Source organism: Saccharopolyspora spinosa NRRL 18395, from assembly GCF_000194155.1.
Lineage (GTDB): Bacteria > Actinomycetota > Actinomycetes > Mycobacteriales > Pseudonocardiaceae > Saccharopolyspora > Saccharopolyspora spinosa.
This window is the reverse complement of record NZ_GL877878.1, coordinates 1,266,351-1,379,422: the sequence shown is the minus strand read 5'-3', so window position 1 is coordinate 1,379,422 and position 113,072 is coordinate 1,266,351. Positions and strand designations below refer to the sequence as shown.

General features: G+C 69.4%; 107 protein-coding genes and 4 pseudogenes (1 of these 111 only partly in view). 57 read left to right on the top strand and 54 right to left on the bottom strand.

Annotated elements, in window-relative coordinates; genetic code table 11:
• Window positions 1-24, bottom strand: partial view of a putative polyketide synthase protein gene (locus tag SSPN_RS57550; RefSeq protein WP_010693155.1) — the 5' portion only. 273 nt of this gene lie to the left of the window's left edge; 24 of the gene's 297 nt are visible here — the first part of the coding sequence; the start codon lies at window positions 22-24; the stop codon falls past the left edge of the window.
• 174 nt (window positions 25-198) lie between these two features.
• Between SSPN_RS57550 and SSPN_RS0106980 the strand changes: the two genes are divergently transcribed.
• Window positions 199-936, top strand: coding sequence for a dienelactone hydrolase family protein (locus SSPN_RS0106980; RefSeq protein WP_010693154.1), 738 nt, complete (start codon window positions 199-201; stop codon window positions 934-936).
• Window positions 937-942: 6 nt separating this feature from the next.
• Here SSPN_RS0106980 and SSPN_RS0106975 read toward each other — a convergent pair whose 3' ends face one another.
• On the bottom strand, window positions 943-2,127 hold the full coding sequence (locus tag SSPN_RS0106975) for an esterase-like activity of phytase family protein (RefSeq protein WP_029535051.1): 1,185 nt from the start codon (window positions 2,125-2,127) through the stop codon (window positions 943-945).
• 66 nt (window positions 2,128-2,193) lie between these two features.
• On the opposite strand from SSPN_RS0106975, the gene SSPN_RS59390 reads away from it, so the two are divergent.
• Window positions 2,194-2,532 carry a hypothetical protein gene (locus SSPN_RS59390; protein WP_029535050.1) on the top strand — a complete coding sequence of 113 codons (339 nt, stop codon included), beginning with the start codon at window positions 2,194-2,196 and terminating at the stop codon, window positions 2,530-2,532.
• Here SSPN_RS59390 and SSPN_RS0106965 read toward each other — a convergent pair.
• The 5 genes from SSPN_RS0106965 to SSPN_RS0106945 all read right to left on the bottom strand — a co-directional run bounded on the left by SSPN_RS0106965 (window position 2,518) and on the right by SSPN_RS0106945 (window position 8,214).
• Complete coding sequence (locus SSPN_RS0106965; protein ID WP_010693150.1) at window positions 2,518-4,104, bottom strand: non-homologous end-joining DNA ligase LigD; 1,587 nt, start codon at window positions 4,102-4,104, stop codon at window positions 2,518-2,520. The two genes, SSPN_RS59390 and SSPN_RS0106965, sit on opposite strands and share 15 nt — an antisense overlap.
• Window positions 4,105-4,149: 45 nt before the next feature.
• Window positions 4,150-5,019, bottom strand: coding sequence for a pyrroloquinoline quinone biosynthesis protein PqqB (pqqB, locus tag SSPN_RS0106960; protein ID WP_010693148.1), 870 nt, complete (start codon window positions 5,017-5,019; stop codon window positions 4,150-4,152).
• Window positions 5,019-6,383 carry a pyrroloquinoline quinone biosynthesis protein PqqE gene (gene pqqE, locus SSPN_RS42775; protein WP_010693145.1) on the bottom strand — a complete coding sequence of 455 codons (1,365 nt, stop codon included), beginning with the start codon at window positions 6,381-6,383 and terminating at the stop codon, window positions 5,019-5,021. Before pqqE ends, pqqB begins: the two co-directional genes overlap by 1 nt.
• Window positions 6,374-7,069, bottom strand: coding sequence for a pyrroloquinoline-quinone synthase PqqC (pqqC, locus tag SSPN_RS0106950; protein WP_010693144.1), 696 nt, complete (start codon window positions 7,067-7,069; stop codon window positions 6,374-6,376). The genes pqqE and pqqC overlap by 10 nt, the downstream gene beginning before the upstream one ends.
• A 257-nt stretch (window positions 7,070-7,326) precedes the next feature.
• A complete protein-coding gene (locus tag SSPN_RS0106945; protein WP_237710473.1) occupies window positions 7,327-8,214 on the bottom strand; it encodes a TrmH family RNA methyltransferase in 888 nt (295 codons plus the stop codon).
• A gap of 175 nt (window positions 8,215-8,389) precedes the next feature.
• Between SSPN_RS0106945 and SSPN_RS58235 the strand changes: the two genes are divergently transcribed.
• Window positions 8,390-8,797 carry a hypothetical protein gene (locus SSPN_RS58235; protein WP_010693142.1) on the top strand — a complete coding sequence of 136 codons (408 nt, stop codon included), beginning with the start codon at window positions 8,390-8,392 and terminating at the stop codon, window positions 8,795-8,797.
• 9 nt (window positions 8,798-8,806) lie between these two features.
• A complete protein-coding gene (locus tag SSPN_RS0106935) occupies window positions 8,807-9,553 on the top strand; it encodes a lipoate--protein ligase family protein (RefSeq protein WP_010693141.1) in 747 nt (248 codons plus the stop codon).
• Between the two features lie 7 nt (window positions 9,554-9,560).
• Here SSPN_RS0106935 and SSPN_RS42770 read toward each other — a convergent pair whose 3' ends face one another.
• The 4 genes from SSPN_RS42770 to SSPN_RS0106915 form a co-directional block, all read right to left on the bottom strand.
• Complete coding sequence (locus SSPN_RS42770; RefSeq protein ID WP_010693140.1) at window positions 9,561-11,096, bottom strand: MFS transporter; 1,536 nt, start codon at window positions 11,094-11,096, stop codon at window positions 9,561-9,563.
• Between the two features lie 234 nt (window positions 11,097-11,330).
• Complete coding sequence (locus tag SSPN_RS0106925; protein WP_010693138.1) at window positions 11,331-11,981, bottom strand: anti-sigma factor family protein; 651 nt, start codon at window positions 11,979-11,981, stop codon at window positions 11,331-11,333.
• The gene (locus tag SSPN_RS0106920) at window positions 11,978-12,463 is read right to left on the bottom strand and encodes a sigma-70 family RNA polymerase sigma factor (protein ID WP_044573536.1); all 486 of its coding nucleotides are present in this window, start codon (window positions 12,461-12,463) and stop codon (window positions 11,978-11,980) included. The genes SSPN_RS0106925 and SSPN_RS0106920 overlap by 4 nt, the downstream gene beginning before the upstream one ends.
• 23 nt (window positions 12,464-12,486) lie before the next feature.
• Window positions 12,487-12,861, bottom strand: coding sequence for a hypothetical protein (locus SSPN_RS0106915; RefSeq protein ID WP_029535047.1), 375 nt, complete (start codon window positions 12,859-12,861; stop codon window positions 12,487-12,489).
• 118 nt (window positions 12,862-12,979) lie between these two features.
• Between SSPN_RS0106915 and SSPN_RS0106910 the strand changes: the two genes are divergently transcribed.
• Entirely contained in the window at window positions 12,980-13,441 is a 462-nt protein-coding gene (locus SSPN_RS0106910; RefSeq protein ID WP_010693132.1) for a Rieske (2Fe-2S) protein, read from the top strand.
• A gap of 110 nt (window positions 13,442-13,551) precedes the next feature.
• A complete protein-coding gene (locus SSPN_RS0106905; protein ID WP_044573533.1) occupies window positions 13,552-14,208 on the top strand; it encodes a TetR/AcrR family transcriptional regulator in 657 nt (218 codons plus the stop codon).
• 20 nt (window positions 14,209-14,228) lie between these two features.
• Here SSPN_RS0106905 and SSPN_RS0106900 read toward each other — a convergent pair whose 3' ends face one another.
• The 4 genes from SSPN_RS0106900 to SSPN_RS56470 all read right to left on the bottom strand — a co-directional run bounded on the left by SSPN_RS0106900 (window position 14,229) and on the right by SSPN_RS56470 (window position 18,506).
• A complete protein-coding gene (locus SSPN_RS0106900; RefSeq protein ID WP_010693130.1) occupies window positions 14,229-15,026 on the bottom strand; it encodes an IS982 family transposase in 798 nt (265 codons plus the stop codon).
• Between the two features lie 67 nt (window positions 15,027-15,093).
• Window positions 15,094-16,173: a CHAT domain-containing protein gene (locus SSPN_RS0106895; RefSeq protein WP_029535046.1), complete on the bottom strand. Its 1,080-nt coding sequence runs from the start codon at window positions 16,171-16,173 to the stop codon at window positions 15,094-15,096.
• Window positions 16,174-16,182: 9 nt separating this feature from the next.
• Complete coding sequence (locus tag SSPN_RS0106890; RefSeq protein ID WP_029535045.1) at window positions 16,183-18,096, bottom strand: hypothetical protein; 1,914 nt, start codon at window positions 18,094-18,096, stop codon at window positions 16,183-16,185.
• 248 nt (window positions 18,097-18,344) lie between these two features.
• Window positions 18,345-18,506, bottom strand: coding sequence for a hypothetical protein (locus tag SSPN_RS56470; protein WP_010693129.1), 162 nt, complete (start codon window positions 18,504-18,506; stop codon window positions 18,345-18,347).
• 114 nt (window positions 18,507-18,620) lie between these two features.
• Here SSPN_RS56470 and SSPN_RS61510 point away from each other — a divergent pair, with 114 nt between their 5' ends.
• Window positions 18,621-18,743 carry a hypothetical protein gene (locus tag SSPN_RS61510; RefSeq protein WP_010693127.1) on the top strand — a complete coding sequence of 41 codons (123 nt, stop codon included), beginning with the start codon at window positions 18,621-18,623 and terminating at the stop codon, window positions 18,741-18,743.
• Between the two features lie 12 nt (window positions 18,744-18,755).
• Here SSPN_RS61510 and SSPN_RS54370 read toward each other — a convergent pair whose 3' ends face one another.
• The 3 genes from SSPN_RS54370 to SSPN_RS42765 form a co-directional block, all read right to left on the bottom strand.
• The gene (locus SSPN_RS54370; RefSeq protein ID WP_143539632.1) at window positions 18,756-19,133 is read right to left on the bottom strand and encodes a hypothetical protein; all 378 of its coding nucleotides are present in this window, start codon (window positions 19,131-19,133) and stop codon (window positions 18,756-18,758) included.
• 98 nt (window positions 19,134-19,231) lie between these two features.
• Entirely contained in the window at window positions 19,232-19,990 is a 759-nt protein-coding gene (locus tag SSPN_RS0106870; protein WP_010693125.1) for a haloacid dehalogenase type II, read from the bottom strand.
• A 125-nt stretch (window positions 19,991-20,115) separates the two neighbouring features.
• Entirely contained in the window at window positions 20,116-21,399 is a 1,284-nt protein-coding gene (locus tag SSPN_RS42765) for a carboxylate-amine ligase (RefSeq protein ID WP_010693124.1), read from the bottom strand.
• A 265-nt stretch (window positions 21,400-21,664) separates the two neighbouring features.
• On the opposite strand from SSPN_RS42765, the gene SSPN_RS0106855 reads away from it, so the two are divergent.
• The 4 genes from SSPN_RS0106855 to SSPN_RS61505 are packed head-to-tail and all read left to right on the top strand — an operon-like array spanning window position 21,665 to window position 23,421.
• The gene (locus tag SSPN_RS0106855) at window positions 21,665-21,874 is read left to right on the top strand and encodes a hypothetical protein (protein ID WP_044573530.1); all 210 of its coding nucleotides are present in this window, start codon (window positions 21,665-21,667) and stop codon (window positions 21,872-21,874) included.
• Window positions 21,871-22,410 (top strand): DUF6879 family protein, encoded by a 540-nt coding sequence (locus SSPN_RS0106850; RefSeq protein ID WP_010693122.1) that lies wholly within the window; start codon window positions 21,871-21,873, stop codon window positions 22,408-22,410. Before SSPN_RS0106855 ends, SSPN_RS0106850 begins: the two co-directional genes overlap by 4 nt.
• Entirely contained in the window at window positions 22,407-23,255 is an 849-nt protein-coding gene (locus tag SSPN_RS0106845) for a helix-turn-helix domain-containing protein (RefSeq protein WP_010693121.1), read from the top strand. Before SSPN_RS0106850 ends, SSPN_RS0106845 begins: the two co-directional genes overlap by 4 nt.
• Before the next feature lie 31 nt (window positions 23,256-23,286).
• Window positions 23,287-23,421: a hypothetical protein gene (locus tag SSPN_RS61505; RefSeq protein WP_010693120.1), complete on the top strand. Its 135-nt coding sequence runs from the start codon at window positions 23,287-23,289 to the stop codon at window positions 23,419-23,421.
• Here SSPN_RS61505 and SSPN_RS0106835 read toward each other — a convergent pair.
• On the bottom strand, window positions 23,399-24,133 hold the full coding sequence (locus SSPN_RS0106835) for a methyltransferase domain-containing protein (protein ID WP_010693119.1): 735 nt from the start codon (window positions 24,131-24,133) through the stop codon (window positions 23,399-23,401). The genes SSPN_RS61505 and SSPN_RS0106835 overlap by 23 nt on opposite strands.
• 200 nt (window positions 24,134-24,333) lie before the next feature.
• Here SSPN_RS0106835 and SSPN_RS0106830 point away from each other — a divergent pair, with 200 nt between their 5' ends.
• Window positions 24,334-25,653, top strand: a complete 1,320-nt coding sequence (locus SSPN_RS0106830) for an MFS transporter (RefSeq protein WP_010693118.1) — start codon at window positions 24,334-24,336, stop codon at window positions 25,651-25,653.
• Window positions 25,654-25,690: 37 nt separating this feature from the next.
• Here SSPN_RS0106830 and SSPN_RS0106825 read toward each other — a convergent pair whose 3' ends face one another.
• Window positions 25,691-26,410: a flavodoxin family protein gene (locus SSPN_RS0106825; RefSeq protein WP_010693117.1), complete on the bottom strand. Its 720-nt coding sequence runs from the start codon at window positions 26,408-26,410 to the stop codon at window positions 25,691-25,693.
• Window positions 26,411-26,554: 144 nt separating this feature from the next.
• Between SSPN_RS0106825 and SSPN_RS0106820 the strand changes: the two genes are divergently transcribed.
• Both SSPN_RS0106820 and SSPN_RS0106815 read left to right on the top strand, forming a co-directional pair.
• Window positions 26,555-27,124, top strand: a complete 570-nt coding sequence (locus SSPN_RS0106820; protein ID WP_010693116.1) for an XRE family transcriptional regulator — start codon at window positions 26,555-26,557, stop codon at window positions 27,122-27,124.
• 136 nt (window positions 27,125-27,260) lie between these two features.
• Window positions 27,261-27,677: a hypothetical protein gene (locus SSPN_RS0106815; RefSeq protein WP_029535044.1), complete on the top strand. Its 417-nt coding sequence runs from the start codon at window positions 27,261-27,263 to the stop codon at window positions 27,675-27,677.
• A 9-nt stretch (window positions 27,678-27,686) separates the two neighbouring features.
• On the opposite strand, the gene SSPN_RS0106810 is transcribed toward SSPN_RS0106815, so the two are convergent.
• From SSPN_RS0106810 to SSPN_RS0106790, 4 genes are all read right to left on the bottom strand, one after another.
• Window positions 27,687-28,691 carry an aldo/keto reductase family protein gene (locus SSPN_RS0106810; RefSeq protein ID WP_010693113.1) on the bottom strand — a complete coding sequence of 335 codons (1,005 nt, stop codon included), beginning with the start codon at window positions 28,689-28,691 and terminating at the stop codon, window positions 27,687-27,689.
• 422 nt (window positions 28,692-29,113) lie between these two features.
• Window positions 29,114-29,965, bottom strand: a complete 852-nt coding sequence (locus SSPN_RS59385; protein ID WP_010693111.1) for an ABC transporter permease — start codon at window positions 29,963-29,965, stop codon at window positions 29,114-29,116.
• On the bottom strand, window positions 29,962-30,927 hold the full coding sequence (locus SSPN_RS59380; protein ID WP_010693109.1) for an ABC transporter ATP-binding protein: 966 nt from the start codon (window positions 30,925-30,927) through the stop codon (window positions 29,962-29,964). Before SSPN_RS59380 ends, SSPN_RS59385 begins: the two co-directional genes overlap by 4 nt.
• Window positions 30,927-31,970: a LolA family protein gene (locus SSPN_RS0106790; RefSeq protein WP_010693107.1), complete on the bottom strand. Its 1,044-nt coding sequence runs from the start codon at window positions 31,968-31,970 to the stop codon at window positions 30,927-30,929. The genes SSPN_RS59380 and SSPN_RS0106790 overlap by 1 nt, the downstream gene beginning before the upstream one ends.
• A 154-nt stretch (window positions 31,971-32,124) precedes the next feature.
• Here SSPN_RS0106790 and SSPN_RS0106785 point away from each other — a divergent pair, with 154 nt between their 5' ends.
• The 4 genes from SSPN_RS0106785 (at window position 32,125) to fahA (ending at window position 35,982) form a co-directional block, all read left to right on the top strand.
• Window positions 32,125-32,649 carry a MarR family winged helix-turn-helix transcriptional regulator gene (locus SSPN_RS0106785; protein ID WP_010693106.1) on the top strand — a complete coding sequence of 175 codons (525 nt, stop codon included), beginning with the start codon at window positions 32,125-32,127 and terminating at the stop codon, window positions 32,647-32,649.
• Between the two features lie 98 nt (window positions 32,650-32,747).
• On the top strand, window positions 32,748-33,947 hold the full coding sequence (locus SSPN_RS0106780) for a homogentisate 1,2-dioxygenase (protein WP_010693104.1): 1,200 nt from the start codon (window positions 32,748-32,750) through the stop codon (window positions 33,945-33,947).
• On the top strand, window positions 33,944-34,810 hold the full coding sequence (locus SSPN_RS0106775) for a hypothetical protein (RefSeq protein ID WP_010693102.1): 867 nt from the start codon (window positions 33,944-33,946) through the stop codon (window positions 34,808-34,810). Before SSPN_RS0106780 ends, SSPN_RS0106775 begins: the two co-directional genes overlap by 4 nt.
• Window positions 34,807-35,982 carry a fumarylacetoacetase gene (fahA, locus tag SSPN_RS0106770; protein ID WP_010693101.1) on the top strand — a complete coding sequence of 392 codons (1,176 nt, stop codon included), beginning with the start codon at window positions 34,807-34,809 and terminating at the stop codon, window positions 35,980-35,982. Before SSPN_RS0106775 ends, fahA begins: the two co-directional genes overlap by 4 nt.
• Window positions 35,983-35,999: 17 nt before the next feature.
• Here fahA and SSPN_RS0106765 read toward each other — a convergent pair whose 3' ends face one another.
• Complete coding sequence (locus tag SSPN_RS0106765; protein WP_010693100.1) at window positions 36,000-37,817, bottom strand: glycoside hydrolase family 3 protein; 1,818 nt, start codon at window positions 37,815-37,817, stop codon at window positions 36,000-36,002.
• 312 nt (window positions 37,818-38,129) lie between these two features.
• Between SSPN_RS0106765 and SSPN_RS0106760 the strand changes: the two genes are divergently transcribed.
• The 6 genes from SSPN_RS0106760 (at window position 38,130) to SSPN_RS0106735 (ending at window position 44,982) form a co-directional block, all read left to right on the top strand.
• Complete coding sequence (locus tag SSPN_RS0106760) at window positions 38,130-39,245, top strand: sugar ABC transporter substrate-binding protein (protein WP_049887577.1); 1,116 nt, start codon at window positions 38,130-38,132, stop codon at window positions 39,243-39,245.
• A 26-nt stretch (window positions 39,246-39,271) separates the two neighbouring features.
• On the top strand, window positions 39,272-40,039 hold the full coding sequence (locus tag SSPN_RS0106755) for an ATP-binding cassette domain-containing protein (protein ID WP_010693098.1): 768 nt from the start codon (window positions 39,272-39,274) through the stop codon (window positions 40,037-40,039).
• A 10-nt stretch (window positions 40,040-40,049) separates the two neighbouring features.
• A complete protein-coding gene (locus tag SSPN_RS0106750; RefSeq protein WP_010693097.1) occupies window positions 40,050-41,480 on the top strand; it encodes a sugar ABC transporter permease in 1,431 nt (476 codons plus the stop codon).
• 66 nt (window positions 41,481-41,546) lie between these two features.
• Complete coding sequence (locus SSPN_RS0106745) at window positions 41,547-42,749, top strand: ROK family transcriptional regulator (RefSeq protein ID WP_010693096.1); 1,203 nt, start codon at window positions 41,547-41,549, stop codon at window positions 42,747-42,749.
• A gap of 256 nt (window positions 42,750-43,005) precedes the next feature.
• Window positions 43,006-44,688: a sodium:solute symporter family protein gene (locus tag SSPN_RS0106740; protein WP_010693095.1), complete on the top strand. Its 1,683-nt coding sequence runs from the start codon at window positions 43,006-43,008 to the stop codon at window positions 44,686-44,688.
• 42 nt (window positions 44,689-44,730) lie between these two features.
• Window positions 44,731-44,982 carry a hypothetical protein gene (locus SSPN_RS0106735; RefSeq protein ID WP_010693094.1) on the top strand — a complete coding sequence of 84 codons (252 nt, stop codon included), beginning with the start codon at window positions 44,731-44,733 and terminating at the stop codon, window positions 44,980-44,982.
• A 99-nt stretch (window positions 44,983-45,081) separates the two neighbouring features.
• Here the strand turns inward: SSPN_RS0106735 and SSPN_RS0106730 are convergent, their stop codons facing one another.
• On the bottom strand, window positions 45,082-46,275 hold the full coding sequence (locus SSPN_RS0106730) for a cytochrome P450 (RefSeq protein WP_010693093.1): 1,194 nt from the start codon (window positions 46,273-46,275) through the stop codon (window positions 45,082-45,084).
• 247 nt (window positions 46,276-46,522) lie between these two features.
• Between SSPN_RS0106730 and SSPN_RS0106725 the strand changes: the two genes are divergently transcribed.
• Window positions 46,523-48,025: a serine/threonine-protein kinase gene (locus SSPN_RS0106725; protein WP_010693092.1), complete on the top strand. Its 1,503-nt coding sequence runs from the start codon at window positions 46,523-46,525 to the stop codon at window positions 48,023-48,025.
• A gap of 84 nt (window positions 48,026-48,109) precedes the next feature.
• On the opposite strand, the gene SSPN_RS0106720 is transcribed toward SSPN_RS0106725, so the two are convergent.
• The 6 genes and pseudogenes from SSPN_RS0106720 to SSPN_RS57545 form a co-directional block, all read right to left on the bottom strand.
• Window positions 48,110-50,668, bottom strand: a complete 2,559-nt coding sequence (locus SSPN_RS0106720; RefSeq protein ID WP_010693091.1) for a polynucleotide kinase-phosphatase — start codon at window positions 50,666-50,668, stop codon at window positions 48,110-48,112.
• Window positions 50,668-52,062 carry a 3' terminal RNA ribose 2'-O-methyltransferase Hen1 gene (locus tag SSPN_RS0106715; protein ID WP_029535042.1) on the bottom strand — a complete coding sequence of 465 codons (1,395 nt, stop codon included), beginning with the start codon at window positions 52,060-52,062 and terminating at the stop codon, window positions 50,668-50,670. Before SSPN_RS0106715 ends, SSPN_RS0106720 begins: the two co-directional genes overlap by 1 nt.
• 82 nt (window positions 52,063-52,144) lie before the next feature.
• Window positions 52,145-52,791, bottom strand: a pseudogene (locus tag SSPN_RS42760) (response regulator).
• Window positions 52,788-53,897 carry a sensor histidine kinase gene (locus SSPN_RS0106705; protein ID WP_010693089.1) on the bottom strand — a complete coding sequence of 370 codons (1,110 nt, stop codon included), beginning with the start codon at window positions 53,895-53,897 and terminating at the stop codon, window positions 52,788-52,790. The pseudogene SSPN_RS42760 and the gene SSPN_RS0106705 overlap by 4 nt, the downstream one beginning before the upstream one ends.
• A gap of 57 nt (window positions 53,898-53,954) precedes the next feature.
• Window positions 53,955-54,860, bottom strand: a complete 906-nt coding sequence (locus SSPN_RS42755; RefSeq protein ID WP_044572661.1) for a PfkB family carbohydrate kinase — start codon at window positions 54,858-54,860, stop codon at window positions 53,955-53,957.
• A gap of 263 nt (window positions 54,861-55,123) precedes the next feature.
• A complete protein-coding gene (locus SSPN_RS57545; RefSeq protein WP_010693087.1) occupies window positions 55,124-55,378 on the bottom strand; it encodes an acyl-CoA synthetase in 255 nt (84 codons plus the stop codon).
• 354 nt (window positions 55,379-55,732) lie between these two features.
• Between SSPN_RS57545 and SSPN_RS0106690 the strand changes: the two genes are divergently transcribed.
• Window positions 55,733-56,926 (top strand): FAD-dependent monooxygenase, encoded by a 1,194-nt coding sequence (locus SSPN_RS0106690; RefSeq protein WP_029535041.1) that lies wholly within the window; start codon window positions 55,733-55,735, stop codon window positions 56,924-56,926.
• A 17-nt stretch (window positions 56,927-56,943) separates the two neighbouring features.
• On the opposite strand, the gene SSPN_RS42750 is transcribed toward SSPN_RS0106690, so the two are convergent.
• The 3 genes from SSPN_RS42750 to SSPN_RS0106670 form a co-directional block, all read right to left on the bottom strand.
• Window positions 56,944-58,797, bottom strand: a complete 1,854-nt coding sequence (locus tag SSPN_RS42750) for an ABC transporter ATP-binding protein (protein WP_237710472.1) — start codon at window positions 58,795-58,797, stop codon at window positions 56,944-56,946.
• Between the two features lie 841 nt (window positions 58,798-59,638).
• Window positions 59,639-59,821 carry a hypothetical protein gene (locus SSPN_RS0106675; RefSeq protein WP_010693083.1) on the bottom strand — a complete coding sequence of 61 codons (183 nt, stop codon included), beginning with the start codon at window positions 59,819-59,821 and terminating at the stop codon, window positions 59,639-59,641.
• Between the two features lie 107 nt (window positions 59,822-59,928).
• Window positions 59,929-60,744, bottom strand: coding sequence for an IclR family transcriptional regulator (locus SSPN_RS0106670; protein WP_029535040.1), 816 nt, complete (start codon window positions 60,742-60,744; stop codon window positions 59,929-59,931).
• A gap of 125 nt (window positions 60,745-60,869) precedes the next feature.
• On the opposite strand from SSPN_RS0106670, the gene SSPN_RS0106665 reads away from it, so the two are divergent.
• From SSPN_RS0106665 to SSPN_RS0106655, 3 genes are all read left to right on the top strand, one after another.
• A complete protein-coding gene (locus SSPN_RS0106665) occupies window positions 60,870-61,649 on the top strand; it encodes an enoyl-CoA hydratase-related protein (protein WP_010693081.1) in 780 nt (259 codons plus the stop codon).
• A gap of 107 nt (window positions 61,650-61,756) precedes the next feature.
• Window positions 61,757-62,647, top strand: coding sequence for a nitroreductase family protein (locus SSPN_RS0106660; protein WP_187764604.1), 891 nt, complete (start codon window positions 61,757-61,759; stop codon window positions 62,645-62,647).
• Window positions 62,648-62,717: 70 nt separating this feature from the next.
• Entirely contained in the window at window positions 62,718-63,800 is a 1,083-nt protein-coding gene (locus tag SSPN_RS0106655) for a VIT1/CCC1 transporter family protein (RefSeq protein WP_010693079.1), read from the top strand.
• A 4-nt stretch (window positions 63,801-63,804) separates the two neighbouring features.
• On the opposite strand, the pseudogene SSPN_RS0106650 reads toward SSPN_RS0106655, so the two are convergent.
• A pseudogene (locus SSPN_RS0106650) lies at window positions 63,805-64,819 on the bottom strand (aldo/keto reductase).
• A gap of 182 nt (window positions 64,820-65,001) precedes the next feature.
• Here SSPN_RS0106650 and SSPN_RS49905 point away from each other — a divergent pair.
• Window positions 65,002-66,380 (top strand): annotated as a pseudogene (locus SSPN_RS49905) (amidase).
• Here SSPN_RS49905 and SSPN_RS42740 read toward each other — a convergent pair.
• Window positions 66,381-67,022: a TetR family transcriptional regulator gene (locus tag SSPN_RS42740; RefSeq protein WP_101377323.1), complete on the bottom strand. Its 642-nt coding sequence runs from the start codon at window positions 67,020-67,022 to the stop codon at window positions 66,381-66,383. It lies immediately after the preceding pseudogene.
• A gap of 105 nt (window positions 67,023-67,127) precedes the next feature.
• Here SSPN_RS42740 and SSPN_RS0106630 point away from each other — a divergent pair, with 105 nt between their 5' ends.
• Window positions 67,128-68,132 carry an NADP-dependent oxidoreductase gene (locus SSPN_RS0106630; RefSeq protein WP_010693076.1) on the top strand — a complete coding sequence of 335 codons (1,005 nt, stop codon included), beginning with the start codon at window positions 67,128-67,130 and terminating at the stop codon, window positions 68,130-68,132.
• 6 nt (window positions 68,133-68,138) lie between these two features.
• Here SSPN_RS0106630 and SSPN_RS0106625 read toward each other — a convergent pair whose 3' ends face one another.
• From SSPN_RS0106625 to SSPN_RS56465, 4 genes are all read right to left on the bottom strand, one after another.
• Window positions 68,139-68,903: a TetR/AcrR family transcriptional regulator gene (locus tag SSPN_RS0106625; RefSeq protein ID WP_010693075.1), complete on the bottom strand. Its 765-nt coding sequence runs from the start codon at window positions 68,901-68,903 to the stop codon at window positions 68,139-68,141.
• A 73-nt stretch (window positions 68,904-68,976) separates the two neighbouring features.
• A complete protein-coding gene (locus tag SSPN_RS0106620) occupies window positions 68,977-69,777 on the bottom strand; it encodes an SDR family oxidoreductase (RefSeq protein ID WP_010693074.1) in 801 nt (266 codons plus the stop codon).
• Window positions 69,778-69,828: 51 nt separating this feature from the next.
• The gene (locus SSPN_RS0106615) at window positions 69,829-70,461 is read right to left on the bottom strand and encodes a hypothetical protein (RefSeq protein ID WP_143539633.1); all 633 of its coding nucleotides are present in this window, start codon (window positions 70,459-70,461) and stop codon (window positions 69,829-69,831) included.
• A 211-nt stretch (window positions 70,462-70,672) separates the two neighbouring features.
• Window positions 70,673-70,834 (bottom strand): hypothetical protein, encoded by a 162-nt coding sequence (locus SSPN_RS56465; RefSeq protein ID WP_158309531.1) that lies wholly within the window; start codon window positions 70,832-70,834, stop codon window positions 70,673-70,675.
• Between the two features lie 189 nt (window positions 70,835-71,023).
• Between SSPN_RS56465 and SSPN_RS0106605 the strand changes: the two genes are divergently transcribed.
• The 10 genes from SSPN_RS0106605 to SSPN_RS0106560 all read left to right on the top strand — a co-directional run bounded on the left by SSPN_RS0106605 (window position 71,024) and on the right by SSPN_RS0106560 (window position 80,416).
• Complete coding sequence (locus SSPN_RS0106605) at window positions 71,024-71,407, top strand: DUF5313 family protein (protein ID WP_010693068.1); 384 nt, start codon at window positions 71,024-71,026, stop codon at window positions 71,405-71,407.
• Between the two features lie 526 nt (window positions 71,408-71,933).
• Complete coding sequence (locus SSPN_RS0106600) at window positions 71,934-72,779, top strand: helix-turn-helix domain-containing protein (protein WP_044572652.1); 846 nt, start codon at window positions 71,934-71,936, stop codon at window positions 72,777-72,779.
• Between the two features lie 18 nt (window positions 72,780-72,797).
• Window positions 72,798-73,049: a DUF397 domain-containing protein gene (locus SSPN_RS42730; RefSeq protein ID WP_044572651.1), complete on the top strand. Its 252-nt coding sequence runs from the start codon at window positions 72,798-72,800 to the stop codon at window positions 73,047-73,049.
• A gap of 156 nt (window positions 73,050-73,205) precedes the next feature.
• The gene (locus SSPN_RS0106590) at window positions 73,206-73,649 is read left to right on the top strand and encodes an SRPBCC family protein (protein ID WP_010693062.1); all 444 of its coding nucleotides are present in this window, start codon (window positions 73,206-73,208) and stop codon (window positions 73,647-73,649) included.
• Window positions 73,650-73,941: 292 nt separating this feature from the next.
• On the top strand, window positions 73,942-74,784 hold the full coding sequence (locus tag SSPN_RS0106585; protein ID WP_010693060.1) for a nitrilase-related carbon-nitrogen hydrolase: 843 nt from the start codon (window positions 73,942-73,944) through the stop codon (window positions 74,782-74,784).
• 11 nt (window positions 74,785-74,795) lie between these two features.
• Window positions 74,796-76,094, top strand: a complete 1,299-nt coding sequence (locus tag SSPN_RS0106580; protein WP_010693059.1) for an aspartate aminotransferase family protein — start codon at window positions 74,796-74,798, stop codon at window positions 76,092-76,094.
• The gene (hydA, locus tag SSPN_RS0106575) at window positions 76,091-77,491 is read left to right on the top strand and encodes a dihydropyrimidinase (RefSeq protein WP_010693058.1); all 1,401 of its coding nucleotides are present in this window, start codon (window positions 76,091-76,093) and stop codon (window positions 77,489-77,491) included. The genes SSPN_RS0106580 and hydA overlap by 4 nt, the downstream gene beginning before the upstream one ends.
• Window positions 77,492-77,510: 19 nt before the next feature.
• A complete protein-coding gene (locus tag SSPN_RS0106570) occupies window positions 77,511-78,509 on the top strand; it encodes a TIGR03842 family LLM class F420-dependent oxidoreductase (RefSeq protein ID WP_010693057.1) in 999 nt (332 codons plus the stop codon).
• A 100-nt stretch (window positions 78,510-78,609) separates the two neighbouring features.
• The gene (locus SSPN_RS0106565; protein ID WP_010693056.1) at window positions 78,610-79,950 is read left to right on the top strand and encodes a uracil-xanthine permease family protein; all 1,341 of its coding nucleotides are present in this window, start codon (window positions 78,610-78,612) and stop codon (window positions 79,948-79,950) included.
• An 85-nt stretch (window positions 79,951-80,035) separates the two neighbouring features.
• Window positions 80,036-80,416, top strand: coding sequence for a VOC family protein (locus SSPN_RS0106560; RefSeq protein ID WP_010693055.1), 381 nt, complete (start codon window positions 80,036-80,038; stop codon window positions 80,414-80,416).
• A gap of 2 nt (window positions 80,417-80,418) precedes the next feature.
• Here the strand turns inward: SSPN_RS0106560 and SSPN_RS59375 are convergent, their stop codons facing one another.
• Together SSPN_RS59375 and SSPN_RS42725 are read right to left on the bottom strand one after the other, a co-directional pair.
• Window positions 80,419-80,670: a hypothetical protein gene (locus SSPN_RS59375; protein WP_337466341.1), complete on the bottom strand. Its 252-nt coding sequence runs from the start codon at window positions 80,668-80,670 to the stop codon at window positions 80,419-80,421.
• Window positions 80,606-81,085, bottom strand: a complete 480-nt coding sequence (locus SSPN_RS42725; RefSeq protein ID WP_010693054.1) for a TetR/AcrR family transcriptional regulator — start codon at window positions 81,083-81,085, stop codon at window positions 80,606-80,608. The genes SSPN_RS59375 and SSPN_RS42725 overlap by 65 nt, the downstream gene beginning before the upstream one ends.
• Window positions 81,086-81,225: 140 nt before the next feature.
• Here SSPN_RS42725 and SSPN_RS0106550 point away from each other — a divergent pair, with 140 nt between their 5' ends.
• The 4 genes from SSPN_RS0106550 to SSPN_RS0106535 all read left to right on the top strand — a co-directional run bounded on the left by SSPN_RS0106550 (window position 81,226) and on the right by SSPN_RS0106535 (window position 84,228).
• The gene (locus SSPN_RS0106550) at window positions 81,226-82,434 is read left to right on the top strand and encodes a cytochrome P450 (protein WP_010693053.1); all 1,209 of its coding nucleotides are present in this window, start codon (window positions 81,226-81,228) and stop codon (window positions 82,432-82,434) included.
• Between the two features lie 11 nt (window positions 82,435-82,445).
• On the top strand, window positions 82,446-82,655 hold the full coding sequence (locus SSPN_RS0106545; RefSeq protein WP_010693052.1) for a ferredoxin: 210 nt from the start codon (window positions 82,446-82,448) through the stop codon (window positions 82,653-82,655).
• A 449-nt stretch (window positions 82,656-83,104) separates the two neighbouring features.
• Window positions 83,105-83,254, top strand: a complete 150-nt coding sequence (locus SSPN_RS57540; protein WP_170121581.1) for a hypothetical protein — start codon at window positions 83,105-83,107, stop codon at window positions 83,252-83,254.
• A gap of 416 nt (window positions 83,255-83,670) precedes the next feature.
• Complete coding sequence (locus SSPN_RS0106535; protein ID WP_083821845.1) at window positions 83,671-84,228, top strand: class I SAM-dependent methyltransferase; 558 nt, start codon at window positions 83,671-83,673, stop codon at window positions 84,226-84,228.
• 189 nt (window positions 84,229-84,417) lie between these two features.
• Here SSPN_RS0106535 and acnA read toward each other — a convergent pair whose 3' ends face one another.
• A complete protein-coding gene (acnA, locus tag SSPN_RS0106530) occupies window positions 84,418-87,234 on the bottom strand; it encodes an aconitate hydratase AcnA (RefSeq protein WP_010693049.1) in 2,817 nt (938 codons plus the stop codon).
• A gap of 176 nt (window positions 87,235-87,410) precedes the next feature.
• Between acnA and SSPN_RS0106525 the strand changes: the two genes are divergently transcribed.
• Entirely contained in the window at window positions 87,411-88,418 is a 1,008-nt protein-coding gene (locus SSPN_RS0106525; protein WP_237710470.1) for an EamA family transporter, read from the top strand.
• A gap of 345 nt (window positions 88,419-88,763) precedes the next feature.
• On the opposite strand, the gene SSPN_RS42720 is transcribed toward SSPN_RS0106525, so the two are convergent.
• The 8 genes and pseudogenes from SSPN_RS42720 to SSPN_RS0106480 all read right to left on the bottom strand — a co-directional run bounded on the left by SSPN_RS42720 (window position 88,764) and on the right by SSPN_RS0106480 (window position 98,762).
• Entirely contained in the window at window positions 88,764-89,132 is a 369-nt protein-coding gene (locus tag SSPN_RS42720) for a hypothetical protein (RefSeq protein ID WP_010693040.1), read from the bottom strand.
• Between the two features lie 171 nt (window positions 89,133-89,303).
• On the bottom strand, window positions 89,304-89,975 hold the full coding sequence (locus SSPN_RS0106510; protein WP_010693039.1) for a sirohydrochlorin chelatase: 672 nt from the start codon (window positions 89,973-89,975) through the stop codon (window positions 89,304-89,306).
• Complete coding sequence (locus tag SSPN_RS0106505) at window positions 89,954-91,096, bottom strand: uroporphyrinogen-III synthase (RefSeq protein ID WP_010693038.1); 1,143 nt, start codon at window positions 91,094-91,096, stop codon at window positions 89,954-89,956. The genes SSPN_RS0106510 and SSPN_RS0106505 overlap by 22 nt, the downstream gene beginning before the upstream one ends.
• Window positions 91,093-91,416 carry a nitrite reductase small subunit NirD gene (nirD, locus tag SSPN_RS0106500; protein ID WP_010693037.1) on the bottom strand — a complete coding sequence of 108 codons (324 nt, stop codon included), beginning with the start codon at window positions 91,414-91,416 and terminating at the stop codon, window positions 91,093-91,095. Before nirD ends, SSPN_RS0106505 begins: the two co-directional genes overlap by 4 nt.
• A complete protein-coding gene (nirB, locus tag SSPN_RS0106495; RefSeq protein WP_010693036.1) occupies window positions 91,413-93,926 on the bottom strand; it encodes a nitrite reductase large subunit NirB in 2,514 nt (837 codons plus the stop codon). The genes nirD and nirB overlap by 4 nt, the downstream gene beginning before the upstream one ends.
• Window positions 93,923-95,308 (bottom strand): FAD-dependent oxidoreductase, encoded by a 1,386-nt coding sequence (locus SSPN_RS0106490; protein WP_010693034.1) that lies wholly within the window; start codon window positions 95,306-95,308, stop codon window positions 93,923-93,925. Before SSPN_RS0106490 ends, nirB begins: the two co-directional genes overlap by 4 nt.
• A pseudogene (locus SSPN_RS42715) lies at window positions 95,305-97,369 on the bottom strand (molybdopterin oxidoreductase family protein). Before SSPN_RS42715 ends, SSPN_RS0106490 begins: the two are co-directional and overlap by 4 nt.
• Entirely contained in the window at window positions 97,362-98,762 is a 1,401-nt protein-coding gene (locus tag SSPN_RS0106480; protein WP_010693033.1) for a nitrate/nitrite transporter, read from the bottom strand. The pseudogene SSPN_RS42715 and the gene SSPN_RS0106480 overlap by 8 nt, the downstream one beginning before the upstream one ends.
• A gap of 172 nt (window positions 98,763-98,934) precedes the next feature.
• On the opposite strand from SSPN_RS0106480, the gene SSPN_RS0106475 reads away from it, so the two are divergent.
• From SSPN_RS0106475 to SSPN_RS0106440, 8 genes are all read left to right on the top strand, one after another.
• On the top strand, window positions 98,935-99,765 hold the full coding sequence (locus SSPN_RS0106475; RefSeq protein WP_010693032.1) for an SIR2 family NAD-dependent protein deacylase: 831 nt from the start codon (window positions 98,935-98,937) through the stop codon (window positions 99,763-99,765).
• A 171-nt stretch (window positions 99,766-99,936) separates the two neighbouring features.
• The gene (locus SSPN_RS0106470) at window positions 99,937-101,265 is read left to right on the top strand and encodes an NlpC/P60 family protein (RefSeq protein ID WP_044573510.1); all 1,329 of its coding nucleotides are present in this window, start codon (window positions 99,937-99,939) and stop codon (window positions 101,263-101,265) included.
• Window positions 101,266-101,322: 57 nt separating this feature from the next.
• Window positions 101,323-101,907 carry a molybdenum cofactor guanylyltransferase gene (gene mobA / locus SSPN_RS0106465; RefSeq protein ID WP_010693030.1) on the top strand — a complete coding sequence of 195 codons (585 nt, stop codon included), beginning with the start codon at window positions 101,323-101,325 and terminating at the stop codon, window positions 101,905-101,907.
• Between the two features lie 229 nt (window positions 101,908-102,136).
• Window positions 102,137-103,267, top strand: coding sequence for an AAA family ATPase (locus tag SSPN_RS0106460; protein ID WP_010693029.1), 1,131 nt, complete (start codon window positions 102,137-102,139; stop codon window positions 103,265-103,267).
• Window positions 103,268-103,281: 14 nt separating this feature from the next.
• Window positions 103,282-104,235 carry a DUF58 domain-containing protein gene (locus SSPN_RS0106455; RefSeq protein WP_010693028.1) on the top strand — a complete coding sequence of 318 codons (954 nt, stop codon included), beginning with the start codon at window positions 103,282-103,284 and terminating at the stop codon, window positions 104,233-104,235.
• A gap of 2 nt (window positions 104,236-104,237) precedes the next feature.
• Window positions 104,238-105,218, top strand: coding sequence for a VWA domain-containing protein (locus SSPN_RS0106450; protein WP_029535032.1), 981 nt, complete (start codon window positions 104,238-104,240; stop codon window positions 105,216-105,218).
• 14 nt (window positions 105,219-105,232) lie between these two features.
• Window positions 105,233-105,823 (top strand): class I SAM-dependent methyltransferase, encoded by a 591-nt coding sequence (locus SSPN_RS0106445; RefSeq protein WP_010693026.1) that lies wholly within the window; start codon window positions 105,233-105,235, stop codon window positions 105,821-105,823.
• A 46-nt stretch (window positions 105,824-105,869) separates the two neighbouring features.
• Window positions 105,870-106,592 (top strand): MgtC/SapB family protein, encoded by a 723-nt coding sequence (locus SSPN_RS0106440; RefSeq protein ID WP_029535031.1) that lies wholly within the window; start codon window positions 105,870-105,872, stop codon window positions 106,590-106,592.
• 1 nt (window position 106,593) lies between these two features.
• On the opposite strand, the gene trxA is transcribed toward SSPN_RS0106440, so the two are convergent.
• A complete protein-coding gene (gene trxA / locus SSPN_RS0106435) occupies window positions 106,594-106,944 on the bottom strand; it encodes a thioredoxin (protein ID WP_010693024.1) in 351 nt (116 codons plus the stop codon).
• A 93-nt stretch (window positions 106,945-107,037) separates the two neighbouring features.
• Window positions 107,038-109,929, bottom strand: a complete 2,892-nt coding sequence (locus SSPN_RS0106430; RefSeq protein WP_010693023.1) for an FAD-binding and (Fe-S)-binding domain-containing protein — start codon at window positions 109,927-109,929, stop codon at window positions 107,038-107,040.
• Window positions 109,930-110,105: 176 nt separating this feature from the next.
• On the opposite strand from SSPN_RS0106430, the gene fabG reads away from it, so the two are divergent.
• The 3 genes from fabG to SSPN_RS0106415 all read left to right on the top strand — a co-directional run bounded on the left by fabG (window position 110,106) and on the right by SSPN_RS0106415 (window position 112,733).
• On the top strand, window positions 110,106-110,810 hold the full coding sequence (gene fabG, locus SSPN_RS0106425) for a 3-oxoacyl-ACP reductase FabG (RefSeq protein WP_010693022.1): 705 nt from the start codon (window positions 110,106-110,108) through the stop codon (window positions 110,808-110,810).
• 68 nt (window positions 110,811-110,878) lie between these two features.
• Entirely contained in the window at window positions 110,879-111,646 is a 768-nt protein-coding gene (gene fabI / locus SSPN_RS0106420; RefSeq protein WP_010693021.1) for an enoyl-ACP reductase FabI, read from the top strand.
• A 67-nt stretch (window positions 111,647-111,713) separates the two neighbouring features.
• A complete protein-coding gene (locus SSPN_RS0106415; protein WP_010693020.1) occupies window positions 111,714-112,733 on the top strand; it encodes a ferrochelatase in 1,020 nt (339 codons plus the stop codon).
• Window positions 112,734-113,072: the final 339 nt, after the last annotated feature.

Below are 113,072 nucleotides of genomic sequence, written 5' to 3'. Positions count from 1 at the left end.
GGTGAAATCGACCTTGCCGTTCACCGGTCCACTCCATTCATCGACCCACCGGACTGTACGACCGGACCGGGGCCGGGCAAACGCTGCGGCGCGTCAGGGATTCGTCAACGCCAGGCCCCGGAAGGACACCACCGGCCGACCGGATCAGCCGTATCGTCGTGCCGGTCAGGTAGTGCATCGCAGATCCCGGAGGACTCCGTGCCCGCACCCACGGCCATCGACCTCACCGAGCGCAGCACCGCCCTCGGTGGTTCCCGCAAGCTGACCGGCCATCTGGCGAAGCCGACGACTCCCGGACCGTGGCCCGGCGTGGTGGTCGTCCACGAGGCGTTCGGCGTCGACGACGTCATGCTGCGTCAGACCGAGCGCATGGCAGCGGCGGGCTACCTGACCTTGATGCCGAACCTGTTCACCGACGGTGGCCCGCGGCGCTGCCTGGTTCCGACGATGCGCGCCGCGCTGTCCGGGCTCGGACGCGCCTACGCCGACCTGGAGGCCGCCCGCACCGCCCTGACGGCGCACCCCGACTGCACTGGCAAGGTCGGGCTTATCGGGTTCTGCATGGGTGGTGCCTTCGCGCTCGTCGCCGCCGGCCGCGGCATCTACGACGCGGCGTCGGCGAACTACGGCCAGCTGCCCAAGGACATCGACCGCGCGCTCGCCGAAGCCTGCCCGGTGGTCGGCAGCTACGGCGGTCGGGACCGCATGCTGAAGGGTGCCGCCGCCAAACTCGACGAGGCCCTCGAACGAGCCCAAATTGCGCACGACGTCAAGGAATACCCGGAGGCGGGGCACTCGTTTCTCAACGACGCCGAGAACGGGCCGGCAGCGCTGCGCCCGCTGCTGCGGATCACAGGAGCCGGCCCGCACCCGGAATCCGCCGCCGATGCCTGGCGGCGGATCGAGGATTTCTTCGCCGAACACCTGAAGTCGTGAGACCGGTCAGCGGACGGCGATGGCGATCAGCTGGGTCTGCTGGTTGGGCGAGAAGTTGTTGTCGCTGACCACCAGGAGCACCCGTTCCCCGGTGGAAAGGAGCGGTCCCCAGCTGATGCCCTCGACGTTGTCGGTGTAGGGCACGCCGATCTCGTCCAGGTCGACCAGCAGCTTCTTCTGCACGGCGCGGAAACCGCCACCGGCCAGCGAATACCGGCCCATGACGTCGTCGGCCCCGACGGTGCTGAACTCGAAGATACGGCCCTTCGTGCCGATCCCGCTGGCGTAGCCGCGCTCCAGGGCGAGGAAGCGGCCCGGCTGCTCGTCGGCGAGCAACGACGAGATCCCGTTGGTGTTCCAGTCGTTCGGCGGCTGGGGCTGGGCGAACAGCGGCTCCACCGGGTAGGCGTACTGGGCGGTCGGCAGGCCCGCCCGGTCGTGCACCGTGATGCGGCTGAAGGCGCCGTGGTCGGCGTTGGCCGGCGGCCCGTCCTGCTCCAGCGGACCCTCGAGTGCGGAGACGACCTGCATGCCGTCGGCGGTGTAGGTCAGGCCCTCGAAGGTTTCGTTGACGCGCGGGCCCGTTTCGCCCATCGTCATCTTTTCGTTCGGCGCGGTCGGCAGGTCCCGCACGTACCGGCCGTCGTGGTGCGAGATCCGCAGCGCCGGGTCGAGCAGCACGGTCTCCCGCTCGGAGCCGTCGGCGGGAACGTTGCGCTGCCCTTCGTTGGTCCAGGCGACTTCACCGGTGAGCGGATCGACCCGCAGTTCCTCCGGGTCCACGGTGCCCAGCACGTTCCGCAACGGGCGCGGCACCTGGTGCTGCTCCTCGCGCCAGGTGTCGATCGTCGGATAGGTGGTGCCATCCGGGCGGCGGAACAACGTCACCCCGGTGAACGTCACGTCCTCGACGCCGCGCTCGGTCACCGAGACGTCGGCCCGGTAGTAGCGGGCCGGTGCGTAGTCGGACCAGTCGTCGCTGACGAAGACGAAGTTGCCGCTGCGGCGGTCGTAGTCCACCGAGGACAGACCGCCGACCGGGGTGCCGTCCACTCGCAGGTCGTGCGGCACCACGTAGGTCCCCAGCAGTCGGGACGAGGCGGATTCCTGCGCCGCGGCCGGGAACGTGGCCGGGGCGAGGAACAGCACGGCGGCAGCGGCGAGCACTGCCGATCGGGTTCGGATTCGCATGATCAAGAGCCAACCGGTACCCGGTCGGCCGCGCCAGCTCGATCACTCTTCCGAGAAGGTGGCCGCATGGCCCGAGATCAACCGGGCGACCTGCTCGACGATCGGGCGGGTGCTCGACCGCCACACCACCCAGGTGGCCAGTTCCAGCGGCGGGTCGATCAGCGGAACCCACGGCCAGCCGGGCCGCAGGCGGCGCGCTCCATCGTCTACAACGGACTGAACGCGTTCGTCGTAGGCGCAGCAACGCGTGGGCGGCGGCGAAACCGCCGGGGCGCAGCGTTGTTCGTGCTGTTCGCCGGGGGAGTGGCCGGCACCATCCTGGGCGGCAAGCTGGCCACGCGGTGGGGCCGAATCCGCTCGGGCAGGACTACCTGCCGAACCGGTGACGGCTCAGACGGGTGGTAGCTGCTGCTCGACGTCGAGGAGGGCCGCGAAGGGATCCCCGACCGTTGCGATCCGGTCCAGGACGGTGCGGATCGTCCACCGGTCGGGGGCCAGGTCCGGGTCGTCGAGCTCGTCCCACTCCAGCGGAACCGACACCGGGGCGCCCGGCCGGGGGCGGGCGCTGTAGGGGGCGACCAGGGTCTTGTTGATGACGTTCTGGGTGTAGTCCAGCCGTGCCAGGCCGCGGCGGTCGGTCTTCGTCCACGCCCAGCTGACCAGCTCGGGGACGGTGCCGCCGACGGCCTTGGACACCTTCTCGACCCAAGCCCGGGTTTCCGCGTAGGTGTAGCGCGGCTCGACCGGCACCCAGATCTGGATGCCGCGCTGCCCGGTCACCTTCGGGCGGGCCTCGACGCCGAGGTGCTCCATCGCGGTCCGGTGCAGGCGAGCGAGGACGAGCACTTCCTCGAACGTCGTCCTGCTGCCCGGGTCGATGTCGAACAGCGCCCAGGTCGGGTGGCGGACGTCGGATGCGCGCGAGGTCCATGCATGCAGCTCCAGCGCCGCGTAGTTGGCCAGCCAGGCGAGGGCGGGGACGCTGTCCGGGATGAGGTACCACTGGGTGTCGTCCGGGTCGGCGTCCTCGTAGCGCCAGCGGCGGAGCCAGTCGGGGGCGTGGCTCGGGACTTCCTTGTGCCAGAAACCGGGTTCGTCCACCCCGTTCGGGAAGCGATGCGAGTTCAGCGGCCGGTCGGCGAGGTAGGACAGCATCACCGGGGCGATCAGCGCGTGGTAGCGGATCAGGTCGCGCTTGGTCACCGGCGCCTCGCCGTCGCGGGCCGGGAACAGCACCTTGTCGAGGTTGGTCAGCGCGAGGTTCCGCCCGGCCAGCCGCCATCGGCCCTTGCCGCCGAGCTCGTCGAGCGCCGCCAGCTCTTCGCCGGTGGGCGGATCCCAGTGCGCCGTCGCGCAGGACTTGTTGGCGCCCAAGGGAATCTCGGCTTCCGACGGCGGTAGATCGCTGCGCCACATCGCTTCCGGCGCGGCGGCGACCTCCTCGTTGGTGCGGCCGCTCTTCACCGACCGCGGATGATCTTCCGGATCCCAGCCCGGCTCGGCGTGCTCGTCCTTCTTGTGCAGCAGCAGCCACTGCTTCTCGCCGCGCCGCACCAGCACGAACCGGCCCACCAGTTTGTCGCCGTGCAGGTCGAAGTGCAGCGTCCCGGCCTCGATCGCGGCGGCCGGATCGTCCTCCACGGCGTCCCAGGTGCCGCGGTCCCACACGATGACGTCGCCGCCGCCGTACTCGCCGGCCGGGATGGTGCCCTCGAAATCGGCGTACTCCAGGGGGTGGTCCTCGACCTGCAAGGCCATGTGCCGCGCTGCCGGGTCCAGCGTCGGCCCCTTGGGCACGGCCCAGCTCAGGAGGACGCCGTCCAACTCCAGCCGCAGGTCGTAGTGCCGGCGGCGGGCCCGGTGCCGCTGCACGACGAAGCGGTCGCCGGTCGCGTGCATCTCGGCGTCGCCGCTGGGTTCGGCCGTGCGGGTGAAGTCGCGCATCTCCCGGTACTTCGCCAGCCGCTCGTCGTTCACTTCTCCCACATACCCGATATCAGGCGCGAGCAAAAATCGGGGGTGTCATTCCAGCACCAGCAGCTGGCGTTCGGCGGCGATCTCGGCACCGGCCGCGCGCAGGTCGGCGAGCTCTGGCGCGTCGGGGTGGGCCAGCGGATTGGTGTTGTTGAGGTGGGTGAACAGGAACCGCGTCCTCGGGTGGCGGGCGATCTCCGGCAGGGCCGCCCGGATCGGCAGGTGCCCCATGCTGCTCGCGGGGCGGTCGCTGCCGGAGGCATGCGTCAGCTCGTCCTCGGTGAAGAAGGTGCCGTCCAGGAGCACGACGTCGGCGCCATCGATGATCTGCTCGAACGCGTCGCTCCAGGCCGGCAGGCACGGCGCGTACACCAGGCTTCGGCCGGCGCCGGTGAACCGGTAGGCGACGACCCAACCGGTTCCGCGCAGTTCGCCCGCGTAACGGGGGCGCTTGTCGCCGACGACGGCGATCTCGGCAGCGAGTCCGGCCGTCAGCACTTGGCGATCGGAGACGGTCTGCGGCTGCACGGCGGTGTAACTGCCGATGACCTCGGTGATCGGGAACGCCTGCCGAAGCGCCTGGTGGACGGCGGCGGTCGCGTAGATCGGCAGCCGGGCGGCTTCCCGCAGGGTGAGCAGGCCGAGGGTGTGGTCCAGCTCGGCGCTGGTGAGCAGCACGCCTTCGACGGGGGTGCGCCGGGTGCCCGGCGGTGGACGGAGTTCGGGGGTTGCCAGCAGCTGCGTTCGCAGGTCCGGCGATGCGTTCACCAGGTACCAGGAGTTTCCGTCGCCGCTGATCGCCAGGCAGTCCTGGCTGAGCTGCACGCCGAGTTCCGCGGCCCGGCAGCAGCTCTGGCAGCCGCAGTTCCACTGCGGAAGGCCGCCGCCTGCTGCGGTGCCCAGGACACGTACCCGCATCACATCCGCCTCGGAACTGCCGGCTGCGGTTCGAACTCGGTCCGGATCAGGTCGTGGTGTTCGGACAACGCGCAGGCCGGATCGGTGACCGCCGCGTCGCCCACCAGCTGGTATGCCTGGCACCGGCAGCCGCCGAAGTCGACGTCCTTCAACGCGCAGCTGCGGCAGGGATCAGGCATCCACTCGGTGCCCCGGAAGCGGTTGAACGCCGCCGAATCGAACCAGACCGCCTCCAGCGCCGAGTCGCGCACCGAGGGGAGGTCCAGTCCGGGCAGCTGCCCGGCGGCCAGGCAGGGGAGCACGTCGCCGTTCGGGGCCACCGTCAGTTGCCGGTTGCCCCAGCCGTAGTTGCACGGTTTGGGGCGTGGGCTGAAGTGGTCCGCGGTCACGTACACGATCTCTAACCGGTCGCCGTAGCGCTCGCGGGCCAGCGCCGCGTCCGCGTCCGCGCGCTGCACCTGCTCCCGGCGGGGCATCAGGGCGGCGCGATTGCGCAAGGCCCAGCCGTAGAACTGGGTGTTGGCCAGCTCGACGCGTTCCGCCCCGAAATCCACTGCGAGTTCGACGATGTCGAGCAGCCGCGCGATGTTCCCGCGGTGCAGGACTGCGTTGACGGTCATGGGCAAGCCTGTTGCGGCGATGCTGCGCGCGACGATCATCTTGCGGGCGTGCGCGCGACGTCCGGCGATGGCGTCGGCCGACATCGCGGCCGAGTCCTGCACGGACAGCTGGATGTGGTCCAGGCCGGCCTCGGCGAGTTCGTGCAACCGCTTCGGCGGCAGGGAGAACCCGCTGGTGACGAGGTTCGTGTACATGCCGAGTCCGCGGGCCGCCGCGACGAGGGGAACGAGGTCCCGGCGCAGTGCCGGTTCGCCACCGGATAGGTGCAGTTGCAGCACGCCGATCGACCGCGCCTGCTCGATGACGCGCAACCAGTCTTCGGTGTCGAGTTCGTCCTGGTAGTCGGCGAGGTTTAGGGGGTTCGAGCAGTACGTGCACTGCAACGGGCACCGATAGGTCAGCTCGGCCAGCAAGCCCAGGGGCAGGCCGGATCGCGGATCCTGCTGCTGCGGACCGGATTCCGCCACCTCGGCCGGTTCCGCCCCCAGCATTCGGCGACGCGCCAGGTCCGCGAGCATTTCGAGCACGGATTCGGCGGTCACGCCCTGGTACGCGGCCGCGAGCTCGCTGACGATGTCGGTGACCGTGCGCTTGGTGTCGCACTTGCGCACAATGTCGGCTGCGGTGTCGTTGAGCAGCAACACGCCTTCCGGGTACAGCAGGGCGTGCCTCGCGCGGACGCGGTCATGCACAAACCGGACACCGCGCCGCAGCCCGGGGCGGCTGTCGGCGGTCACGTCCATGACTGTCCCTTGTAGTCGATGGCGTCCAACATCGCCCAAAGCACGTCGCATTTGAACGCCAACGCCCGCACCGCGGCGTCCTGCTGCTCGCGCGTCTCGCAGTGGTCGAGCACGACCTGCAGCGTCTGGGTGCTGTCCGCGCGGGCGGCCGGGATCCGCCGCTCGAAGTAGGCCAGCCCGGCGGGTTCGATCCAGTCGTAGTGGCGCCGCCAGGCGGCCATCCGGTCGGACATGTGATCGGGCGAGAACATCTCGGTCAACGCCGCGGCCACACCCTCGATCCACGGCTTGCGCCGGCAGAAGTCCAGATACGCGTCAGCGGCGAACCGAACGCCGGGCAGCACGTGGCGCTCGTCGAGGACCTCGGACCGCTGCAGGCCGACCGCTTCGGCGAGCACCAGCCAGTCGTGCAGGCCGCCTTCGGCGTCGCTGGGTCCGTCCTGGAAGCCGATCCGCTCGATCCAGATCCGCCGCACCTCGGGCAGCGGGCAGTTCGCCGCGATGGCGGCGTTCTTCTGAGACAGGTGTCGTTGGTAGTACCACCGGTTGGCCACCCACAGCCGAACTTCCGGAGGGCTGCATCGGCCGTCGTGCAAGCGTCGGTGGAATGGGTGGTGCGCCCAGTAGCGCTTCGCTAACCGCTGCAAGGATTCCCGGAAATCGGTCTCGCCCAGCGGTTGGCTCACCGATTGCCGTCATGCGCGTAAGCGGTGACCTCGGGACGGGTTTCGTACTGTTCGACCAGCGGCGGAGTCCAGCTCGGCGGAGCGGGGGCGGGAACGGATTCCGAAGGAGCGGCCATCACAGGACCTCCATTTCGCAAGAAGGACAAACGAAATCGGACCGTACTAGCGCCGAACCGCAATAATCAAGATTGCAAACCGAGAACAACACGACCGCCGCAACGGGAACCGCCGATCAGCCGAGAATTTCGCCGCCCGGCTCAGGCAACGGGAAAACCGCGCTGCCGGGCAGCCTCGTACAGCAGCACGGTTCCCGCTGAGGCCGCATTCAGCGAACTCGCGGCGCCCCCGATGGGAACCCGGACGACCTCGTCGCACATTTCCTGCCAGGTGGTGCTCATCCCGGTCGTCTCGTTGCCGATAACCAGCAGGACGGGCCGGGTGAGATCGCATTCGGTGATCTCGGAGGTGCCGTTCTCGTCGGTGCCGACGACCGCGATCGGCACCCCGCGCCGCCGGTGTTCGGTGACCCAGTCGAGGACGCCGCGCGGTGACGGCACCCGGACCGCAGGCACCGAGAACAGCGACCCCGTGCTCGCGCGCACCGACTTCGGGTCGTAGACGTCTGCGGCATGACCGCTCACGATCAGGCCGTGGGCGCCGAAGGCGTCCGCGGAGCGCACCAGGGTCCCGATGTTGCCGGGGTTGGTGGGCCGGTCGAAGATCACGCCCAGGAAGTCCTGCTCCACTGGCACCCTGTCGAGGTCGTCGGGCCGCAGCTCGGCGACGGCGATGAGTTCCGGTGGCTCGGATTCGCGCTCGCCGAGTTCCCAGAGTAGATCCGGGTGCACTTCAACGGTCTTGACGGCGCATTCATCGATCAGTCGCCTGGCCCAGGATGAGAGTTTCCTGCCCGACGGGTACAAGAGACTGCGCAGTGGCCAATCGCGCTCCACCGCGAGCGTAATCGGTCGCACACCGTGGATCAGGAATTCGCCGGAACGCTGTCGCTTGGTGCGGTTCGACAGCAGGGCTTGCCACTGCTGGAAAAGTGCGTTGCGGGTGCTGACGCGAAGACTTTGGCCGGAACGCGCGCCTGCACTGCCCTTGCCGCGGATTTTCCCCGGATCACGTCTTGCGTCTGACACCGCGCAAGGCTAACAGGCACTGAGGAAGGCGATTTCGCGGCGATTCGCTGTGACTTGGGCCACTGCTCGTCACGCTTCTTCGTCGTGCCCCGTTCCTTGTTCGCACTCGGTTGCGCGGATTCGAGAGGAAACCAGGGCGTTTCGGATCGTTGTTGTTGGGGCTGGCTACCCCGGGTTGGCCGCGGCGAAGCTCGCGGCCCGGTGGACCGATGCCGAGGTGACGTTGATCAACGCAGGTGATCGGTTCGTCGAGCGGGTGCGGTTGCACCAGCTCGCCGCCGGGCAGGCGCTGCGGGACCTACCGTTGGCGGACCTGGTCGAGGGCACCGGCGTGACGCTGGTCGTCGACCGCATGACCGGGATCGACGCTACTGGGCAGGCGGGACGGGCTGATCCAGTTCGTGCGCGCCGACGACAGCCCGCGCGAAGCCGTGCTGACCGGCCGGAAGCAGCGCTCTACAAAGAGGCCATCGTCGGTGGCACGAATCCTGTTCGAGCGGAACCCGGTCATTCCGACCTCGTTCCAGCGGTACCGGATGGTCCCGGGTTTCGGCCGGTGAGCTGGCGATCTTCCGGCCAGTAGAATCGGCCCGTGGAGCTCTTTCGCGGTGCGCTCGGGATTGGCGCGGATCAGGCGCTGGAGGTCGCGGTAGCGCATGCGATGTTGCGCCGCGTCAGCAGAGGCGAGTCGGGTCCGGCGGTGCGGGTGTACCGGCCGGACGCCCGCGTCGTCGCCTTCGGACGGCGAGACACGCTGCTGCCCGGCTTTCCCGACGCGGTCCGCGCCGTTCGGGACGCGGGGTTCACGCCGGTCGTGCGCGCCCCGGGCGGCCGTGCGGTGGCCTACACCGAGCGGTCGCTGGTGGTCGATCACGTCGGCACCGACCCCGGTCACCTGGCGGGCATGGACGAGCGGTTCGTGGGCTACGCCGAGCTGTGGGCCGGGGTGCTGCGCAACCACGGCGTCGGCGCGCAGGTCGGAGCGGTGCCGGGGGAGTACTGCCCGGGGGCGCACAGCGTGAACGCGAGGGGCCGCGTGAAGCTGGTCGGCACTGCGCAGCGGATGGTGCGTGGCGCATGGCTGTTCAGCGCGGTAGCGATCTTCGACGACGCCGAAGTGCTGCGCCCGCTGCTGACCGAGGTCTACCGGCACCTGGATCTGCCCTTCGACGACGACTCGGTGGGCTCGGTGGCCGCGGAGTCGCCCGGCGTATCGCTCAACGACTTCGAAGCCGAGGTCGTCGCGGCCTACGACGAACGATTCGGCTTGGTCCCGACGCGGTTGGCCGACGACCTGCTCGCCAAGGCCGGCGAACTGGTCGACGACCACCGCATTTGAAGCGCGTTCAGGCGGCGGTCACCTCGGGCGCACAGGCCGCCAGTTCCGGCTCGGGCTGGGAGCGCTTGCGCAGCACAACCATGCCGATGACCGCGAAGAGGACCACGAAGGTGGCGCCGACGACGGAAACCGCCTGGAGACCGCTGGTGAACGCCTCTCGCGCCGGGGCGAGCACGCTCGCCTGGTCGGCCAGCCGCCCCGCTGCGCTCATCGCGCCGGCCATCCCGTCTCGGGCCTCGACCGCGACGCCGGACGGCACTTCCGGCGGAATCGCGAGCACGTTGCGGTAGACGGCCGTGGCGAGGCTCCCGAACAGCGCGACGCCCATCGCGATGCCGAACTCGCCACTGGTCTCCGACATCGCCGATGCGGCACCTGCCTTCTGCGCCGGCACTGAACCCACGACCATCTCGGTGCAAAGCACGCCCTGCGGGCCCATGCCGAAGCTGGCGACCACCATGCCGATGGCCACCACCGCCGTCCCGTTCCCGACATCCGCCAGCGTGAACAGCAGAATCCCGCCCGCCGCGAGCAACATGCCGAAGCCGAGCACGAACTCCGGCCGGAACCGCTTGGCCAGCCTTGGCGCGATCAGCGACCCGACGACGACAGCACCGGCCTGCGGCACCAGCAGGACCCCCGCCTCAAGCGCCGTCAGCCCGGCGACCAGCTGGAGGTACTGGCTGACCAGCATGAAGACGCCGCCCATAGTGATCGCGCCGACCAGCATGATGCCAAGTGCGGCGCTGAAAGCGCGCACCCGGAACAGCCCCAGATCGAGCATCGGATCGGCGATCCGCCGCTGACGACGCGCGAAAACCACACCCAGCGCGAGCCCGACCGCCAGCGCTGCCAGGCTCGGCACCTGCGGGCCGTGCTTGGCGAGCTCCTTGAGCGCGAAGACGATCGGCAGGATCGTGGCCAGCGACAGCCCGACGCTGATGAGATCCAACCGGCCAGCGCTCTCGTCGCGGTACTCAGGTAACAGCGCCGGAGCAACTGCCAGCAGCAGGACCATCACCGGCACGCCCATCAGGAAGACAGAACCCCACCAGAAGTTCTCCAGCAGCACGCCGCCGACCACGGGCCCGATCACCATGCCGCCCATGAAGCAGCTCATCCAGACCGCGATCGCGGTCCCGCGCTGCCGGGCGTCCTGGAACATGTTGCTGATCAACGCCAACGTCGAGGGCATCAGCGTGGCCCCGGCGATGCCGAGTACCGCCCGGGCCGCGATCAGCATCGCGGGTGTGGGTGCGAAGGCCGCCGCGATCGATGCGATGCCGAACCCCGCGCCGCCGAACATCAGCAGCTTCCGCCGCCCGATGCGGTCCCCGAGCGTGCCCATTGTGACCAGGAATCCGGCGATCATGAACCCGTAGCTGTCGATGATCCAAAGCAGCTCGGTGTTGCTGGGCCGCAGGTCGGCGGCCAAGTGCGGCACCGCGAGGTGCAGCACGCTCATGTCCAACGACAAGAGCAGGGTCGGAAGCGCAAGCACCGCAAGCCCGACCCACTCCCGCCGTCCCGCACTCGGTGTCATATCCACGTTCGAGAACCCTCTCCTCCGGTGCCCGCTCCCACCGGCACCGTTGCGCTGTCACAGGAGTTGACCCGGGCCGTGCCGAGAACTAATCGGTCGAGGTGGCGATCAGGCCCGTGATCTACTCGGCGAGTGGGTGACGCGGTGAGCTTCGGCGGTGGCTGGGACAGCACCCGCAGACGTCCGATCCGGTTTGGACGGTGTCGCCCGGGGGATTCCCGGCTGACGGGCCAGTCATTCGTTCACCACGAGGCGCAGCACGGCAGGTCCGTCCGGGATCCGGATTTCCAAGGACTGGATTTCGTTGCGCCGCAACGGTGTTGTCATGTCCAGCGACGCCGTGTTCTGCGGCAGCGCGTACCACCTTGCCAGCTCCGCGGTGCGGCCATCGCGTTGGACCGTGACCAGCATGTAGTCACCGCCCTTCGTGCCCTCATAGCTGCACGACATGTCCACGCGCGTGCCGGTGGAAACGTCGCTGAGGTTGATGCTGGCCTGCACCGGGTAGGCGCCGAGCGCCGTCATCTCCTCACCCGCCGTACGGTCGGTCAGGAGAAGGGAGAGCATCAGCACCAGGCAGGCCGCCGCGCCGACTAGCACCGCGGACACGGTCGCCAGCAGCCGGTGTCGCCGTAGGCGCTGGACCTCGGCCAGCAGCTTCGGCAACCGGTCCGGTGGCGGGGGTTCGACATCGGCGTGGTGCTCGTCGACCTGCGCGAGCAAGCCCGGCAATCCGGCCAGCAGCCGAACGGAATCAGCGCAGGAATCACAGGTGGACAAGTGCGACTCGAACGCCGCCCGGTCCTCGGGTGACAATGCGCCGAGGACGTACGCGGCGTCGAAGGTCTCGAACGGGTCTGCCCCCGGCTCGATGTGCCGGCTCACCGGGTCACGCCCCTTTCTTCGAGCGCCAGGCGCAGCGCGCGCAACGCGTAATGCGTCCGGGACTTGATCGTCCCAGGCGGTACCCCCAACCGGTGAGCGGCATCGGTCACCGACATGCCCTGGTAGAAGCACAGCGCCAGCACCTCGCGGTGCCGCGGGGACAGCTCGGCGAGCGCGTCGGCGACCAGCCAGCCCTGCATGGCCCGGTCGGTTTCGTCGGTGGGCACGGGTTCCGGCGGTAGGTCGGTGAGCACCTCCGCGCGGTTCGCCGCCGAGCGCCAGCCGTCGATGGCGATCCGCCGCGCAACCGTGAACAGCCAAGCCCGGGCGGACCGCTGGGACTGGTCGAGCACCTTCGGATGCCGCCAGGCCCGCAACAGGGTTTCTTGCACCACGTCTTCGGCACGCGCGCGGTCTCCGCTGGTCAAGTGCAAGGCGTAGGCCCACAGCGCGGACGCGTGCTGGTCGTGCAGCATGCGCATCAACTGCGACTCGGCGTCGTCGCTCACACCGCAGCCCGACGTCGGGAACGCGCCGCCAGCAGTGCGGCGCTGAAGACGATGCAGCCAGCCTCGGTGATCACGCCCCAAACCTCCTCCGAGGTAGCGAACTGTTCCTGCACACCGAAGAGCCCGACGGTGACCGAAAGCCAGTAGGCCAACAGCGTCGCCGCGCCGAATCCGACCGCCGCCAGGACGGGCAACCAGTGGCGCCAGATGAGCACGGCAACCGCGATCACGACACCGGCCACGAGGTTGACCAGGAACAGCGGCCCGATGACGTCGGTGTCCCCGGCCCAGTCGAACCAAACAACGAGGTGCACCCACGCCGAACCCAGCAACCCCGCTGCCACCAGCACCCGCAGTATCCAGTCGGACATCGCCACACTCCCGCCGCCGCAGAATCCGCTACGCCAGGGAACACGAAATGCTCGCCCTTCCGGTTCAAAATTCTGGGCGGCGTTGAACCGGGGCCGGTGGTTGCTCGTGTCATACCGCATGACCTTTGAAAAGCACACTCGCCGAACTGTCCTCACCGCCGGGGGAGCCGTCGCCGGTGCGGCCGCGGGAGCTGCCGCCCTCGCGGCCTGCGGCCACGACACCGGTTCGCAAGCGCCCGAGTCCGGTGCTGCCGAGCCCAGTGCGGGCGCAGCCGTTCCAACGCCGGGACAGCCCCTCGCGGCGCTCAGCGCAGTGCCGGTCGGGGAAGCCGTCGCGCTCAAGACGCAACAGGGGCAGCCGGTGATCGTGTCCCGGCCCAGCGACGACACGGTCGTCGGTTTCGACGGGAAGTGCACGCACAAGGGTTGTGCGGTGGCTCCGCAGGGAGCCGAACTGCGCTGCCCGTGCCACGGGTCGGTCTTCGACGCGTTCACCGGTGCCGTCAAACAAGGCCCGGCCACGACACCGCTGCCCGAACTGAAGGTCGTGGTCGAGAACGACCAGATCATCAGCGGCTGAGGTATTCGTCGACGATTTCCCGGAACGGCGGGTGGAGTTCGCTCGCTCAAGGCGCTGCAGATTGGCTATCCGATTGAACCGGAGAGTTCAGCTAGGCTTACCATGCGGTGGTGAGCGGCGCGGACACTTCGGCGACGCCGGGGCGCAGCGCCTCGCGCGGTCGCATCGACAAGCGTCAGGCGATCCTGGACGCGGCGATGCGGGTGTTCGCCCGCGAGGGGTATGCCCAGGCTGGGATGGACGCGATCGCCGCCGAAGCGGGCGTCGCCAAGCCCACCGTGTACAACCACTTTGGCGACAAGGAGAACCTGTTCCGGCAGGCGATCGCCGCCGACTCCGGCCGGGCGCTGGCGCGCAACATGGCTGTCGTCGAGCAACTGCGCGGCGATGGCGAATTACATCCGATGCTGGAAGAGGTCGGATTCCACCTGCTCCAGTGCTATTGCGACGACCGCTCCTGGGCGCTGCGCCGACTGCTCTACGCCGAGCTCGGCAAGTTTCCCGACCTGATCGACATCGTCCGGGGCCGCGCGGCGGACCGCGTCACCGAAGCGCTCGCCGACCGGCTCGCCCGGCTCGTGCTGGCCGGCCGGCTGCGCAACTGCGATCCCGCCGAAGCCGCCGAGCAGTTCGCGGCGCTGCTCACCGGCCCGATGGAAGCGCGGGCCAGGCTGGGCACCCGGCAGGTCCCCGACGACGAGCTCCGCGCCGTGGCGGCATCCGCAGTCCGCACGTTCCTGCAGGCCTTCGCGCCGCAAGCCGGCTAGACGAGTAAGTCTGAATACGATCAGTGATCGTAGGCGGTGAGTGAGCGAGTGACTGGCTGGCCGGTGCGGCCGTCGCCCAACGTGTCGTTGACCGACTCGATGAGTTGGCGGACTTTCTTGAGCATCGGCTCGCCTGCTCGCAGGACCTCCTTCTTGCGCGACGGGCGCAGCAGCGTGATGCCCTGTTCGGACAGTGATCGTTCGAAGGTCTTCGAGGCGAACCCCTTGTCACTGATCAGCAGCAGCCCGGCCCGGTCCTTGATCATCTCGGCGTCGACCTCCAGCATCGCGGCCAGCACCTCGCGCTCGCCGAGCTTGGGATCTGCCAACGCCCACAGCATCGGCATCCCGGCCGGGGTGCACACCAGGTACAGGCGCAGACCCCAGAAGAACCGCGAGTGTGACGCGCAGTAGCCGTAGCCGGCGAAGCCGGCCAGGTCCGAACGCTTGACGGTGGGGCGGGACATGCCGCAGGGCACCGGGGTGGAGTCGGTGATCCACACGGTGTCATGCCAGAAGTCGGTGTCGCGGGCCAGTACCCGGATGATCCGTTTGATCCGCGGCAGTGCGGCACGCAGGCGCTTGTTGTACCCGGACTGTCCGGGCAGGTAGGGGAACAGATGCCGCAGGTGTGTGCGGGTGTAGCGCAGCCATCGGGCCTCATTGTGAAAGCCCAGCATCGCCTGCATGACGGCCAGGCACAGTAACTCGGAGTGGCTGAGCTTGGGTGGCCGACCAGGCAGCCGAGCCGAACCGGCCAGGTCATCGTCGATTTTGACGTAGAGTGCGATCACGAGGGTGTCCAGGTCTGTCGTCACAAACGGATCATGGACACCCTCGCCTCATGCTCGCAGGAATTTGGAATTACTCGTCTAGGTCCGGCGATCACGGGCCTACGTGGATGTGGGCGGCCCAGAGGCGCGGGTCGTGGGGGTGGAGTTGCCGCATCGCCCGCACCGTGCGGTGCAGGGCTTCGGCCGCGTTGGCGATGTCCAGCACACCATCTTCAGCCAGGTCGGTGTACAGCGAGTCGATGATCGAACCGTCGCCGTCGACCGACCACAACGGACCGATCACGTGTTGGAAACCCCCGGCATGGTGCAGCAGCGGCAGCAGCTGGGTGATCGAGTCGGGTGGGCTGCCCGGATCCAGCGCGACCTCGTTCGCCGACACGTAGGCGAACCCCCCTGGCGATCGCACGAGGTCGGCGATGGGCAGCGGGCTGCCGTCGGTACCGGACAGTCGGCTCGACGCGGAGTCGTGCGCCTTCTGGATGCCGCGGCAGGCGAAATGCACGGGCCCGGGTTCGGCCAGTGCGGCGAGCACTGCTGCGCGCGTCGACTCGGTGAGTTCGAGGACCTTCGCGGCGGGCCAGCGCTGGGTCACCAGGCCGGCTTCGGCCCGAGCGGTCGCGCGGTCGCCGAGGACCACGCGGGGATCGAGGCCGGCCTGGAACTCGGACTGCCGGGCGTGCATCAACGACTGCAACGTCGCGGTGTAGGACGGAACCGTGCGTTCCAGGACCGACCGTCCGGTGCCGGGGAGCGTCGCGCTTCCGGCCGCGTGCAGCGGCAAGAAAGCGGCCGGGCCGGTGGGGCACCACCAGATGCGCGGCCACCGCTGGTCGTCGGCGGGCACTCGGCCGAAGGCGGTGACGTAGTAGTAGCTGAGCACGTTGAACACCGGCTCGGCCACGGAATGCCAGAGCCAGGCCAGCACCTCCCGCACGTCGGCTGCGTTGTCGGCCGACAGCAGGAGCCTGGTGTACTTCGCGGTGCTGCGGACGTCGAGGCGAGGCAGGGTCACGCCGACCGCCTCGCCAGCGGTGACGAGCAGGGCGTGCGATCCGTACGCGCTGACGTTCACCATGACCACGGGACCGTCCGCAGCGGCATCGCGGAGCTGCCCGAACGCGGGCGGTGTCAGGTACCGCTCGAAGCCGGGTTGGCTGCGGACCTCGTTCACCAGCTCCGCCTACCGGTCGGCCAGGCGGCGCTGGCGCCCGACTGCCTTCCGCCGCACCGCTGCCCCCAGCAGGTTGTCGGGGAGGTAATCCAGTTGCTGGCGGACGCGTTGCAGATCCGCCGCGAGCGCGGGGAGTTCGTGGCGCAGGGCGGTGTGCTCGTCGCCGGTGCCGAGCGCCTGCGCCAGCAAGAGATTCCGGCCGTGTTCCAGCAGCTCGACGGCCTGCTTGGGGGTGCCGTCGTGCACCGCGCAGGCGGCCATGTCGGCGACCAGGGCGGTCAGTTCGTACCGTCGAGCGGCGTCCGGGGGCGGCCCGAACCTGGTGACCAGCGGCAGCAGGGCCATCGCCGACTTGAACATGGTCGCCGCGTCTTCCCACCGGCTGGTCTCGGCCGCGAGGTGCCCGGCCAGCACTGCTGCGCGCATCCGCGTCGCGGCAGGTGCCGTCGGCAGCTCTGCGGCCGCCCGCAACGTGGCGTGCGCAAGCCGGTAGGTGCGCCGCCGGTTCTGCTTGGATTGCCGCTGCAGGACGTTGCACAGCTCGACCGACACCGCCGCACGTTCCGGATCATCCGCGGGCATCGCCGCCAAGACCCGCTGGTACGCGGTGATCGCCGCGTTGAGGGTCGACTTGGCCTGCGACTGCTCGAACTCGCGCACTGCGAGGCGGCCGCGCTGTATCCAGTGGCCCAACCGCACCGGGCCGTCCGCAGGCGCCAGTCGATCGAGTTCGGTCAGGGCCGCGTCGGCACGAGCGAGGTCGTCGGCGGCGCCTGCGTTCTCGAAGCGGCAGAGCAGGCAAGCCACGAAGACCCGCAGCGCGCAACAGCGATCCTCGTCCGGCGCGTCGGCGCAGTAAGCGGCCCGGTCCGCGAAATCCACTGCGGCATCGAGCGTGCGCCCGTCCCTGGTGATCGCGAACTGCCAGCGTAGCAGTTCGCTGAAGGAAAGGAACACCGACGCGAGCCGGGGGTCGTCGCTTCGAAGCCGCTCGACCGACCGGTCGAGTACCTCGATCGCTTCGTCCAGCGCACCGCGTTCCGCGGTGCAGTCGAAGTGCTCCGCGCCCGCGCCCGCCAGGTTGAACAGCGCCGTTGCGAGGAGCCCGTCGTCGCGTGGGCTGCTCGTCGCAGCGCGGCTCAACTCGTCCACCGCGCATCGGAGATCTTCGGGATCTCCCTCCTCGTCGAAGCGCATGCGCAGGGCCACGCCGAGCCTGCACAGCGCCACCCGGAGATCCGGTCCGCCGGGCACCTCATCAGCGGCGTCGTGCAGCAGTTGAACGGCGGCGTCGAGCTTCTCGACGCCGGAGCCTTGGTCGAAGCAGGTGACTAACGTAGTGCCCACCCGCAACAGCAGCGTCGGCCGCTCCGGCAGGTCGGGCGGCGCGTCTGCGGCAGCTTCGCGCAGCACGTCAACGGCTTCTTCCGTTCCGGTGCCGCCGAGTGCGGCGCGCATCCGCAGTGCGTCTACCAGCCGCAGGAGTGCCGCGACGCGCTGCCTCGATCCCAGTGATGTGAAGTCGGCTGCTTGACGGGCGGTCGTCACGGCTTCCTCGACGAGTTCCGGGCGTCGGCTGCGCCGCGCTTGCTTGAGCAGCGCGAGGCTGAGATTGGACCAGTAGAGCGGCCGCTGCGGATCGGTGCGTCGTGCCGAGTCGAGAGCTTCCCGGTAGTGCCTGATGGCTTCGTCCAGATCCGCCGGGTGGCCGTCGGCTTCGAACCAGAGGTGCATGGCATTGCCGAGGTTGTTCACGGCGGCGGCGCGTTGCGCGTCGTTGAGCGGAATCTCCTCCACGATGCGCGACAACGCCTCGGTTGTCTCCGGGAGCGCAGCGAGATCGCGGCTTCGCACCATGTGCTGGAGCGCGGCGATGACCGCGTCGTGGCTCGCTGCCTGCGGGCCTCCCCGGGAACTGGTCATCGAGCTCCATTTCGTTCGGGCACATCGGTGACAGGTGACAGGGTGGGGCCGGTCCGGCCGCTTTGGCATCCGCCGAATGGCGGTCGCCCGGCACCCGCCTGGGCCGGTGTCGTTCGCCGATCGGTGCAGTGGAAATGCCTGGAGCGCTTGCGGAAACGCGAGGTCGGTCCGGAGGCGGCAGGTTGCTGTCGCGCCGAGGTTATCGCTCGACCGACCCGCCGCCGTCCGGCAGATCGAGGTGTAATACCTTAACCTCGCGGTTGCTTGGAGAACCCCTGCTTGGAGAACCCCTGCCTGGCGAACCCGGCTCGTTGACCGACGTGCACGTCGATGAGGAGGCCGAAGATGTTCCGCACGAACATGTCGGCACCCCGAGCGGTCTTCGCGCGTTGCCCGTCGAGCACTTTCACCGCATCTGATTGGACTATTCGGTCGCATTAGCACAGTGGACTGATTCGGATTCCCGGCTCGGTGCAAGGGAATTCGCTGCTCCGTCGATGGAGCGTTGAGAGAAAGGAAACGCGGTGTCGATTCAAGAATCCAATGTGGAGGATCTGGAGGGCGCGGAGGACGCGTCGAGCGAGCTCGCCGCGTTCGAGGCGGAACTCGATCTGGACGAGAGCCACCTGGTGCGCGGCTACAACTGACGCGCCGGTCGGTCAGCTCGTTGGCTGGGGTGGGCCGAGCACCCGGTGGGTGTAGGCCATGTGGTCCCGCATCGGCTGCTCGGTTCGAAGCACATCCGCGCCCAGCACTACGTTGAGCAGGTCGCGGTGCTGATCGGCTGCGTGGCGCAACCCGCCCTCGGACCAGTTCGTCGAAATGCGCCCGGCGGTCGCCGAGGGGTTGGTGGCGAGCTTCGTCAGCGCGGCGAGCGGGGCGGGAGTCGCGACGTCTCGTTCTTTGTGGACATTAAAATTCGGTTCTGTTGGTGGTCGACAGGCGCGCGCGAGTTGCCTGGCCCTGGTCGGGTGGATGGGGCGCGACGGAACCGAATGGCGCTGGGGCAGCATCCGGTCGGCGCCGCGCGGCCTCATGCCGGGGGTGCAATCGTGTGCCGCGGCTCTGCCTGGACCCCGCATGTCGGCGGTCAGGTGGGCGATCGAGTGAACCCGTCCGGGGTGGACGGTGGTGGTCAGGCGGTGATGTGGTCACGCAGCTGGGTTGCCAGGTCGCGGATATCGCGGGCGATGACGTCCCAAGCTTCGGTGGGGTGCAGGTCGGACTGCTGGGTGGTGCCGTACTCCTGCGGCCGCGCGACGAACGCTGTCCGAAGGCCCGCGCTGCGGGCCGCGGCCAGGTCCGAGTTGTGCGCCGCGCACAGCATGACTCGGTGTGGCGGCAGGTCGAGCAGTCGCGCCGCGCCGAGGTAGGCGTCCCGGTCCGGTTTGTAGCACCGGGTCACGTCCGAGCCGATGATGACGTCCCAGGGCAGCCCGGCGTGCTTGGCCATGTTGGTCAGTAGTGCGAGGTGCCCGTTGGACAGCGGGCCGATGATGAAGTGCCGCTTAAGCTCGGTCAGCCCGGGCACACTGTCCGGCCAGCCGTCCAGCCGGTGCCAAGCCCGGTTGAGCCATTCCACGTCGGCCGCCTCGATCCGCTCGATGGGCAGGCCCATCTCCTCCGCCGTGGCGATCAGGTTCTCCCTGTGCAGCTCGTCCAGGGTGAGGAACTCCCGGGCGCCGCTGCGGATGGGCTCCAACGAGAGCTGGTAGCGCGCTCGCCACCGCAGCGCGAACTCGGCGGCATCGACCTCGAATCCGTACCGGTAGGCGATCGCCTCCACGGCGTCGGCCACGCCGGACTTCCAGTCGACGACGGTGCCGAAGGTGTCGAAGAGAACGGCGTCGACGATCCGCTGCGGAGCTGCCGGAGCTTCCGGTCCGATCGCCATCGTTGGACCTCCTTCGTTGGGCCGCGCTTCGCAGGTCGACCCTAGCAAGGAGGCGGGGCGGAATGTAGATCCACTCAGCGAGATGTGCTCGACAGCGCCCGCGGATATCCTATGTGGACAAGGTTCTACCTCGGCGCGGCGGCGCGGGTCTGCTCGGCGAGCAGTGCGATGACGTCGGCGATGTCGTTGCGGCGGGCGTGCGCCAGGCGCTGGCGGTGAGCTCCGCTGCCATCCCGCAGCACGCGGTCGAGGAGGTCGGTCACCAGTCGGGTGTCGCCGCTGGCGTCCAGGGCGGGCAGCGCCGCCTTGACTGTCTCGTCCAGGAGAGATCGCGCAGGCCTGAGCTCCCCGGTCACGTCCAGGCCTCGCCCCTCCAGCCCGTCGCGCGCGGCGCGCCACGTGGCGAGGCGGAGGTGCTCGTCGGGGAGCTCGGGTGCGGGGCGGTCCTCGGCGATGTCGTGCAGCGCCGCCGCGGCCAGTGCGCGCACCAAGAGCGCTAGCAGGAGTGCTTCTTCCGCTGTGGCGACGGCGTCCGCCACCCGAACTTCCAATGTGGACAGATGCGGCGCGGGACGGGCGAACCAGTAGATCATGGAGTGGTCCAGCGCGGCGCCGCTGGCCAGCAGCGTGTCGACGGCGCGTTGGTAGGAGGCCGGATTCCGGTGCATCGGCGGCGGTCCGGCCGACGGCAGCCGGGACCAGACGACCGTGCGCCAGCTGGCGTGGCCGGTGTCCCGGCCGTCGTAGAACGGGGAGTTCGCGGTGAGCGCGAGCAGTGCCGGGAGGTGCGGGCGCAGGTGGTTGGACACCGCGAGACTGGTGGCCAGGTCGGGCATACCGACGTGGACGTGGCAGCCGGTGGCGGTGTGCGAGTCCAGCAGCTGCCCGAAGTGGTCGCTGATGCGCCGGTATCGGGGAGTGTCGGTGATCGGGAAGGGGGCGGGGATGCCGAGCGGGGAGTACCCGGTCGAGACCAGTCGCAGGTTGCGCCGATCGGCCGCGACGACGAGGGTGCGCCGGGCCGCGAGCAGGTGTTCGCGGGCCTCGACGGCGGTGCGGCAGACGGGGGTGTTGGATTCCAGCTGGAAGCGGGCGAACTCGGCCTTGAAGGTGCTCGTGGCGTCGTCGTCGACCGCCGGGATGCGTGGGGCCGGGCGGCCGGTCTCGGGATCCAGCAGCTCGTGGTGCCGGGCGGCCGGTCTCGGGATCCAGCAGCAGGAACTCCTCTTCGATCCCGAATGTCGGGAGGGGCGAGCCGCGATGCATCGGATGCCCTTTCCGGCGGCTCGCCTGGTCAGTCTACTGTGGATGGAATGTTCAGGCCGGCCCGGTGCGAGTCGGGGTTCAACACCGGGCCGGGGATTTTTGGGGACCGGGACGAGGGGCGGCGGGCCGGCGCGCTGGAGCACGCGTTCGCCAGGAACTGAGTGATCCTCACGCGCTCGGCCGCCTCTCGGTCTCCCCGTTCTCGGTCGCGATCGAAAGTATGGAGAAGCTGGCGTACGCATTTCAAGCAATCCACGCAACATTCCGGTATTCCAACCCGAACGGCCCAGTTGATCACGACAGTTGCATCACCCGGTTCGGCTGTTTGAGTTGCGCGACGGGCCGACGCTTGACCGAATGCAGGTATTGCACAGACGATGCATGAGTCTTCCGAACAAGGAGGAGCAAGTGAAGTTGACCTTCCAGGGAACGACGTCCCACGCCGGTACCTGCCCCACGCTGTACAGCACCGACCAGGGAACCTACGTCGTCCAGGGCTACAAGGTCACCGATCCGGAAGCGCTTGCCGCGCTTAGGGAGCGCGGTCTTCCCGACCACGAGACTGCGGTGGAGGTTCCAGCTGCTCTGCTCGACTTCGTGCCGAAGGCGGCGCCGTGAGTACCTGGGTGTTACCCGGCGCGGAGTTCGAGGAACTCCTGCGCTCGTTCCGGCACCGGGCGTGGCGGTGGGAATGCCAGGGCACCTACCGCCAGCCCGCCGAAGCCGAACCCTGGCGCCGCTGGCGGGCCGGCGAACCGGACGACCTGACCTGGCTGCGGCCCTGGCTCGATGAGGTCGCAACCGCGACCCGCGCGGGCCGGATCTTCTCCCGGGTCCGGGTCTTCCGGGATCCGCCCACCGAATACCAGCGCTGGCAGCTCGATGTCAGCCCGGCCAACATCGCCGCCGGTGAGGACCTGCGGGTACTCACCCAGGTCGAGGCGGACGCGCTGGGCCTGCCAGCCCGCGACTTCTGGCTCTTCGACGAGACCAAGGTCGCGTTGATGCACTTCGAGAACCAGCGATTCGCTGGCACCGAGATCATCGCCAGCCCGGGGGAGGTGAACAGGTACCGGGCCTGGCGGGACATCGCATACGATCATGCGATTCCGCTGATGGTTTACCTGCACGACCTGACCCAGAGGAGCCGGTGACCGATTTCGACACTCGCCGCCTGGCGTTCGGCGACGCGCTGCGTCGGCTGCGCCTGGCAGCCGGGCTGTCCGGGAAACAGCTCGCTCAGCAAGCCGGGTGGACGCCGTCCAAGGTCTCGCGGGTGGAGACGGCGAAGCAGTCCGTCTCCGACGCGGACGTGGTCACCTACTGCCGGCTGACCGATGCTGCCGACGATGTGGTGGCCGAGCTGCGGCAGGAGCTGCGCGAGATCCGGATCGAGGCAGCGAGCTGGAAGCGCCAGCTGCGCACCGGGAATCGCGCCCGACAGGAGTACAGCCAGCAGCTCGAGAGCGGCGCAGAGCGCATCCGGCTTTTCGAGATCGCGCTGATACCCGGTCTATTGCAGACCGCCGAGTACGCCCGGCACGTCTTCGAGGTGGTTGCGGACCTGCACCAGAGCCCCCGCGACGTCACCGAGTCGGTCGAACGGCGAATGTCCCGCCAGAGCGTGCTTTTCAGCCCGCGGACGAAGGTCGAGATCCTCTGCTCGGAGGCCGCGTTGCGGCATCCCATCGCCCCGCCCCAGGTCATGGTCGCCCAGCTGGACCGGCTGCTGGCCCTCGCCGGCATGTCGACGATGCGACTGGCGATCGTGCCGCTGGACGCGCAGCTGACGGCGGTTCCGCTGCACGGCTTCGTCATCATCGACGACCTCGCGCTGGTGGAGACGGTCAACACGGAGATGACCATCACCGAGGCAGAAGAACTGGCGCGGTTCCACCGCCTTTTCGACGCTCTGTCGGCTGCGTCGTTGGAGGATGCTGCGGCCCGCTCGCTTTTGCAGCGGCTCATCGCGCACTACGCCGCAGCCGACCAGCCGTGAGTCTTTGGGCCGGTCGAGCGGCCGGACCTGGGTGTCCGTCCGGTTGCTGCGGTACTACGAGGAGAAGGACCTAACGGGAGCGGAGACCATCCAGCAGCGGATCGAAGTGCTGACCGCGATCCGGAAAGCGATCGACGTGGAAACTAAGCCGGCAGCCGAGCGATGATCCACAGCACCGGGCCGCTGCGGTGGGTGTGCACGACTCCTACTCCGGCGGCCTGCAGCGGCTCGGCGACCTCGTCGGGGTCGAAGAACACCAGGCCGGACCGGCCTCCGACCAGCTTCGCCGCCCGGTGCAGCAGGCTGCCGCGCGGCGTCGGCACCATGACCGCGATCCAGCCGGCGGGGGCGAGCACCCGTGCCATCCCGGCCAGCACGTCGTGCGGGTCGGGGATCAGCTGCAGCGCGGCGAAGCTGGTGACGAGGTCGAAGGTGCTGTCGGGGAACGGTAGCTCGCGCGCGTCGGCGCGGATGAACCCGACGTTGTCGGTGGTCTCGGTGCGGGCGGCCCGCGCCAGCATCGCCCCGGAAACGTCGATGCCGATCGCGAGCCCGGTCGGGCCGACGGCGCGCCCCAGCCGGGCCGTGACGTTGCCGGGCCCGCAGCCGATGTCCAGCACCCGCCCACCGGCGGGCGGATACGCCCGGGTGGGCAGCCCGAACCACATCGGGAGCACGCGCCGGGTGAGCGACTGCGCGTGGTCGTAGAGGGCCGAACCGGCCTTCGACTCCCAGAACGACTGGATCGGGCCGGAGGGTGCCTCGCCCTGCGCGCCGAGGAGGTCCAGGTATCCGCGGCTGGTGTCCGGATGCTCCGGTGCGGATGCCAACAACGGCAGCACCCGCTCGAAAACCGCAGGCACGGACCGGTCGGTCATGCGCACCTCCAGCTGGTCGGCACCACTCAGCCTAGGACGACGGCGCCACCAGCGGCCAGTCCGGGCCGGACGACGCAGGGCCTGCACCGCCCCGGCGAATTTGCCTGGTTCAAGATCTTCACAGCGCGCGTTCCAAGGGGCGAGGATCTATCGGCTTCGGCGCCGCTTCGCGCTGTCCAACCGGTCACGGAGGAGTGCCCATGTCCATCGCTGCCAGCTCGCCACCCACTGCGGTGCCCAAGGGGCGCATCGTCGCGGCGAGCTTCATCGGCACCGCCATCGAGTTCTACGACTTCTACATCTACGGAACCGCGGCGGCGCTGGTGTTCGGCCACTTGTTCTTCCCGACGTTCTCGCCGCTGGCGGGCACGCTCGCGGCGTTCGCCACCTTCGGCGTCGGGTTCATCGCCAGGCCGGTCGGGGCCGTGGTGTTCGGCCACTTCGGCGACCGCATCGGTCGCAAGACAATGCTGATCGTCTCGCTGCTGCTGATGGGGACCGGCACCGTGGCGATCGGTCTCCTGCCGACGTTCGAGACGATCGGCGTCGCGGCGCCGATCTTGCTGGTGACCTGCCGGTTCTTGCAGGGTTTCGGGCTAGGCGGTGAGTGGGGCGGTGCCGTGCTGCTGGCCACCGAGTACGCGCCGCAGGGCAAGCGCGGGCTGTGGTCGAGCTTCCCGCAGGTCGGTCCGGCGGTCGGCTTCGTCATCGCCGGTTCCGCGTTCCTCGCGCTCGGCGGAACCATGCCGGAGGAGTCGTTCGACTCGTGGGGCTGGCGGGTGCCGTTCCTGGCCAGCGCGCTGCTGATCATCGTCGGCTACTACATCCGGATGAAGATCGCGGAGACGCCGGTGTTCGAGAAGGCCATGCGGGAGCAGGAGAAGGCCAAGGCGCCGATCGTCGAGGTCTTCAAGCGCCAGCCCAAAACTCTGCTGCTGGCGACCTGTTCGTTCATCCTCGCGCACACGCTGTTCTACACGATCACCACGTTCTCGCTGTCCTACGGTACCGAGGTGCTGCACCTGGGCAAGAACATGCTGCTGATCTGCGCGATGATCGCGGCCGCGGTGATGGGCATCGCCACCCCGGTCCTGGCGATGTACTCGGACCGGGTCGGTCGGCGCCGGGTCTGCCTAGGTGCCGCGATCCTGGCGATCGCGTGGGCGTTCCCGCTGTTCGCGCTGATCAACACGAAGCAGCCGGTGCTGATCGCCATCGGCATGTCGGTGGGCATGATCGCGTTCGCGGCCCTGTTCGCGCCGATGGGCGCATTCCTGTTCCTGCCGGAGCTGTTCGCGACCCGTTACCGCTACACGGGCTCGTCGGTGGCTTACAACGCCAGCAGCATCGTCGGCGGCGGGCTGAGCCCGATCCTGGCCACCCAGTTGATCGCCTGGACCGGCTCGTCGCTGCCGATCTCGGCCTACGTGGTGCTGATTGCCGTGATATGCGCGGTGTGCGTCTGGTTCATGCGCGAGACCCGCGATGCCGACCTGACCGTCGAACCGACCGAGAGGTAGCGAGGGCGGGAGTAGTCGCTGGCCACTCCCGCCCCGTTCAGCGGTGCTCGGGGTTCTCGAAGTGGGGGCGGCAGCCCGCGTCCCACTCCGTGCGCTGGTTGCCGTAGGCGGGGATGCCGCCCGCCCGGTCGAGCATCGCCGCCACGTGCATGAGGTTGTAGGTCATGAACGTGGTGTTGCGGTTGGTGAAGTCGTTCTCCCGACCACCGGAATCGGGGTCCAAATAGGACGGACCGGGCCCGATCGAGCCGATCCATCCGGCGTCGGCCTGCGGCGGGACGGTGTAGCCGAGGTGCTGGAGGCTGTAGAGGACGTTCATCGCGCAGTGCTTGACGCCATCTTCGTTGCCGGTGATCAGACAGCCGCCGACGCGTCCGTAGTAGGCGTACTGGCCGGCGTCGTTGAGCAGCGACGAGCAGCCGTAGAGCCGTTCGATGACGTGCTTCATCGCGGAACTGTTGTCCCCGAGCCAGATCGGCCCGGCCAGCACCAGGATGTTCGCCGCCAGGACCCGCTGGTACAGCTGCGGCCATTCGTCGGTGGCCCAGCCGTGCTCGGTCATGTCCGGCCAGACACCTACGGCGATGTCGTGGTCGACGGCGCGGATGCTGTCGACCTCGACGCCGCTGCTGCGCATAATTCCCGCGCTGAGTTCGAGCAGGCCTTCGGTGTTGCTGCGCTCCGGCGAGCGCTTGAGTGTGCAGTTGATGAACAGCGCGCGAAGGTTGTCGAAAACTGGTTCGGTCGCTTCGGTCATCGCCCTCGCCCCCTGCCACGTCTCCGAGCGGTCAGTGCAGCACTGAGCGCCGCACCGGGCAACTCGCCGAACGGGGGGGAGGGGACGAGGAATGTTGATACAGGTAACATCGATGGCGGGCAGCGCCTAGCGGAGGGGGAAGCAGTGGGCGACAGGCGTCGCGGTGTGCAGGACGCGGACATCCGCCTCGGCGCGGCGATCCGCTCCCGCCGCAAGGAACTCGGGTGCACGCTGGTCCAGGTCGCCGCGGACACCGGGCTCTCGCACCCGTTCCTGAGCCAGGTCGAGCGCGGGCGGGCGCGCCCCTCGATGCGCTCGCTTTTCCTGATCGCCGAATCGCTGCGCACGACGCAGCAGGCCTTCCTGGCCGAGGCCGCACCGTCGGCCGGAGGCGTCCGTTTGGAGCAGGGCACGGACCAGGTGGTGGACTCGGTGCGGCTGCTCGACCACTACGAGGCGGGCGCCGACGTGACCGAAAGGGTCGTCAGGACCGAGGAGTTCGAAGACTACTTCAGCCATGCCCGCCGCGAGTTCGTCTACGTGGTCTCCGGGACGATCGAGGTGGAACTCCTGGTGGAGCCAGAGAAACCGGCCGTGCACGAGCTCGGCCCGCGCGACAGCATCGCCTGCCCCGGCCGCGCCAAGCACCGCCACCGCCGCACGAGCCCGGACCCGGCCTTGGTGCTGATCGTCCACTCCGGACCGCCAGCCTGACCCGGCGGCAAAGCAAGACCGGGAACCGGGGCCCGAGTAAGTTGCCGTCATGGTCTTGTCAGGATTGCGCTGGTGGGCGGCAAAGTGGCGGAAACTTCGCGGACAGCGGCTTCCGGAGGCGTCTAATGGTCGGATGATGCCTTCGGAATCGCAGGTCCTGCCAGGGGGTTTCGGATATCCGCTCGGGTTCGCCAGCGGATTCGTGGTCGTCACAGCGTGCATCGCGGTGGACGAGACGGCCCGCCCCGCAGCCGCCGTGGTGCTGCTGGCGATCTTAGTCGCCATCGTCTCGGCACTCACGACGGTGCCCGCAGCCACCGCGACCGCGGCGGTGTGCTGGGCCCTCTTCGCCACCTTCTCGATCGGCGTGCGCGGTGACCTCACTGTCGACGGGTCGACCGTCGTCGGGCTCGGCATTCTCCTGCTCGCCGCCGTGGTCGGGCTGATCGCGGGCGCTGTGTCGCGCGCGAGACGACGTCACTCGGCTGCGCAGTCCACGCCGTTCGTGCCGGCACCTCGCCAGCCGTCGGTGTCGGAGCGGCTCAGCCACTAGCCGCGCAGGTCACTTCCGGGCCTTCGGGGCGTTCTCGGCGGTCTTGCCTGGGTCGCGTTCGACGACCGGGGCGAGGATCTCGTCCATGCGCCGCAACAGCTCGGCCTCCAGCTTCACCCCGGAGGCCGCGACGTTCTCGGTAATCTGCTCGGGCCGGGAGGCGCCGATGATGGCTGCCGAGACGTCCGGGTTCTGCAGCACCCAGGCCACCGCCAGCTGCGCCAGCGACAGCCCCGCCTCGTCGGCCAGCGGCTTGAGCAGCTGCACCCGCTCCAACACCTCGTCGCGGAGGAAGCGGGACACGAACGTCGCGCCGCCATTCTCGTCCGTGGCGCGGGAACCCGCAGGTGGGGTGGCCCCGGGCAGGTACTTGCCGGTGAGCACGCCCTGCGCGATGGGGGACCAGACGATCTGGCCGATGCCCAGCTCCGCCGAGGTCGGCATCACCTCGTCCTCGATCACCCGCCACAGCGCCGAGTACTGCGGCTGGCTGGACACCATCGGCACGTGCAGCTCCCGGGCCATCGCATGGCCGGCGCGGATCTGCTCGGCGGTCCACTCCGAGACCCCGATGTAGAACGCCTTCCCGCTGCGGACCACGTCGGCGAACGCCTCCATAGTCTCCTCCAGCGGCGTTTCCGGGTCGAAGCGGTGCGCCTGGTACAGGTCCACGTAGTCGGTCTGCAGCCGCCGCAGCGAAGCGTCGATGGACTCCATGATGTGCTTGCGGCTGAGACCGCGGTCGTTGCGGCCCGGCCCGGTGGGGAAGTACGCCTTGGTGAAGATCTCCAGGCCTGCGCGGCGCTCGCCCCGCAGCGCGCGGCCCAGGACGGCCTCGGCGCGGCCCTCGGCGTAGACGTCGGCGGTGTCGAACGTGGTGATCCCGGCGTCCAGTGCCGCGCGGATGCACGCGGTCGCGGCGTCCTCCTCGACCTGGGATCCGTGGGTGATCCAGTTTCCGTAGGCGAGTTCGCTGATGACCAGGCCGCTGCGGCCGAGATGGCGGAATTCCATGACTCCCCTTCGAACGCGGACGGAGCCGAACTTACCTGCCCGGTCCGGCGCGGGCGACGTGCGTCGCGGAGGCGCCGATCGCGGCCAGCACCGAAAATTTCCTTGCGCAACCGGCGAGTAAAGAGCAATGTGTCCGTCGCACGGTTCGGACGGGGCACGCCCCCGGGCGGCGTGCGGCCTGGCGGGACAACGGGGTCTTGCCAGGCGTTGGGTCTCGGGCGGGCGCGGTGGCGCCCGGCCCAGCAAGATCGAAGGGTTCCACGTGCGCCACGAGCAGCAACGACCACCTCGCCGTGCCCGCACGACCCCCGTCCTGGGGCGGGCCGGAACGACGCGCCTGCTGCTGAAGGCCGCCTGGCTGGAGCTCCACGCGGTGCTCCAGCGCTGATGCCGGGTGCGGAGGCGTCGCCGCCCCCGCACCGTCAGGCATCCTTGGTGACCACGCGCGCGATGGTGGCGGACAGGCCGATCAGCAGGTAGCACCCCGCGCGGAACAGGCCGGTAACCAGCGTGTCGCCGCTCATCGGATCGCGCAGCACGTCCATCACCGCCGACCAGTCCGTGGTGATCAACACCGGCTGCAACCAGTCCAGGGCCGGGATCGTGCCGAGCACCCCGAACACGATCAGCCCGCCCAAGGTGGCGGCCATGACCACCAGCGGGTGCTCGGTGAGCGACGAGATCGCCAGCGCGACCGCCCCCACGGCGGCCATCTGCACTGCGGACCACCCGGCGGCCAGCGCCACCCGGCCCAGCGCCGAACCGATCGGCAGCGTGGTGCCCGAGAGCGTGACCATGCCGTCGCCGCCGACGATGACGAGCCCGGTCAGGACACCGCTGACGGCGACGACGGTCACCGCGAGCACTGCCAGCACCAGCACGCCGAAGGCCTTGATGCCGACCAGCCGCACCCTGCCCACGGGCGCGAGCAGCAGGCCGCGCAGCGTGCCGTGCGAAGCCTCCCCGGCCAGCGCGTCCGCCGCGACCATCGCCACCACCAGCGGCAGTAGCAACGACTGCGCGAGCACGAGGGCCGCGACCGGCAGCACCAGCCCGTTCCCGGCCACGGCGGCGAGGATCGAACCTCCGCCGCGGCTGCCGGGCCCGCCGGTGACGGCGATCGCGGTACCGAGCAGCACCGGAAGGCCTGCGAGCAGCAGAAGCGCCAGCAGGTTGCGCGGCCGGCGCAGCACCCATCGCAGCTCGGCGACCAGGACTCGGCCCAGCGGGGCCGATGTCCGCGCTGTTGTCGTGACTGCCGCTGTCGCCGTCACAGTTCCTCCTCGGTCAACCGGGCGAAGAGGTCCTCGAGCCCGGTCCGGGCCCGGCGCGCTTCCTGCACCGGCACCCCGGCGTGCACGAGGATCGCTACTACCTCGGATGAGTCCACATCGGACAACTCGACGCGGACCGCTCCGCTTTCCTCCCGCGCTGGCACGCCTTTGTCGTGCAGCGTCGCCACGGCGCCGGAAACGTCCGATGTGGACACCACGAGGTGCGGTGCGCCGGACTCCAGCATGGCGGCCAGCTCGCCCTGCGCGACCAGCGAACCCCGGTGCAGCACTGCGGCGTGCGTGCAGGTCGCCTCGATCTCGGCGAGCAGGTGCGAGGACACCAACACGGTCGTACCCGCCTTGTGCAGTTCCGCGATGATCCGGCGGATCTCGCGGGTGCCGGCCGGGTCCAGGCCGTTGGTGGGCTCGTCGAGCACCACCAGCTCGCGCGGCACCAGCAGGGCTGCAGCCAGGCCCAACCGCTGCTTCATGCCGAGCGAGTAGCCCCGGTACCGCCGGCCGGCGGAGGCGTCCAACCCGACGCGTTCCAGCGCTTGTTCGACCACCCCGCGGATCTCCGGACCGCGCAGCGCCGGCTCCATCGCCGCGCAGCGGAGCAGGTTCTCCCGGCCGGACAGGAACGGGTGGAAACCGGGCCCTTCGACCAGCGCGCCGACCCGCGGCAGCACCCGTCCGCTGTGCTCCGGCAACCGGTGGCCCAGCAGTTCGACCTCGCCCGAAGTGGGGGCGGTGAGCCCGAGCAGCATCCGGATCGTGGTCGTCTTGCCCGAACCGTTGGGGCCGAGCACGCCGACCACCCCGCCGCGCGGCACCGCGAGGTCGACGCCCGCCACTGCGACGGTTTTGCCGTACGTCTTGCGCAGGCCCACGGTGCGCGCGGCGAGATCGCCCGCGGTGGGGGCGGCCGCAGCCGCCCCCACCGCTTCGACTGCGTTCGTCATCACGCCTCGCCGAGAGCGGCGGTGAGCACCTGTTCCGGCACCGCGCCGACCGCGAGGCGACCATCGGAGGTCAGCAGGGCGTTGCCCGCCGCGGTCCCGATGATCCAGCCGTTGCCCCACGGCCCGCTGATCGGCTTGCCGACCCGCTCGGCGATCTGGCGCGGGTCCTGGCCGTTCTGCTTCTCCTGCTGCGGCAGCTGAGCCACCAGGACCGAGTCCCAGCCGTCGCCGACGACCTTGTGTTCGCCCTGCGGGTGGGCCGGGCGCTGCTGGGGCGAGTGCTCGGCCTTGCCGTCCTCCACCTTCGCGCCTGCGGGCGGGGTGAACTGGAACAGGGCCGGGTCCGGCGCGCTCATGTCGACGCTGCTGAATCCGACCTGCAGCGCCGGGTCGTTCGAGCCGTTGGTGAGCACCGAGACCTCCAGTGGAATGCGTTTCTCCGCGTCCACCGCGACCCGCACCTCACGCAGCAACGTGCGCTCGGTCGGCTTCGGCGTCAGGACCAGGTCGTAGGCGTCGCGGCCGGCGACGCTGGCCGTGCCGTCCACCTTGACGTCGCTGGTCTGGCGGAGCTTGTCGATGATCTCGCGCGCCGTCGCCGCGGGGTCAGCTGGGGCGGCGTGCTCTGCCGCTTCCGGCGCGTGCTCAGGGGAGCGTACGACCTTCTGCTCGGCGGAGTCCCACTTCCACACCGTCGAGCCGTCGTCGACTACGGTCAGCTCGCCGTTGTGCGAGGGAACCGAAACGCGGTGGCGGCCTTGGCCGTCGGCCCACACCTGGAACTTGCTGGTTCCGTTGGCGAGCATCTCGGAGGCCTGCCCCGCGCCGGGGATCGCGGGTAATCCGAGCGCGTTGTCCACCTCCACGGTGCCGGTCAGCGCCGGTGGCTGAGCCCGCATCACCGACTCCACCAGCTGCTCCGGTGCCACCTCGGGTAGTGCCGGGGCCGCACCCGCCCCGGCGGGCAGCGTCAGCATGGTCAGGCCCAGGACGCCCGCGGCGGCACCGGCGGTCGCCGCGTAAGCGACGTGCTTGCGTTTCATCAGATCCTCCTGTCGGGTCCTGTGACCAAGGGTGTCTGAAGGCAGCTGAGATAACGCTGAGAACGGCCCGCAGGCTGAGAACCGGCTCAGGCTGGTGCTTCACGAGCGGACCTGAGATAGTTCATGTATTGATCAGTTCGGCACGGGGGGTGCGATGACCGCAGACGAGCTGGACTTCTGGTCCTTCGTCGAACTGGCGAACCACAGGTTGGCGACGGAGTACGGCTTCCGGCACCAGTTGGCCACCGAGGTGCTGCTGACGCTCAACCGGGCGTCCAACATCGTCACCTACGACCTGGAGGCGGCGGTGCACCGGCCCCGCGGCCGGTCCTGGTCGGGTTTCCGGCTGCTGTTCGTCACCTGGCTGGCCGGCCCGCTGGAGGCAAAGAAGGCGGCCGAGTTGACCGGAATGAGCCGGGCCGCGGTGTCGAACCTGACCAAGACGCTGGTCGCCGACGGGCTGCTGGACCGGGCGCCGGGCGAGCGCGACGGCCGTTCGGTGCTGCTGTCGCTGACCGAAGCCGGGCAGCAGGAGATGGTCGAGGTGTTCCGCGCGCAGAACGAGCGGGAGCACGAGTGGACCAGCGTGCTCACGGAGACCGAGCAGCGCATCCTGATCATGCTGCTGGACAAGCTGATCACCAACCGCGACCAGTTCGACATCCGCGGCCGGAACTGATCCGTCCGGCTGTTGCGAAACCGGGCAAGTAGTAAATACCTTAACTTAATGAACGTCGGGGCGACGATGCCCTGGACCGTTGCGAGGAGGCGGGGGCGATGGCGTACTACCGGCAGGTCGGCGAGGTGCCGCCGAAGCGGCACACCCAGCACCGCAGGCCGGACGGCGGCCTGTACTACGAGGAGCTGATGGGGGAGGAGGGCTTCTCCAGCGACTCGTCGCTGCTGTACCACCGCAACCTCCCGTCGGCGCTGGTCGACTCGACGGTCTGGGAGCTGCCCGGCCTCGACACCGAGCCGAACCATCCCCTGCGGCCGCGGCACCTGAAGCTGCACGACCTCTTCGGCGGCCAGGAGTGGAAGCGCCACGACGTCGTCACCGGCCGCCGGCTGGTCCTGGGCAACGCCGACGTGCGGATCTCCTACGTGGTCGCGGGCGAGGTTTCCCCGCTATACCGCAACGGGATCGGCGACGAGTGCGTGTACGTCGAATCCGGCGAGGGCGTCGTAGAGACGGTGTTCGGCGCGCTGCCGTTCCGGCAGGGCGACTATGTGATCCTGCCCAGGGGGACCACGCACCGCTGGCTGCCGCAGGGCGACGAGCCGGTGCGGGCGTACTGCATCGAGGCCAACTCGCACATCACGCCGCCGCGCCGGTACCTTTCGAAGTTCGGCCAGCTGCTGGAGCACTCGCCGTACTGCGAGCGCGACCTCCACGGCCCCACCGAACCGGTCCTGGCTGACGGCACCGACGTCGAGGTGCTGATCAAGCACCGTGGCAGCAGCGGCATCGTCGGCACCCGGTTCGTGTACCCGGAGCACCCGTTCGACGTGGTCGGCTGGGACGGTTGCCTGTACCCGTACACCTTCAACGTGTCCAACTTCGAGCCCATCACCGGCCGCGTACACCAGCCGCCTCCCGTGCACCAGGTCTTCGAGGGCGACAACTTCGTGGTGTGCAACTTCGTGCCGCGCAAGGTCGACTACCACCCGCTGTCCATCCCGGTGCCGTACTACCACTCCAACGTGGACTCCGACGAGGTGATGTTCTACTGCGGCGGGGACTACGAGGCGCGCAAGGGCTCCGGAATCGGCCAGGGCTCGATCTCTCTGCACCCGGGTGGGCACTCGCACGGGCCGCAGCCCGGGGCGTACGAGCGCAGCATCGGGGTGGAGTTCTTCGACGAGCTGGCGGTCATGGTCGACACGTTCCGCCCGCTGGAGCTCGGCGAGGGCGGTCGGGCGGCAGAAGATCCCGGCTATGCCTGGACCTGGGCGGGACGGGGGCCGAAGCAGTGAGCGTGCCCGATTTCGCCAAGTCGTTGTGCGATGACGCCGCGGTGTTCCCGCCCGGCCTTTCGCCGCTGCCCGAAGCCGTAGCCGCGCACGCCAGGTACGCGGCTTCGCTCTATGCAGAGCTGGTCGGGCCGCTGGTCCTCGCGGCACCGGCGCTCGCGGAGCTTGGCGGACTGCTCGAACCCGGCGAGACACTCGACCTCTCGGTCACCGCACCGAACGGGCCGCGGCAGCTCCCGGCCGTGTTCGCGGCGGCCGAGTCGCTGCCGGTGCGCCTGCGGGCGCTGGAGGTCGCGGTGCCCCCCGGGCAGGCTCCAGCGGAGTTCTTCGCCGAGCTCGACCGGGCCCGCGTGGCGGCCGACGACGTGGCCGTCTTCGTCGAGGTGCCCCGGGACGAGCGGCGCCCGGAGGTCATCGCCACCTGCACGTCGACCCGCTACCGGGCGAAGTTCCGCACCGGCGGGGTGAAGGCCGAGCTGTACCCGGACGAGGCCGAACTGGCCGCCGCGATCCGGGCGGTCGTCGATGCGCGGGTGCCGTTCAAGGCGACCGCCGGACTGCACCACGCGATCCGCAACACCGACCCGGACACCGGCTTCGAGCAGCACGGCTACCTGAACCTGCTGCTGGCCACCGACGCGGCGGTGGACTTCGCCGACGAAACCGAGATCGCCGCCGTCCTCGCGGAACGGGACGAGCGCAGGATCGCAGAACGCGTCTCGAACCTGGACAGCGCGCGGGTCGCGGCCGCCCGCGAGTGGTTCCTGTCCTTCGGCACGTGCAGCATCATCGAGCCGCTGACCGAGTTGATCGACCTTGGCCTGGTGCCGGTCGAGGTGCTCAGCGGAGAAGGAGTCGCTTCGTGACCTTGATCGACATCCCGGGCGGTTCGCTGTTCGGGCTCGACAACCTGCCCTACGGCGTGTTCTCGACGCCCGGCACCGAGCCGCACGTCGGTGTCCGCGTCGGCGAGTCCGTTGTGGACTTGGCGGCGGCGCTGGGCGACGAGGTCTTCGCGCAACCGACGCTGAACGCGTTTATGGCGCAGGGGCACGCCAGGTGGGTGCGGGTGCGGCAGCAGATCACCGAACTGGTGTCCGGCGACGTGCCGGATGCGGCGGTGCGCCCGGTCGCCGAGGTGACCATGCACCTGCCCATCGAGGTCGCCGATTACGTCGACTTCTACGCCTCCGAGCACCACGCGTCGAACCTGGGCCGGCTGTTCCGGCCGAACGCCGAACCGCTGATGCCGAACTGGAAGCACCTGCCGGTCGGCTACCACGGGCGTAGTGGAACGGTCGTGGTGTCGGGCACCGACGTCGTCCGCCCCAGCGGCCAGCGCAAGGTGCCCGACGAGGACGTGCCGACGTTCGGCCCGTGCCGCCGCCTGGACATCGAGGCCGAACTCGGTTTCGTCGTCGGCACCGGCTCCGAGCTGGGTACCGCCGTCCCCACCGAGGACTTCGCCACCCGGGTGTTCGGCGCGGTGCTGGTCAACGACTGGTCGGCGCGCGACATCCAGGCGTGGGAGTACGTGCCGCTGGGCCCGTTCCTCGGCAAGAGCTTCGCCACGTCGATCTCGGCATGGGTGGTGCCGCTGCTCGCGCTGGAAGCCGCGCGCGTCCCGATCCCGGCCCAGGCCCCGAAACCCCTGCCGTACCTGCAGGAAGCCGAACCGTGGGGCCTGGACATCGACCTGGTGGTGTCCTGGAACGGCCACGAGGTCGCCCGCCCGCCGTACCGGGAGATGTACTGGTCCCCGGCCCAGATGCTGGCGCACATGACGGTCAACGGAGCCACCAGCCGCACCGGGGACCTCTACGCGTCCGGCACGATCTCGGGCCCGGAGAAGGACCAGCGCGGAGCGTTCATCGAGCTCACCTGGGGAGGGAAGGAACCCGTCCAGGTCGGCGGCGAGCAGCGCACGTTCCTCCGGGACGGCGACGAAGTGACGATCACGGCCACGGCCCCGGGAACCAACGGCACCCGGATTTCCTTCGGCGAGGTGAACGGCCGAATCCTCCCCGCTGCGGGCTGAGCGCCCGTCACCGCTGATCAGTAGCTCAAGCCGTAGCCGTGCGGAAAGAGGGGCTGTTGGTCGTCTCCTTCGTTGATGGGTTGCTGGTCCGCGCTGGACATCCAGGTCATCGGGAGGGTTCCCGTCGGGTTGTTGTCGCCGAAGAGGACGTCCGTCACCCCCGCTCCTTCCGTGCCCGGTAGCCATGCCGCCAGCAGGGCATTCCACTCCGGCAGTTCCGCCGCGATGTCCAGCGGGCGGCCCGAAACCGTCACCACGACGACCGGCACGCCGGATGCCTCGAGGCGCGCCAGGGTCGCTTTGTCCTCTTCGTCGAGGCCCATCGCCTCGGGGCGGTCTCCTTCGCCTTCTGCGTAGGGCGTTTCGCCGACCACCGCGATCGCGGCCCGGTAGCTGCCGTCGATGCCGTTGCCGTCCCGGTCGTAGGTCACCTCGGTGCCCGGGGACACCGCCTGCTGGATTCCTCGCAGGATGGTGGTTCCCGGCGTGATCGGCCCGCTGCTGCCCTGCCAGGTGATCGTCCAGCCGCCGCTCTGGTTGCCGATGTCGTCGGCGTTCTTGCCGGCGACGAAGATCTTGCCGCCGTCCTTGGCCAGCGGCAGCACGTTGCCGTCGTTCTTCAGCAGGACCTGCGACTCGCGGACCGCCTCGCGGGCGAGCTCGCGGTGCTCCGGGCTGCCAATGGTTCCGGTGAAGCTGCGGTCGGTGAAGCGCCGCTCGAACAGGCCGAGTTCGAACTTCTTCGTCAGGATGCGTCGGTTGGCGTCGTCGATGCGCGACATCAGCACCCGACCGGCCTCGACCTCGGCGCGCAGCAGGTCCATGAACTTCTGGTAGTCGTAGGGAACCATGATCATGTCCAGTCCGGCGTTGATCGAGCTACGCACCTCGTCGGCGGTGAAGCCCTCCTCGCCGTCGGTCTTGTCGATCGCCTGCCAGTCCGAGACGACGAATCCGGTGAAGCCCAGCTCGTTCTTGAGCACCCCGTTGATCAGGTAGTCGTTGGTGTGCATCTTGACGTCGTTCCAGCTGCTGTAGGAGATCATCACCGAGCCGACGCCGCGCTTGATCGCGGCCCGGAACGGTGGTAGGTGCACCGCGCGCAGCTCCACCTCGTCGATCTCGGTGTTGCCCTGGTCGTCGCCGCCGGTCGTGCCGCCGTCTCCGACGTAGTGCTTCGCGGTCGCCAGCACGGAAGCCGGTCCGTCCAAAGTAGACCCCTGCAGGCCGGTCACCACGGAGGCCATCGTCGTGGGCCGCTCCGGGGATTCGCCGAACGACTCGTAGGTCCGACCCCAGCGGTCGTTGCGCGCCACGCACAGGCACGGCGCGAAGTCCCAGTCGATGCCGGTCCCGGCAACTTCTTCGGCAGTGGCCCGGCCGATCCGTTCGACCAGCTCGGGGTCGTCGGTGGCGCCGAGCCCTATGTTGTGCGGGAAGATCGTTGCGCCCTGCACGTTGTTGTGGCCGTGCACCGCGTCGACGCCGTAGATGGTGGGGATGCCCAGCGGGGTGGCGATGGCCGCGCGCTGGTAGGCGTCGTACATGTCCGCCCAGGCCTCGGCGGTGTTCGGCGTCGGTGCCGAGCCGCCACCGCTGAGGATCGATCCGATGCCGGCGGCCGCGGCGGTGGCCGGGTCGGCGGCCAACCGTTCCGCCTGCGTCATCTGGCCTACCTTGTCCTGCAACGACATTCGCGCCATCAGGTCGTCCACCCGGTCGGCCACCGGGCGCGAGGCGTCGCGGTAGGCGGGCGGCGACGCCGAAACGGCGGGGGTGACCGCGGCGATGCAGGCCACCGCGGCCAGCGCTGTCGCGGGCCGGAAGTGGGTCATGCTGCTCTCCTCTGCATTCGGAATCCTCCGGATGGGGCGGAACTGAGTGCGAGGCAACGGCCCGCGCCGGTGCGCGGTGTTTGCGTTGCCGTTGAGCGAGAAGCGACCGGCGGCCAGGTCGAACGGGCAGCGGTAATATGTTGTAAGCGGCAACATACCATCGGGCGACGACTCCGTAAGACGATCTACATCGATCAAGTTTCGGCGCTGCATCGATCAGGTCAACTTCTCGGTCGGCGGTCTTGTGCCATATGTTGTCTGTCGCAACGTTTGGCTTGCACGGTTCGGCTCGGGAGTGGGGAAGGCTTCTCGATGGGGAGAACGCCCGCGGCGTTGATCGCGATGGCCTGCAGCGTCGGGCTGTTGCTGGTGGCCTGCGGGAACAACCGCCTGCCCGAGCCGGATCCCGGCGCGGCGGCGCGGGGGCCCGGCGGCCCGCGGGTCGGCGTGATCCTGCCGGACACCGCGACTTCCGCGCGCTGGGCCCACTTCGACCAGCCGATGCTCCAGGCCGCGCTGCGGCAGGAAGGCCTGACTCCGATCGTGCAGAACGCGCAGGGCGACGCGCAGAAGTTCGCCCAGATCGCCGACGGCATGCTCAGCCAGCGGGTGCAGGTACTGATCATCGCCGCGCCCAGCGGCGACGCCGGGGCCACGGTGGAGCAGAAGGCCGAGCAGCAGGGCGTGCCGGTGATCGACTACGACCGGCTCAACGTCGGCGGCAGCGCCGACTACTACGTCAGCTTCGACCACGAGATGGTCGGCGAACTCCAGGCGCGGGCGCTCGCCGCGGCGCTGCGCGACAAGCCCGGTGCGCAGGTGATCGAGGTCGGCGGGGCCTCGACCGACCACAACGCCACGCTGGTGCACAGCGGCCAGTCCGAAGAGCTCGGCCCGCGCTACGCCGCCGGCGACCTCCGGCTGGCCAGCAGCCGGTTCGTCGACGGTTGGGACAACCAGGCCGGCGGCCAGGTCTTCGAGCAGTTGCTGACGGCCAACGGCGGGCGGGTGGACGGCGTCCTGGCCGCCAACGACGGCCTGGCCGCGGCCGTGATCACGGTGTTGCAGAAGTACGGACTGGCTGGCGCGGTTCCGGTCACCGGCCAGGACATGACCGTCGACGGCCTGCGCGCGATCCTGCAGGGCTACCAGTCGTCCACGGTGTTCAAACCGATCCGAGAGGAAGCAGCGGTGGCGGCGAAGGTAGCCGCGGCACTGGTCCGGGGCGACGTCGCGGCGGCAGACGCGCTGGCCGACGAGCGCACGCCCGATCCGGTCGCCGGTCGCGAGGTCAAGTCGGTCCTGCTGGCGCCGCAGCTGATCACACGGGAGGACATCAAGTCGGTGCTCGGCCCCGGGAACGTCCGGGCCGACGAGATCTGCGGCGGCGAGCTCGCGGGCGCGTGCCGGCAACTCGGCATCGCCTGACGCACGCGTTCCAAGGGAGGGCAGGGGTGCACGAACCGATCTTGGCGCTGCGCCAGGTCAACAAGAGCTTCGGCCCGGTCCGCGCGTTGCGGGATGTGGACTTCACCGTGCGCGCCGGGGAGGTCACCGCCCTCATCGGCGACAACGGCGCCGGAAAGTCGACATTGGTCAAGTGCATCGCGGGCATGCACCGGATCGACAGCGGCGAGGTGCTGTTCGAGGGTCGCCCGGTGCACGTCCAGCGGCCCGGCGACGCGGCCGCGCTCGGCATCGAGGTCGTCTACCAGGACCTGGCACTCTGTGACGACCTCGACGTCGTGCAGAACATGTTTCTGGGCCGCGAACAGGGCCCGGCCATACTGCTCAACGACGCCGAGATGGAGCTGGCGGCCAGGCACACCCTGCGCTCGTTGTCGGTGCGCACGGTCGGCTCGGTGCGTGCGAAGGTCGGGTCGCTCTCGGGCGGTCAGCGGCAGACCGTGGCCATCGCCAAGGCCGTGCTGTGGAACAGCAAGGTGGTCGTCCTGGACGAACCCACCGCCGCGCTCGGCGTCGCGCAGACCCGGCAGGTCCTCGACCTCGTCCGCCGACTCGCCGAGCAGGGCCTCGGCGTGGTGCTGATCAGCCACAACATGACCGACGTGTTCGAGGTCGCCGACCGCATCGCCACCCTCTACCTGGGACGGATGGCCGCCGAACTACCCGCCAGCGAGCTGACGGGCGGCCAGGTGGTCGAGCTGATGACCGCCGGGCGTTCCGGTGAGCTCGGCCTGGCCCGCCCGACAGCAGTGTGAAGGGCCGTCCATGACGAACAGCCAGAGCGGCGCGGCCCAACCGGCGCTGCGCATCGCCGACTTCGGCATCGACAACACCTCCCGTGCCACCGGCGAGGCCCTGCGCGATTACGTCGGCAAGATCCGCCGCGGCGACCTCGGGGCGTTGCCCGCGCTGGTGACGCTGGCGGCCCTGCTGGTGCTTTTCACCGCCCTGTCGGAGGACTTCCTGACCCTCAACAACCTGGCCAACGTGCTGCACCAAGGTGCAGGGCAGACCATCATCGCGATGGGCATCGTCTACGTGCTGCTGATCGGCGAGATCGACCTGTCCGCCGGAACGGCCTCCGGCGTGGCGGCGTCGGTGCTCGCGCTGCACTTCCAGCACGACGGGAACCTGCTCGGTGCGATGGGCGGCTCGGTGTTCTACGCCTTCGTGCTGGGACTCGCGGCGGCGGCGTTGCTGGCGCTGCTGCTGAGGATCTGGCTCGGCGCAGCGCTTTCCGCGCTGGCGCTGGTGCTCGTGGTGGCCGGGGTGGGCGCGAACCCGTGGCTGGAGATGCTGCTGGCGGTGTGCGTCGGCGCGGCGATCGGGTGCGTGACGGGTTTCGCGGTCTCGAAGGTCCGCATCCCGTCGTTCGTAGTCACGCTGGGTCTCTTCATCACTTGGTCCGGCGTGGTGCTCCAGCTGGTCGGACCGGGCGGCACGATCTCGATCCGGCAGAGCCCGGAACTGTTCGCCGTCGCCAACGGCAGCCTCGGCGTTACGGGCAGTTGGCTGCTGTTCCTGGTGGCCGGAGCTGGATACGCCGTCGTGGTGGGCTACCGGCACCTGGCCAGGCTCCGGCACGGGCTCGTCGCGCAACCGACGGTGCTGGTCGTGGCGAAAGTGATTGCCGTTCTCGGGTGCGGCGGCCTCGCGACGTACCTGCTGACCCTGAACCGCTCACCGCACCCCGAGCTGGCATCGATCCGCGGCGTGCCCTACGTGGTGCCGATCATCCTGTTCCTGCTGGTCGCCGGCACGCACGTGCTGGACCGCACCCGTTACGGCCGGCACCTGCACGCGGTCGGCAACAACCGGGATGCCGCGCACCGCGCCGGGGTGAACATCGCCAAGATCAGGATGAGCGCGTTCATCGTCTGCTCCTCGGTCGCGGCGCTGGGCGCCATCGTCTACACCTCGAAGGTCGGATCGGTCGACGGCAGCGCGGGCAACGGAAACCTCGTGCTGTTCGCAGTCGGCGCTGCGGTCATCGGCGGCACCTCGCTGTTCGGTGGGAAGGGCCGCATGCAGGATGCTGTCCTCGGCGGCGCCGTGCTGGCCACGGTCCAGAACGGACTGAACCTGCTCGGATTCCAGGCGGCCCCGGTGAACATCATCACCGGCCTTGTCCTAGTGGCTGCCGCGGGCGTGGACGCGCTGTCCCGGCGGCGTTCGGCGGCGCAGCATGAAGGCTGAGCGGAGGAGGACGTTGCGCAGCGCAAGCGGTCGCTGTGCTACAGCTTTTCCCGGAGGCGAAGCCCGATGCAGGCGGAGGATGCGGCCGAGTTGACCACGACACCACACGCGGGAGCGCGGCCCGATGAGGTGCGCCAGCACAACCGGGCGGTACTGCTGCGTCGGCTGCACATCGGCGGGCCCTGCACAAGGGCGGCGCTGGCCACCGAGATGGGGCTCAACCGCAGCACCATCAAGGCCCTGGTCGACGAGCTGGTCAAGGACGGTCTCGTCGTGGAGCGCGTGCCCGCCCAGCGCAGCGGTGCCGGCCGGCCGTCGCTGCTGGTGCTGCCGCAGCCGCACGCGGCGGTGACGCTGGCGGTCGACATCCGGGTCGAGCAGGTCGCGATGGCCCTGATCGGGCTCGGTGGCGAGATCCTCAACCGGTGCAGCTGGAGCCTCCGCCCGGCCACCCGGAATCCGCGCGAGGTCTTCACCAAGATCGTCGACAACAGCGCGGTGCTCATCGAGGAGGCTGGGGTCGACGTCGTCGCGGTCGGGGCGTCGGCGCCCGGCGTGGTGCGCCGCGCGGACGGGATGGTGCGCGAAGCCCCGAACCTGCGCTGGACCGAGGTGCCGCTCGGCGACTGGCTTTCCAAGGCGCTGGGCGGCCGGCGGGTGGAAGTCGGCAATGACGCGGAACTCAGCGTGCTCGCCGAGTACCTGCGCGGGGCGGCGCGGGGAGTGACCGATGCGGTTTTCGTCGGGGCCGATGTCGGTGTCGGTGGCGGGGCGATCTCCGGCGGTATGCCGTTGCGGGGCAGCGGCGGTTATGTCGGGGAGCTCGGGCACATGGTGGTGCGGCCGGACGGGCACGAATGCTATTGCGGCAGCAGGGGATGCTGGGAGACCGAGGTGGGGGAGCGGGCCCTGAGCCGGGCGCTGGACCTGCCGGAGGATTCGCCCCGCGGCGTCGTCGTCGCCGAGTTGCACGCGCTGGCGCAACAGCCCGACGAAGTGTTGCAGCGGCTCGGCGAGTTCGGCGAGTGGCTTGCCATCGGGCTGTGCAACGTGGTCAACCTGCTGTGTCCGCAACTGGTGGTGCTCGGTGATCTGTTCACCGCGCTGCCACGCACGTTGATCGACCACGTCGGCAAGCTGGTCGCCGAGCGCAGCCTGGTCAGTCGGGCGATGGGCGGCACAAAGCTCGTCACGTCATCGCTCGGCGGCGACGGCAAGTTGCTCGGCGCCGCCGAGCTCGCCTTCGAGCAGGTCTTGGCCAGCGGCTGAGCCGAACGGCCGAAACCGTTGCCCCGGCGAGGAAAGCGTACGTTGCGATGTGGTTACGCCGTACGTGCTTGATCAGTTCAGTAATCTTCTTCGCGGCGTCTCCCAAGTGATATGTTGCTGCGGACAACATATTGCACCGGCGGCGAACCCGACCCGGTCGAGCACATCTTCGCGTCCTGCGTTCTCGGCGCGCCACTCCGACGTTCCTGTGAAAAGAGGGACCACTTTGTTCACTGGGAGATGGGCCAGTACCCAGGTGCTGGCTCGGGGTCAGCTGCTTGATGCCAACGCGGTGGATTTTGCGTTGTTGGCGTTGTACTTCGTTTTTGTGCTGGGTATTGGGTATTTGGCGCGGCGTGCGGTTTCCACCAGTCTGGACTTTTTCCTGTCGGGGCGGGCGTTGCCGGCGTGGGTGACGGGTTTGGCGTTCATCTCGGCGAATCTGGGTGCGATCGAGATCATCGGTATGTCGGCGAATGGTGCCGAGTACGGGATGCCGACGATGCATTATTTCTGGATCGGTGCGGTGCCGGCCATGCTGTTCTTGGGCGTGGTGATGATGCCGTTCTACTACGGCTCGAAGGTGCGCAGTGTTCCGGAGTTCATGTTGCGGCGGTTCGGGAAGGCGGCGCATCTGGTCAACGGGATCAGTTTCGCGGTGGCGCAGATCCTGATCGCGGGTGTGAACCTGTATTTGCTGGCCAGCATCGTGAATGCGTTGCTGGGTTGGCCGTTGTGGTTGTCGGTGTTGCTGGCGGCGGCGATCGTGTTGTCGTACACGGCGTTGGGTGGGTTGTCGGCGGCGATCTACAACGAGGTGTTGCAGTTCTTCGTGATCGTGGCGGCGTTGTTGCCGTTGACGATCGTGGGGTTGGTGAAGGTCGGCGGTGTGCAGGGTCTGGTGGCGAAGGTGTCGGCGGGTCCGGGGGGTGCGGGGCAGCTGTCGGCGTGGCCGGGCAATGAGTTGACCGGGTTCGAAAACAGTGTGCTGAGCGTGCTGGGTCTGGTGTTCGGGTTGGGGTTCGTGCTCAGCTTCGGGTACTGGACGACGAACTTCGTCGAGGTGCAGCGGGCGATGGCGTCCAAGAGCATGTCGGCGGCGCAGCGGACGCCGATCATCGGGTCGTTCCCGAAGATGTTCATCCCGTTCATCGTGGTCATTCCGGGGATGATCGCGGCGGTGCTGATCCCGGAGCTCGCGGCGTACAAGCAGTCCGGTGGCACCGGTGGCGGGGGTGTGGATTACAACGATGCGATCTTGTTGCTGATGCGGGATTTGCTGCCGAACGGGATTCTGGGGATCGCCCTGGCCGGGTTGCTGGCGTCGTTCATGGCGGGGATGGCGGCGAACTTGTCGTCGTTCAACACGGTGTTCACCTATGACATCTGGCAGTCGTACGTGGTGCGGGACCGGGCGGATGGTTATTACCTGCGGATGGGTCGCCGGGTGACGGTGGGGGCGACGCTGGCGGCGGTGGGTACGGCGTTCATCGCGGCGGGTTATTCGAACTTGATGGATTACCTGCAGCAGTTGTTCTCGTTCTTCAACGCGCCGTTGTTCGCGACGTTCATCCTGGGGATGTTCTGGAAGCGGATGACCCCGCATGCGGGGTGGGCGGGGCTGGTGCTGGGCACGGTGTCGGCGGTGGCGGTGTTCGGGCTGTCGGAGTCGGGGGTGCTGGACCTGCCGGGGCAGGGTGCGAGTTTCGTGGGTGCGGGTGTGGCGTTCGTGGTGGACATCGTGGTCAGCGTGGTGGTGTCGGTGGCGACGCGTCCGAAGCCGGAGGCGGAGTTGGCGGGGTTGGTGTACTCGTTGACGCCGCGGGCCAGCCGGCAGGCCGCGACCAGCGGGGAGGACGCGGGCTGGTACCGGCGGCCGGGGCTGCTGGCCGGGATCGCCCTCGTCCTGATCATCGCCCTCAACATCGCCTTCGGATAACAGCCAGACGGCTCTGCCGAGGAACTGACACGAGGAACTGACATGGCGAAAAGCTCGGGCACCGCTGGTGCCTTCGACATCCGGACGATAATCGCGCTGCTGTTCGGCATCTACGCGGTGGTGCTCATCGTCGTCGGTGCGACGGCCGGCGCTGACGACGTCGCGAAGTCCGGCGGCATCAACCTCAACCTCTACGCCGGCATCGGAATGATCGTCTTCTCCGCCGCCTTCGTTGTCTGGGCGCGGCTGCGACCCATCGCAGTCCCCGCCGCGGACGAGGTGCCGGAGTCCTAAGTAGAAGTCCGATGTGGACATGACCGCGTTCGGGTGATGCGTGCGGGGCACCTCCTGCCAAGTTGATTGGCAGGAGGTGCCCCGCACGGGAACGGTCTGTCAGGGCTTCGGCACGCGGACGACCATGCCGCGCAATTCGTAGCCGCCGATCGCGTCGTTGAACGAGACGCGCGGTGGTTCCGACATCTCGACGCCCGGGAGCGCGAACAGCTTCGTCAGGAAGACGTCGGTTTCCAGGATCGCGATGTTCGCGCCCGGGCACTTGTGCGCGCCGTCCCCGAAGGACAGCCCGGGGGCCGAGGCGTCGTTGAGGGAACGGGTGGGGCACACCGCCAGCGGCTGGTCGCCCACCGCTTGCGGGTCGGTGTTCGTGGCGCTGACCTGGATGTCGATCACCTCACCGGCCGGGACTGTGACCATGTCCTCGTCGTCGGTCGGCAGCTCGACGGGGGCGGTGGTGCGCCGCTTGAGGTGGTCGACGACCGGTTCCAGCCGCAGCAGCTCGTGCAGGATCGCGAGGCGTCCGGGTTCCTCGGCGGCGCGGTAGCGGTCGAGCAGCGCCTCGTCGGTGAACAGGTGCCACGCGGCGAGGTTCACGAACTCGCGGGTGGTGACCATGCCCGCGGCGGCGAAGGTGATGCACTCGCCGAGGATTTCGGTCGGCGAGCAGCCCTCGTCCAGCAGGTGCGAGATCAGGTCGTCGCGGCGTTGCTTGCGCCGCGCGCGCACCGCGGGCCGAACGTCGCCGAAGTAGATCCCGGACCAGCTGGTGGCCTGCCGCCACACCCAGTACAGCCCGTGGAGGCTGGTGAAGCCTGGTTCGCCGAACTCCTCGGGGAAGAACCGCTCCAGCCGTTGCTGGAGGCCGGGACGGCTCTCGGTCAACCCGATCACCGCGCACGCCACGTCGACGGCGAGGCTGAAGCTCAGCTCCGAGAGCTGCGCCTGCCCGGCCCCGCGGAGCTTGTCGAGCTGGGCGTCCGAGACCCGCTCCATTATCTCGCGGTAGCTCTCATCCACCCGGCGCGGCGTGAAGTACTTCGCCGTCTGGCGCCGGTGCTCCCGGTGCTCCGGTCCGTCGCGGTACAGCACGGGGCGCCGGATCTTGCCGGGCATCTTCTCGACAGTCTCCACCCCGAGCCCGGCCTGGACGGTGTCGGTGCTGCGCAACGCGGTGCGCGCGGCGGCATAGCTGCGGATCGTCCATACGCCGTCGGAGCCGCGGCTGACCGGGCAGCCGGTCTCGGGATCGCCCCGGTCGATCTTGCGTGCGTTCGTCCCGTCGGTCGACATCGGCGGACCAGTCCTTTCCACAGACGGGTGGTCGAGCATGATCCACTTCTTTTAGCAGCCGGGAACGCGCGACGCATCGATCTGTATCGGTTCGTAGCGGAAACTTCACCAGCGACAGGCGGTGTTCAGCCGATTTCCTTCGGTCACCACCAGGCGTGGTCGACGAGGTGGCGCTCGGGGTGTGCGGGGACCGTGTGACTCGCCTAATAGGATGGCGCGCGATGTCGGTCTTGAGGAGTTACGCACGGTGAAGTGGCAGTTCGGTCCTTACCGGGTGGAAGGATTGATCGCGCGGGGTGGGATGGGTGAGATCCTCCGCGCGTACGACACGCGCCACGATCGCATCGTCGCCCTCAAGCTGCTGGCCCAGCACCTCGCGGTCGACGAGGAGTTCCGCGAGCGCTTCAAGCGGGAGGCGCACGCGGCTGGACGGCTCCGCGAGCCGCACGTCATCCCGATCCACGCCTACGGCGAGATCGACGGCCGGCTGTACCTGGACATGCGGCTGGTCGAGGGCAGCGACGTCGGTGCCCTGCTCGCCGCCAACGGCGCGATGCGCCCAGTAGATGCGGTGGCGGTGCTGGAGCAGATCGCGACGGCGTTGGACGCCGCGCACCAGGAAGGCCTGGTGCACCGCGACGTCAAGCCGTCGAACATCCTGGTTAGCCACAGCGGTTTCGCCTACCTCGTCGACTTCGGCATCGCCGCGTCGCTGCGCCCCACCGCGTCGCTGACCTCCACCGGCTACACCGTCGGCACGCTCGCCTACATGGCGCCGGAGCGGTTCGGCGACGGCCCCGTCGACCACCGAGCAGACGTCTACTCGTTGGCCTGCGTGCTCTACCAATGCCTGACCGGTACGAAACCGTTCGGCGGGGACACTGCGGCGTCGCTGATCAACGCGCACCTCAACCAGCCGCCGCCGGTGCCGACCGGCGTTCGCGGCGACATCCCGCGCGAATTCGACCAGATCGTCGCGCGCGGCATGGCGAAGGACCCCGCCGAGCGCTTCTCCAGCGCCGGTGAGCTGGCCCGCGCGGCGCGCGAGGCGCTGACCAGCGTCACGGCGATCCCGGCGCAGTTCGCGGAACCGCCAGCGGAACCGAAGCGCAAGGGCGGCATCGCGCGCTGGGGGTACGTGATGGGCGGGGTCGGGGTCGTCGCGGCAGTGGCCGGTGTGGTGGCAGTCGCCGCCATGATGCGTACCGAACCGGGCCAGCCGATTCCGGCGGACGACACCGCGCAGCGGGCAGGGGAGACGATGGCGCCGCCGATCCCCACCCCGTTGCCTTCCAGCGCGCCCCCGCCGCCAGCCTCCCCGCCGCCGGCCTCCCCGCCGCCATCCGTCCCGCCGGTCCAACCGCCGGAGCAGGAAACCGAAACGCAAGCTCCCGAGACCCCGGAGCCGTCGGCGGATCCGGAGACACCGCCGTCGAAGCCGATGCAGACCAAGTGGTGCCAGTCGATCAGATTCAAGGGCGAGGAGCGCGGCACCGGCTGCTTCGAGGCGGTCGGCGACCACCTCTTCGCGCACGACACCAACAAGGACGGCATGTGGATCAAGACCGTGTCGGAGACCGACTACGGTCGCACGGACGAGTGCAAGGACCAGAACAGCGACGGTCCGCCGGTGGACTGCAACCTGGACCTGAGCGAGAAGGGCAACGTCCGCATCAAGATCGAACTCTGGGACGGCAAGAGCAAGCTCAGCGAGACCGCCTGGTCCAAGTTCGTCCCGATCGGCCAGTGACCCCGCGCCGCGCGTTCGGGTGGTGGGCCGCAGCTGGGCTGCGGCGATGCGGGTGGGGCTGAACTCCCGGATCGCCGCGGCGGATCACAGCCGGGGGTCGACCGGCTCGGATTCCAGTGCCAGCACGGCGAAAACGCACTCGTGCACCCGCCACAGCGGCTCGCCCCGCGCGACCCGCTCCAGGCCTTCGAGACCGAGCGCGTACTCGCGGGTCGCCAGGCCGCGTTTGCGGCCGAGAGCCCGCTGGCGGAGGCGGTCCAGGTTCGCCGCCTCGGTGTAGTCGGGACCGTAGATGATCCGCAGGTATTCCCGGCCGCGCACCTTCACACCCGGCTGGGCCAAGCCGCGCTGCCCCGTGGTGAGGTTGGCCATCGGCTTGACCACCATGCCTTCGCCGCCGCCCCCGATCAGCTCCTCCCACCACTCGGTGCCCGCCGCGGTCGAGGCAGGGTCGGTGGTATCCACCGCGATCCGGCGGGTGGTGGCGAACAACTCCGGGTCGGTGCCGACGAGCCGGTCCGCCAACGCCAGGTGCCAGCCGTGCTCCAGGCTGTGGTAGGTCCGCCCCTCGGAGGCCAACACCTGGAACGGCGCCAGCCGCACACCGGCCAGCCCGTCTGTCGGCCAGCAGTAGCGGCGGTACGCCTCCCGGTAGGCATCGGCATTGGCCGCCCGCGCACTGGTCTTGGCATGCAACGCGTCGACGTCGACGCCGCGTTCCGCCGCTGCAGCCAGAACGTCCACGGCGCTCGGCAGCGCCGTGGACGCCGCCGCGCCGACTGCGGCGTACTGGCTCGTGATCAGGCTGCCCGCCTTCGCGCTCCACGGCATGAGCTCGGCGTCCAGCAACAACCAGTCGGTCGATAGCTCGTCCCACAGACCGGCCGAATCCACCGCCGCGCGCACGCGGGACAGCAGCTCCTCGGTCTGGTCAGGCGCGAAGAAGAGCCGTCCGGTGCGGGTGTGCACCGCCCCGGGGCCATCGATGCCGAACCTGGCCGCGCCAGTCGACGATTCCCGGCACACGAGCACGACTGCGCGCGAGCCCATGTGCTTCTCCTCGCACAGCACGTCCTGCACGCCGGCGGCGCGATAACCCGCGAACGCATCCTCGGGGTGTTCCAGCACGCCGGGCCGGTTGGAGGTGGTCACCGGGGCCATCGTCGGCGGCAGGTACAGCAGCCACCTCGGGTCGATCGCGAAGCGGCTCATCACCTCCAGCGCCGCCGCGGCACGCTCGGGCTGGACGGCGATCCGCCCGTGGTGGCGGGTTTCCACCGAACGACGGCCCACGACATCGTCGAGGTTGAGCACGTGCGGCTCCCGCCGCGACACCGAGTCGGCCAGCGGCGGCAGTTGGTCGGGCGGAAGCAGCGGCCGCTTCGGCTCGTACCAGACGCGCTGCGCCTGCACCGACATGACCTCGCGCTCCGGGTAGCGCAGTGCGGTGAGCTTGCCGCCGAAGACGCAACCGGTGTCCAGGCACATCGTGCCGTTGACCCACTCCGCCTCGGGCATCGGTGTGTGGCCGTACAGCACCATCGCCTTGCCGCGGTAGTCGTCGGCCCACGGGTAGCGCACCGGTAGCCCGTACTCGTCGGTTTCGCCGGTGGTCTCGCCGAAAAGCGCGAAGCTGCGCACGGTTCCCGATGCCCGGCCGTGGAAGTGCTCGGGCAGCCCAGCGTGCGCCACCACCAGCTTGCCGCCGTCGAGCACGTAATGCGCAACCAAGCCGTCGCAGAACTCTTCTGCCTGCTTGCGGAATTCCTCCGGCTCGGCCGACAACTGCGCCAACGATTCGGCCAGGCCGTGCGCGATCGTGACGTTCCGGCCGCGCAACGCGCGGACGAGCTTCTGCTCGTGGTTGCCGCACACCACCAGCGCGGTTCCGGTGGCGACCATGCCCACGGCCAGCCGGAGCACGCCCGGGGTGTCCGGGCCGCGATCGACCAGGTCGCCGACGAACACCGCACGCCGACCGGCCGGGTGCGCAGCACCGACGGCGCGCTGCTCTGCGTCGCGCTCGATGACGTATCCGAGCGCTTCGAGCAACTCCTCCAGCTCGGCCCGGCAGCCGTGCACGTCGCCGATCACGTCGAACGGCCCGGTCTCGGCGCGCTTGTCGTTGAGCAGCGGCTCGATCTCGATGGTGGCCGCGTCGACCTCTTCGACGCTGCGCAGCACATGCACGCGCCGGAAACCCTCTCGCTGCAACGACTTCAGCGAGCGGCGGAGCTCGGCCCGGTGCCGCCGGACGACCGGCGCGCCGAAGTCCCGGTCGGGGCGCTCCGCGTTGCGCTCCAGGCAAACCGACTCGGGCATGTCGAGGACGATCGCCACCGGCAGCACGTGGTGCTTCCTGGCCAGCTCGACCAAGGCGGACCGGGCGCCGCGCTGGACGTTGGTGGCGTCGACGACCGTGACCCGCCCGGCCGCCAGCCGCTTGCCCGCGACGTAGTGCAGCGCGTCGAAGGCGGCAGCGCTAGCCGACTGGTCGGTCACGTCGTCGGCGACGAGACCGCGGAAGAAATCGCTGGAGAGAACCTGCGTCGGCGCGAAGTGGGTGCGAGCGAAGGTGGACTTCCCGGCGCCCGAGGCGCCGATCAGCACCACCAGCGCCATGTCCGGAATGGACAGTCGCATCAGGCCACCACCGTCCTGCTGAACACTGCCATCTGGGTCGGCGCCCCGACTTCCGGATCCTCCGGGCCGACCGGAAGGTGCCTGACCGCGTAGCCGTGCTGATCGGCCACGCCCTGGGCCCACTGCCGGAACTGCGACCGCGTCCACTCGAAGCGGTGGTCGGAATGCCGGAACGCGCCGGTGGGCAGGTTCTCGAAACGCACGTTGTACGCCACGTTCGGGGTGGTCATGATGACCGTGTTCGGTCGTGCGGCGGCGAACACCGCGTGCTCCAGAGCGGGCAGCCGACTCGGGTCGACGTGCTCGATGACCTCCATGAGCACGGCCGCATCGAACCCGGCCAGGGCGGGATCCACGTAGGTGAGCGCGGACTGGCGCAGCGTGAGCCGCTCGCGGCGGCGCTCAGGCAGCCGCTCGAAACGGCGCGCGGCGACTTCGAGCGCGCGAGCCGACACGTCCACCCCGACGATCTGGGTGAACGACGGCTCCTGGATCAGGTCGTGCAGCAAAGCCCCACCGCCACAACCGAGGTCGAGGACGCGGCGAGCCCCGCTGGCCTTGAGCGCGGCGAGCACGCTGCCCCGGCGCTGCACGGCGAGCGGAATGTCCTGTTCGGATGTTTCGGTCACCACCGGCGCGACGAGCGCGTTGTCCAGTTCGTCCGGATCGGACTCGGCGAGCTGGGCCAGGGCAGAACGGACGTACGCCCTGCGGTGCGCCAGGTATCGGTTGCTGATCAGCTCCCGTTCGGGGTGGTCGGCGAGCCAGCCGTCACCGGCCCGCAGCAACTTGTCCACCTCATCCCCGCTGACCCAGTAGTGCTTCGCATTGTCCAGCACGGGGATCAGCACGTAGAGGTGCTTGAGAGCGGCGGAGACGCGCAGCTCGCCGGACAATCGCAGGTCCACGTAGTGCGAGTCGCCCCAGCCGGGAACCTGCGGATCCAACGGCACCGGTGTGGCCTCGACCTGCCAGCCCAGCGGCTCGAACAGCCGCGCAGCCAGCTCCACGCCTCCTCGGCACGGCAGTGCGGGAACCCTCACCCGCAGCGGAATCGGGGTCTCGGCCAGTTCCGGCCGCGCATCGCAACGCCCGTTCAACGCGGTCCGGAACACTGAACCCAACGCCACCGCGAGCAGCGAACCCGCCGCGTACGGCCGATCGTTGACGTATTGGCCCAGCGTGAACGCGTCGTTGCGCTTGCCCCGCACCAACTTGATCGGATCGACGTCCAGCAGCAGCACGGCGGTGCATTCCTCCTCGGCGGCCATCGGGTAGAAGACGTGCGCGGTTCCGGCGGCCACGGGGAAGGCTTGGGCCTTCTCTGGATGCTTGTGCAGCAGAAAACCGAGGTCGGTTGCCGGGCGGTGGGTGGTGGTCAGGGTGACGAGCACGGCGACAGTCTGCCTTACCGCCAAGTCCCGGCGAACCTCCTTTTATGGGGATGCGACCGGCTTTCCGCGAGTACGCGCTGCGCTAGTCGGCCAGCCCTGACTGGTAGGCGAAGACGACGAGTTGCGCGCGATCCCGCGCGCCCAACTTGATCATCGCCCGGCTGACGTGGGTGCGCGCCGTCGCCGGGCTGACCACCAGGCGTTCGGCGATTTCCTCGTTGTTCAAGCCCTCCGCCACCAGGCCCAGCACCTCGCGCTCCCGTTCGGTGAGTGTGTGCAGCTGCGGGTGCGGTCGGCGCGACCGCGGCGCCATCGACACGAACTCCCGGACCAACTGCCTGGTCGCCGACGGCGCCAGCAGCGCCTCACCGCCGGCGACGAGCCGGATCGCCCGGAGCAGCTCGACCGGCTTGGTGTCCTTCAGCAGCTGGCCCCGCCGCGCAGCGCGGCGAAGACGTACTCGTCGATCTCGAAGGTGGTCAGCACGATCACCTTGGTGTCCGGCAGCTCCGGGGCCGCAGTGATCCGGCGGGTCGCCTCCAACCCGTCGACGCCAGCCATCCGCACGTCCATCAGCACCACGTCCGGGCGGTGCTCGCGCGCCGCAGCCACCGCCGCCAACCCGTCAGCGGCCTCGCCGACGCAGGTCAGGTCGTCCTCGCTGTCAATGAGGGTGCGGAGGCCGATGCGCACCAGGTCCTGGTCGTCGACGATCAGCACGGTGATCATGGATGTCCTTCGATGGGCAGGCGGGCTTGCACTTCGAACCGGCCGTCCCCGGTGGGACCGGCGGTGAACTCGCCACCCAGCGACGCGACCCGCCGCCGCATTCCGGGGATGCCGAGCCCGCCGCTGTCGCCCGGCGATCCGGTGAGCGGGTTGGTGACCGTGATGACCAGGGCGTCGGTCGCGTAGTCGATGGTGGCCTCGGCGCGCTTGTCGCCGCTGTGGCGCAGCACGTTGGTCAGCGACTCCTGCAGGATCCGGTAGCCGGTCAGGTCGACCGCGGCGGGCAGCTCCCGCGGCCGACCGTTCGTGACCAACTGGACCTGAACACCGGCTTCGCTCATCCGCTTCCGCAGGTCGTCGAGCCTGGCCAAGCCCGGGGTCGGGCCTTGCGAGGCGGTCCGACGCACCAAGGCCAGTGTCGCGCGCAGCTCTTCCAGCGCATCACTGCTCGTGCGGCTGATCGCCTCCAGCGCGACCTCCGCCTGCTCCGGCTTCTTCGGCAGCACGTGCAGCGCCACGTCGGCTTGCATCTTGATGGCTGCCAGCCCGTGCCCCACGACGTCGTGCACCTCCTGCGCGATTCGCAACCGCTCGTCGTCCACGCGCTGGCGCAGTACCTCGGCCCTGGCCCGGGACGCTGCCTCGCGCTGCAACCGGACGACGCTGCCCATCGCGAACGGCACCACCACCCACGCCGAACCCGGGATCACCCCGAGCAGGCCGGGCACCGCGGTTGCGCTGGTGAAGATGTGGACCAGCAGCAAGACGAGGGCGGCGAATGCCGTCGGCACCGAGGTGGCCGGCGGGCGGTGCCTGGCCAACGTGTAGACCGCGATCATCAACGCCAGCAGGATCGGGCCGTAGGTGAAGCCCAGGAGCAGGTACGTCGAGGTGAGGGCGGCGGCGACGAGCAGCGTCACCACCGGTTGGCGACGCCGCAGCACCAGGACCAGCCCGGTGGCCGCCACCAGCACCAGGCCGACGCCGTCGATCGGCCGGTGCGCGGTCGCAGTCCAGTGGTCGGCGCCCAATGTGCCGACGATGCCGATCAACGTGATGAGGACGGCGAGCACGGCGTCCCCGATCAGCGATTTCATCGCGCGCATGTTCGCAGTCTCCGCGATGCGGGCGGCGCATGGGTCGGCCTAGGAGCGAACATGTCTCTACTCTTCCCGACGTAGCGGGCGGTGCCACCCCAGTTCAGGGAGCCGTCGCAGCCACCCGCGGGGACCTGGGGTCGCGCACTTGAGGGCGGCGACCGCCGCAGCGCGTTCAATACTGGTCGGGACGTCGGCGTCAGCTTGGCAGGCGAAGAAGCAATAGGCGCCGTGGAAGACGTCGCCCGCGCCGAGCGTGTCCACCACCTGGACGTTCGGTGGCTGCACCGCGCCGTGGTCGCCGCGGTGCCACCAGCGGACCGGGGCGTCGCCGTGCGTGGTGATCACGGTCGGGACGCCTTGGTCGACCAGGGCGCGGGCGGTCGCCTCGGAGGTCTCCGAGCCGGGCACCCGGAAATCGGCGGAGGCGATGATCACCTGGGCGCGCGGCAGCAGCGGCCTCATGGTCCGCTTCCAGCGGCCGGCATCCACCACGACCGGCGCCTGAGCAGCGGCTGCGGCGGCTTCGGCGAGCAATGGGTGGTGGCCGTCGAGCAACACGATGTCGGCCGCGCCGACAAGTTCGGCGATCGCCGGTGCCTGCCGCACCTGCAACGCCGTGGTGTCGATGCCGACGATCGAGCGCTCGCCGGTGCCCCGGGTGACCGCGACTGCCGACACCGGAGCGTCGTCGGTCCGGTCCCCGGCAGCGTCCACGACTCGGACGGCCCAGGACTCCAGGTCGGTCCGGATGACCGACGCGATCGGGCTGCGGCCGATGGCGGTGATCAGCACCGCCTCGCCACCCAAACCGGCGAATGTCACCGCCGCGTTCGCAGCCGGTCCACCGGCCGCGACGAACTGCGCGGTCGCGGTGGCCTTCTGATCGGCCGCCGGGCGGGCGTCGACGTGGTGCACCACGTCCAGGGTGGTCAGGCCGACGAACACGCCGCGCGGTGGTGGTGCAGCCATGCCGCGAGTCTAGTGGTGAACCCGGAGCGGTCCGGGCACACAGACGCTCGAAGCGCCCGATCACAATGCCTGAACGTCCGAACCTCCCAGCCAGGAAACGGAAATCGCGCCCGTCCTCCGTCCTCAATGGGCCGATCCGGTGGCAGTGGGTGAATGGCTTGTTCGGCCCCTGGGGTGTTCCTACGATGCCGGTGTAGATCGGTTCTCCGAAGACTTTGAACAGGTTCGGCAGCCACAGTAGATCACGCAGGACGTACACACCATCAGGCTGCGCAGGACCGCCAGGAACGAGCCGTGCTCGCGGGATGTCGTGAACGGGCGCTCCGCCAGGAATCGCCGCTCCTGCTCGGGAACCGGTCTTGCTCCCAGCTGCCGAAGTCCAGGGCGTCGGGCAGCTGGCGGTCGTGCCGGTCCGGTGGCAGCACGGTGATGTTGCCGGTGACCTCGCCCACGCCGTGGTACTGCACCAGCACCGGGCCGAACTCCTCCAACGCGCGAAGCTGGTCCTGGCGGTACATCGGAGCTCCGGCGGATTTCCGGGTGTTCGACCAGGCGCTTCAGGATCGTCGGAAACGTGAACGCGTTGCTGCCCCGTTCGGCCTCCACCCCCAGCGATGCGTCCCGGTGGTCGGTGCCGGGCATCAGGTCGCACAGGTGGTCGGTGACCACGAAACCTATCTGGTCGTCGCCGAGTATCGCGGCCTACGGGCGGCCGCAATCGAGGTTCCTGCCTACTGGTCCGACATCTGGACCGCTGGATTGCGGGGTGCGACGAGTCGGAGAGCGGTGTACAACGAGGGCGTCACGCGGACAAGACGTACCGCCTGGTGCGCCTGCGCAGCTGCCCGCCTGTTTCCAGGAGGTGCTGTGCCGTGAAAATTGTGTGCATCGGAGCTGGCCCCGCTGGGCTGTACTTCGCCATTTCGACGAAACTGCGGGACGCCGGGCACGACGTGACGGTAGTCGAACGCGATCCGCGCGGCGCCACTTATGGCTGGGGTGTCGTGTTCGGGGATGACCTGCTGGACACGCTGTACCGCAACGACCGGGGAAGCGCTGAGCGGATCCGCGCGGCGTCGACGTTGTGGCAGGGGCAGGTCATCGAGATGTGCAGCCAGGACAAGGCGTATCTCGGGGGGTACGGCTACAGCATCAACCGCGCCACGATGCTGGAGATCCTCGCCGAGCGGGCGACGGACGTCGGGGCACACATCGAGTACGAGCGCGCCGTCGACGACGTGTCCGAGTTCTCCGACGCCGACCTGGTCGTGGTGGCCGACGGCGCGAACAGCCGGATCCGGGGGCAGTACGCCGACGAGTTCGGCACCTGGGTGGACCAGGGGCGCAACCCCTACATCTGGCTGGGCACGGACCGGCGGTTCGACATGTTCACCTACGACTTCGAGGAGACCCCGGAGGGCTGGATCTGGTTCCACGCCTACCCGAGCAGCGCCGGGGTCAGCACCGTCGTCGTCGAATGCCAGGAGCTGGCCTGGCGGTACCTGGGCCTGGACCGGCTAGGCCACGAGGAGAGCACGCGGGTGCTGGAGCGGATCTTTGCCCGCCCGCTGCAGGGCCGCTCGCTGGTCAGCCAGTCCCGCGGGAAAGCCGCTTCCTGGCAGCGCTTCACCCACGTCTACAACGAGTCGTGGCTGCACGACAACATGATCCTGATCGGCGATGCCGCGCACACAACGCACTTCACCATCGGCTCCGGAACCCAGTTGGCGCTGCTGGATGCGGTAGCGCTCGCGCAGAACCTGTTCGACCACGGTGACTCGAAAGCAGCATTGAAGGATTTCAACGAGCAAGGCCACGCGCAGCTGCGCCTGGCGCAAGCCGCCGCGCGCACCAGCATGGCCTGGTTCGAGAACGTCGACCGCTACGCCAACAGCAACGCCGTGGACTTCACCTTCGCAATAGCCAGTCGGTACGGCGAGCATCCGCCGTGGCGGTACCAGCAGCACCTCGTGAACCAGAACTTCTTGGTGCGCAAGGGAAAATTGCTTGCTGGTATCGGCCGACGGTGGTTTTGCGCGCTTCGGCGCGGCGAATCCTGGCGCTAGTGCCGTGTCGTGTCCTCCTAACTGGGCATGTGCCCGTCCGGTCGGGCCGGAGTTTCCGGCGGTCCGACCGGACGCTCCGGGTGGTGCAGCCGGTAGAGGTGGGCGTAGCCGTTGTTGTTGGCCAGCAGCTCGTCGTGGGTGCCGGCTTCGGTGATCGTCCCGCGGTCCAGGTAGATAATCTGCTGCGCATCGCGGACCGTGAGCAGGTTGTGTGAGATCACGATGGTGGTGCGCCCGGCCATCAACCGGCGCAGCGGCGCCAGGATCCGCTGCGCGGCTTCGGCGTCCAGGCTCGTCGTCGGCTCGTCCAGCAGCAGGATCGGGGCGTCGCGGATCATCGCGCGGGCGATCGCGATGCGCTGCCGCTGCCCTCCGGAGAGCAGGCGACCGCGCTGCCCGACCCGGGTGTCGTAGCCCTCCGGTAGCTGCTGGATGAACTCGTGCGCGTCGGCGGCCTCGGCCGCCTCGACCAGCTGCTCGCGGGTGGCGTCCGAGCGCCCGGCCAGGATGTTGTCCGCGATGGTGCCGTCCAGCAGCAGGGTTTCCTGCAGCACGATCGCGATGTTCGCGCGTAGCGCGTCCAGGTCCACGGCCCGCAGATCGATGCCGTCCAGCAGGATCCGGCCGTGGGTGGGGTCGTAGAAGCGCAGCAGCAGCTTGGTCAGCGTGGACTTGCCCGCGCCGCTGGCTCCGACCACTGCGGTGGTTTGCCCCGGCAAGGCGCAGAAGCTCACCCCGCGCAGCACGTCGGCGGCGGTGTCGGGGTAGCGGAAGCCGATCCGGTCGACCTCCAGGCGGCCGGTGATCCGCCGCGGCAGCGGGATCGGGTGCGCCGGGTTCTGAACCAATGGGCGCTGGTCGAGCAGATCGATGATGCGCTCCGCGCTGGCGGACGCGGCGAAGACGGTGTTGGACAGCTGGCCGAGGTTGCGCACCGGCGTGTAGAGCTGGGACAGGTAGACCAGGAACACCAGCAGCCCGCCGAGGCTGATCCGGTCCGCCGACAGCTCGTAGATGCCGACGCCGAGGATGGCCATCACGCCGACCACTTCCAGCAGGTCGACCAGCGGGGAGAACAGCGCACCGACTCGCACCGAGGTCAGCGCGGCGGAGACGTTGCCGCGGCTTTGCCGGGTGAAGCGGTCTACCTCGGCCTGTTCCCGCCCGTAGGCCTGGATCAGCGGCGCGTTGCCGAGGCTTTCCTCGGCGACGGTGGAGATCGAGCCGCTGCGACCGCGGACCTCGCGGGATGCCTCCCTGATCCGCCGCGCGAAGAACTTGGCGACGACCCAGAACAGCGGAGCCCCGACCAGTGACACGAGGGCCAGCAGCCAGTCGAGGTAGAACAGCACCCCGGCGAACAGCAGGACCTTCACGACCGAGGCGAAGGTCTGCGCGACCCCGGACAGCACCAGGCTCTCGATGGCGGCCACGTCCCCGGTGAGCCGGGACAGCGTGTCGCCGATGCGCCTGCGGTCGAAGAACCCGATCGACAGCGTGTGCAGGTGGGCGAAGACCTTGGTGCGCAACTTGTTCAGGAAGTTCTCGCCGATCCACGTCGCCAGGTATTGCCCGCAGAAGTCCAGCGCGCCCGCCACCAGCGTTATCAACGCGTACGCCACCGCGATCGCGGGGAAGAGCGAGAAGTTGCGTGGGGCCAGCACGTCGTCGATGAGCACCTTGAACAACCAGATCGCGGCCGCGTCCAGCAGCGGCGATACCAGCACCAGCACCAAGCTGACCAGCAGCCAGCCGCGGTACTGCCGCGCATCCGGCCAGAAGCGGCGGAAAACCTCGCGCACTCGCACCGTCGGCGCGCGCTCGACCAGCCCCTCGGTGTCCCGTTCGGCCGGCCGGAACAGCCAGCTCACCAATCCCGGCAAATCCTCACCCCCCAATTACAGGCGTAGCTCCCGCCCCGGGAGGAGCGGGAGCTACGCGTCTACACGGTCCTGTGGACGTCTAGGACGGTCCTGTGGGTACTAGGGCTCACCAGCAGCCCCAGCCGCCCCAGCCGCCCCAGCCGGAGCCCCAACCGCCCCAGCCGCCCCAGGAGCGGAACCGGTCGAACCTGAACGAGTCCTTGATCTGCATTCCCATCACCATTTTCGGTCGATGCACGTCGCGTGCCGGATAACCCTGAGATCCGGCGCGCGCTTGCATGCAGCGCATGGAGATTCCAGTCCCCCGCAGACCACCGGAGGGGAACGATCTGGGCCCTGGATCGAACGTGTGCCCGGTGGGAGCTTTGCGAACTGCGACCGGCCGGAAATCTTTTCTCCTGCGCCGGGCCACTTCGCCGGTGAGTCGGTCTTCCCCAGTAGCCGATGTCATTTGGCACTGACCTCGGCCGGCTCTTTCCTCGATGTGACCGGTTCCCACCCTAAGCGGTCCACCCGGGTAGGACAAGCTGGCTTTCGTGTTGGTTCGGCGGATTTTTTCGGCTTTGTAGACCGCATAGGCGGGGCGCGTGAGGAATTAGGGCATTTGGTCCCGAGCTTTTTCCGTGTTTTGTTTTGGTGTTGGGGGAGTGGGTATTGAGCACGATCCTTTTTAGGTCGCTGGCTATGCTTTCACATGCGGGAAATCAATCATGGGTATGTTTCCGGCCAACCTGGATTCATTGGGTTGGAAAGTATCGGACAGCGCAATTGGTGAATAAATTGTCGTTGTCGGCGATGGCGCCCGTCGGCCCAGCGCAGTCCTGGCCGGTCAGCCAGCGAATAGGTGCTGGAAGAACGTGGTCAGCGAATTGGCCATTGCGCTGATCGCCGACACCAGCAGGTCGAACCCGGACCGGACGATGTCCGCCGACCCGACCGGGTCGCGGACCAGCAGCGAGCCAAGAACGACGACCACGAGCGCCACGACCACGATCACGGCCTTGCGGTTCATGAGCTCAGCCCCCTGTCCGACCACCTTCGACGCCGACGAGACCCTACCCGGCGGCCACCGGCAGCTCTCCACCCGCGTGGAGAAAGCCGATCACATCCGGCCGCCGATCACAACTGGCCGCGCCGGTCGCGCCGGGAGACGGGCCTGGTCAGCCGGCGGCTGACGCGGGAACTGGTCTCCTGCAGTAGCTCCACCCACTCGGCGGGGTCGTGCCGGTACTGCTCGGACTGCCAGCCGACGCTCAGGCTCCCGTAGGGCTCGTGGTGCAGGAAGACAGGCACCGCGAGGGTGGCCACACCGAGGTCGTACTCGCCGAGGGTGTAGGCCCAGCCCGCCTCCCGGATCTCGGCGAATTGCTCCTCCAACACGGCCAGGTCGGTCACGGTGCGCTCGGTGAACCGGGCCAGCGGCCGGTCGGTGAAGATCTTCGACCGCATGTCGTCGGCCAGGAACGCGTAGAAGGACTTGCTGGTCGCGCCGGCGTGTGCGGGGTAGAGCTCGTTGGTCAGCGGGTAGTCCCGCAGCCTGCCGTCGGCGCCTTCCGCGACCACGACGCACCGCATGTGCGCGCTGTCCGGCAGCGCCAGCAGGGCGCTGTGCCCGGTCTCCTCGGCGAGCTCGGCCAGCAGCGGTCGCATCAGGATGTCCAGCGCCCCGGCCTGCTCCCACATCCGGCCGAGGTGCAGCGCCGCCGGGCCGATGCGGTACCGGCGGTTCGCGGTGTCCTGCACCAGGAATCCGCGGTGCGCGAGCGTCGCCAGCAGGCGCTGTGCGATCGAGGTGTGCAGGCCGAACTCGGTGGCCACCTCGGTGACGCCCCATTCGGGTCTGCCGCGGTCGAAGGCGAGCAGCACCTGCAGCGCGCGGTCCGCGGTCTGCGGCAACCCAGGTGGGGTGCGGCGATCCGTCTCGAAACCCGACATGACCCCATTTTGCGAATAGCGGGATCGCCCTGTCCGGTCGGGGAGCTGTTCCCGGTGGGTGCCGCCGCGGCTTCGGTGTGCGAGGCTCGGAGGACGACGACGAAGCGGAGTTCCCTGGAGCACCGATGAGCAGCCCGGAGTACCAGCACCTGCTGACCGAGCAGGACGGTCCAACCGTCCGGATCACCATGAACCGCCCCAAGAGCCGCAACTCGCTGTCCGCAGCGCACCTCGCCGAGCTGCGGCAGGCGTTCGAAGCGGCGGCCGAGACGAAGGCGACCGGGATTGTGCTGGCCGGCGCGGGTCCGGTGTTCAGCTCCGGGCACGACTTCGGCGACATGGCCGACCGCGACCTGCCCGGGATGCGCGAGCTGCTGCGCTTGTGCGAGTCGGTGATGCGCACCATCCACGCGGTTCCGCAGGTGGTGATCGCACGGGTGCACGGGCTGGCGGTGGCGGCCGGTTGCCAGCTGGTGGCCACCTGCGACCTGGCGGTGGCCGCTGAGTCGGCCGGTTTCGCGCTGCCCGGCGGCAAGGGCGGCTGGTTCTGCCACACGCCGGCGGTGCCGGTGGCCCGCTCCGTCGGCCGCAAGCGGCTGATGGAGATGGCGCTCACCGGTGATCCGATCGACGCCGCGACCGCCGAGCGCTGGGGCCTGGTCAACCAGGTGGTGCCCGACGCGGAGCTGGACGAGGCTGTCGCGGCGCTGCTGAAGCGAGCGACGCGCGGCAGCAGGCAGACCAAGGCGGTGGGCAAGCAGAGCATCTACGCGCAGCTCGACCGGCCGGAAGCCGACGCCTACGCGATCGCCACCGAGGTGATGGCCGCGACCTCGCAAACCCCGGACGCGCGCGAACGCATGCAGTCGTTCCTGGAGAAGCGCAGCCCTACCTTCGGCGATTGAGCATCGAGATCGCGGTCCGCGGGCGCTATGACTTTTTGCCCTGGACCGATCAGTAGGCCCTGCGAACGATGGTGCTTGACCTGGAGTTCGTGAGGACGTGGTGGTGGATGACACGCATCGCTGCGCCGTCTTACGACAGCGTGTGTTCGGCGCTGTCCCTGACGTGTCGAGCGCCCTCGGTGCACAACTGCCAACCCTGGCGGTGGCTGCTCGCCGAGCGATCGCTGCAGCTGTTCCTGGACGTTTCGCGGTTGCCGGAGGAGCTCGACCCGGTGGGGCGCGCGCAGGTGATCAGCTGCGGCGCCGCACTGCACCACGCGCGGGTCGCGTTCGCAGCGCTCGGTTGGCGGGCACTGGTGCACCGGCTGCCGAACCCGGCCCAGCCTGGACACCTGGCGTCGATCCAGTTCAGTCCGCGCGATCAGGTCTCCCCGGAGATGGTCGCGCTCGCCGGTCTCGCGGGGCAGCGGCACACCGCGCGGTTTTCATTCCGCGCGGAGACAGTTCCGCAGGAGTTGTTGACGACCCTGCGGGCCGCGTCCGAGACGGAGCACGGCGTCCTGGTGCGCGCCGCTGAGCACCGCTCGCTCCTGGTCGACGCCCTGCGGAGAGCCGCGCAATACCGGGAAACCCCCGAATACCAGAAGGCGATCGCCGATCTGGACGATCCCGAGCCGACGGCTCCAGTGCTGACCGACGAAGCGGAGCTAGCGGTGCTGGCCACCCGCGGCGACCGCGTCGACAGCTGGCTGGCGGTGGGGGAGGCACTCAGCGCGGTCCTGCTGGCGGCGGCGCGGGAGGGACTGGTCACCTGCCCGCTGAACCAATTGGGCGAGGTCGCCGAGGAGCGGGAACGGGTCCGGGCGGCGGTCCTCGGCGGTGGAGGCAATCCCCAGTTGGTGCTGCGCCTGGGCTGGCGGGCTTCGGACGAGCCGCTGCCGACGACGCCGCGCCGGGTGCTGGCGGACTCGATGGAACTGCTGCCGCCGCGCCGTTGATCGTGCACAGTAGAGCTCTACTGTGGACTTCCAATGGTCACCGGCGACGCCCGTTCAGGAGGCTTGGCGCGTGCAGGACAACGGGTTTCGAGCAGGCCCAGCAGACGCGAAATCGGTGCGCCGCTGGCGGCGCCGGCTCGCCGACGAGCACGAGGAGGCCAAGGTCTACCGGGAACTGGCCGCCCGGCGCTCCGGCGAGGAGCGGGAGATCCTGCTGGGCCTCGCCGAGGCAGAAGAACGGCACGCCGCCTACTGGGAAGAACTGCTCGGCGACGAGGTCGGCCCGAAGCGGCGCGGCCAGTTCCGGATGCGGCTGCTGGTGTTCCTCGCCCGCCGGTTCGGTTCGGTCTTCGTGCTCGCCCTGGCACAGCGCGCAGAAAGCCGCACACCGTACCGCTCCGACCGAGACGCGCCCCCGGCGATGGCGGCCGACGAGCGGATCCACGAAGAGGTGGTGCGGGCCCTCGCCGCGCGCGGGCGTGCCCGCGTTTCCGGAACTTTCCGCGCGGCGGTGTTCGGCGCCAACGACGGCTTGGTCAGCAACTTGGCACTGGTGCTGGGCGTCATCGGCGGGAACGTACCGACCTCGACCGTGCTGCTGATCGGCTTGGCGGGGCTACTGGCCGGTGCCCTGTCGATGGGGGCCGGCGAGTACATCTCGGTGCGTTCCCAGCGGGAACTGCTGGCCGCGGCCGCCCCGAATCCTGAAGCCCGCGCGGTGTTGCCCTACCTCGACGTCGATGCGAACGAACTCGCGTTGGTCTACCGGGCACGGGGGATGTCCGCCGACGAAGCCCAGCGCCGCGCGGACGCCCTGCTGCGCGACCCCAAACCACTGGTGTCGCCCGAAAAGCCCGCCGACGACCACGAGATCGTCGGGACCGGCACGAAGGCGGCGCTGTCCAGCTTCGTCTTCTTCGCCTCCGGCGCGCTGGTCCCGGTGCTGCCGTTCGTGTTCGGTCTCACCGGCGGCCTCGCCGCCCTCATCGCCGTCGTGCTCGTGGGCCTCGCGCTGATGCTCACCGGCGCCGCCGTCGGCGTGCTCTCCGGCGCTGCCCCGCTGCCCCGCGCCTTGCGGCAGCTCGCCATCGGCGCGGGAGCAGCGGCAGTGACCTACCTGCTCGGGTTGATCTTCGGCGCGACCGCTGGGTGAGTGGTCACCGGTCCAGCCGGGCCATCCCGGCGGGCGTGTAGCGCTCGCCGGCGGCGGCACCGGGCAGGAACAGCACGGACAGCTCGGCCACCACCGCCGGGTCCAGCTCGGTCGTGGCGGCGTGGATGTTGGCCTGCACCCGCTCGATGCGGCGGCTGCCCGGGATCGGCACGACGTCCTCGCCCTGGGCCAGCAGCCAGGCCAGCGCGAGTTGCGCCGGGGTGAGTCCCAGCGCCTCGGCCCGCTCCCGCAGCGGCTGGGTCAGCTCGATGTTGCGGCGCAGGCTCTCTTCCTCGAAGCGCGGGTACCGCTTCTTGCGCATTTCGAGGTTCTCCACGTCCGAGACGCTGCTGAACGCACCGGTCAGCACGCCACGGCCCAGCGGCGAGTACGCGACAAGCGCGACGCCGAGCTCCCGCAGCGCGGGCAGCAGCTCGGCCTCCGGGTCGCGGGTGAACAGCGAGTACTCCTGCTGCACCGCCGCGATCGGGTGCACCGAATGGGCGCGGCGCAAGGTTTCGGCGCTGATCTCGGACAGGCCGAGGTGCCGCACCTTGCCGGCCTGTACCAGCTCGGCCATCGCCCCGACGGTTTCCTCGATCGGCGTGGCCGGGTCGAGCCGGTGCAGGTAGTAGAGGTCGATGTGGTCCGTGCCGAGCCGGGCGAGGCTGGCCTCGACCGCCTGGCGTACGTACTCGGGGCGGCCGCCGCCGATGTCTTTGTCGGCGCCGAACTTGGTGGCCAGCACGACCTCGTCGCGGCGCTTCGCGAGCAGGCCGCTGATCAGCTCCTCGTTGTGCCCTTCGCCGTAGACGTCGGCGGTGTCCAGGAAGTCGACCCCGAGGTCGAGCAACTGGTTCAGCAGGCGGTCCGACGAGCACCGGGTTCAGCAGGCGGGCCGACTCTGCGTCGTCGGCGGCGCCGTACACCCCGGACAGGCCCATCGCGCCGTAGCCGATGGCGCTCACCAATGGGCCGCTGCGACCCAGTCGACGATGAGGCAGGGACGGTTGCGACACGTGCGCTCCGATCAATGTGGTTGGCTTTCGGTCCTGCTCCCAGCCTAGTCGCGCCCGGTCGACCGGCTCAGCATCTGGACCGACCACAAAGGACCGTCGAGGTCGGCGCGCGCTTCCGCCTTTACCTGCGGTGCGGTCTGGTCGAGACTCGGAACTTCGAGCGCGAGCGAGGAGAACGTGGCATGACGGAGCTGGCTGACCGCACGGCCGTGGATCTGGCGGCGGCGTACCGAGCGGGCGAGATTTCGCCGGTCGAAGTCGTGGATGCCGTGCTGGAGCGCATCGATTCCTACGAGCCCAAACTGTGCGCCCTCTACGCGCCGGACCCCGAAGGTGCGCGCGCTGCAGCGCAGGCGTCGGAACGGCGTTGGCGTGCCGGTACTCCGGCCGGGCCTGTCGACGGGGTTCCGGTGACGGTCAAGGAGAACATCGCGACGAGAGGAATGCCCGTGCCGCAGGGCACCGCGGCCACGGAGCTGTCCCCGGCTGGCGCAGACGCCCCCGCTGTGGCGCGTCTGCGAGAGAGCGGCGCGGTGATCTTCGCCAAGACGACCATGCCTGATTACGGCATGCTCTCCTCTGGGGCGTCGAGCTTCCACCACCTCTCCCGCAACCCTTGGGACCTGGGCCGCACCCCCGGCGGTTCCAGTGCCGGGGCGGGCGCGGCGGCCGCCGCCGGATACGGGCCGCTGCACGTGGGCACCGACATCGGTGGCTCGGTCCGGTTGCCCGCCGGGTGGTGCGGGGTGGTCGGGCTCAAACCCAGCTTCGGTCGGATCCCGGTCGCCCCGCCGTATCCGGGCCGGGTCATCGGCCCGCTGACCCGCACGGTCGCGGACACCGCGCTGCTGACGTCGGTGCTTTCGGCGCCGGACGCGCGAGACCACACGGCGCTTCCCCCGGCCGATGTCGACTGGACGCAGCTGGATTGCGACGTCGCCGGGCTGCGCGTCGCCCTGCTTCTCGACCAGCGCGTGGGGCTGCCCGTCGAACCGGCGGGCACCCCCCCCGCGCAGCGCATCTCTTCGAGGCGGCCGGGGCCGTGGTGGAACCGATCGACCCGTTCCTGTCCCGCGAGATGCTCGACGGCATGGACCGGTTCTGGCGGTTCCGGTCCTGGACCGACATCTCGGCCCTGCCCGCGGAGCGCCGCGCCAGAATCCTGCCGGGTATCGCGCAGTGGGCGACCAGCGCCAAGGACGTCTCGGCCGCCGACGTCTTCCACGGCTTCAGTCAGATGGATGCGATCTCGGTGGCCGCCAACAGGGTAGTCCGCGACTTCGACTTCGTGCTGTCCCCGGTGGCTCCGATCCCGGCGTTCCCGGCCGAGCAGGCCTACCCGACCGGAGACCCGATGCGAGCGATGGAGCACATCGCGTTCACGCTGCCCTACAACATGTCCGGCCAACCCGCCGTCTCGGTCAACTGCGGCTGGACCGAGGAGGGCCTGCCGATCGGACTGCAGATCGCGGGCGAGCGCTTCGACGACCTGGGGGTGCTTCGCCTGGCCCAGGCCTTCGAGCAGCTCCGCCCCGCGCAGCGCCCCTGGCCGAGGTTGTGATCACCAGGTGTGCGGGTCGTCGCCCCAGCGCTCGGGGATTCCGGCGGTGGCCAGGTCGATGGCTTCCGCCACGAGCTCGACCAGCCGCTCCAGGTCTCGGCGCGGGTCGGCGCACATTGTCTCCAGGCCTATGCGCAGCGCGCCCCAGACCATCCCGACCAGCACCCGCGGCCGAATGTCCCGGGCCGGGTCGACGCCTTGCCGCGCGGCGATCTCCGCGGTCAGCCGCTCCTCGCTGCCAGCCGCTCGGCGGAGGTTGCCCGCCAGCAGCGGCGGAGTCTTGTTGATCAAGTGCTGGACGCGGAGGAACCGGCGGACGTCGTCGGCGGCCGATTCGCGGATCATGCCCAGCACTGCGTGCCGCAGGGCGGTCAGCGGCGGTTCGCCGGCGGGCCGGGCGGCGAGGGCGTCGAGCACGAGGTCGTCGAACTCGGCGCCCTTGGCCAGGGCCACGTCCTCCTTGCCGGCGAAGTAGCGGAAGAACGTGCGCGACGAGATTTCCACCTCGGCGGCGATCTCGTCGATGGTGGTCGCGTCGTAACCCTTCGCCAGGAACAGGTCCAGGCCCGCGTCGATCAGGGCGGCCCGGGTGCGCTGCTTCTTGCGGGCGCGCAGGCCACCATAGTCGGTCGGGGCGGTCATGGTGGCCATTGTGCCAGACCGCGACATAAGTCATGTAACGACAATTGGCAGTGTATGACATTTTCTGTAGTGTCGGTCCCGACCACATCCGTGAAGGAGTTGCAGATGAGCAAGGGCCTGGAAATCCGCCTCGCGTCCCGCCCCAAGGGCTGGCCGACGTCGGAAAACTTCGACATCGTCGAGGTCGATGCACCGCAACCCGGCAACGGTGAGCTGCTGGTCCGCAACCTGTGGATGAGCGTCGACCCGTACATGCGCGGCCGGATGAATGCGGGCAAGTCCTACGTCCCGCCGTTCGAGGTGGGCAAGGCGCTGCAGGGTGGCGCGGTCGGCGAGGTCGTCGCCTCGAACGCAGCGGGTTTCCAGCCCGGTGACTTCGTGCTGCACAACTTCGGCTGGCGCGACTACGCGGCGTTCGGCGCCAAGCACGCCGTCAAGGTCGACCCGCAGGCCGCTCCGCCGAGCGCCTACCTCTACGTGCTCGGCATGCCCGGCATGACCGCGTACGTCGGGCTCGTCGACGTCGCCGAGCAGAAGGAAGGCGACGTCGTGTTCGTCTCCGGTGCGGCCGGAGCGGTGGGTTCGCTGGTCGGCCAGATCGCCAAGCAGCGCGGCGCGTCCCGGGTCATTGGCAGCGCCGGATCCGCGGAGAAGGTCCGCTACCTGCTGGACGAGGTCGGCTTCGACGCCGCGTTCAACTACCACGACGGCCCGGTCGCCGAGCAGCTCAAGGCCGCCGCGCCCGACGGCATCGACATCTACTTCGACAACGTCGGCGGCGAGCACCTGGAGGCTGCGATCGGCTCGCTGAACGACTTCGGCCGGGTCGCCGAGTGCGGCATGATCTCGCAGTACAACAACGCGGAGCCCAAGCCCGGCCCGAACAACTTGTTCATGCTGGTCTCCAAGCGGCTGAAGGTGCAGGGCTTCATCGTCGGCGACCACGCGCACCTCAAGGACCAGTTCTTCGCGGAGGTCGGGGGCTGGCTGCGCGACGGCAAGATCAACTACCGGGAGACGGTCGTCGAGGGCCTGCGCAACGCCCCGGACGCCTTCCTCGGCCTCATGCGCGGCGAGAACACCGGCAAGATGCTGGTGAAGATTGCCTGACCTGGACTACCGGCGGCTCGCGACGAAGGTCTCGATGCCGTCGAGGATCCGCTGCACGCCGAACTCGAAGGCGTGCTCGGGGTTGTGCGCCGAGCCGTGGGCCTCGCCCGCGGCGGCGCCGACGCGGGCGGCGGTCGGGTAGCGCTGCGGGTCGAGGAGCCGGCTGAGCAGCGGGGCGTGCGCACGCCACCACTGCTCGTCGGTCATCCCGCTGCGCTGCTCGACCTGCGCCATCTCCACCGAGCGGCGGGCCGCGGCCTCGGTGTGCCCCAGCACCAGGCTCAGCACGGAGTCCATCTCGACCTCGGCGAGCCCCAGCTCCGCGACCGCGCCCAGTTCGTAGTCGTACTTGGCGATCGCGTTCGGCCCCACCACCGCGCGCCCGGCCGCGACCTGCAGCATCCACGGATGCCGGTGGTACAGCGCCCAGTTCTCCCGGGCGATCTGAGCCAACCTGCCGCGCCAGTCCGATTCGGGTTCGGGGCGGGCGGTCTCGCCGTAGACCGTGTCGAGCATGACGTCGATCAGCTCCGCCTTGCCCGGCACGTATGTGTACAGCGACATGGTGCCGACGCCGAGGTGGTCGGCGACCCGGCGCATGGAGAGCGCGGCGAGCCCGTCGGCGTCGGCGATCTCGATCCCAGCCCGCACGATGCGGTCCACGCCGAGGTCGGAACGCCCCTTTCGGCCGCTGCCCGGCCCGTCGTGGGTCCGCCACAGCAGCGCCAGGCTGCGCGCCGGATCACCGCCGCCGCTGTACTCGATCGCCATCGCACCCGCCTCCGTACTCCGTACGCCTAGATCGTAGGAGAGCGGTCGGCGCCCGCCGTGGGGTGGACGGCGGTCACTCGGCGGGATGCGACTGCAGCCACTCCGCCCAGGTGATCTTGCCCCGGCGACCGCCCGGGCAGGTCATGTCGGTGGCGATGCGGCGCAGCCGATGCGGCGCCGGGAACCCCAGCACCCGGCGGTCGATGCCGCGCGCGCGTTGCCAGGTCCGCAGCGCATCACGGAGGGTGAGTACCTCCGGGCCGCCGAAGTCCTCGCGCCGCTGCCCGGCACCGCCGCGGATGCATTCGACCAGGTAATCGGCGAAGTCGCCGACGTCAGCGGGCTGTGTGGGCAGCGCGCCCGGCAGCGGCAGCACCGGCAGCCGGGAAGCCTGGTTGAACATCCGGTCCAGCAGCCAGTGGAACTGGGTCGCGCGCACGATCGACCAAGGCACGTCGGCGACGCTGACCAGCTCTTCGGCCGTGTGCTTCAGCCGCAGGTACGGCATGGCCGGCCGGTCCACGCCGACGATCGAGATGTACAGGAAGTGCCGGACCCGGGCCGCGGTGGCAGCTTCGAGCAACCGGCTGGTGCCGTCGACGTCCACGTCGGGCGGGCTGCGCCAGAAGTCGACCGGGTGCATGAAACCCCGCTGCGCGGCCGGGGAATACGTCGCCGCGTGCACCACTGTGTGCGCGGCGGCCACCGCCTCGGCGACACCTTCTCCGGTCGTGAGGTCTCCCTGCACCCACTCCGCATCGGGGTCGGTGCCAGGGCGGCGCGTCAGGACCCGCACCCGGTGCGTGGGCTTGAGCAGGCGCACCAGCTCGCGCCCGAGGTGTCCGGTTCCGCCGGTGATCGCGACTGTGTCCATGTCGGCACCCCCTGGATCAACTGTCCCACCGGGGTGCCTGGGTCGCGAAGGCTAGCGGTTCAACACCGGACCGGTGATGCCGTCGATGACGCCACCGACTTCCGGCAGCAGGCCTGGGTGCGTCGGTTTGGAGCTGCTCGGCGGGGTCGGCTCCGGCTCGGGCTGCGAAGGCGGGGCCGTTTCGTTCGGCTGCTCCGACGGCTGCGTGGTCTGGGACGGCTCGGAGGACTGGGTCGGCTCCGGCTGCGAGGACTCCGCAGGGGTCGAGGTCCGGGAAGTCGGCTTCGGTGCCTTCGTGGTTTCCGGGGCCTCGGTCTGCGCGGGTGGCTTGGTGGTCGTCGGCGCGGTGCCGGTGGTGGTCGGCCCAGGCTCGGGGGTCACGCTGGCGACCAGCCGCGGTTCCGGCGTCGGGGCGGTCAAGTCCGGGACGGTGGGAGTGACCTGTGGCACGAGGAACTTCGCCCCAGACTGGGCGGCGGCCACCTGCGGACCCGGTTCCGGGGGGGCCTGCGGCGCGTCGGTGCGGTGGTAGGCGCTGCTGACCGCGATCACGGTGAGGAACACGGCGACCGCGTAGCCGATCACCCGTGGGGGAGTGGCGTGCTGCCACGTCTTGGGTTCCACCCGCCGGTGGCGGCCCCGAGTGCGGGCTCGCGGCAACGACGACTTACCCACTGTTGTCACCCACCTCTCGGCCATATGGTGTGCTCGCGACGCCGCCGTTCACTCGAAAGAGTGATTGCGGCCGGTCGAACCCTACGACACCGCGGGTCCGGGTCGCCAGCCCCCCGGTCCGATGGGGATTGCAAGATCATCACCGGTGGGCGGGGGTGCGGCCGCCCCGGCGGACCAGAACGGCCCCGCCGCAGGCGAGGCCGGAGTCCATTCTGGACGATCAGCGGTGGCCGATCAGGCGGATCTCCCGCCGCAACTGCGCCACCGCGCCCTTCAGGCCACGGCCCGACGGCTGATTGCCGTCCAGCACATCGGTGAACATGACAACACCCAAGATCAGCACGAACAGCAAGGCCACAACGACGACGAACACTTTGCTCACCCCTTCTGCCCAGAACATCGATCAAGGGCGCCGTTCGTTACCGGCTATCCGGCAGATGTGTCGCGGGACGCACGCGGTGGAGCGGACGGGTGCGGGAGCCGAGGCGCGCCGCCCATAGGATTGCGCCGTTGTCCAGGACCGGCCGAACGGGCGGCTCAGGCCAAAACCCGCGAAGACTAGCCTGGACGAATGGCGAAGAACCGGCCCAATCCAGCGCAATGGGTCTGGTACGCCTTCGGTGGCAAGCTTCCCGACCGGTGCGCCGAGTGGGTGTTGCACGACGTCACGTGCCCGACCTGGGTGCTGCGGCATCTCGGCCGCGCCCTCACCCAGTTGGCGCCGTTCTGCCTCCTGGTGCTGCTGCCCGGTCCGCTGTGGATCAGGCTGGTCTCGATCCTGCTGGGCTTGCTGGTCGGGCTGTTCTATTCGGTCTGCTACCTGGGGGAGACCGCCGAACACCGCTCCATCAAACACGGTTTCGCGCCGGGTGTCGCGCGCGAAACCCGGGAGCTCCGCCGGGACGTGAACCGGGCGGCGAGGCACGGCGTCGGCTACCGACCGTGGTGGGAATAGCGGCGGCGGTTTGCGCCGTGTCGACTGCTCTCGTGAGTGGTTGCTCCGGTTCTCAAGACCGGTTCTTACCGGAACAACCACTCACCACCCTCTCCGGGGCTGTGCGTCGGGCTCGATCCAGTCTCGGTCGCCGTCTTGTAGCCAGTCGCTGATGCTGCTCAGCTCGAACCGAGCACGTCGGCCTGTTCCGGTCCGATCAGGATGTGCCGCCCGGCCGAATCGGTGACGCGCACCTCGGGAATCCGCAGTGCGACGGTGACCGGCCCCTTGTCGGCCTGCGCCGGAATGTGCCAGGACTTTCCGTGGCGATCTCGGACATGATCCGCAGTTGTAGTTCGGTCCGCTTCCGCGTGAGCTCGCCGCTCATGCGCTCTCCCGAATTGATCTCGTGTTTGCCTTGGTTGCAGGGCTGATGCAGTGAAGCTCGCAAGATGCGATGGTTGCAAGCAATCATCCGATCAGGTCATTGTGGACGGTCCGCTGGCTTCGAGATCCTGATCAAAATAACGCTTCGCAGGAGGTTGCTATGCCGGGAAACCGCCATACGTCAGTACGTTCTCGTCAGATAGCAAATGAATTGCGGCGATATCGGGAGAAAGCGGGACTTAGCTGCACTGAAGCAGGCGCCAAGCTTGGGGTGTCCGGCAGTAAGATCAGCCGCATCGAGACCGGCGTCAGCGGCCTGCAGATCGAGGACGTGGCGGCACTGCTCGGGCTCTACCACGTCCCGGATGCGGAACGGCACACGTTGGTCGAGTTGGCCAAGAGTGCCGACCAGAAGGGCTGGTGGGAAAGGCAAACAGGCTTGCCGCAGAATTGGAAGAACCTCATGGAGTTCGAAGCCAAGGCAAGCCGCATCCAGAATTTCGAGAACATGTTCGTGCCCGGTCTGCTCCAGACGGCGGAGTACAGCAGGGCAATCCTCCGAGCGATCGACGACACGCTTAGTGAGGATGAGTTGGAGAGCCTCATCGCAACGCGGATGGCGCGTCAGATCGTGCTCACCAGGTCGCAGGCGCCCCAGTTTCTCGCGGTCATCGACGAGAACGCCCTACGCCGGACGATCGGCGGATCCGGAGTGATGAAGCGGCAGTTGCAACATCTGTTGACCATCGCTGATACACGCAACGTGGTCCTACGAGTGGTCCCGACGTCGGCTGGTGTGTACGTCGGGCTGCAAGGGCCGTTCCTCTTGCTTGAGTTCCAAGACGAGCCGGACATCGTCTATGTCGAGAACCACTACACGATGCTCTTCTTGGAAGAAGAGCAAGATCTGGCCTCCTATCGCATGGGTTTGCGGAATATCCTCGGCGTGGCTCTTGCACCGGGTGCAACGGCCGAGCTCATTAAGAGCGTTGTTGGCGAAGCTTGACCACGAGAGGTTTGCACGATGCCTGCGCTGGACATAAGGACTGTGCGATGGCGCAAGAGTAGCCGCAGTAGCGCCGCTGCGAACTGCGTTGAGGTGGCGTTCCTCGACGCGGCTTGGTGCAAGAGCAGCCTGAGTGGGGCGAACGCCAACTGTGTCGAGGTCGCCTTCGCTGGACCTGCCGTCGGGGTGCGAGACTCCAAGGACCCCGACGGTGCAGTCTTGGCCTTCCCGGTCGATCGGTGGTCTCGGTTCGTCGAGTCGCTGCGCTGAGGGTGGGCGATGGATCTTCTTTCTGTGTTGCCTGCGTTCCTGCTTGCCGTCGTGCTGATCTCGGCCGCGCCCGGGCCGGGCACTGGTGACGCACGTGGTGCGTCGTGCTGGTGAGATAGGTGGTGCAGTCTGCCGTCGGCTACTTGGAGGAATGACATGGGCAAGGTCACGGCCAGCGCGGAGCGCCGGACCGGCGCATCCGCGGAGCAGGTGCGGACGATCATCGCCGACTACGCGCAAAGCAGGCCGAAGATCCTTACCGAGCACTACCGGGACTACGCGGTTGTCGAAGGCGGCACGGGTGCGGGAACGATCGCGACCTGGAAGCTCCAGGCAACCTCCAAACGCGTGCGTGACGTCAAGGCCGTCGTGAGCGAGCCGGAGCCCGGCAAGCTCGTCGAGACCGACGCGAACTCCAGCATGGTGACCACGTGGACGGTGCGCGAGGAGAACGGCGGCTGCCTCGTGCGGATCGAGACCACGTGGGAAGGCGCGAAGGGAATCGGCGGATTCTTCGAGCGAACGTTCGCCCCGGGCGGTCTCAAGCGCATCTACGCCGGAGTTCTCGAGAAGTTGGACGCCCTCCCCAAGGAGTCGTGACAAGGCGCGGCGAGTATTCGCATCTGCTCCTCGCCGTGTCCGACACACCGGCGCTTCGCCTGTTCGAAGGAATTCGCACGGCGAAGCGCCGGTGCGTTTCTGCCATCTTCGCTCGCCGGGGCGCACGTCAGGTTCCCGCCAGGCAGAGAACCGGAACTCTGGGTAACCGCGTGATCATTGCGCGTGGTGGCCGCTGGTCATACCTTCAGTGAACGGGCCGACCGGCTCGTCATGGTCGCCCTCCGAACGTCGTATTAGAGGGCATCACAGACCGAAGGGGTGCAGCGCAACCATGCCCAACATCGTTCGTGCGGCGCTGGTCCAGGCGAAGTGGACCGGCGACACCGCCTCGATGGTCGACCAGCACGAGAAGCACGCCCGCGCCGCAGCTGGCCAGGGCGCCCGGATCATCGGCTTCCAGGAGGTCTTCAACGCCCCGTACTTCTGCCAGGTGCAGGAGGCGGAGCACTACCGCTGGGCGGAACCGGTGCCGGACGGCCCGACCACGCAGCGGATGTGCGCGCTGGCGCGGGAACTCGGCATGGTCGTCGTCGTACCGGTCTACGAGATCGACGGCCCCGGCTTCTACTACAACACCGCCGCCGTGATCGACGCCGACGGCAGCTACCTCGGCAAGTACCGCAAGCACCACCTGCCGCACCTGCCCGGGTTCTGGGAGAAGTACTACTTCCGGCCCGGCAACCTCGGCTGGCCGGTCTTCAACACCGCGGTTGGCCGGGTCGGCGTCTACATCTGCTACGACCGGCACTTCCCGGAGGGCTGGCGGGCGCTCGGGCTGGCCGGCGCGCAGGTGGTCTACAACCCGTCGGCGACCAGCCGCGGCCTCTCGTCCTACCTGTGGAAGCTCGAACAACCGGCCGCGGCGGTCGCCAACGAGTACTTCATCGCGGCGATCAACCGAGTCGGCGTCGAGGAGTACGGCGACAACGACTTCTACGGCACCAGCTACTTCGTCGACCCGTACGGGCAGTTCGTCGGCGAGCCCGCCAGCGACGCCGACGAGGAACTCGTGGTGCGCGACCTCGACTTCGACCTGATCGACGAGGTCCGCCAGAAATGGGCGTTCTACCGCGACCGGCGCCCCGACGCCTACCGCCTGCTGACCGAGCCGTGAGGGGAGCGACGATGACGAGCACGCACTCCGAGCTGACCAAGCGGCACCGCGCGGTGCTGCCGGACTGGCTCACGCTGTACTACGACGAGCCGATCGACATCGAGCGCGGCGAGGGCCGGCATGTCTGGGACGCCGAGGGCAACCGGTACCTGGACTTCTTCGGCGGCATCCTCACGACGATGACGGCACACGCGCTGCCCGAGGTGACGGCGGCGGTCAGCGCGCAGGCCGGCCAGATCCTGCACACCTCGACGCTGTACCTCAACCGCCCGATGATCGAGCTCGCGGAGCGGGTCGCGGAGCTGTCCGGCATCGAGGACCCGCGGGTGTTCTTCACGACCAGCGGCACCGAGGCCAACGACACCGCGCTGCTGCTGGCCACCGGCTACCGCGCCTCGAACCAGGTGCTGGCGCTGCGCAACAGCTACCACGGCCGGTCGTTCTCGGCGCTGGCGGTGACCGGCAACCGTGGCTGGTCGCCGACGAGCCTGTCGCCGGTGCAGACGGCGTACGTGCACGGCAGCCGTCGGCGCGGCACACCGCTCGCCGACCTGCCGGACGAGGAGTTCACCGCCGCGTGCGTGTCCGATCTGGAGGACGTGCTCGGGCAGTTGCACGGCAACGTCGCCTGCCTGATCGCCGAACCCATCCAGGGCGTGGGCGGGTTCGCCACCCCGCCCGACGGCTTGTTCGCGCGGTTCAAGGAGGTCCTCGACCGGCAGGGCATCCTGTGGATCAGCGACGAGGTGCAGACCGGCTGGGGGAGGACTGGCGAGCACTTCTGGGGCTGGCAGGCGCATGATGCGAACGGGGCGCCGGACATCGTCACCTTCGCCAAGGGCATCGGCAACGGCCTGTCGGTCGGTGGCGTCATCGCCCGCGCCGAGATCATGAACAGCGTCCGGGCGAACTCGATCTCCACCTTCGGCGGCAGCCCGATCACCGCCGCTGGGGCGCTGGCCAACCTCGACCACCTCCTCGCCAACGACCTGCAGGGCAACGCCGCGCGTGTCGGTGCGGTCCTGCGCGAAGAGCTCGACGGAGCGCTCGGCCGGATCCCGACGGTCGTCGACGTGCGGGGCAAAGGCCTGATGATCGGCGTCGAACTGGCGCACGCCGACGGAACGCCCGCGCCGGAGATCGCCACCGAGGTGCTCGAATCGGCCCGGCGGCGTGGCGTGCTCATCGGCAAGGGCGGACTGGACGGCAACGTGCTGCGCGTCGCGCCGCCGCTGAGTCTCACCGAGGCCGAGGCGCGCGAAGGCGGTCAGATCCTGGTGGCGGCGCTGGAGGAGGCGGGGCGGCGATGAGCCGAACGATCATCCGCGGTGGCCTGGTGATCACCGCGACCGAGGAGACCCGAGCGGACGTGCTCGTCGAGGGCGAACAGGTCGCCGCGATCGCCGCGCCCACCGTCGCCGAGCAGTGGGTGTCCACTGCGGACAGCGTGATCGACGCGTCCGGGCACTACGTCATCCCGGGCGGCGTGGACGGGCACACGCACATGCAGATGCCCTTCGGCGGGACGTTTGCGTCGGACACGTTCGAGACCGGAACCCGGGCCGCTGCGTGGGGCGGTACCACCACGATCGTCGACTTCGCGATCCAGCCGGTCGGCGGCTCCCTACGCGAGGGCCTGGACGCCTGGCACGCCAAGGCCGATGGGCGGTGCGCGATCGACTACGGCTTCCACATGATCCTCTCCGACGTCGGCGACGAAGCGCTGAAGGAGATGGACGCGCTGGTCGCCGAGGGGATCACCAGTTTTAAGCTGTTCATGGCGTACCCCGGCGTGTTCTACAGCGACGACGGGCGGATCCTGCGCGCCATGCAGCAGGCCGCCGACAACGGTGCGTTGACGATGATGCACGCCGAGAACGGCATCGCCATCGACGTGCTGGTGCAGCAGGCGCTGGCCGCCGGGCGCACCGACCCGAAATTCCACGGGCAGGTCCGGCACCCGCTGCTGGAGGCCGAAGCGACGCACCGGGCGATCCAGCTGTCCAGAGTGGCCGGTGCACCGCTGTACGTCGTGCACGTCTCCGCCGCCGACGCAGTCGCGGAGATCACCCGGGCCCGCGACAACGGGCTCAACGTCTTCGGCGAAACCTGCCCGCAGTACCTGTTCCTCACCACCGACGACCTAGCGCGGCCGGAGTTCGAGGGCGCGAAATACGTCTGCTCGACACCGCTGCGGCCGGTCGAACATCAGGCGGACCTCTGGCAGGCGCTGCGCACCAACGACCTCTCCGTGGTGTCGACCGACCACTGCCCGTTCTGCTTCAAGGATCAGAAGGAGCTCGGCCGCGGCGACTTCTCGAAGATCCCCAACGGCATCCCGGGCGTGGAGAACCGGATCGACCTGTTGCACCAGGCTGTGGTGGAGGGGCGCATCAGCCGCCGCAGGTGGATCGAGCTGGCCTGCACAACCCCGGCCCGGATGTTCGGCCTGCACCCGCGCAAGGGCACCATCGCGCCCGGCGGGGACGCGGACATCGTGATCTACGACCCGCGCGCCGAGCAGGTGCTCTCGGCCGAGACGCACCACATGAACGTCGACTACAACGCCTACGAGGGCAAGCGGATCACCGGACAGGTGCGCACCGTGCTGTCCCGCGGCGAAGTCGTTGTTGACGCCGGCACCTACAGCGGCCGGGCCGGGCGCGGCCGGTTCCTGCCGCGCGACACCTGCCAGTACCTGATCTGACCGGCTTGGGGGATGAAGCATGGATTTCGGACTTGTTCTGCAGACCGATCCGCCGGCCTGGTCGGTGGTGGACCGGATGCGCCGGGCCGAGCGGCTCGGCTTCAGCCACGGCTGGACCTTCGACTCCTGCGTGCTGTGGCAGGAGCCGTTCGTCATCCACAGCCAGATCCTGGCCGCAACCGAGCGGCTGACCGTCGGCCCGATGGTCACCAACCCGGCCACTCGCGACTGGACGGTCACCGCCTCGACCTTCGCCACGCTCAACGACATGTTCGGGCCGCGCACGGTGTGCGGCATCGGCAGGGGCGACTCCGCGGTGCGCGTCACCGGGGGCAGGCCGACCACGCTCGCGACGCTCGAAAAGGCCATGCACGTGATCAAGGACCTCGCCGAGGGCCGAGAGGTGCAGCTGCACGGCACCCCGGTGCGCCTGCCGTGGGTACGCGATGGCCGGCTGCCGATCTGGATGGGTGCTTACGGGCCGAAGGCCCTGGAGCTTGCCGGTCGGCAGGCCGACGGCTTCATCCTGCAGCTCGCCGATCCGTACCTGACGCGGTGGATGGTCGACCACGTCCGGCAGGCGGCCCGTGACGCCGGGCGCGACCCGGCGTCGATCAGCGTCTGCGTGGCGGCCCCGGCCTACGTCGGCGACGACCTCGACCACGCCCGCGAGCAATGCCGCTGGTTCGGCGGGATGGTCGGCAACCACGTCGCCGACCTGGTCGCCCGCTACGGCGACACCACCGGGGCGGTGCCCGCCGCTCTCACCGACTACATCAAGGGCCGGGACGGCTACGACTACTCGCACCACGGGCGTGCCGACAACCCCAGCACCGAGTTCGTGCCGGACGAGATCGTGGACCGCTTCTGCCTGCTCGGCCCTGCCCAGGCACACGTGAACAAACTGCGGGAACTCCGCGACGCGGGAGTGGACCAGTTCGCGATCTACGCCATGCACGATGCCGTGGACTCCACAGTGGACGCCTACGGCGAGAGCGTCATCCCGGCCATGTCCTGACACCCCACGACCCCTGCGGCGGCGGTCACACGGCCCCGGGTTTGTAGAGTTCCGCCCGAAGTGGCAGCCCGATCGGCGGGGTGGAACGGGGAGGGGCGCCATGCGGCAGGGACTCGGCGCGAAGCTGGGCATCGGCTGGAAACTGCACGGGGACGGCTCCACGCCGCGCCCCGGCGAGACGGTGGCTCCGGACGAGCGGCTGTCCTGGGGGCGCACCGTCGGGCTCGGCGCGCAGCACGTGGTGGCCATGTTCGGCGCCACCTTCGTCTTCCCGGTGCTGATGGGACTGGACCCGAACCTCGCGATCATGGTCTCGGGCGTGGCGACCATCCTCTTCCTGCTGATCGTGCAGGGAAAGATCCCCAGCTACCTGGGCAGCAGCGCGTCCTTCGTGGGTGTGGTGACAGTGATCCGGGCCGGTGGTGGGGACAGCTCGACGGTCACCGGTGCGATCCTGGTGCTCGGCCTCGTGCTGTCCGTGGTCGGGGTGATCATCCACTTCGTCGGCCCGCAGGTGGTGCACCGGTTGTTGCCGCCCGCGGTCTCGGGCGCGGTGGTGATGCTGATCGGCTTCAACCTCGCCCCGGTAGTCGCCGAGTCGTACTGGCCGCAGGACCAGTGGATCGCGCTGATCACCATGATCCTCGTGCTCGGCTGCAGCGTGCTGCTGCGCGGATTCTGGTCCCGCATCGCGGTGCTGATCGGGCTTGTCGCCGGCTACGCCCTGTCGTGGCTGTTCGACCTGGGCTTCGGACCGATCACCGCGCCGAACGCCAGCGGTGTGGTCAGCACGCACTTCCGGCTCGACCTCAGCGGCGTCGCGGACGCCAGCTGGTTCGGCCTGCCGACGCTGCACGCGCCGTCGTTCGACGCGGCGGCGATCATCGTCGTGCTTCCCGTGGTGATCGCGCTGATCGCGGAGAACACCGGGCACGTCAAGGCCGTCGAGGAGATGACCGGCACAAAGCTGGACGGCAGCCTCGGGCGCGCGATCTTCGCCGACGGCCTCGCCAGCACGCTCTCCAGCGCTGTCGGCGGCCCACCCACGACCACCTACGCCGAGAACATCGGAGTCATGGCCGCCACCCGGGTGTACTCCACGGCGGCCTACTGGGTGGCCGCGATCGTGGCGATCCTCTTCGGGTTGTGCCCCAAGTTCGGCGCGGTGATCGCGGCGACCCCGGGTGGCGTGCTAGGCGGCATCACCGTCGTGCTCTACGGCATGATCGGCCTGCTGGGCGCGAAGATCTGGACGGAGAACCGCGTCGACCTCGGCGACCCGGTCAACCTGATGCCGCTGGCCGCCGGGCTGGTCGTCGGCATCGGCGGGGTGTCGCTGCAGATCACCCCGCAGTTCAGCCTCAGCGGCATCGCTCTGGGCACCGTCGTGACGCTGCTGGGCTACCACGTGCTGCGGTTGCTCGTGCCCGCCCGCAGGTGACCGCCTCCCGGTCTCTGATCGTCAGTGCGGGTGCGGCTGGCAAGCCGTAGGTTCGCAGACGACGACCGGCGTCGAGGAGGCCGCCATGCTGCGTCCCGTGCACTTCGAGATCCACGCGGGAGACGTGGACCGCGCCCGCACGTTCTACTCGACCGTGTTCGGCTGGCGGTTCCAGCAGTGGGGCGACGAGCAGTACTTGTTGGTCTTGACCGGTGAAGGCCCGGGTATCGACGGCGGCTTGCTGCCCCGCGAGGGCCCCGAGCCCTCCGACGAGACGCCGATCGCGGCGTTCGCGACGACTGTGGAAGTGGACGACGTCGAGGCCATGCTGTCGATCGTGGAAACCGCGGGCGGCCGGGTTGCGATGCCCAAGACCGCCCTGACCGGCATGGGCTGGGTGGCCTACTGCCGGGACACCGAGGGCAACATCTTCGGCATGTTCGAGGCCGACGACCTGGCGAGCTGACGTCACCCGGGCACCCCCCGCACCATCGCGATGTCGGCCGCGGTCACTGGGCGGCCAGGCAGCGGTGTGCCGGGGCGGGCCTGCAGGCCGTCGAGCATCAGCGTCAGGTAGCGGGCCGGTGCTTCGTGGCGGATGTCGTCGGGGGCGCCGTGCACACCCTGCAGCACGAGGGACAGGATCACACCCAGGTCACCGCTGCTGACGTCCGGGCGCAGCGAACCGTTGGCCTGTGCGCCGCGTACAAGCCCGTCCAGGATTTCCAGCGGTTCGTTGCGGGCCTGGTCGACTGCCGGGTCCGTGCCCAGGATCCCCCTGGCGCGGGGGGAGAGCATGGAAAACCGGATCACCGTGCGCAGGTCCACCGTGCAGGTCCACCGCGCGCAGCAGGAAACCGGTCAGCGCGCGCCACGGATCGGACTCGCGGTCGCAGATCGTGCGGGCTTCGTCGAGAACCCGCTGGAACGCGTCCCGGCCGATGGCGCTGAGCAGCGAATCGCGGTCTGGGAAGCGGCTATACAGCGTGCCGATCCCGACGCCTGCGGCGCGGGTGATCTCCTCCATCGGCACCTCGGTGCCGCGCTCGGTGAGGACGGTCCGTGCAGCCGCGATGATCCGGTCCCGGTTGCGGCGGGCGTCGGCCCGCAGCCGTGGCGTGGCGTCGGTCATCATGATCGTTGCTCGCGTGCTGTGCATTGGGTTGGGCGGATTGTCGCATGTTCCAGGCCGAAAGTGATGGACGGGAAAGTTCCGGTTCGCTATAAGACGGAAGAGATCCATCCACTTGTTCGCTCGGTGATCAGGGAGCCACGATGTCGGAGCAAGCCATTGACCCGGCGGTCTACCCGAAAGCTCGCACCTGCCCGTTCGCACCCGAACCGGAATACGCCGAACTGCGCGCCGAAGCGCCGGTCACCAAGGTCCCGATGGCGGGCGGCGGAACCGCCTGGTTGGTCACCCGGCACGAGCATTTCCGCCAGGTGCTCACCGATCCGCGGATGAGTTCCAACCTGCGCCGTCCCGGATACCCGCAGCTCTCGTCCGGCCAGCGCGCCATCGCCGACCTCATGGCACCGTCGATAATCGGGTTGGACGGGCCCGCGCACACCGCGGCCCGACGCGCCGTGCTCGGCGAGTTCACCGTGCGGCGGATCGAGGCGATGCGACCGCGCATCCAGCAGATCGTCAACGACTGCATCGACGAGATGCTCGCCGGGCCCCGCCCGGTCGACCTGGTGCGGGCGATGTCGCTGCCGGTGCCCTCGCTGGTGATCTGCGAGCTGCTGGGCGTGCCCTACGCCGAGCACGACTTCTTCCAGGAGCGAACCAGCCGGTTGTTTCGGAGGACGACCTCCGCCGAGAGCCGCGGCGCCGCTATCGGGGAAATCCAGGCATACCTGGACGGGTTGGTGACCGCCAAGGAGCACGAGCCCACCGACGACCTGATCGGCAGGCAGATCCGCAAGCAGCGCGAAACCGGCGAGGTCGACCACGACGCGCTCGTGCTGATGGCGTTCCTGTTGCTGATCGGCGGGCACGACACGAGCGCGAGCATGATCTCGCTGGGAACCCTGGCGCTGCTGGAGAACCCGGACCAGCTGGCGGAGATCGTCGCCGACCCGGCCAAGACGCTGCCCGCCGTCGAGGAGCTGCTGCGCTACTTCACCATCATCGAGGCGGGGACCTCGCGCACCGCGGTGGAGGACGTCGAGATCGGCGGCGTGCTGATCCGGGCAGGGGAGGGTGTTGTCGCGCTGGCCAGCTCGGCCAACCGCGACCCCGAGGTCTTCGACCGGCCCGACGAACTGGACATCAACCGCAACGCCCGCGGGCACGTCGCGTTCGGCTTCGGCCCGCACCAGTGTCTGGGGCAGAACCTGGCGCGGCTGGAACTGCAGATCGTTTTCGACACGTTGTTCCGGCGGCTGCCAGGACTGCGGCTGGCCGTCGGCGTCGACGACATACCGTTCAAGTCCGACGCCACCATCTACGGGATCTACGAAATGCCCGTGACCTGGTGAGAGGAGCGATCATGCGGATCGAGGCGGATCTGGACCGCTGCGTGGGCGCGGGCCAGTGCGTGCTGACCGAACCGGCGCTGTTCGACCAGAACGACGAGGACGGCCGGGTGGTGCTGCTGGCGACCGAGGTCGACGACGGCGACGACAGCGCGGTGGCCGCAGTGCGGGAAGCGGTGCACGTCTGCCCGTCGGGTGCGCTGTCGTTGGTCGACGACCGGTAGCCGACCAGGAGATCGCGGACCGCTTTCTCATCCGAGTAGCGGCGCGTTAAGCGGCGCCACCTCCCCCTCTCCTGGAGATGGCGCCGCTGGCGCGGTTGAGCCGCCATCCGGCAGCTTGCTGCCTGTGACGTAACGGTCACAGGGCATTAGGTCCCTGGACCGGCCCGTTTAAGGCTTTCTTGATCTTGTCCGCAGCAGCCGGCAGAACAGCCGCCGCGCCGGATTCTTCCTGCGGGAAGGGGCTGCGCCACTGCTGCGGAGTTGTTCGAATCGGCCAAGAGGGTGCGATGGAAGACACCCGTGGGGTGCCTTTAATCCCACCGATACAACGCCCTACGATTGATTTCGTAAGCGATGGTTCCCCAAACCCTCTTCCGTTCGTCCTGCCCTTTGTCGGCAATGCCTAGCGCGCGCGGAAGGCGGGGAGGTTTGCAGAAGGGAGGCAAGAAGTGACAACGGTGTGGGTGGCCCTGGCGGTCGAGTCGGTTGTACTGCTGGCGGTGGCGGGAGCGATGACCAAGTGGGCGCAGCGGCTGCAGCCGGGCACCCCTGGCCAGGTGATCGAGGCGATCGGCCCAGCGGCCGAGCGCCTCGCTTGAGGAAGCGCAGTCGGGCTTGTTCCCGCGGTCGGGAACGAGCCCGCGAACTTCGAACCGGCCACGGAGCGGTGAATCCAATCGCCGCTCGGCCGGTTTTCGTTACCCAATTCCGGGTGTCTTTTTGATTGACGTGCACCACGCGTCGATTCCGCGATTTTCCCGACCCGGTTGTTTGCAAAGGTAACTAATGTCGCGGTTGGCCAGGTATGCGTGATCGGCATGTGATGCCGCACATGTCGGTCGCGGCAGGTGCGGCGACCGATAGGGTGGGCCGAACGAGGTCCGCACGCCGATCGGGAAGGGCATCCGTGAGTCCAGTCGAACAGTCCAGTGGTCCACAGCCGGGTGGTCCGGTGCTGCCGAGTTCGGGCTCCAGATCGGTGCTGACCAACTACCGGACGTTCATCGAGCGCGCGGTGCACAAACCGAACCTGGTCGGTGCGGTCGCGCCCAGCTCACCGAACCTCGCTCGCGAGATGGCGGCCGTGGTGCCGACCGCCGGCAGCCCAGTGGTCGTGGAGCTGGGGCCCGGCACCGGCGCGCTCAGCAGCGGGATCGCCCAGCGACTGCCCGTTGGCGGCCGCCAGGTGGCGATCGAGGTGGACTCCGGCATGGTCGAGTACCTGCGCGCGGAACTGCCGTGGCTGGAGGTGATCCAGGGCGACGCTTCCCGACTCGGCGACCTGCTGGCCGATGCGGGCATCGACAGGGTCGACGCGGTGGTCAGCGGCCTGCCGTGGTCGATCTTCCCGGCCAAGCTGCAGCAGGACATCCTGGACCAGGTCGGCGCGGTCCTCGCGCCCGGCGGTGCCTTCACGACCTTCGCCTACGTGCACGCCCTGGGCATGGCCGGCGCCCGGCAGTTCCGCCGCCGCCTGGACCTGAGCTTCGACGAGGTGCTGACCTCGCACACCGTGTGGCGCAACATCCCGCCCGCCCGCATCTACGTCTGCCGCCGCCCCCGCCAGGACTGATCCGCCTCAGGCCGCGCCGTGCTGCGTGGCCTGCCTCAGGTCGGGACATCCATTCCTGGTGGGACTCCACAGATGGGCGCGAGCTGGGCGACTTCCTCGCGCCGCAGGGGCGGATCTGAGAAGAACGGGCCCGGTGCGCTTGTCGCGCACCGGGCCCGTTCGGTATTTCCCGGCCGGATCGGCAGGGGATCAGGAGCGGATCATCTTGCGCAGCACGTACTGCAGGATGCCGCCGTTGCGGAAGTAGTCCGCCTCGCCGGGGGTGTCGATGCGGACCTTGGCGTCGAACTCCACGGTGGAGCCGTCGGCCTTGGTCGCGGTCACCTTCACGGTCTCCGGGGTCTCGCCCTCGTTGAGCTTGGTGATGCCCGCGAAGTCGAAGGTCTCGGTGCCGTCCAGACCCAGGGACTTGGCGGACCGACCCTCCGGGAACTGCAGCGGGATGACGCCCATGCCGATCAGGTTCGAGCGGTGGATGCGCTCGAAGGACTCGGCGATGACGGCGCGGACCCCGAGCAGCCGGGTGCCCTTGGCGGCCCAGTCGCGGGACGAACCGGATCCGTACTCCTTGCCGCCGAGCACCACCAGCGGGATGTCCTGGGCGGCGTAGTTCTGCGCGGCGTCGTAGATGAACGCCTGCGGGGCGCCGTCCTGGGTGAAGTCCCGGGTGTAGCCGCCCTGCACGTCGTCCAGTAGCAGGTTGCGCAGCCGGATGTTGGCGAAGGTGCCCCGGATCATCACCTCGTGGTTGCCGCGGCGGGAACCGTAGGAGTTGAAGTCCTTGCGGTCGATTCCGTGGTCGGTGAGGTACTTGCCCGCAGGCGAGTCCGGTTTGATCGCGCCGGCCGGCGAGATGTGGTCGGTGGTGACCGAGTCGCCGAGCAGCGCGAGCACGCGGGCACCGGAGATGTCGGTGACCGGAGCCGGTTCCATCGCCATGCCCTCGAAGTACGGGGGCTTGCGCACGTAGGTGGAGTCGGCGTCCCACTCGAAGGTCTGGCCCTCCGGGGTGGGCAGCGACCGCCACCGCTCGTCGCCCTTGAAGACGTCCTCGTAGGACTTGGTGAACATCTCGTTGGTGATCGCCGAGTCGATGACGTCCTGGACCTCCTGCGGCGACGGCCAGATGTCGCGCAGGTAGACAGGCTTGCCGTCGGTGTCGGTGCCCAGCGGGTCGTTCTCGAAGTCGAAGTCCATCGAGCCCGCGAGCGCGTAGGCGATCACCAGCGGCGGCGAGGCCAGGTAGTTCATCTTGACGTCGGGGTTGATCCGGCCCTCGAAGTTCCGGTTGCCCGACAGTACTGAGACCACCGACAGGTCGTTGTCCTGCACCGCGGCGGAGATCTCCTCCGGCAGCGGGCCGGAGTTGCCGATGCAGGTGGTGCAGCCGTAGCCGACCAGGTGGAAGCCCAGCTTCTCCAGGTACGGCCAGAGACCGGCCTTCTCGTAGTAGTCGGTGACGACCTGCGAGCCGGGGGCCATCGAGGTCTTCACCCACGGTTTGCGGGTCAGGCCCTTGTCGACGGCGTTGCGGGCCAGTAGCGCCGCGCCCAGCATCACCGACGGGTTGGAGGTGTTGGTGCAGGAGGTGATCGAGGCGATCACCACCGCGCCGTGGTCCAGCTCGAACTCGCCGAGCTCCTCCGAGGCGACCTTGACCGGTTTGGAGATCCGGCCGTTCGAGCCGTTGGCGGCCGAGACGATCTGCGGCGCGGACTCGTGGTGGGTGAGCGCCGGGGCGTCGCTGGCGGGGAAGGACTCCTCACCGGCCTCGTCGAGCGCCTTGTCGTCGGCGGTCTCGACCTTGGCGTAGTCGGTCAGCGTGGTGCGGAACGACTGCTTGGCCTCGGCCAGCACGATCCGGTCCTGCGGTCGCTTCGGCCCAGCGATGGACGGGACCACAGTGGACAGGTCGAGCTCCAGGTACTCGGAGTACTCCGGCTCGTGGCTCGGGTCGTGCCAGAGGCCCTGTTCCTTGGCGTAGGCCTCGACCAGGGCGACCTGCTCGGCGGAGCGACCGGTGAGCTTGAGGTAGCGGACGGTCTCGTCGTCGATCGGGAAGATCGCGCAGGTGGAGCCGAACTCCGGGCTCATGTTGCCGATGGTGGCGCGGTTGGCCAGCGGCACCGAGGCGACGCCGGAACCGTAGAACTCGACGAACTTGCCGACGACGCCGTGCTTGCGCAGCACCTCGGTGATCGTCAGCACCACGTCGGTGGCGGTGGCGCCGGCCGGGATCTCGCCGGTGAGCTTGAAGCCGACGACGCGCGGGATGAGCATCGACACCGGCTGGCCGAGCATCGCGGCCTCGGCCTCGATGCCGCCGACGCCCCAGCCCAGCACGCCCAGGCCGTTGACCATGGTGGTGTGCGAGTCGGTGCCCACGCAGCTGTCCGGGTAGGCCTGGCCATCCCGGGCCATCACGGTGCGGGCCAGGTGCTCGATGTTGACCTGGTGCACGATGCCGGTGCCCGGGGGGACGACCTTGAACTCGTCGAAGGCGCCCTGGCCCCAGCGCAGGAACTGGTAGCGCTCCTTGTTGCGGCCGTACTCGAATTCGACGTTGCGCTCGAAGGCGTCCGGCTTGCCGAACACGTCGATGATCACCGAGTGGTCGATCACCAGCTCCGCCGGGGCCAGCGGGTTGACCTTGGAGGTGTCGCCGCCGAGGTCGGACACCGCCTCGCGCATGGTGGCCAGGTCGACCACGCAGGGCACGCCGGTGAAGTCCTGCATGATCACCCGGGCCGGGGTGAACTGGATTTCGGTGGCGGGCTCGGCCTTGGCGTCCCAGTTGGCGAGGGCGCGCACGTGGCCGGCGGTGATGTTCGCGCCGTCCTCGGTGCGCAGCAGGTTTTCCAGGAGGATCTTGAGGCTGTAGGGCAGCCGCTGCGCGCCGTCGACCGCGCTGAGCCGGAACACCTCGTAAGAGGCGTCACCGACGTTCAGCGTGCCGCGGGCGCCGAAGCTGTCCTTGCTCGCAGGTGCAGTCACGTTCAACTCCATCTCGCGACGGGCGCAAGTTCGGGAACGATTGCGAGTCTCGCGCACGTCGGCCGAGCGTGCGCGAGAACCCGCTCTCTTCGCCCGCTAACAGTACGCTTGTCCTGTATTCGCCCTCAACTAAGGGTCGGCAAACTCTCGATCACATGTACCGCGGCGTGCAAAACCGCGGAATTTCCGTGCTTACCGTGGACTGGGACGGCGGTACCGAAACTGGGTTCAGGGCCGACGGGGCGGCGTGGTTCGATTGGTGGGTGCGCTACCTGCCCGACAACGCGAAGTCCGCTGGCGTGGCGATCGCGATCGTCTCCGCCTTCTGCTTCGGCGGTTCCGGACCGTTCGCGAAGCCGCTGATCACCGCGGGGTTCACCCCGCTGCAGGTGGCTTGGTTGAGGTTGGCCGGGGGCGCGCTGCTGATGCTCCCGTTCGTGATCCGCTACGCGCCGGCCGTGCGCCGGGTGCCGAAGCTGCTCGCCGGGTACGGCCTGTTCGCCATCGCCGGGGTGCAGGTCTTCTACTTCGCCGCGATAGCCACGGTGCCAGTCGGGGTGGCGCTGCTGATCGAATTCCTCGGCCCGGTGATGGTACTGGGCTGGATCCGGTTCGTCCGCCGCAAGCCGGTGACCCGCTCGGCGGCCATCGGCGTGGCCGTCGCGATGGTTGGCCTGGCGTGCGTGGTGGAGCTGTGGTCGGGGTTGAGCTTCGACCCGATCGGCCTGCTGCTGGCGCTGGGCGCGGCGGGCTGCCAGGCCACCTACTTCCTGTTGTCGGACAGCGGGGCCGAGGTCAACCCGCTCGCCCTCGCGGGCTTCGGGCTGCTACTGGGCGCCGTGATCGTCACGCTGCTCGCGCAGCCGTGGAAGCTGGACTGGGCGTTGCTGCTCGGCCAGGTCCGGCTGGCCGAGCACGAGTTCCCCGCGCTGTTCGCGGTCGGCTGGATCGTGGTGTTGAGCACGGTCCTGGCGTACCTGACCGGGATCGTCGCGGTGCGCCGCCTGTCGCCGCAGGTGGCCGGCGCGGTCGCGTTCCTGGAGCCGGTGATCGCCACGATGCTGGCATGGGCGCTGCTCGCCGAGGAGTTGGGGCCGATCCAGCTGGTCGGTGGGGCGCTGATCCTCGCTGGTGCATTCATCGCGCAGCGCGCGGCGCCGGCGAAGACTCAGGCGTCCGAGCTGGCGGGAGTTTAGGTCGGGGCGCGTTGCGGGTCAGGCCATGCGGATGGCCGACTTCACCAGGTGGATCAACAAGGTCTCGAGGAGAGCGATGGCCACGCCGGCGAGCACGGTGGTGAGGAACTGGGGCATCGGTCTGCTTTCTCCAACGTTGCTCCGTTGTTACGCCCCGACTGTGCGCCGACTGGGTTAGCCGCGGTTGCGCGGAAGATGACGCGCAGGTGAATCGAGCCAGAACAGTGCAGGTCAGGAGGTCCTCGGCGGCCACATCTGCCACAGCAGCACCGTCAGTCGCCGCGATAGAAGTGCCGAGCGTGATGCCCCAGTGCTAACCCCGTGGCAGCGGGGATCCTTTCGCGATCAGGCCTCGCTGATCTCCTTGTGCATGCTGCGCTGGACAAGTGCGTTCCCGATGCCGATCGCCGCGGCTACCGGCCACTCGATCAGGCTGAACGCGGCCGCTGCGGTCAGCCCACCGTAGAACAGCGCCTGGTCGCGGGAGGGCAGCTGACCGCGCACGGTCTCGACAGCGGACGCCAGCTCCTTGCGGCCGGGAATCCCCGGCAGCTCGGGCAGCTGGACCTTGGTGGTGTGGAGCTCCGCCGTGACGTAGGGCAGGGTGATCGCCGTGCCGCCACGTGCCCGGCTGGGTTTGGTCGCGGGCTGCCTGCGCGTGCGCTGCGCGGCCGAGCTCGTCGACGAGGTGCTCGAGCTTGTCGCGGTGGCCATTGGGACCTCCTCCTCCGGGACTGCAACCAATTAAGGCTACGCCGAACGTCAGATTCCTACTAAGCTGTTCGATCCTGTTGAAGTACCCCGATCGGCACAGATGTATCTCGGAGGCGTGCGCTCAGGCGGCGGAAACGTGGTCGCGCACCGCCAGCCGGTAGCGGCGGGCGATCAGCCCCCCGCCAGCCGGTAGCGGCGGGCGATCAGGTCGATCACGTCCGGGTGCGCGCCGATCGGCTCGGCGACACCGGCCACCGGCAGCTCCGCGAGCCGGCGATGGAACAGGCCCGGTGCCAGAAGGTATGGAGCGATGTAGTCCGCCGGGCCGCAGACTTCCGCGGTCGTGGGCGAGGCGGTGGTGACGTAGCTCGGGGTCAGCCACTGGCCGACGCGGCGGCCGAGCATGCGCGCCGCGGCGCGCACGTCGGACAGCGCCCGCTCGTCCGACGACCCGGCCGCCGCGAACACGACCTGGCTCCCGGGCTGCCACCCGGCTGCGACCAGCCGCCGGAACATCGCCTCGATGATTTCCGGGGCTGGCCCGAGCGGGGCGCTGACCGCCACGTCCTCGCGCCCGCTGGCGGTGATCTGTTCTGGCAGGTCGGTGCGCACGTGGTAACCGGCCGCGAGGAAGGCGGGCAGCGCGACCACTGGGCCGTCGACCTCGCTCAAGGCCTCTGCGACGGTCGGGCCGATCACGTCCACGTACGCGACGTGCACCGGCACCCGCAGGCGGTGGGCCGCGGCATCGGCGAGGCGTTCGATCACCCGTGGCCCATCGGGGTCTCGGGTGCCGTGGGCGATCAGCAGCAGCGGGGGAGTCAGGGTTGCGGATCGACGCATCGCGGGGCATCCCTCGTTGGTTCCAGCGGAAGTCGGTATCCGCGCTTGATCACGGTCTGCACCAGCTCGGGCGCACCCAGCGAGGCCCGCAACCGGGCGACTGCCTGTTCCACGGCGTGCTCGTCGGGCGCGTTCCCGGCGCTGCTGAGCGCTTCGGCCAGGCTGCGCCGCGATACGACCCGCCCGGGCCGCTCCGCGAGCGTCTGGAGCAATGTTCTCCCCTGCGGAGAGAGCGGCTTCACCACTCCGTCGACGACGGCGGCGTGCCCGCGGACCTGGAGTTCCCGGCCGCTGACCGGCAGCGTCGGCGAGCGTCTCGGCAGCGCGTCGCACAGCAAGTGCACCAGCGCGCCGATACGGAACCGCTGCGGGATCACCGCGGGCACGCCGTGATCGGCCAGAGGCGCGTGCGTCACCGGCCCGACGCAGGCGACGAGCACCGGTCCGCGGAGCGCTGCGAGCAGCTCGTCCTGGCAGCGCCGCTCGGCGGCCAGCGAAAGCATGCTGGCCGCAGCGGGCGCGCTGGTGAACGTCACCGCGTCGATCTCCCGCGCACACACCGAGGTCAGCAGCCCGTACAGCGCGGTGATGTCGGCGGGCGCGGTCCACCGGTACACCGGGATCTCGATGACCTTCGCACCTGCGCAGTGCAGCGCCTCGACGAAGTCCGGCAGCGGCTGACCGTGCAGCTGCACCGCGACCCGAACACCGTCCAGCGGCTGGTCGAGCAGGTGTTCCAGCAGTTCCGCGGAGGACTCGGAGGCAGGCGACCACGGATCGGGCAGCCCAGCGGCGCGGACCGCTCCGCGTGCCTTCGGCCCGCGGGCAAGTAGTCGCGTGGGGCGCAGCGCGTCGAGTAGCTCGGTGCCCATGCCCCATCCCTCGGCCACCTCGATCCAGCCGCGGAACCCGATGCCGGTGGTCGCCACGACCACGTCAGGTGGGGCGATGATGCATTCGCGGCTGGCCAGGCGTAGCTCGGTGTCGTCGGCCAGCGGGAGGATCCGCAGCGCGGGGCCGTGCACGACCCGCGCGCCGCGGCGCTCCAGCAGGGAACCGAGCTCGTCGGCGCGCCGAGCCGCGGTCACGGCGACGGTGTAACCAGCGAGTTCGTCGGTCAAGGGACGGCGACCTCCACCACGTCGGCCCGGCGGCGCACCGGGTACACCGGCAGCCGCGCGTCCGGGTCGTCCAGGCACTGCCCGGTCCGCAACGAGAAGACCTGCTTGAGCATCGGCGAGGCGACCGTGGGCTCGCCGTCGCGGTCGCCGACGATCCCGCGACTCATCACACCGGCCCCGCAGAACGGGTCCACGTTGCCGACCGCGAACAGCTCGTCGTCGCGGGTGCGGAACAGCGCCACCGGGTGGTCCCGGATCAGCGCGGGCAGCCCGTACTCGGGCGGCAGCAGGTCGAGTTCGCAGATCTGTTGCCAGTTCACGTGAGCACCTCCTGGTTTTGGGTGGTGGGCATCGGCAGGGAAACCGGGCCCGGCCGGATCTGGCCGCGCTCCTGGACGAAGCGGATCGTCGGGTCCGGCGCGTCGGGGGCGTTGACGAAGGACACGAAGCGGGCGAGCTTGCCGGGATCGGCCAGCACCCCGGCCCACTCGTCGGCGTAGTTGTCGACGTGGCGCCGCATCGCGGCCTCCAGTTCGGCGCCGATGCCGAGGGAATCCTCGACGACCACCTCCCGCAGGTGGTCCAGCCCGCCGTCGAGCGACTCCAGCCACGCCGACGTGCGCTGCAGCCGGTCGGCGGTGCGCACGTAGAACATCAGGAACCGGTCCACGAGCCTGATCAGCTGCTCGTCGTCGAGGTCGGCGGCCAGCAGCTCGGCGTGCCGCGGGGTGAAGCCGCCGTTGCCGCCGACATAAAGGTTCCAGCCCTTGTCGGTGGCGATCACGCCGAAGTCCTTGCCGCGCGCCTCGGCGCATTCGCGGGCGCAGCCGGACACTCCGGCCTTGATCTTGTGCGGCGCCCGCAGGCCCCGGTAGCGCAGCTCCAGCCGGATGGCCATGCTCACCGAGTCCTGCACGCCGTAGCGGCACCAGTCATTGCCGACGCAGGACTTCACGGTGCGCAGCGCCTTGCCGTAGGCGTGGCCGGATTCGAACCCGGCATCGACCAGCCGCCGCCAGATCAGCGGCAGCTGCTCCACCCGGGCCCCGAACAGGTCGATGCGCTGCCCGCCGGTGATCTTGGTGTAGAGGCCGAACTCCTTGGCGACCTCGCCGAGCACGATCAGCTTGTCCGGGGTGATCTCGCCACCGGGCACCCGGGGCACCACCGAGTACGTGCCGTTGCGCTGCATGTTGGCCAGGAACCGGTCGTTGGTGTCCTGCAGCCCGGCCTGCTCGCCGTCGAGGATGTGGCCGTGGCCGAGGCTGGCGAGGATGGACGCGACGGAGGGCTTGCAGATGTCGCAGCCGCGGCCGGTGCCGTGCTTGCCGATCAGCTCGGAGAACGAGCCGATCGCGGTCGCCTGGACGATCTCGAACAATTCCGTGCGGGACTGGGGGAAGTGCTCGCACAGCGCCTTGGAGGTGCTGACACCGCACTCGGCGAGCAGGTTCTTCAACATCGGCACGCACGATCCACAGCTGGTGCCGGCCTTGGTGCAGCCCTTGATGCCGGGCACGTCGGTGAGCCCCTGCTCGGCGATCGCCGTGGTTATGTCCTCTTTGGACACGTTGTTGCACGAGCAGACCGTGGCGTCGGCGGGTAGCGCGCCGGCGTCGACACCGGAGCCGGCGGGCAGCAGCAGTTGTTCCGGCGGGGCGGGCAGTTCCCGGTCGATCAGCGGCCGCAGCACCGAATACGCGCTGGCGTCGCCGACCAGCACACCACCGAGCAGGATCCGCGCGTCGTCGCTGAGCACGAGCTTGGCGTAGGTCCCGGCGGCGTTGTTGGCGTAGACGACCTCCAGGGCCCCTTCCGTCTGCCCGTGGGCGTCGCCGAAGCTGGCGACGTCGACGCCGAGCAGCTTGAGCTTGGTGGACAGGTCCGCGCCGGGGAAGGTTCCCTCGCCGAGGCAGAGCAGTTGCTCGGCGACGCCCTCGGCCATGCTGTAGCCGGGCGCGACGAGGCCGTAGCAGCGGCCGTCCACCGCGGCGCATTCGCCGATGGCCCAGATGTTCTCGTCGCTGGTGCGACAACCTTCGTCGACCAGGAAACCACCGCGTTCCGCACGCTCCAGCCCAGCGAGTTCGGCGAGCTCGTCGCGCGGCCGGACCCCGGCGGAGAACACCACCACATCGGCGTCGATCACGGTGCCGTCGGCCAGCGTGACGCTGCGGACGTGGTCCTCGCCGTCGATGGACTTCGTGGCAGCGCCACAGTGGATCGTCAAGCCGAGGTCGCCGACCAACCGGCTGAGGACCTGACCGCCGCCCTCGTCGACCTGCAACGGCATCAGCCGCGGAGCCATCTCCACGACGTGCGCGCGCATGCCCAGCAGCCGCAGGGCGTTGGCAGCCTCCAGGCCGAGCAGCCCGCCGCCGATTATCACCCCGGGCTTGTCCTCGGTCGCGGCGGCGCGGATGGCGTCGAGATCCTCGATGGTGCGGTAGACGAAGCAGCCGTCGAGGTCGTGGCCGGGCAACGGCGGCACGAACGGCCGCGAGCCGGTGGCCAGCACCAGCGCGTCGTAGGGCAGCTCTGAACCGTCCGATGTGGACACCGTGCGGGCGGCCCGGTCGATGCCGGTCACGGCCGTGCTCAGCCGCAGGTCGACCATCGGGTCGTCCAGCAGCTCGTGGCTGGCCAGGCTGAGGTCCTCGGCGCTCTTGCCGTCCAGGTAGGACGACAGCGCCACCCGGTCGTAGGCGGCCCGGGGTTCCTCGCCGAGGACGACGATCCGCCAGGTGTTGTCCGCGTCGCGCTCCCGAAGCGTTTCGACGAGCCGGTGTCCGACCATCCCGTGGCCGACGACGACAAGCGTGCGGGTCATGCCGCGCCCTCCTTCTGGTGTTCGATGCGGTCGGCCAGCGCGCCGCAGATACGGCCGACGTCGTCGACGCAACCTCCGCAGCCGGTGGTCGCCCGCGTTGTCCTGGCCAGCTCGGGCACCGAGCGGGCGCCGCCTTGCCAGGCGGCGGTCAGGGACCTCTTGGTGACGTTGTTGCAGCGGCAGATCACCGCGTCGTCGGGCAGCTCGACGGGTGTGCTGGACACCGCGGCCGGGGTGCCCAGCAGCAGCGCGAGGCGGTCGCTGGGCACCGGCAGGTCGCGGTCGTGCAGCTGGCTGACCGACGCGATCGCCTCCGGGAAGCCGAACAGCACCGCGCCGGTGATCCGCTCGTCTCGCAGTGCGAGCTTCGCGTAGCGACCGCGGGCCGGGTCGGACAGCGTCACGACCTCGGCGTCCGCGCTCTTGAGGCAGTCGACCGAGCCGATCGAGACGAGGTCGATGCCGCGGGCCTTGAGCCGGGTGACGCTGCGGGTGCCGCGGTAGCCGGCGTCGCCGCCGGTGAGCAGCACTGCCAGTACGTCGGCCTGTTCCCAGGCAGAAGAGATCAGGCCGGGCGTGTCGCCGTCGTGCTCGGCGCAGTCGCCGATGGCGTGGATCCGCGGATCGCTGGTGCGCAACTGGTCATCGACGACGATCCCGCCCTGCACCGGCAACCCGGCCCGCACCGCCAGCCCGGTCTCAGCTGTCACCCCGGTGCACGCCACGACCAGGCTGGCCAGCACGACGTCGCTGCTGTCCAGGATGAGTCGACCGCGCCGGTAGGCCATCGCCCGGCGGCCCAGGTGCAGGTCCACGCCGAGCTTTCCGAGCCGCTCGGCGAGCAGCCGCCCACCGGGCTCGTCGAGCTGCCGGTGCATCAGGTGCGGATTCGGGTGCACCAGCGTCACGTCGTGACCGCGGGCCAGCAGGGCCCGCGCCGCCTCGACTCCGAGGATTCCACCGCCCAGCACCGCGACCGGGCCTGTGGCGGAGCCGATGCGTGCGCAGTCGGCGAGCGTGCGCAACGGCTGGAGCCGATCTCCGCTCAAACCGGGGATTTCCGGCATCCTCGGCCGTGAGCCCGTGGCCAGCACGAGGACGTCGTAGGGGTGGTCCTCACCGGTGTCGGTGCGCACCACGCGCCGGGCGCGGTCGATTCCGGTGGCGGTGACTCGCAGGCGCACCTCGGCGTCCAAAGCGGGCAACGCCACAGTGGACGGAGTCAGCGTGCGGTCGAGCACCGCGCCGAGCAGAACCCGGTTGTAGGCGGGGTGTTCCTCGCGGCCCAGCACCGTGATCGGGCCGGTGTGGTTGTGCGCGCGCAGCCGCTCGACCAGCCGGTGCGCGGCGGGCCCGTTGCCGACGATGACGATGCGGCTCATCGGGCGATAACCTCCTCGACGGGTTCGATCCGGACGGCGCTGACCTTGAACTCCGGCATCCGGCTGCACGGGTCCAGCGCGTCGCCGGTGAGCAGGTTCGCCCGCGCCGCGCCGGGGAAGTGGAACGGCAGGAACACGGTGTCGGTGCGCATCGTGGCGACCACCCGCACGCGCGCCAGCGCGCTCCCGCGAGGGGACGTCACCTTGGCCATGACCCCGTCGGCGAGACCTGCGCGGTCGGCGGTGTCCGGGTGGATCTCGACGAATGCCTCGGGCGAAGCCTCGTTGAGCTCGGCGACCCGACGCGTCTGCGCCCCGGACTGGTACTGGGCCAGCACGCGACCGGTGGTGGCGGTCAGCGGGAACGCTTCCTGCGGCGTCTCGGCCGGATCGCGGTGGTCCACGGTGGCGAACCGGGCCAGCCCCTCGGGATGCGCGAACCCGTCGAGGAACAACCGCGGCGTGCCGGGATGTTCCGGGTGCGGGCATGGCCAGTGCAGGGCCTCACCGGCGTCGAGGCGGTCGTAGGTGATCCCGGCGTAGTCGGCCTTGCCGCCGGCCGATGCGCGGCGCAGCTCCTCGAAGACCTCGCGCGGCGAGGTGGGGTAGCGGTGGCCGGGCTCGCCGAGCCGGACCGCCAGGCCGTGCAGCACTTCGAGATCGCTTCGCGCATGGCCGGGCGGGACCTGCAACCGGCGGCGCCGCAGGATGCGGCCTTCGAGGTTGGTCATGGTGCCGTCCTCTTCGGCCCACTGCGTCACCGGCAGCACCACATCGGCCAGCCTGGTGGTCTCCGACGGCACGAAATCGGCCACCACCAGCAAGTCCAAAGCGGACAGGCGCTTCCCGACGTGGTCGGCGTTCGGGGCCGAAACCACCGGGTTGGAGCCGAAGACCAGCAGCGCCCGGGGGCCGTCGGTGGTGCCCAGCGCGTCGAGCAGCTCGTACGCGCTGCGCCCCGGGCCTGGCAGCACATCCGGCAGCACGCCCCAGGTCTCGGCCACGTGCGCCCGCGCGGCCGGATCGGTGATCATCCGGTAACCGGGCAGCTGGTCGGCCTTCTGGCCATGCTCGCGTCCGCCCTGCCCGTTGCCCTGCCCGGTCAGGCAGCCGTAGCCGCGACCGGGGCGGCCCGGCAGGCCGAGCGCGAGGGCGAGGTTGATGAACCCGGCCACGGTGTCGACGCCCTTGCTGTGCTGCTCGGCGCCGCGACCGGTAAGCACGTAAGCACTTTCGGCCTCGGCGAGCATCCGCACCGCCTGCCGCTGCGCGGTCACTGGAACACCGGTGACGCGCTCGACGCGCTCCGGCCACCAGGCCGTCGCCCGCTGCCACGCGGCGTCGAAACCGGTGGTCCGGTCCTGGATGTAGGCGGGGTGTCGACCACCGCGATGTGCAGAAGCCCCAGTACCAGGGCCAGGTCGGTGCCGGGAGCCGGTCGCAGGTGCAGCGCGGCGCTCTCGGCGGTCGCGGTCCGGCGCGGGTCGATGACCACCAGCTGCGCGTCGCGCAGGTGCTGCATCAGCGGCGGCATGGTCTCGGCCGGGTTCGCCCCGGCCAGCAGCACCACGTCGGCGCCGCCGAGGTCGGTGACCGGGAACGGCAGCCCCCGGTCGACCCCGAAGGCGGCGTTACCCGCGGCCGCGGCCGAGGACTGCAGAACCGGCCGTTGTAGTCGATCTGGCTGGTGCCCAGCGCCAGCCGGGCGAACTTGCCGAGCAGGTAGGCCTTCTCGTTGGTCAACCCGCCGCCGCCGAACACGCCGACCGCGTCCGGCCCGTGCGCACGCCGGATCCGGTCGATGCCGGTGGCGACGGTGCCCAGCGCGGTGTCCCAGTCGACCGGGGTGAGCTCGCCGCCACGGCGCACCAGCGGGTGCCGCAACCGGTCCGGGACGTCCAGCAGGGCCGGCGCGGTCCAACCCTTCTGACACAACCCGCCCCGGTTGACCGGGAAATCCGTCGGCCGCACCGACACCCCGCGCCGTTCCCGCGTCAGCTGCGTACCGCACTGCAGGGCGCAGTAGGGGCAGTGCGTGGCCACCGTCCGGATGTCAGGCACGACCGGCCTCGGCCTTCGACGACTGCTGCGTCGGGAGCGGCTGCGGGGCGGCGGTGTTCTTGAGCGCCCCGCGCAGATACACCGCCCATGTGACGATTCCGCAAACCACGTAGTAGACGAGGAACGTCGTCAGGGCAGCGTCGCCGTTGGCGGCCTCGCCGCCGTAGGAGGAGCGGAACGCGAGGTTGATGCCCACGCCGCCGAGCGCGCCGATCGCACCTGCGATGCCGATCACCGCACCGGACATCCGCCGGGCCCGGGCGAAGGCCGCGACTGCCTCACCGCCATCGGTCACCTCGTCCTCGGCCTCCTTGGCGAAGATCGCCGGGATCATCTTGTAGGTCGAGCCGTTGCCGATGCCGGTCAGCACGAACAGCACGATGAACGCCGCGACGTAGAGCGCGAAGGAGCCCTGCGACGATGCGAACAGCAAGGCCCCGGTGCCCGCGCTCATACCGGCGAAGGCCCAGAGGGTGACCCGGGCACCGCCCAGGCGGTCGGAGAGCCAGCCCCCGAACGGCCGGGCGATCGAGCCCATCAGCGGGCCGAGAAACGTCCAGCTCGCGGCCTGCAGCGGGGTGAAGTCGAACTCGGTCTGCAGCACCAGGCCGAAGGCGAAGCTGTAGCCGATGAACGAGCCGAACGTTCCGATGTAGAGGAACGAGATCCACCACGTGTGCTTGTTCGCGGCGGCCTCCCGCAACGCACCGGGGCGGACTCGCACCGCGTCCACGTTGTCCATGAACAGCGCCGCGCACACGGCGGCGACCACGATCAGCGGCAGGTAGATCGCCGCCACGTAGGACGGGTGGGTGTTGCCGGCGGTGGCGATCACCAGCAGACCGACCACCTGGATCGCCGCCACGCCGAGGTTGCCGCCGCCGGCGTTGAGCCCCAGCGCCCAGCCCTGGTGGCGCTGCGGGTAGAAGGTCGTGATGTTCGTCATCGACGAGGCGAAGTTGCCGCCGCCGACTCCGGCCGCGGCGCCGATCAGCATGAACACCCACAGCGGCGTGCCCGGCTGCTGCACGAAAAAGAACGCCAGCGCGGTCGGCACCAGCAGGACCGCCGAGCTGAAGATCGTCCAGTTGCGGCCGCCGAAGCGGGTTACCGCCGCGCCGTAGGGCAGCCGCAGCACGGCGCCGACCAGGTTCGGGGTGACGACCAGCAGGAACTTCTCCGCCGCGGTGAACGGCAGGCCGATGCTCGGGGACATGAACAGCACCAGAACCGACCAGATGCTCCAGACGGAAAAGCCGACGTGCTCCGACAGGATCGAGAAGATCAGGTTCCGGCGCGCCACCCGCTTGCCGGTGGACTCCCAGAACCGCTCGTCCTCCGGGTCCCAGCCCTCGATCCAGTGGCCTCTGCCGGCCAGAGCTCTCGTGGTCAACTCGGCTCCTCTCGTCGGGTTGCTCCGAAGGTAGGAACCGGGTGTTTCAAGCGGGCTTGCCGATCGTTACCACGATGCAAACCGGCCTTCACATGCCCAGGTCCAGGCGTTGTGAGCAGTGGAACGGTGCAGAAGGACACTCCCGGCGGGCGGTCCGTGGGACGGTGGAGTCGTGACGCAGCGAGGCACGGTTGACGGCGCGGACTGGCAGCGCGCTCGCGAACTGTTCGGCGGCGCGCGCCGGATCACCGCCCTCACCGGCGCAGGGGTGTCCACGGCCTCCGGGATCCCGGACTTCCGCGGCCCCGACGGGGTGTGGACCAAGAACCCGGCGGCGCAGCGACTCAGCGACCTCGACAGCTACGTCGCCGACCCGCAGGTCCGCGAGCAGGCCTGGCGCAGCCGCGCCGAGCACCCGGCGTGGCGCGCCGGACCCAACGCCGCCCATCGCGCGTTCGTCGACCTCGACCGCTCCGGGCGGCTGGGTGCGCTGCTGACCCAGAACATCGACGGGCTGCACCAACGAGCCGGCCTGGACCCGGACCGGGTCCTGGAGTTGCACGGCACGATCTTCCGCACGGTGTGCCTGGACTGCGGCGCGACCGGCCCGATGAGCGCCGCGCTGGAGCGGGTGACCACGGGTGAGGCGGACCCGCCCTGTCGTTCCTGCGGCGGAATCCTGAAGTCGGCCACCGTCTCCTTCGGACAGTCCCTGGACCCCGACGTCCTGCGCAGCGCCCAGCGCGCGGCGCTGAACTGTGACCTGTTCGTCGCGGCTGGCACCTCGCTGACGGTGCACCCGGCGGCGGATTTCGCGGAGCTGGCTGTCAGGGCTGGTGCGGAGCTGATCATCTGCAACGCCGAGCCGACTCCGTACGACAACGCGGCGGCCGCGGTGCTGCGCGAGTCGCTGGTCGAGGTGCTGCCGGCCCTCGCGGCCGCGCCGCTGATCGAACCGCCGGGCCCGCTGAGCACCTGGGGCGACCCCAGCACCTGGAGCTGACCGGGCCGAAAGCGGACTTCCATCGGTGTGACACGAGTGGTTGATGATGCGCGTGTCGTAGCCGTTTCGGGTGGTGTATTCGGGACAGGAGTGCCAAAGTTCCGACCGTCGTGTGACTCCATTCGGCCGATCGTTTACATCGATCGGGCGCAGCAGTTGGAGGTGACGGTCGTGTCGCGATCCCGAGGGGTACTCCGCACGCAAAGCATTGCCACGATCACGCTGCTGACCGCCGTAGGACTGGCGATGGGTGGCACCGCCCTGGCCGTGCCGCCTCCGCCGGCCAACCCCAGCGACGCCGAGCTGAACGCCGGCCGAGCGACGGCGCAGTACACGGCGGGCCAGGTGGGGGAGCTGGCCTACCGGCTGTCCGAGGCCGAGTCGCAGCTGGTCGGCCTGCAGTCCCAGGTCGAGATCAAGATGGAGGACGCGAACAAGGCGCGAGTCGACCTCGGCCGCGCGGAGCGCGCCTACGACGACGCGCGGAAGGCCGCCGAAACGGCCGGTGCCGAGGCGGATGCGGCCGCCAGGCAGATCGAGGAGCAGCGCAAGCGGCTCGACCGGTTCGCGGCCAGCAGCTACCGGCAGGGCAGCCGGGTCGGCTCGGTCACGGCCTACATCGGTTCGAAAAACCCGCAGGACGTACTCGACCGGGCGGTCCTGCTGGACGCGATCAGCGCATCCCAGCTCGACGCCCTGGACGACCTGGAGCGCGCACGGGTCGAGAAGGTCAACAAGGACTCGCTGACCCGAGCGGCCCTGCAGGACGCGGAAGCGAAGCGCATCGCGGCGGACCAGGCGCGCAGCGCCGCCGAGGCCGCGAAGCAGGTGGCCATCACGGCGCAGGCGACGCAGGCGGAGCAGGCGCGCCGACTGGAGGCCGACAAGGCGGGCGTCGAGGCGCAGCTCGCCCAGGCGCGCTCCCGCGTAGCGGGTCTGGAAGCGCAACGCGGCCGGTATGAGAGCTGGCAGGCTGCGAAGCAGCGCGAGGAGGAGGCGGCGGCGCAGGCGGCGCTCCAGGTCGCAGCGAGCGGCGAAGCCGCGTCGGCGGCTGTCGTGGCCACGCAGCCTTCGAGTAGCCGGTCTGTGGAGATGGTCGTCGGGCGGGCGCTGTCCCAGCTGGGGGTGCAGTACGCCTGGGGTGGCGGGACTTCGCGCGGCCCATCGCAGGGCATCCGGGACGGGGGAGTGGCCGACTCGTACGGCGACTACCGCAAGGTCGGTTTCGACTGCTCCGGGTTGATGATCTACGCCTTCGCCGGTGCGGGCGTCGGCCTCGACCACTACAGCGGCTACCAGTACCAGTCCGGTCGGCGGGTGCCGCTGTCGCAGATGCGGCGCGGCGACATGCTGTTCTGGCAGGACGGCGGCAGGATCCATCACGTGGCGCTCTACCTCGGCAGCGGCAGGATGGTCGAAGCGCCGTACTCGGGCTCGCAGGTCCGGGTCACCGCAGTCCGCTACGGCGGCATCGCCCCGTACGCGGTCCGGATACTCTGAGTCGCCGAACGCGGACCGGCTGGCCGTGTGGTTTGGTCGGCTGGAACCATTGAGCTTGTGGCAGCGGACTTCGCGGCAGTGGTGCTGGCCGGTGGCAGCGCGCGTCGGCTCGGCGGCGTGGACAAGGTCTTGCTGCCGGTCGGGGGCAGGACCCTGCTTGACCGCACGCTTGATGCGGTCGTGGACGCCGACCCGGTAGTGGTGGTAGGGCGTCCGCGCACGACGTCCAGGCCAGTCGAGTGGACGTTGGAAGACCCGCCGGGTGGAGGTCCGCTCGCAGGTGTGCACGCCGGCTTGCTGAAGGTGCCCGCGTCGATGCCGTTGGTGGCGGTGCTCGCTGGAGATCACCCGCATCTGACGGCGGCGACGATCTCGCGCCTGATGCAGGCGTTGCGCGCCGATCCGGAAGCCTCTGGCGCGGTGCTGGCGGACGATGGTGGAAATCCACAATGGCTGGTGGGGGTGTGGCGGACAGCCGCTGTTCGGGTGTCGATGCCTGCGGAAATCCGCAACCGTGCTCTCCGCTCCGTCTTCGCGCCGCTCGCTCCGCTACGGGTTAGGGCCTCCGGGGCAGAGGCGTCCGATGTGGACACACCCGAGGACCTCAGTCGAGCCCGTCAGGCCCGGGAAGGCGATGGGTGAGGGGCATCCCTGACGACCAACTCGGCAAAGAACTCCGCTCGTAATGTTTGTAGTATCTGTGGTTTCAGTGTTGAGTGAAATTAAGATTTCGGTGGGGCTTCACAGCGCTCATACCGCCGGTGGGGTTGGGTGTCCGTGGGAGATTGCCCCCGCGCGAGTGTGCGACGGGAGCGTGCCAGGATCTTGATCGGCCGGGGACGGCCGCATCGACGACAGGAGGCTGGGAGAAGTGACCGAGGCCGGCAACGGTGAGAGCGGGGGCGCCGGAGCGGCGGCGGCGCGCCCGGCGGACCAGGTGAGCACCCCGGCGCGGGACGCGCAGCTGTTGGAGCGCACCGTCTTCGAGGTCAAGCGGGTGATCGTTGGCCAGGACCGGCTCGTCGAGCGGATGCTGACCGGGTTGCTGGCCAAGGGCCACATTCTGTTGGAGGGCGTGCCCGGCGTGGCCAAGACGCTCGCCGTGGAGACCTTCGCGCGGGTGGTCGGCGGTTCATTCTCCCGCCTGCAGTTCACCCCCGACCTGGTGCCCGCCGACATTCTCGGCACCCGGATCTACCGGCAGGGCAGCGAGCGCTTCGACGTCGAGCTCGGCCCGGTGTTGGCCAACTTCGTGCTCGCCGACGAGATCAACCGCGCGCCCGCGAAGGTCCAGTCGGCGCTGCTGGAAGTGATGGCCGAGCGGCACGTCTCCATCGGCGGCCAGAGCTTCCCGATGCCAGCCCCGTTCCTGGTGCTGGCCACGCAGAACCCGATCGAGAACGAGGGCGTCTACCCGCTGCCGGAAGCGCAGCGGGACCGGTTCTTGTTCAAGCTGCCCGTCGAATACCCGTCGGCGGAGGAAGAGCGCGAGATCATCTACCGGATGGGCGTGGCCGCTCCGGAACCCAACCCGGTGCTCAACCCCGACGAGCTGATCCGCCTGCAGAACGTGGCGGCCGGGGTGTTCGTGCACCACGCGCTGGTCGACTACGTCGTGCGGCTGGTGGTGGCCACCCGGGTGCCCAACGACCACGGCCTGTCCGACATCGCCGGCTGGGTGTCCTACGGCGCCTCGCCGCGCGCCAGCCTGGGCATCATCGCCGCCTCGCGGGCGCTGGCGCTGGTGCGCGGCCGGGACTACGTGCTGCCGCAGGACGTGGTCGACGTGGTCCCGGACGTGCTGCGGCACCGCCTGGTGCTGTCCTACGACGCGCTGGCCGACGGGATCCCGGTCGAGCACATCGTCAGCCGGGTGCTGCAAACCGTGCCGCTGCCGCAGGTGTCGGCGCGGCCGCAGACGGGCCCGCCTGCGGCCGTCGGCCCCGCTGGTCCCGGTGGTTACGGGCAGCAGCCGCACCTCGGGCCCAACCCGCACCAGTGAGGAGCGACGCAGCGGTGTCGGCAGCACCCCATTCCGGCCGAGGCGATCGTCCGTCCTGGGCGCCTCCCGCCCTGGACTCCGGACGGCTGGAGGCCGCCCTGCGGTCGCTGGAGCTGAACGTGCGCGGCCGACTCGACGGCCTCCTGCAGGGCAACCACCTGGGGTTGGTGCCCGGTCCGGGCACCGAGCCGGGCGAGGCGCGGGTTTACCAGCCAGGTGACGACGTGCGGCGGATGGACTGGGCGGTCACCGCCCGTACCGCCGAACCGCACATCCGGCAGACGGTCGCGGACCGCGAGCTGGAGACCTGGGTGGCGATGGACCTGTCGCCGAGCCTCGACTTCGGCTCGGCGGCTTGCGACAAGCGGGAGCTCGCCGTCGCCGCGTTGGCCGCAGTGATGTTCCTGACCAGCGGCGGCGGCAACCGGATCGGCGCGGTGGTGGACAACGGCACCAACCCGGTCCGGCTGCCGGCGCGCGGTGGCGCGGCGTATGCGCGGGCGCTGCTGAAGAAGGTGGCCGAGACGCCGCGCGCCGAGGAAGGCACGCGGGGTGATCTAGCGAAGTTGCTGGAGGCGCTGCGTCGACCGCCCCGCCGGCGCGGGCTGGCGGTGGTCATCTCGGACTTCCTGGGGCCGACGGATTGGCAGCGCGCGCTGCGCGGGCTGGGGGCCCGCCACTCGCTGCTGGCGATCGAGGTGCTGGACCCGCGCGACCTGGAATTGCCCGATGTCGGCACCGTCCTGCTGTCGGACCCGGAAACGGGCAAGCAGCGGGAGGTGCACACGACCCCGGTGCTGCGCAAGGAGTTCGCCGCCGCCGCTGCGGCGCACCGTGACCAGGTCGCGGCCGTGCTGCGGCGAGCCGGGTGCGCGCACCTGTCGCTGCGGACGGACTCGGACTGGATCGCCGACGTGGTGCGGTTCGTGGTGGCGCGCAAACGGGGTTGGTCCGGAGGAGCAGCGTGATGTTGAGTTTGTCGGGATTCACCACACCGTGGTGGTTCCTGCTGCTGTTCGTGGTCGCGGCGTTGATCGCCGGCTACCTGTGGGCGTTGCGCCGCCGCCGTCGGGACACGCTGCGGTTCAGCAACATGGAGGTGCTCGACCGGGTCGCATCGACCCGGCAAGGCTGGTGGAAGCACGTGCCTCCGGCGCTGCTCGGAGTGGCGCTGATCCTGCTCACCGTGGCGCTGACCGGACCCACCGCCGAGCAGCGGATCCCGCGCAACCGGGCCACCGTGATGCTCACCATCGACGTGTCGCTGTCGATGAAGGCCACCGACGTCGAACCCAGCCGCTTGGAGGCGGCGAAGGTCGCCGCGAAGGAGTTCGCGGACAAGCTGACGCCGGGCATCAACCTCGGGCTGGTTTCGTTCGCGGGCACCGCGACGGTGCTGGTGATGCCGACGACCGACCGGGCGAGCGTCAAGCAGGCCATCGACAGCCTGAAGCTGGCAGAGGCGACCGCCACCGGCGACGGGATCAACGCCTCGCTGCAGGCCATCGACTCGTTCGGGAAGATCGTCGGCGGCCCGGCCGGGGCGCCACCGGCTCGGATCGTGCTGATGGCCGACGGTGGGCAGACGATCCCGCGCGAGATGGACGCGCCGCGCGGTGCCTACACCAAGGCCAAGGAAGCCAAGCAGGTCGGGATCCCGATCTCCACGATCTCCTTCGGCACCAAGCACGGCAGCATCGAGATCGAGGGCGAGCAGGAGTGGGTCGAGGTCGACGACGAGGCGATGCAGGAGATCGCTCGGCTCTCTGGCGGTGAGTTCCACAAGGCTGCCAGCGCCGAGCAGTTGCGCGAGGTGTACGCGACGCTCGGCGAGCAGATCGGGTACGAGACCAAGCACACAGACGCCAGCAAGCCGTGGCTGGTGCTGGGTACGCTCGCCGCGATCATCGCGGCCGGGATCTCGTTGTTCGCCGGCCGAAGGTTGCCTTAGCGACGGGAGCGCCGGTGGGCACAGCAGCGGGTTTTCTGTGGGAGTTCGTCAAATCGCCGACCACGACCGCTGCCGTCGGTCCCAGCTCGCTGTCGTTGGCCGAGCAGATGGTGGCGCCCATCCCGCACCGGGGTGATCCGGTGGTGGTCGAGCTGGGGCCGGGCACCGGCGCGTTCACCGAGGTGATCCAGCGCCGGCTCGGCGGCCGCGGACGGCACCTGGCGCTGGAGCTCAACCCGCGGTGGTCGGCGGAGCTGGGGGAGCGGTTCCCGGCGGTGGAGTCGGTGTGCGCGAACGCCCGGGAGCTGCCGGAGCTGTTGCGGCAGCGCGAGTTGCGGGCCGATGTCGTGGTCAGCGGCCTGCCGTGGGTGGCGCACGCGCCGATGGACGGGGTTCCGCTGATCCGGCTGATCGCCCGGTCGCTGGTTCCCGGCGGCGCGTTCACGCAGTTCGCCTACACCTGGACGAGGTGGGCCCCGCCGGCCCGCCGGCAGCTGGCAGACCTGCGGGCCGAGTTCGAGGAGACGGTGATCAGCCGGACTGTTTGGCGCAACCTGCCGCCTGCCGTGGCCTACTTGGCCAGGCGGCCGCGGCAGGCCGGCTGAGCGCACTGATGGCGACCGATCTGGTGCGGTGCGTTACGTTCCAGGGATGTCTGGTGCGGTTGTAGCCGGGTTGGGCGAGGTTCCACTGCTCGTCGAGCTGGGCATTGCGCTGCTGTTCTCCAGCTTGATCGGGCTGGAGCGGGAGATCCGGGCCAAGAGCGCCGGACTCCGCACGCACGCCTTGGTGGGCGTCGGCGCGGCGCTGTTCATGCTGGTGTCCAAGTACGGCTTCGGTGATCTGCTGGTGCTCGACCGGGTCTCGTTCGACCCGTCGCGGGTGGCGGCGCAGATCGTCTCGGGCATCGGGTTCATCGGCGGTGGCTTGATCTTCGTGCGCCGCGACGCGGTTCGTGGCCTGACCACTGCGGCCACGGTGTGGGTGGTCGCCGCGGTCGGTATGGCTTGCGGCAGCGGCCTGGTGGTGCTGGCCGCGGCGGTGACGGCTGTGCACTTCCTCGTGGCGATGGGATATCCGCGGTTGATGCGGTTGATGCGTAAGTCGCTGCGGGAGCCGCAGGTGCTTCGCATCGGTTACCTCGACGGGTACGGCGTGCTGCGCAGCGTGCTGACCCTGTGCACCAGCCGGGGGTGGACCGTGATGGATCTGGAAGTGGAACGCGAGGACACCGACGACGAGCAGCAGCGGACCGCCGTGGTCGCGCTGAGGCTGCGAGGCAAAGCCCCCGCAGCGGCGCTGGTCGAAGAGATCAGCGCGCTGCCGGGCGTCTTGCATACCGCGGTCGGGGAGGCCTTCGAACCGGGCTTCTAGCTCACGTCGCGCTGTTGCGGACTTCTTCCATGTCGAGTTCGCGGGCCTGGCGGATGACGTCTTCGAAGACGTTCTCCGGGAGTGCACCGGGCTGTTGGAAGACGAGGACGTTGTCGCGGACGATCGCCAGCGTCGGGATGGAGCGGACCTCGAAGGCGCCGGCCAGCTGCGGCTGGGCCTCGGTGTCCACCTTGGCGAAGACGATGTCGTCGTGCTTCTCGGCACTGCGTTCGAAGACTGGCGCGAACATCTTGCACGGGCCGCACCAATCAGCCCAGAAGTCGATGATCACGAATTCGTTGCCGGAGACGACCTCGTCGAAGTTCTCGGTGGTCAGCTCGACCGTTGCCATCTGATTTCCTCCTGGCTGGTTGCGCGCTTATCCGAGCAACACGGGGCACCGGCCTCGCATTCCCCGGCCCGGTATCGCATCCATCACCGCGCGTCACGACCCGCTGACGTTGAGAGCGCGGGCGACGAGGGTGGCGAGGTGGACCGGCTCGGTCTCGCTGGTCTGGCGTAGTTGGGTTCGGCAGCTGAAGCCGTCGGCGACGATCTCAGTGCCCGGGTCGGCCGCTCGCACGGCCGGGAGCAGGGCTTGTTCGGCGCAGGCGATCGAGACGTCGTAGTGGCCGCGTTCGAAGCCGAAGTTCCCCGCCAGGCCACAGCAGCCCGAATCCAGCACCCGCGCGCGGGTTCCGGTGGCGTCCAATGTGGCCTGATCGGCGGCGAAGCCCAGTTCCGCGTGCTGGTGGCAGTGGACCTGCACCAGCGCCTCCGGCCCGGATTCGGCTCGCCGCCACTGCGAGCGGGTCGGTTCGACCCATTCGGCGAATGTCTTGGTTGCCGCGGCCAGCGCCGCGACGTCCGGGTCGTGTGGTGCGAGTTCCAGCGCGTCGTTGCGCAGGAAGGCGGTGCAACTGGGTTCCAGGCCGACGACGGGCAGGCCCTGGTCGATTCGGGGTCGCAGCAGGTGGGCCGTGCGGCGGGCCATCGAGCGGGCGATGCCGAGCTGCCCGGTCGAGTGCCAGGTCAGCCCGCAGCAGACCGGCTCGCGCGGCATCTCCACAGTGTGGCCCAGCGCTTCGAGGGCCGCGACGGCGTCCCGGCCGATCTGCGGATCGAAGTGGTTGGTGAAGGTGTCCGGGAAAAGCACCACGCGAGTGGTGGTGTTGACGATCGGGCGCCGCCTCGACCACCACGCCTGTAGTGTCTGCGGCGCCAACTCCGGGACCGCGCGCCGGGCGTCGATGCCGCCGAGCCGCTTGAGCACTGGGGCCAGCGGTCCGGCGAGCACCCGGTTCGCCAGCTTCGGAACGCGCTGCCCCAAGCGCAACCACAGCGGCAGGAAACCCATAGCGTAGTGCGAGGCTGGGCGGACGCGGTGCCGGTAATGGTGGTGCAGGAACTCGGCCTTGTACGTCGCCATGTCGACATCGACCGGGCAGTCCGACTTGCAGCCCTTGCACGACAAGCACAGGTCCAGCGCGTCCCGGACCTCCGGCGAACGCCAGCCGCGGCGGACGACACGACCGGCCAGCATCTCGAACAGCAGGTGCGCCCTACCCCGGGTGGAGTGCTTCTCCTCCTTCGTGGCCCGGTAGCTCGGGCACATCACCCCGCCCGTGGTGTTCAGGCATTTGCCCATCCCGACGCAGCGCCGGGTCGCGGCCGCGAGATCGCCAGAGTCGGCGTGCAGCGCCAGCGTGGTCCGGCTCGGCAGCCGGGGCGGGGCCACCAGCAGCCGCAGGTCGGCGTCGACCGGGCGCGGGCGCACGATCTGGCCCGGGTTGAGCAGGTCGTCGGGGTCGAAGGCGGTCTTGAACCGCTCGACGGGGTCGAAGGCGGTCTTGAACCGCTCGAACGCATCGATCACCTCGGGCGGGTACATCCGGCTCAGCAGCGCCGACCGCGCCTGGCCGTCGCCGTGCTCGCCGGAGACCGAACCGCCGTGCGCGACGACCAGGTCCGCCGCAGCCTCCAGGAAGGCCCGGTACTCGGTTGCGCCAGGGGAGGACAGCAGGTCGAAGTCGATCCGGACGTGGATGCAGCCGTCCCCGTAGTGGCCGTAGGTCACCCCGCGGCGGCCGAACCTGGCCAGCAGCGCGTCGAATTCCCGCAGGTAGGAGCCCAGGCGCTCGGGCGGTACGGCGGCGTCTTCCCACCCGGGCCACCGTTCGGAACCGGCCATCCGCGTCGAGTAGCCAGAGCCTTCCTCGCGGATCTTCCACAGCGCGGCCATCCGGGCTGGGACGGTGTGGATCACGCTCTCCGCCCGTGTACCCATCGCCTCCGCGATGCGATTCGCCGCCGCCTCGGCCTCGCCCTGGTCGGCTCCGCCGGATTCCACCAGCAGCCAGCTCCGGCCAACGGGCAGCAGCCGCAATGCGGGCGAGCCGGGGTTGCGCTGGCGCACGACGTCCACCAGTTCGGCGCTGAGCCCCTCGATCGCCAGCGCGTCCAACCCGCGCAGCCGGGGCACCTCGTCGGCCGCAGCGTAGGTGTCGGGGAAGCCGAGCACCGTCATCGCCCGGACCGGCGGTGAGGGCACCAGCTGGACCGTCGCGCCCAGCACCACGGCGCAGCTGCCCTCGGTGCCGACCAGGGCCCGGGCCAGGTGGAACCCGTTCTCCGGCAGCAGCTGGTCCAGGTTGTAGCCGGACACCCGCCGGGTCAGGTCCGGGAACGAGCGGCGAACCAGGTCACCGGCGTCCTCGCGCAGCGCCCGCAGCTCCTGGTAGAGGCGACCCGTCCGGTCGCCGCGCGTGCACAGCCGGTCCAGTTCGGTCGGCGAGGTCGCGCCGAGCTGCAGTCGGGTGCCGTCGGCGAGCAGCACGTCCAGCGAATGCACGTTGTCGACGGTCTTGCCCCAGGCGACCGAGTGCGTGCCGCACGCGTTGTTGCCGATCATGCCGCCGAGCGTGCAGCGGCTGTGGGTGGAGGGATCCGGCCCGAAGGTCAGGCCGTGCCCGGCGACCGCGGACCGCAGCGAGTCCAGCACGACGCCCGGCTGCACGCGGGCCAGCCGCCGCTCGGGGTCGATGTCCAGGATTCGGTTGAGGTGCCTGGAGAAGTCGAGAACGAGGCCGGGACCGACAGCGTTCCCGGCGATGCTGGTGCCCGCGCCGCGGCCGGTGATCGGCACGCCGTACCGCCGGGCGACTGCGACCGCCGCGGTCACGTCGTCCTCGGTGCGGGGGAGCACCACGCCGATCGGGACCTGGCGGTAGTTGGACGCATCGGTGGAGTACAGCGCGCGGGTGCCGGGGTCGAAACGAACCGGGCCGGACAGCGCGCCGCGCAGCTCGGCGGCGAGGTCGTCGAACGAGGTGGCCATGAAAGCGCCTCCCGGGTCGGGGCTCCTGTAGCGCAGTCTGCCTGCCCCGGTCGCTGTAGGGGGACCACGACACGGTGCAGGTATTTCTGTATGGACGCGACGAGCGGCCAGGGATCGCGAGCGGATAATGTCGCGGCTGAAAGGAATCTTGAGATTTGTTCGAGGGGAGATCCACAGTGGCACGGTCCGTACTGGTGACCGGCGGCAACCGCGGCATCGGGTTGGCCATCGCGAAGGCCTTCCAGGCCGCCGGGGACAAGGTCGCGGTCACGCACCGCGGATCGGGCGCCCCGGAGGGGTTGTTCGGGGTGCAGTGTGACGTCACCGACCAGGAGCAGGTGGCTGCGGCCTTCGACGAGGTGGAAGCCGCGCACGGCCGGGTCGAGGTGCTGGTTGCCAACGCGGGCATCACCGACGACACGCTGCTGCTGCGGATGAGCGAGGACCAGTTCAGCCGGGTCATCGACGCCAACCTGGCCGGTTCGTACCGGGTGGCCAAGCGGGCGGCCAGCAGCATGCTGCGCAACCGCAAGGGCCGGATGATCTTCATCTCATCGGTGGTCGGGCTCTCCGGGTCCGCCGGGCAGGCCAACTACGCGGCGAGCAAGGCGGGCCTGGTGGGCCTGGCGCGCTCGATCGCCAGGGAGCTCGGCTCGCGCAGCATCACGGTCAACGTGGTGGCGCCCGGCTTTGTCACCACGGACATGACCGATGCGCTGACCGAGGATCGCAAGAAGGAGATCCTCGGCCAGATTCCGCTGGCCAGGTTCGCCGCCGCCGAGGAGGTCGCGGCCACTGTGGAGTGGTTGGCCTCCGACGCAGCGGCCTACGTCACCGGCGCGGTGATCCCGGTCGATGGCGGCCTCGGGATGGGCCACTGAGTCCGGTCCGGTTGGACGGGTGCAGTGGACGATCAAGTCTTTTCGCGAAAGCACAGCGGAGGAAACACGTGAGCGGATTGCTCGAAGGCAAGCGGATTCTGATCACTGGCGTGATCACGGACGCCTCGATCGCGTTCCACGCGGCCAAGGCCGCCCAGGAGCAGGGCGCCGAGGTGGTGCTCACCGGGTTCGGCCGGATGAGCCTGGTTCAGCGCATCGCCGGCCGGTTGCCCAAGCCTGCGCCGGTGCTGGAGCTGGACGTGACCAGCGACGAGCACCTCGACAGCCTCGCCGACCGGGTGCGCGAGCATGTCGATGGGCTCGACGGCGTGCTGCACTCCATCGGCTTCGCCCCGGCGTCCTGCCTGGGCGGGGACTTCCTGGCCGCGCCGTGGTCGGACGTCTCGACCGCGCTGGAGGTCTCGGCGTACTCGTTCAAGTCGCTGAGCACCGCCACGCTGCCGCTGCTGGGCGACGGCGCCTCGATCGTCGGCATGGACTTCGACGCCCGCGTCGCCTGGCCCGCCTACGACTGGATGGGCGTGGCCAAGGCCGCGTTGGAGTCGACCTCCCGCTACCTGGCGCGCGAGCTGGGGCCGAAGGGCGTCCGGGTCAACCTGGTGTCGGCCGGTCCGGTGCGGACGATGGCGGCCAAGTCGATCCCGGGCTTCGCCGACCTGGAGGCCGGCTGGGGCAATCGCGCCCCGCTGGGCTGGGACGTCAACGACCCCACCCCGGTGGCCAAGTCGGTGTGCGCGGTGCTGTCGGACTGGCTGCCCAAGACCACCGGTTCGATGATCATGGTCGACGGCGGCGTGCACGCCCTCGGCATCTGAGTTGCGACGCGCCCGCGGCCGGTGCCCCCGGCTGCGGGCGCTCGTCGCGCGGCGGCATCATGGTCGGGTGAGCTTTGATGCGTTGCTGTTCCTGTCGTTCGGGGGCCCCGAAGGCCCGGATGAAGTCCGACCGTTCCTGGAGAACGTGACCAGAGGCAGGGGAGTGCCGCCGGAACGCCTCGACGAGGTCGCCGAGCACTACCACCACTTCGGCGGGGTGTCTCCGATCAACCGGCTCAACAAGGACATCATGGCGGCCCTGGAGGCGGAACTCGCTGCGCAGGACCGGGAGCTGCCGGTCTACTTCGGTAACCGCAACTGGCACCCGATGGTCGAGAAAACCGTCGCGAAGATGGCCGATGACGGGGTGCGCCGCGCACTGGTGTTCGCCACCTCCGCCTGGGGTGGTTACTCGGGTTGCAAGCAGTACCACGAGGACATCGCGCGGGCCCGCGCCGCGGTCGGCGAGCGGGCCCCGGAACTGGTGAAGCTGCGGCAGTTCTTCGACCACCCGCTGTTCGTCGAGTCCAACGCCGACGCGGTGCGCCGCGCGTTCGCCGAGATGGACCCGGCGCAGCGCGAGCAGGCGCGCCTGGTGTTCACCGCGCACTCGATCCCGGTGAGGGCCGATGGGCAGGAGGGGCCGGACGGTGCGCCGCAGTGGTATTCCCGCCAGATCGCCGAGGCGTCGCGGCTGGTAGCGGAGGCGGTCGGGGAGGCTGACTACGACGTGGTTTGGCAGTCGCGCTCCGGGCCGCCGCAGGTGCCGTGGCTGGAGCCGGACATCTGCGACCACATCGAGGGTCTGCACGCCAAAGGCGTCCAGGCGGTGGTGGTCAGCCCGATCGGCTTCGTCTCCGACCACCTGGAGGTGCTCTGGGACCTGGACAACGAAGCCAAGGATAAGGCCGCGGAGCTGGACATGGGCTTCGCCCGCGCGGCGACGGCCGGTCCGGACCCGCGGTTCGCGAAGCTGATCGTCGAACTCATCGCCGAGCACACCGACGGCGTCGAGCCGCGGAAGCTTTCCACCATGCCGGCAGCAGGTTCCACCACCAACGGTGAACCCTGCGCCCCCGGTTGCTGACGGGCCGGTTCCGCGTGGAGGGCATCACGATGGTGACGATCGAGCCGAACTACGGCCTGGACGTCGTGCGCACGGTTCGAGGATTTCCTGAAGTCGAGCAGCTGCACGCCACGATCGGAGTGCGGGATCTCGTGCTGACCGGCCGCTGACGGTGGGCCATCGTTCCGGGTGAAGGGCGCCTCCTGCCAAATGATTTGGCGAAAGGCGCCCTTCACGCTTCCACGATCGGGTGAGTCAGGACTTCTCGGCTCGGTCGGCGAGGACGCGGACCATCTCGGCGACCGACGCCCGGCGGGCGGCGGGGACCGCGACGAACAGCGGGCGCAGGGCCTCCGTGCG

Coding starts and splice junctions, on each gene's coding strand:
- pqqE (WP_010693145.1), bottom strand. CDS start 6,383: ATGGACGTGACCGCCGACAGCCGCCCCGGGCTGCGGCGCGGTGTCCGG.
- SSPN_RS0106815 (WP_029535044.1), top strand. CDS start 27,261: ATGCCTTCGGAATCGCAGGTCCTGCCAGGGGGTTTCGGATATCCGCTC.
- SSPN_RS0106570 (WP_010693057.1), top strand. CDS start 77,511: ATGGATTTCGGACTTGTTCTGCAGACCGATCCGCCGGCCTGGTCGGTG.
- SSPN_RS0106490 (WP_010693034.1), bottom strand. CDS start 95,308: ATGAGCCGCATCGTCATCGTCGGCAACGGGCCCGCCGCGCACCGGCTG.
- SSPN_RS0106585 (WP_010693060.1), top strand. CDS start 73,942: ATGCCCAACATCGTTCGTGCGGCGCTGGTCCAGGCGAAGTGGACCGGC.
- SSPN_RS42730 (WP_044572651.1), top strand. CDS start 72,798: ATGCCTGCGCTGGACATAAGGACTGTGCGATGGCGCAAGAGTAGCCGC.
- SSPN_RS0106720 (WP_010693091.1), bottom strand. CDS start 50,668: ATGCGACTGTCCATTCCGGACATGGCGCTGGTGGTGCTGATCGGCGCC.
- SSPN_RS0106810 (WP_010693113.1), bottom strand. CDS start 28,691: ATGGAATTCCGCCATCTCGGCCGCAGCGGCCTGGTCATCAGCGAACTC.
- SSPN_RS0106565 (WP_010693056.1), top strand. CDS start 78,610: ATGCGGCAGGGACTCGGCGCGAAGCTGGGCATCGGCTGGAAACTGCAC.
- SSPN_RS0106790 (WP_010693107.1), bottom strand. CDS start 31,970: ATGAAACGCAAGCACGTCGCTTACGCGGCGACCGCCGGTGCCGCCGCG.
- SSPN_RS0106675 (WP_010693083.1), bottom strand. CDS start 59,821: ATGAACCGCAAGGCCGTGATCGTGGTCGTGGCGCTCGTGGTCGTCGTT.
- SSPN_RS0106825 (WP_010693117.1), bottom strand. CDS start 26,410: ATGACCGAAGCGACCGAACCAGTTTTCGACAACCTTCGCGCGCTGTTC.
- SSPN_RS57545 (WP_010693087.1), bottom strand. CDS start 55,378: ATGTACCGCCAGGACCAGCTTCGCGCGTTGGAGGAGTTCGGCCCGGTG.
- SSPN_RS0106730 (WP_010693093.1), bottom strand. CDS start 46,275: ATGTCGACCGACGGGACGAACGCACGCAAGATCGACCGGGGCGATCCC.
- SSPN_RS0106620 (WP_010693074.1), bottom strand. CDS start 69,777: ATGGACACAGTCGCGATCACCGGCGGAACCGGACACCTCGGGCGCGAG.
- SSPN_RS42755 (WP_044572661.1), bottom strand. CDS start 54,860: ATGGCTGCACCACCACCGCGCGGCGTGTTCGTCGGCCTGACCACCCTG.
- SSPN_RS0106835 (WP_010693119.1), bottom strand. CDS start 24,133: ATGACCGACCGGTCCGTGCCTGCGGTTTTCGAGCGGGTGCTGCCGTTG.
- SSPN_RS0106670 (WP_029535040.1), bottom strand. CDS start 60,744: ATGTCGGGTTTCGAGACGGATCGCCGCACCCCACCTGGGTTGCCGCAG.
- trxA (WP_010693024.1), bottom strand. CDS start 106,944: ATGGCAACGGTCGAGCTGACCACCGAGAACTTCGACGAGGTCGTCTCC.
- SSPN_RS0106605 (WP_010693068.1), top strand. CDS start 71,024: ATGGCGAAGAACCGGCCCAATCCAGCGCAATGGGTCTGGTACGCCTTC.
- SSPN_RS54370 (WP_143539632.1), bottom strand. CDS start 19,133: ATGAGGCCGCGCGGCGCCGACCGGATGCTGCCCCAGCGCCATTCGGTT.
- SSPN_RS0106705 (WP_010693089.1), bottom strand. CDS start 53,897: ATGCGCGCGATGAAATCGCTGATCGGGGACGCCGTGCTCGCCGTCCTC.
- SSPN_RS0106745 (WP_010693096.1), top strand. CDS start 41,547: ATGCAGGCGGAGGATGCGGCCGAGTTGACCACGACACCACACGCGGGA.
- SSPN_RS0106910 (WP_010693132.1), top strand. CDS start 12,980: ATGACCTTTGAAAAGCACACTCGCCGAACTGTCCTCACCGCCGGGGGA.
- SSPN_RS0106915 (WP_029535047.1), bottom strand. CDS start 12,861: ATGTCCGACTGGATACTGCGGGTGCTGGTGGCAGCGGGGTTGCTGGGT.
- SSPN_RS0106760 (WP_049887577.1), top strand. CDS start 38,130: ATGGGGAGAACGCCCGCGGCGTTGATCGCGATGGCCTGCAGCGTCGGG.
- SSPN_RS0106785 (WP_010693106.1), top strand. CDS start 32,125: ATGACCGCAGACGAGCTGGACTTCTGGTCCTTCGTCGAACTGGCGAAC.
- SSPN_RS0106430 (WP_010693023.1), bottom strand. CDS start 109,929: ATGGCCACCTCGTTCGACGACCTCGCCGCCGAGCTGCGCGGCGCGCTG.
- SSPN_RS42740 (WP_101377323.1), bottom strand. CDS start 67,022: ATGACCGCCCCGACCGACTATGGTGGCCTGCGCGCCCGCAAGAAGCAG.
- pqqB (WP_010693148.1), bottom strand. CDS start 5,019: ATGCGGGTACGTGTCCTGGGCACCGCAGCAGGCGGCGGCCTTCCGCAG.
- SSPN_RS0106510 (WP_010693039.1), bottom strand. CDS start 89,975: ATGCGTCGATCCGCAACCCTGACTCCCCCGCTGCTGCTGATCGCCCAC.
- SSPN_RS0106735 (WP_010693094.1), top strand. CDS start 44,731: ATGGCGAAAAGCTCGGGCACCGCTGGTGCCTTCGACATCCGGACGATA.
- SSPN_RS59390 (WP_029535050.1), top strand. CDS start 2,194: ATGGCCCGAGATCAACCGGGCGACCTGCTCGACGATCGGGCGGGTGCT.
- SSPN_RS0106890 (WP_029535045.1), bottom strand. CDS start 18,096: ATGACCAGTTCCCGGGGAGGCCCGCAGGCAGCGAGCCACGACGCGGTC.
- SSPN_RS0106780 (WP_010693104.1), top strand. CDS start 32,748: ATGGCGTACTACCGGCAGGTCGGCGAGGTGCCGCCGAAGCGGCACACC.
- nirB (WP_010693036.1), bottom strand. CDS start 93,926: ATGACCCGCACGCTTGTCGTCGTCGGCCACGGGATGGTCGGACACCGG.
- SSPN_RS0106750 (WP_010693097.1), top strand. CDS start 40,050: ATGACGAACAGCCAGAGCGGCGCGGCCCAACCGGCGCTGCGCATCGCC.
- SSPN_RS0106625 (WP_010693075.1), bottom strand. CDS start 68,903: ATGGCGATCGAGTACAGCGGCGGCGGTGATCCGGCGCGCAGCCTGGCG.
- SSPN_RS0106870 (WP_010693125.1), bottom strand. CDS start 19,990: ATGGCGATCGGACCGGAAGCTCCGGCAGCTCCGCAGCGGATCGTCGAC.
- SSPN_RS42770 (WP_010693140.1), bottom strand. CDS start 11,096: ATGACACCGAGTGCGGGACGGCGGGAGTGGGTCGGGCTTGCGGTGCTT.
- SSPN_RS0106665 (WP_010693081.1), top strand. CDS start 60,870: ATGAGCAGCCCGGAGTACCAGCACCTGCTGACCGAGCAGGACGGTCCA.
- SSPN_RS0106765 (WP_010693100.1), bottom strand. CDS start 37,817: ATGACCCACTTCCGGCCCGCGACAGCGCTGGCCGCGGTGGCCTGCATC.
- SSPN_RS0106590 (WP_010693062.1), top strand. CDS start 73,206: ATGGGCAAGGTCACGGCCAGCGCGGAGCGCCGGACCGGCGCATCCGCG.
- SSPN_RS0106630 (WP_010693076.1), top strand. CDS start 67,128: ATGAGCAAGGGCCTGGAAATCCGCCTCGCGTCCCGCCCCAAGGGCTGG.
- SSPN_RS0106830 (WP_010693118.1), top strand. CDS start 24,334: ATGTCCATCGCTGCCAGCTCGCCACCCACTGCGGTGCCCAAGGGGCGC.
- SSPN_RS0106560 (WP_010693055.1), top strand. CDS start 80,036: ATGCTGCGTCCCGTGCACTTCGAGATCCACGCGGGAGACGTGGACCGC.
- SSPN_RS0106600 (WP_044572652.1), top strand. CDS start 71,934: ATGCCGGGAAACCGCCATACGTCAGTACGTTCTCGTCAGATAGCAAAT.
- acnA (WP_010693049.1), bottom strand. CDS start 87,234: ATGGAGTTGAACGTGACTGCACCTGCGAGCAAGGACAGCTTCGGCGCC.
- SSPN_RS42720 (WP_010693040.1), bottom strand. CDS start 89,132: ATGGCCACCGCGACAAGCTCGAGCACCTCGTCGACGAGCTCGGCCGCG.
- SSPN_RS0106440 (WP_029535031.1), top strand. CDS start 105,870: ATGTCTGGTGCGGTTGTAGCCGGGTTGGGCGAGGTTCCACTGCTCGTC.
- SSPN_RS0106660 (WP_187764604.1), top strand. CDS start 61,757: ATGACACGCATCGCTGCGCCGTCTTACGACAGCGTGTGTTCGGCGCTG.
- SSPN_RS0106550 (WP_010693053.1), top strand. CDS start 81,226: ATGTCGGAGCAAGCCATTGACCCGGCGGTCTACCCGAAAGCTCGCACC.
- SSPN_RS0106580 (WP_010693059.1), top strand. CDS start 74,796: ATGACGAGCACGCACTCCGAGCTGACCAAGCGGCACCGCGCGGTGCTG.
- SSPN_RS0106545 (WP_010693052.1), top strand. CDS start 82,446: ATGCGGATCGAGGCGGATCTGGACCGCTGCGTGGGCGCGGGCCAGTGC.
- SSPN_RS0106920 (WP_044573536.1), bottom strand. CDS start 12,463: ATGCGCATGCTGCACGACCAGCACGCGTCCGCGCTGTGGGCCTACGCC.
- SSPN_RS59380 (WP_010693109.1), bottom strand. CDS start 30,927: ATGACGAACGCAGTCGAAGCGGTGGGGGCGGCTGCGGCCGCCCCCACC.
- SSPN_RS0106975 (WP_029535051.1), bottom strand. CDS start 2,127: ATGCGAATCCGAACCCGATCGGCAGTGCTCGCCGCTGCCGCCGTGCTG.
- SSPN_RS42725 (WP_010693054.1), bottom strand. CDS start 81,085: ATGATGACCGACGCCACGCCACGGCTGCGGGCCGACGCCCGCCGCAAC.
- hydA (WP_010693058.1), top strand. CDS start 76,091: ATGAGCCGAACGATCATCCGCGGTGGCCTGGTGATCACCGCGACCGAG.